This is a genomic window from Mycoplasma sp. 2704 (assembly GCF_034863285.1).
Lineage (GTDB): Bacteria > Bacillota_I > Bacilli_A > Mycoplasmatales > Metamycoplasmataceae > Mycoplasmopsis.
Genome location: NZ_JAYFFD010000001.1, coordinates 115,344 through 230,686 on the forward strand (window position 1 = coordinate 115,344; position 115,343 = coordinate 230,686).

At 28.3% G+C, this 115,343-nt stretch carries 77 protein-coding genes and 2 tRNA genes (2 of these 79 cut by a window edge); 24 read left to right on the forward strand and 55 right to left on the reverse strand.

The features are described from left to right. On the reverse strand, window positions 1-1,503 hold the 5' portion of the coding sequence (gene dnaG / locus VBM90_RS00270; RefSeq protein WP_323176415.1) for a DNA primase. 369 nt of this gene lie to the left of the window's left edge; 1,503 of the gene's 1,872 nt are visible here — the first part of the coding sequence; it begins with the start codon at window positions 1,501-1,503; its stop codon lies off the left edge, out of view. A gap of 31 nt (window positions 1,504-1,534) precedes the next feature. After that, complete coding sequence (locus VBM90_RS00275) at window positions 1,535-2,905, reverse strand: glycine--tRNA ligase (RefSeq protein WP_323176416.1); 1,371 nt, start codon at window positions 2,903-2,905, stop codon at window positions 1,535-1,537. A 361-nt stretch (window positions 2,906-3,266) separates the two neighbouring features. Between VBM90_RS00275 and VBM90_RS00280 the strand changes: the two genes are divergently transcribed. The 5 genes from VBM90_RS00280 (at window position 3,267) to VBM90_RS00300 (ending at window position 10,276) form a co-directional block, all read left to right on the forward strand. Beyond that, on the forward strand, window positions 3,267-4,505 hold the full coding sequence (locus VBM90_RS00280; RefSeq protein ID WP_323176417.1) for an MAG3090 family protein: 1,239 nt from the start codon (window positions 3,267-3,269) through the stop codon (window positions 4,503-4,505). Window positions 4,506-4,603: 98 nt separating this feature from the next. Then, window positions 4,604-5,614 carry a glycosyltransferase gene (locus VBM90_RS00285; RefSeq protein ID WP_323176418.1) on the forward strand — a complete coding sequence of 337 codons (1,011 nt, stop codon included), beginning with the start codon at window positions 4,604-4,606 and terminating at the stop codon, window positions 5,612-5,614. A gap of 164 nt (window positions 5,615-5,778) precedes the next feature. Then, window positions 5,779-6,414 (forward strand): RDD family protein, encoded by a 636-nt coding sequence (locus tag VBM90_RS00290; RefSeq protein WP_323176419.1) that lies wholly within the window; start codon window positions 5,779-5,781, stop codon window positions 6,412-6,414. Then, a complete protein-coding gene (locus VBM90_RS00295; RefSeq protein WP_323176420.1) occupies window positions 6,405-8,612 on the forward strand; it encodes an ATP-dependent helicase in 2,208 nt (735 codons plus the stop codon). Before VBM90_RS00290 ends, VBM90_RS00295 begins: the two co-directional genes overlap by 10 nt. Continuing rightward, a complete protein-coding gene (locus VBM90_RS00300) occupies window positions 8,612-10,276 on the forward strand; it encodes an MHO_4530 family protein (RefSeq protein ID WP_323176421.1) in 1,665 nt (554 codons plus the stop codon). Before VBM90_RS00295 ends, VBM90_RS00300 begins: the two co-directional genes overlap by 1 nt. Window positions 10,277-10,334: 58 nt before the next feature. On the opposite strand, the gene VBM90_RS00305 is transcribed toward VBM90_RS00300, so the two are convergent. Genes VBM90_RS00305 through efp form a run of 5 tightly spaced genes read right to left on the reverse strand, consistent with a single transcriptional unit; the run spans window position 10,335 to window position 13,625 of the window. Next, window positions 10,335-11,354: a nicotinate phosphoribosyltransferase gene (locus tag VBM90_RS00305; RefSeq protein ID WP_323176422.1), complete on the reverse strand. Its 1,020-nt coding sequence runs from the start codon at window positions 11,352-11,354 to the stop codon at window positions 10,335-10,337. 53 nt (window positions 11,355-11,407) lie between these two features. Beyond that, complete coding sequence (locus tag VBM90_RS00310; RefSeq protein WP_323176423.1) at window positions 11,408-12,394, reverse strand: MAGa3780 family membrane protein; 987 nt, start codon at window positions 12,392-12,394, stop codon at window positions 11,408-11,410. 15 nt (window positions 12,395-12,409) lie between these two features. Next, entirely contained in the window at window positions 12,410-12,754 is a 345-nt protein-coding gene (locus VBM90_RS00315) for a hypothetical protein (protein WP_323176424.1), read from the reverse strand. Next, complete coding sequence (locus VBM90_RS00320; RefSeq protein WP_257089681.1) at window positions 12,754-13,062, reverse strand: MMB_0454 family protein; 309 nt, start codon at window positions 13,060-13,062, stop codon at window positions 12,754-12,756. The genes VBM90_RS00315 and VBM90_RS00320 overlap by 1 nt, the downstream gene beginning before the upstream one ends. Then, window positions 13,062-13,625, reverse strand: a complete 564-nt coding sequence (gene efp, locus VBM90_RS00325) for an elongation factor P (protein WP_257089679.1) — start codon at window positions 13,623-13,625, stop codon at window positions 13,062-13,064. Before efp ends, VBM90_RS00320 begins: the two co-directional genes overlap by 1 nt. Before the next feature lie 278 nt (window positions 13,626-13,903). Here efp and rpsF point away from each other — a divergent pair, with 278 nt between their 5' ends. The 3 genes from rpsF to rpsR are packed head-to-tail and all read left to right on the forward strand — an operon-like array spanning window position 13,904 to window position 15,157. Then, window positions 13,904-14,311, forward strand: a complete 408-nt coding sequence (rpsF, locus tag VBM90_RS00330; RefSeq protein ID WP_323176425.1) for a 30S ribosomal protein S6 — start codon at window positions 13,904-13,906, stop codon at window positions 14,309-14,311. Window positions 14,312-14,349: 38 nt separating this feature from the next. Further along, on the forward strand, window positions 14,350-14,883 hold the full coding sequence (locus VBM90_RS00335; protein WP_323176426.1) for a single-stranded DNA-binding protein: 534 nt from the start codon (window positions 14,350-14,352) through the stop codon (window positions 14,881-14,883). A gap of 10 nt (window positions 14,884-14,893) precedes the next feature. Continuing rightward, window positions 14,894-15,157, forward strand: coding sequence for a 30S ribosomal protein S18 (gene rpsR, locus VBM90_RS00340; RefSeq protein WP_257089673.1), 264 nt, complete (start codon window positions 14,894-14,896; stop codon window positions 15,155-15,157). A gap of 193 nt (window positions 15,158-15,350) precedes the next feature. Here the strand turns inward: rpsR and trmB are convergent, their stop codons facing one another. Further along, window positions 15,351-15,962 (reverse strand): tRNA (guanosine(46)-N7)-methyltransferase TrmB, encoded by a 612-nt coding sequence (gene trmB / locus VBM90_RS00345; protein WP_323176427.1) that lies wholly within the window; start codon window positions 15,960-15,962, stop codon window positions 15,351-15,353. A gap of 71 nt (window positions 15,963-16,033) precedes the next feature. Between trmB and rsmD the strand changes: the two genes are divergently transcribed. Beyond that, window positions 16,034-16,576, forward strand: coding sequence for a 16S rRNA (guanine(966)-N(2))-methyltransferase RsmD (gene rsmD, locus VBM90_RS00350; protein WP_323176428.1), 543 nt, complete (start codon window positions 16,034-16,036; stop codon window positions 16,574-16,576). Then, window positions 16,564-17,892, forward strand: a complete 1,329-nt coding sequence (rlmD, locus tag VBM90_RS00355; protein ID WP_323176429.1) for a 23S rRNA (uracil(1939)-C(5))-methyltransferase RlmD — start codon at window positions 16,564-16,566, stop codon at window positions 17,890-17,892. The genes rsmD and rlmD overlap by 13 nt, the downstream gene beginning before the upstream one ends. Window positions 17,893-17,906: 14 nt before the next feature. On the opposite strand, the gene VBM90_RS00360 is transcribed toward rlmD, so the two are convergent. From VBM90_RS00360 to VBM90_RS00415, 12 genes are all read right to left on the reverse strand, one after another. Beyond that, window positions 17,907-18,623, reverse strand: a complete 717-nt coding sequence (locus VBM90_RS00360) for a hypothetical protein (RefSeq protein ID WP_323176430.1) — start codon at window positions 18,621-18,623, stop codon at window positions 17,907-17,909. Window positions 18,624-18,755: 132 nt separating this feature from the next. Then, entirely contained in the window at window positions 18,756-19,580 is an 825-nt protein-coding gene (gene pgsA / locus VBM90_RS00365) for a CDP-diacylglycerol--glycerol-3-phosphate 3-phosphatidyltransferase (protein WP_323176431.1), read from the reverse strand. Beyond that, window positions 19,552-20,124 carry an MHJ_0274 family protein gene (locus VBM90_RS00370; protein WP_323176432.1) on the reverse strand — a complete coding sequence of 191 codons (573 nt, stop codon included), beginning with the start codon at window positions 20,122-20,124 and terminating at the stop codon, window positions 19,552-19,554. The genes pgsA and VBM90_RS00370 overlap by 29 nt, the downstream gene beginning before the upstream one ends. Before the next feature lie 12 nt (window positions 20,125-20,136). Then, complete coding sequence (locus VBM90_RS00375) at window positions 20,137-20,469, reverse strand: hypothetical protein (RefSeq protein WP_323176433.1); 333 nt, start codon at window positions 20,467-20,469, stop codon at window positions 20,137-20,139. 9 nt (window positions 20,470-20,478) lie between these two features. Further along, window positions 20,479-21,948, reverse strand: coding sequence for a magnesium transporter (gene mgtE, locus VBM90_RS00380; protein WP_323176434.1), 1,470 nt, complete (start codon window positions 21,946-21,948; stop codon window positions 20,479-20,481). A 1-nt stretch (window position 21,949) separates the two neighbouring features. Then, on the reverse strand, window positions 21,950-22,540 hold the full coding sequence (locus tag VBM90_RS00385) for a diadenylate cyclase (protein WP_257089643.1): 591 nt from the start codon (window positions 22,538-22,540) through the stop codon (window positions 21,950-21,952). Beyond that, window positions 22,540-22,779 (reverse strand): hypothetical protein, encoded by a 240-nt coding sequence (locus VBM90_RS00390; RefSeq protein WP_323176435.1) that lies wholly within the window; start codon window positions 22,777-22,779, stop codon window positions 22,540-22,542. Before VBM90_RS00390 ends, VBM90_RS00385 begins: the two co-directional genes overlap by 1 nt. Window positions 22,780-23,044: 265 nt before the next feature. Continuing rightward, a complete protein-coding gene (locus VBM90_RS00395; protein ID WP_323176436.1) occupies window positions 23,045-24,304 on the reverse strand; it encodes a cell division protein FtsZ in 1,260 nt (419 codons plus the stop codon). Window positions 24,305-24,315: 11 nt separating this feature from the next. Beyond that, a complete protein-coding gene (locus tag VBM90_RS00400) occupies window positions 24,316-25,533 on the reverse strand; it encodes an MAG3720 family protein (RefSeq protein WP_323176437.1) in 1,218 nt (405 codons plus the stop codon). Between the two features lie 10 nt (window positions 25,534-25,543). Then, a complete protein-coding gene (rsmH, locus tag VBM90_RS00405; protein WP_323176438.1) occupies window positions 25,544-26,452 on the reverse strand; it encodes a 16S rRNA (cytosine(1402)-N(4))-methyltransferase RsmH in 909 nt (302 codons plus the stop codon). Then, on the reverse strand, window positions 26,439-26,873 hold the full coding sequence (locus VBM90_RS00410) for a division/cell wall cluster transcriptional repressor MraZ (RefSeq protein ID WP_257089633.1): 435 nt from the start codon (window positions 26,871-26,873) through the stop codon (window positions 26,439-26,441). Before VBM90_RS00410 ends, rsmH begins: the two co-directional genes overlap by 14 nt. 500 nt (window positions 26,874-27,373) lie before the next feature. After that, entirely contained in the window at window positions 27,374-28,585 is a 1,212-nt protein-coding gene (locus VBM90_RS00415) for a hypothetical protein (RefSeq protein WP_323176439.1), read from the reverse strand. Between the two features lie 167 nt (window positions 28,586-28,752). On the opposite strand from VBM90_RS00415, the gene VBM90_RS00420 reads away from it, so the two are divergent. Further along, the gene (locus VBM90_RS00420; RefSeq protein ID WP_257089628.1) at window positions 28,753-29,940 is read left to right on the forward strand and encodes a phosphopentomutase; all 1,188 of its coding nucleotides are present in this window, start codon (window positions 28,753-28,755) and stop codon (window positions 29,938-29,940) included. 444 nt (window positions 29,941-30,384) lie between these two features. Further along, on the forward strand, window positions 30,385-30,696 hold the full coding sequence (locus tag VBM90_RS00425) for a hypothetical protein (RefSeq protein ID WP_323176440.1): 312 nt from the start codon (window positions 30,385-30,387) through the stop codon (window positions 30,694-30,696). Window positions 30,697-31,313: 617 nt separating this feature from the next. Here VBM90_RS00425 and VBM90_RS00430 read toward each other — a convergent pair. Beyond that, complete coding sequence (locus VBM90_RS00430) at window positions 31,314-31,637, reverse strand: hypothetical protein (RefSeq protein WP_323176441.1); 324 nt, start codon at window positions 31,635-31,637, stop codon at window positions 31,314-31,316. 283 nt (window positions 31,638-31,920) lie between these two features. Here VBM90_RS00430 and VBM90_RS00435 point away from each other — a divergent pair, with 283 nt between their 5' ends. Beyond that, window positions 31,921-32,046, forward strand: coding sequence for a hypothetical protein (locus VBM90_RS00435; RefSeq protein WP_323176442.1), 126 nt, complete (start codon window positions 31,921-31,923; stop codon window positions 32,044-32,046). Window positions 32,047-32,503: 457 nt separating this feature from the next. Here VBM90_RS00435 and VBM90_RS00440 read toward each other — a convergent pair whose 3' ends face one another. Further along, window positions 32,504-33,361 carry an MAGa3780 family membrane protein gene (locus VBM90_RS00440; protein ID WP_323176443.1) on the reverse strand — a complete coding sequence of 286 codons (858 nt, stop codon included), beginning with the start codon at window positions 33,359-33,361 and terminating at the stop codon, window positions 32,504-32,506. A gap of 130 nt (window positions 33,362-33,491) precedes the next feature. On the opposite strand from VBM90_RS00440, the gene VBM90_RS00445 reads away from it, so the two are divergent. The 5 genes from VBM90_RS00445 to VBM90_RS00465 all read left to right on the forward strand — a co-directional run bounded on the left by VBM90_RS00445 (window position 33,492) and on the right by VBM90_RS00465 (window position 41,333). Beyond that, window positions 33,492-33,568: transfer RNA gene (locus VBM90_RS00445), tRNA-Arg, on the forward strand. A gap of 108 nt (window positions 33,569-33,676) precedes the next feature. Next, window positions 33,677-35,482, forward strand: coding sequence for an ABC transporter ATP-binding protein (locus tag VBM90_RS00450; protein ID WP_323176444.1), 1,806 nt, complete (start codon window positions 33,677-33,679; stop codon window positions 35,480-35,482). Between the two features lie 15 nt (window positions 35,483-35,497). Next, the gene (locus VBM90_RS00455) at window positions 35,498-37,375 is read left to right on the forward strand and encodes an ABC transporter ATP-binding protein (protein WP_323176445.1); all 1,878 of its coding nucleotides are present in this window, start codon (window positions 35,498-35,500) and stop codon (window positions 37,373-37,375) included. Between the two features lie 210 nt (window positions 37,376-37,585). Then, window positions 37,586-38,368: a DNA methyltransferase gene (locus VBM90_RS00460; RefSeq protein WP_323176446.1), complete on the forward strand. Its 783-nt coding sequence runs from the start codon at window positions 37,586-37,588 to the stop codon at window positions 38,366-38,368. Further along, on the forward strand, window positions 38,358-41,333 hold the full coding sequence (locus VBM90_RS00465) for a DUF262 domain-containing protein (RefSeq protein WP_323176447.1): 2,976 nt from the start codon (window positions 38,358-38,360) through the stop codon (window positions 41,331-41,333). The genes VBM90_RS00460 and VBM90_RS00465 overlap by 11 nt, the downstream gene beginning before the upstream one ends. Window positions 41,334-41,543: 210 nt before the next feature. On the opposite strand, the gene VBM90_RS00470 is transcribed toward VBM90_RS00465, so the two are convergent. From VBM90_RS00470 to mip, 10 genes are all read right to left on the reverse strand, one after another. Continuing rightward, the gene (locus VBM90_RS00470; RefSeq protein WP_323176448.1) at window positions 41,544-45,017 is read right to left on the reverse strand and encodes a hypothetical protein; all 3,474 of its coding nucleotides are present in this window, start codon (window positions 45,015-45,017) and stop codon (window positions 41,544-41,546) included. 123 nt (window positions 45,018-45,140) lie between these two features. After that, window positions 45,141-46,499 carry an MSC_0618 family F1-like ATPase beta subunit gene (locus VBM90_RS00475; protein ID WP_323176449.1) on the reverse strand — a complete coding sequence of 453 codons (1,359 nt, stop codon included), beginning with the start codon at window positions 46,497-46,499 and terminating at the stop codon, window positions 45,141-45,143. Continuing rightward, window positions 46,499-48,046 (reverse strand): MSC_0619 family F1-like ATPase alpha subunit, encoded by a 1,548-nt coding sequence (locus VBM90_RS00480; RefSeq protein ID WP_323176450.1) that lies wholly within the window; start codon window positions 48,044-48,046, stop codon window positions 46,499-46,501. The genes VBM90_RS00475 and VBM90_RS00480 overlap by 1 nt, the downstream gene beginning before the upstream one ends. Before the next feature lie 9 nt (window positions 48,047-48,055). Next, window positions 48,056-50,017, reverse strand: a complete 1,962-nt coding sequence (locus tag VBM90_RS00485; protein ID WP_323176451.1) for an MSC_0620 family F1-like ATPase-associated subunit — start codon at window positions 50,015-50,017, stop codon at window positions 48,056-48,058. Further along, window positions 50,008-50,466, reverse strand: coding sequence for an MSC_0621 family F1-like ATPase epsilon subunit (locus VBM90_RS00490; RefSeq protein WP_323176452.1), 459 nt, complete (start codon window positions 50,464-50,466; stop codon window positions 50,008-50,010). Before VBM90_RS00490 ends, VBM90_RS00485 begins: the two co-directional genes overlap by 10 nt. Then, a complete protein-coding gene (locus VBM90_RS00495) occupies window positions 50,466-51,350 on the reverse strand; it encodes an MSC_0622 family F1-like ATPase gamma subunit (RefSeq protein WP_323176453.1) in 885 nt (294 codons plus the stop codon). Before VBM90_RS00495 ends, VBM90_RS00490 begins: the two co-directional genes overlap by 1 nt. Then, complete coding sequence (locus tag VBM90_RS00500; RefSeq protein ID WP_257089599.1) at window positions 51,340-51,822, reverse strand: DUF2714 domain-containing protein; 483 nt, start codon at window positions 51,820-51,822, stop codon at window positions 51,340-51,342. The genes VBM90_RS00495 and VBM90_RS00500 overlap by 11 nt, the downstream gene beginning before the upstream one ends. A 21-nt stretch (window positions 51,823-51,843) precedes the next feature. Next, window positions 51,844-53,328 carry an MSC_0624 family F1-like ATPase-associated membrane protein gene (locus VBM90_RS00505; protein WP_323176454.1) on the reverse strand — a complete coding sequence of 495 codons (1,485 nt, stop codon included), beginning with the start codon at window positions 53,326-53,328 and terminating at the stop codon, window positions 51,844-51,846. Then, the gene (locus tag VBM90_RS00510) at window positions 53,306-55,597 is read right to left on the reverse strand and encodes a putative immunoglobulin-blocking virulence protein (protein ID WP_323176455.1); all 2,292 of its coding nucleotides are present in this window, start codon (window positions 55,595-55,597) and stop codon (window positions 53,306-53,308) included. The genes VBM90_RS00505 and VBM90_RS00510 overlap by 23 nt, the downstream gene beginning before the upstream one ends. 19 nt (window positions 55,598-55,616) lie before the next feature. Next, a complete protein-coding gene (gene mip, locus VBM90_RS00515; protein ID WP_323176456.1) occupies window positions 55,617-57,953 on the reverse strand; it encodes an Ig-specific serine endopeptidase MIP in 2,337 nt (778 codons plus the stop codon). A 342-nt stretch (window positions 57,954-58,295) separates the two neighbouring features. Between mip and VBM90_RS00520 the strand changes: the two genes are divergently transcribed. Further along, window positions 58,296-59,126, forward strand: coding sequence for an MAGa7180 family putative nuclease (locus tag VBM90_RS00520; protein WP_323176457.1), 831 nt, complete (start codon window positions 58,296-58,298; stop codon window positions 59,124-59,126). Between the two features lie 129 nt (window positions 59,127-59,255). Here the strand turns inward: VBM90_RS00520 and VBM90_RS00525 are convergent, their stop codons facing one another. From VBM90_RS00525 to VBM90_RS00565, 9 genes are all read right to left on the reverse strand, one after another. After that, window positions 59,256-67,085, reverse strand: a complete 7,830-nt coding sequence (locus VBM90_RS00525; RefSeq protein ID WP_323176458.1) for a hypothetical protein — start codon at window positions 67,083-67,085, stop codon at window positions 59,256-59,258. Window positions 67,086-67,775: 690 nt separating this feature from the next. Next, window positions 67,776-69,911: a C1 family peptidase gene (locus VBM90_RS00530; RefSeq protein WP_323176459.1), complete on the reverse strand. Its 2,136-nt coding sequence runs from the start codon at window positions 69,909-69,911 to the stop codon at window positions 67,776-67,778. A gap of 445 nt (window positions 69,912-70,356) precedes the next feature. After that, a complete protein-coding gene (locus tag VBM90_RS00535; RefSeq protein ID WP_323176460.1) occupies window positions 70,357-71,460 on the reverse strand; it encodes a variable surface lipoprotein in 1,104 nt (367 codons plus the stop codon). 44 nt (window positions 71,461-71,504) lie between these two features. Then, window positions 71,505-72,830 (reverse strand): ABC transporter ATP-binding protein, encoded by a 1,326-nt coding sequence (locus tag VBM90_RS00540; protein ID WP_323176461.1) that lies wholly within the window; start codon window positions 72,828-72,830, stop codon window positions 71,505-71,507. Between the two features lie 3 nt (window positions 72,831-72,833). After that, window positions 72,834-74,084 carry an ABC transporter ATP-binding protein gene (locus VBM90_RS00545; RefSeq protein ID WP_323176462.1) on the reverse strand — a complete coding sequence of 417 codons (1,251 nt, stop codon included), beginning with the start codon at window positions 74,082-74,084 and terminating at the stop codon, window positions 72,834-72,836. 9 nt (window positions 74,085-74,093) lie between these two features. Beyond that, window positions 74,094-75,053, reverse strand: a complete 960-nt coding sequence (locus VBM90_RS00550) for an ABC transporter permease (RefSeq protein WP_323176491.1) — start codon at window positions 75,051-75,053, stop codon at window positions 74,094-74,096. A gap of 98 nt (window positions 75,054-75,151) precedes the next feature. Then, window positions 75,152-76,201 carry an ABC transporter permease gene (locus tag VBM90_RS00555; RefSeq protein ID WP_323176463.1) on the reverse strand — a complete coding sequence of 350 codons (1,050 nt, stop codon included), beginning with the start codon at window positions 76,199-76,201 and terminating at the stop codon, window positions 75,152-75,154. After that, window positions 76,201-79,257 carry a hypothetical protein gene (locus VBM90_RS00560; protein WP_323176464.1) on the reverse strand — a complete coding sequence of 1,019 codons (3,057 nt, stop codon included), beginning with the start codon at window positions 79,255-79,257 and terminating at the stop codon, window positions 76,201-76,203. The genes VBM90_RS00555 and VBM90_RS00560 overlap by 1 nt, the downstream gene beginning before the upstream one ends. A 13-nt stretch (window positions 79,258-79,270) precedes the next feature. After that, complete coding sequence (locus tag VBM90_RS00565) at window positions 79,271-84,799, reverse strand: PDxFFG protein (protein ID WP_323176465.1); 5,529 nt, start codon at window positions 84,797-84,799, stop codon at window positions 79,271-79,273. Window positions 84,800-84,962: 163 nt separating this feature from the next. Between VBM90_RS00565 and VBM90_RS00570 the strand changes: the two genes are divergently transcribed. Beyond that, the gene (locus VBM90_RS00570; protein WP_323176466.1) at window positions 84,963-87,221 is read left to right on the forward strand and encodes a hypothetical protein; all 2,259 of its coding nucleotides are present in this window, start codon (window positions 84,963-84,965) and stop codon (window positions 87,219-87,221) included. A 45-nt stretch (window positions 87,222-87,266) separates the two neighbouring features. Here VBM90_RS00570 and VBM90_RS00575 read toward each other — a convergent pair whose 3' ends face one another. The 12 genes from VBM90_RS00575 to dcm_N form a co-directional block, all read right to left on the reverse strand. Then, window positions 87,267-90,539, reverse strand: coding sequence for a hypothetical protein (locus VBM90_RS00575; protein ID WP_323176467.1), 3,273 nt, complete (start codon window positions 90,537-90,539; stop codon window positions 87,267-87,269). A gap of 145 nt (window positions 90,540-90,684) precedes the next feature. Continuing rightward, window positions 90,685-91,566, reverse strand: coding sequence for a translation elongation factor Ts (tsf, locus tag VBM90_RS00580; protein WP_257089564.1), 882 nt, complete (start codon window positions 91,564-91,566; stop codon window positions 90,685-90,687). 33 nt (window positions 91,567-91,599) lie between these two features. After that, window positions 91,600-92,421: a 30S ribosomal protein S2 gene (gene rpsB, locus VBM90_RS00585; RefSeq protein ID WP_323176468.1), complete on the reverse strand. Its 822-nt coding sequence runs from the start codon at window positions 92,419-92,421 to the stop codon at window positions 91,600-91,602. 239 nt (window positions 92,422-92,660) lie between these two features. Then, complete coding sequence (locus VBM90_RS00590) at window positions 92,661-103,106, reverse strand: SGNH/GDSL hydrolase family protein (protein ID WP_323176469.1); 10,446 nt, start codon at window positions 103,104-103,106, stop codon at window positions 92,661-92,663. A 171-nt stretch (window positions 103,107-103,277) separates the two neighbouring features. Next, entirely contained in the window at window positions 103,278-104,534 is a 1,257-nt protein-coding gene (locus VBM90_RS00595) for a hypothetical protein (protein ID WP_323176470.1), read from the reverse strand. Window positions 104,535-104,538: 4 nt separating this feature from the next. Further along, window positions 104,539-105,006, reverse strand: coding sequence for a hypothetical protein (locus VBM90_RS00600; RefSeq protein WP_323176471.1), 468 nt, complete (start codon window positions 105,004-105,006; stop codon window positions 104,539-104,541). A 106-nt stretch (window positions 105,007-105,112) separates the two neighbouring features. Beyond that, a complete protein-coding gene (gene thiI / locus VBM90_RS00605) occupies window positions 105,113-106,255 on the reverse strand; it encodes a tRNA uracil 4-sulfurtransferase ThiI (RefSeq protein WP_323176472.1) in 1,143 nt (380 codons plus the stop codon). Continuing rightward, window positions 106,245-107,834 (reverse strand): hypothetical protein, encoded by a 1,590-nt coding sequence (locus VBM90_RS00610; protein WP_323176473.1) that lies wholly within the window; start codon window positions 107,832-107,834, stop codon window positions 106,245-106,247. Before VBM90_RS00610 ends, thiI begins: the two co-directional genes overlap by 11 nt. A gap of 148 nt (window positions 107,835-107,982) precedes the next feature. Next, window positions 107,983-109,071, reverse strand: a complete 1,089-nt coding sequence (locus tag VBM90_RS00615) for a M42 family peptidase (protein ID WP_323176474.1) — start codon at window positions 109,069-109,071, stop codon at window positions 107,983-107,985. 66 nt (window positions 109,072-109,137) lie between these two features. Then, complete coding sequence (locus VBM90_RS00620; protein ID WP_323176475.1) at window positions 109,138-110,382, reverse strand: MAG4270 family putative restriction endonuclease; 1,245 nt, start codon at window positions 110,380-110,382, stop codon at window positions 109,138-109,140. A gap of 5 nt (window positions 110,383-110,387) precedes the next feature. Beyond that, window positions 110,388-111,227: a DNA (cytosine-5-)-methyltransferase gene (gene dcm, locus VBM90_RS00625; protein ID WP_323176492.1), complete on the reverse strand. Its 840-nt coding sequence runs from the start codon at window positions 111,225-111,227 to the stop codon at window positions 110,388-110,390. After that, window positions 111,158-111,574, reverse strand: coding sequence for a DNA (cytosine-5-)-methyltransferase N-terminal subunit (gene dcm_N / locus VBM90_RS00630; protein ID WP_323176476.1), 417 nt, complete (start codon window positions 111,572-111,574; stop codon window positions 111,158-111,160). The genes dcm and dcm_N overlap by 70 nt, the downstream gene beginning before the upstream one ends. Window positions 111,575-111,681: 107 nt before the next feature. On the opposite strand from dcm_N, the gene VBM90_RS00635 reads away from it, so the two are divergent. The 4 genes from VBM90_RS00635 (at window position 111,682) to recU (ending at window position 114,231) form a co-directional block, all read left to right on the forward strand. Beyond that, window positions 111,682-111,772, forward strand: a tRNA-Ser gene (locus tag VBM90_RS00635). Between the two features lie 86 nt (window positions 111,773-111,858). Further along, window positions 111,859-112,368 (forward strand): MAG0490 family ComEA-like DNA-binding protein, encoded by a 510-nt coding sequence (locus VBM90_RS00640; protein ID WP_323176477.1) that lies wholly within the window; start codon window positions 111,859-111,861, stop codon window positions 112,366-112,368. A gap of 242 nt (window positions 112,369-112,610) precedes the next feature. After that, window positions 112,611-113,747 (forward strand): ComEC/Rec2 family competence protein, encoded by a 1,137-nt coding sequence (locus VBM90_RS00645; RefSeq protein WP_323176478.1) that lies wholly within the window; start codon window positions 112,611-112,613, stop codon window positions 113,745-113,747. Continuing rightward, window positions 113,737-114,231, forward strand: a complete 495-nt coding sequence (recU, locus tag VBM90_RS00650) for a Holliday junction resolvase RecU (protein ID WP_257089540.1) — start codon at window positions 113,737-113,739, stop codon at window positions 114,229-114,231. The genes VBM90_RS00645 and recU overlap by 11 nt, the downstream gene beginning before the upstream one ends. Here recU and VBM90_RS00655 read toward each other — a convergent pair. Together VBM90_RS00655 and VBM90_RS00660 are read right to left on the reverse strand one after the other, a co-directional pair. After that, complete coding sequence (locus VBM90_RS00655) at window positions 114,228-114,524, reverse strand: HU family DNA-binding protein (protein WP_257089537.1); 297 nt, start codon at window positions 114,522-114,524, stop codon at window positions 114,228-114,230. The two genes, recU and VBM90_RS00655, sit on opposite strands and share 4 nt — an antisense overlap. Before the next feature lie 84 nt (window positions 114,525-114,608). After that, a protein-coding gene (locus VBM90_RS00660; RefSeq protein ID WP_323176479.1) for a GNAT family N-acetyltransferase crosses the window boundary here: on the reverse strand, window positions 114,609-115,343 show its 3' portion. It continues 99 nt past the right edge of the window; only the last 735 of its 834 coding nucleotides appear in the window; the start codon falls outside the window, past its right edge — the gene reads right to left on this strand; it ends in the stop codon at window positions 114,609-114,611.

Genomic DNA, 115,343 nt, shown 5'->3' on the forward strand with positions numbered 1-115,343 from the left:
AGCGGCAATATGTTGAGTTTGTTTTAAGATATCCAAAATATGAGGGTTCATCATAGCTTGAGTTAAGATTTTCAATCTATTTTGAATACCTAAAGTAGTGAGCTTGCTGTAAAAATCTTTTTCATCAAACCTAACATTGTTAAGTGCTTGAACAAACCCATCATATGGATCAATAGGTGCATAGGGGTCACTTGCAACAAATTCATCATACTTGACTTGTTCTTGAATTTGTCTTTTAGGAACAATTTTTAGTTCGTAGTTAAATTCTCTTTGTAATTGTGATTTTAAATATTGTTGTTCTTTTTCGCTAAATAAATCAAGGTATTTATTAAGTTGAACGATAAACAAGTTAAAGTGATTAAAATCATAATTATCACTGCTGATTTGATGTTTTATTTTTAAACGATCGTAAAGAAAGTCAATAGCAGATATTTGTGAATTGTTAATCAAGTCAACTAAAGTTTGTGCACCGTATTCATTTAAAATTTCGTCAGGGTCTTTTGAATAAGTGTTATTAATAATAGAAACATCAAAATTGTGTTCTAATAATCTACTTAAACTTCTAAATGTTGCCTCAATTCCTGCTTTATCATTATCAAGGAACATTAAAACTTTTGTGTTTTTGATAAGTGCTAAATGTTCTTTAGTAAGTGCAGTCCCCATAATTGCAACTACGTTTTCAATTCCTGCTTTATAACAAGCAATAACATCCATATAACCTTCAACAATTACAACTTGTTTTTTAGTTCTAATTGAATCTTTAGCATTATGGTAGTTATATAAAATTCTCGATTTGTTAAATGCAACAGTTTCTGGAGAGTTAATGTATTTAGGTGAATTAGGATAATTGTTATTTAGTTTTCTTCCACTAAATCCGACAATGTGTCCATGTTCATTAGCAATACCAAAAGTTACTCTATCCCAAAATAACTCATGCATATCTGCATTAACTAATCCTGCTTGTTGCATTTGATGTGTTGAATAATTTAAATTAGTTAAATAATTAACCAAAACATTTTTAGGTGCATAACCAATGTTGAATTTTTCTCTAATTTGATTGTCAATTTTACGTTTAGCTAAATATTCTTTAGCAGCTTGATTGGTTAAATATTGAACTTTGTAAAATGAGTTAACAATGTCTAAAACATCAGTTATTTCAATTACTTCTTGAGAATAATTTATTGTTTCAGTTTGCTTATATTGTTCAAAATCAAGTTCAATATTTGCTCTTTTAGCTAAATATTCTAATGTGTCTACATAAGAAATGCTTTTGTATCTTTTCACAAACTCAATTACGTCACCAGCAGTTTCGCAAACAAAGCATTTGAAAATTTGCTTAGCTTGAACAACACTTAAACTAGGTTTAGTGTCTTGGTGAAAAGGACATAGTCCAACATAACTATTTCCCTTTTTATGTAATTGAATAAATTCAGAAATAACATCAACAATATCATTTGCATGCTTAATTTGATTTGTTATTTCAGAAGTTAATCTTGCTGACATTATTTCCTCCTTTGAATTAATTTAGTTAGTTTTATTTTTGAATAAATGAAATTACTTGGTCAATTGATACTCTGACTTGTTCCATAGTATCTCTGTTTCTTAAAGTAACTGCGTTATCTTCTAACGTGTCATAGTCAATTGTTAAACATCAAGGTGTTCCAATCGCATCTTGACGACGATATCTTTTTCCAATTGAACCAGCTTCATCATAAGTTACTGAAATTCCGGCAGCAACTAAATTGTTAAAAATTTCTTTTGATTTTTCATTTAACTTTTTAACAAGTGGCATAACAGCAACTTTGTAAGGTGCAATTTCGTAAGGGAAACGTAAAACAATTCTTGAATCATTATTTTCTAATTCTTCTACATCATAAGCACTTGTAATTACAGCTAACATTAAACGATCTAATCCGATGCTTGGCTCAATTACATATGGAATAACTTTTGTATTAGTTTCAGGATCTAAGTAATCAAGTGATTCTCCTGTTGCATTCATATGTGACTTAAGATCGTAATCAGTTCTGTTAGCAACCCCAAGTAATTCACCTCAACCAAAAGCAAAATTAAATTCAATATCACTTGTTCCTGCTGAATAGTGAGCTAACTCTTCTGGATCGTGAGCTCTAACTCTGATTAAGTCTTTTGAAATTCCTAATTGTTGTATAAAGTTATAAGCTTTGTTTACATAGTAGTCAAATCATTGTTGTGCTTCTTCTGGTTTTGTAAAGAATTCAAGTTCCATTTGTTCAAATTCCCTTGTTCTGAAAATGAAGTTTCCTGGAGTAACTTCATTTCTAAAGCTTTTTCCAACTTGTGCTACACCAAATGGTAATTTAGCTCTCATTGTTCTTTGAACGTTTTTGAAGTTAATAAAAATACCTTGTGCTGTTTCAGGTCTTAAGTAAACTTTTGATTTAGCACCCTCAACAACTCCTTGAGAAGTTTCAAACATTAAATTAAATTTCTTAATGTCTGATCAATCTGTTTTATCTCCTTCATATTCTTTGATGTGCTCTTTTACAAAAACAACCATTTCATCAAAGCTCATTTTTTCAGGAATTAAATCAGGATTTACTTCTTGAATTAATTTGTCTGCTCTATATCTTTTTCCATTAACTTTGTTTTCAATTAAAGGGTCAGAGAAGTTAGAAACGTGACCACTTGTTACTCAAACTTGTGGGTTCATTAAAATTTTTGAGTCAATTAAGTAGTTATTAGTTTCTTTGATAACAAATTCACGTTTTCAAGCTTGCTCAATGTTATCTTTTAAAAGTGAACCAAGCGGTCCATAATCTCAAGTATTTGACAATCCTCCATAAATTTCACTTCCTTGAAAAACAAATCCAGAGTTCTTCAAGTGATTAACAATATCATTCATTTTATTTTCTCTATTATTTAGCATAATTGTAATTTTATCACTAAACGCTTAATAAAAAATTTATTTTTTATTATCATAATTTGATTAAATTCAAAGAAAAAAGCAAAAATTTTTGAATTTTGTTACACATTTGATTTTTACACTTTGCTATTAATTTCAAAATATGTTTATCCCTTACACACTATGGAAAACATCTAAAAAATAGCTATTTTTTCTTAATTTTTGCGAAAAAAAAGCAAAAAAATACCGTTTTTCCCTAAATTATAGGGATAGAAGTAGACAAATATATCATCATTATTTGTAAAAAAGCATTTATAATTAAGAGGAACGAAAGTTTATTTTATATAACGTTATACAAAATTACTTATTTAAACAAAGGAGATATATGAAACGTTTACAATGTTTATATAGACCTAACAAGGATAAAAACTACCCTTGAGCTCTTAAACACCCAAAAGTTGAAAGTCCTTTAGCTCTATTCAAAACTCGTAAAGACGCTATGACCTGATTCTTATCATTAGGTTACGAGTGTGCAACTTGATTCCAAACAGATAAAAAAATCTGAGGAGGAATCGTTATCGAATTTAATGATGAAGATTCAAAAGGAAATATCATTCCTGAATTCGAACTTAACGTTGATAAATTCGACGGTGGTTTAGATTACGAAGAAACAGTAGAAGAATTAGCTATTGATCCAAAATCAATGAAACGTGATGACAAAGCAGCTAAAAGAAACTTAAAAGAAGTAGTTGATTTCAAAATCATTAAAGATCACGAAACATACTTCCCAGCTGATGATGATTACGTTTACGAAAGAAAAAAATCTGCTAAAGACTTAGAAATTGAAAAATTACAAAATGAATTAAGCAAAAAAGAACAATTAGAAAAAGAAGTTAACGAACTTCAAGAAAAATTAGCTAACTCAGTTACAAAAGAAGTTTTAGTTGAAAAATTTGTAGAAAAAGATGTTGAAGTTTTACCAGTGTGTGAAGATAAAATTACAGAATATGCATACATTAGAGACTTAATGATTTCAGACCAAATCAAAGTATTAGCAATCTACGCTAGAAAACTTCGTTTAACAGCTGCTTCATTACCAGAAACATTAACATCAATAGAAGACATCAAACGTATTGAAACAAACTTTGAAAATGTTTTAAAAGCTGCTAAAGCTCTTAAAAAAGATGTTAAAGGAAATGAAGAATACAAAGAATTATTAGCTGCTATTGTTGCTACTATTTCTAAAGCAATGCAAGAATTTGCTGACAAAGTTAAAGGAAGCGAAGAAATCGAATTCAATGCTGAAACAGAAGTTTACTCAGTATGTGAATTAGTCGGAAACATTACTTTAGCACAAAAAACTTCATACGTATTATTCAACAACTTACACGTTGGATTTGTTAAAAAAGACAGCTACGACTACTCAATCTTCTTAGGTGAAGAAGCTCAAAGACAACATTTCTTAGTATTTGAATCTGTATTATCAGATGGTGTTGTTTCAGCTGAAGGCCAAGTCGTTACAACACGTTCAAGAGCTAGTCTTTTAGCAATTTTCTTAATTGTTTTAGGATACTCAATCTTAATCGTGTTAGCAATCTTATTAGGATTAGGATACATCATTTAGTTTTAATCCAATACGCAAGGCTTAAACGCCTTGTTTTTTTTATTCTCTGAATGTGTTAAAATTTATATAAATATAAATTTAAGACAAGAAGGTGTAAGATGAGACTATCATTAATTTCATTAAAAAATAACTCAGTTGAAAAAGTAAGAGAATACTTAGAAAGATTAAAAGATCAAAGTGCACAAAACTTTGAAGTTATTCTTTGTTTAACTGAAAACTCAAAAGCAATTTTCAAAGTTGCTAAAGATTACTACCAATTTTTCGGTAACAGACTTATTATGATTTTCAACACAAAAAGCACTTCATATCAACACAATTTAATTAGTGCATTTAGAGTTGCAAAAGGTGAATTTATTACTGTTTTAAATTCAGATTCAACATTTAGAGACAGTTATGTTGAAAACATTTTAGAACAAGCACAACGTTGAAATGTTGATGTTTTAGAGTTCAAACCAAAACTAATCGGTTCAGTTAGATTCAAACCAAAAGAAAGAGCTGAAATGAGCCAAATGTTTGATTTAACTAAAAATTCATTACCATTAGCATATAGTTTTCCTTTCATCTTCAACAAAGTTTTCAAGAAATCATTAATTAAAAAATTCATTAAATATAGACCTCAAATTTCAAACGATTCAATTATGTGTATTGAAGTTACATACAGTCTTTTAATGAACGCTAAAAAATATAAATACCTTGATTATAAGGTTAAAAGAGATTTTATTTCATCAGACATTTGATTGAACACACAAAATTATGTTAAATCATTTGACATAATTAAACAAATAGCAAAGAATCAGAATTTAAAGATTAATGAAGAATTAGAATACGCAAAATACTACTTCTTAAAATTACTTCTTTCAGGTTTCTTAAAAGCAAACTACTTCTTCTATAAATTATTCAATGTTCAAGATGATGAAGTTAGCGAAAAACGTAGTTCATTCCTAAATGATAAGCACGCTGAAATAATTAAGAAAATCGAAGATACACCAGATTTTAAAACATTTTTAACAACCAACTATTATGTTCTACTTGATAATGATGAAACTAAATTACTAAAATCTAAATTCTCTAAATTAAAGGCAGATAAATTATTAAAAGGACTTGAATAATTAACTTTCCATATGAGCTTTCTCATATGGTTTTTTAATGCAAAAAGTCAAAAATGCACCATAAAATTACTAAAAATTTTATTTATCAATAGATGTGCTAAAATTTATATATATTAAAATATATATAAAGGAGAATTTACAATTCAAATTGTAATCAAGTACAAATGTATAAAAATGCATCTTTTTTTAAGAGGTTTTTTTCAAATGTCTTCGACAACTTTTTGTTTATATCATTTTCTACAGTTATCTTCTTGATAATGCTAGATCACGCTAATCAAACATTAACTCACAGAATTGTTTCTGTTGTCTTAGTTTGCGTTTGAATGAATGTTTATTTCTTGATTTTACCTTTATTACTAAAAGGCCAAACGCTTGGAATGAAACTATTTAAACTCAAGCTCATAGACACAAATTCAAAGCAATTTAGTTATAAACTCATTTTCAAAAGAAACATAATAGGAATATTTATGTTGCAAGTTATCTTCTTACTCACAATTATTCCAATGTGTCTTCAAAAAGAAATGACAATCAAGGAATTTGAAAAAACAAATGAATTTAAATCATCCAGTGCATTTATATCTGCACTAATGACAGCGTGATTAGCAATTCACACAATAGGTTACACAATGTTAATTTTTTACAAGAAAAAACTAACATTACTTGACTTAATGTTTAATACAAGGATTGTTGAAGATAAGCAAATACAACAAGTGCTTGAAGAAGAAATTGTGCTTTTACCTTTCTATAATAAAGGACGTAAATATCGTTACGTTAATAAGGAGGAGAATTTATGGGATTAATTAAACCTGATTTATTAAGTGACTTAAACGAACAGCAACGTGAAGCCGTTGAATATTTTGACTCACCTTTAAGAATTATCGCAGGTGCTGGTTCAGGTAAAACTAGAGTTCTTACAAGAAAAATAGCTTACTTAATTAATGACCTAGGTGTAAGCTACAAAAACATTTTAGCTTTAACATTTACAAATAAAGCTGCAAATGAAATGAAAGAACGTGTTTTACAATATTGTTCAAAATCAGTTGATAGCGATCAACTTAAAATCTCAACATTCCACTCATTTTGTGCAAAATTATTAAGAAGAAAAAGTAAATTAATTGGATTTAGAGAAAACTTTATTATCGTAGATGACCCTGACAAAATCCAAATACTTCAAGGTATTTATGAAAAAAGAGGAATCACATCTCACGATATTAGTTATAAAACAATGATTGAGTACATTTCTTGAGCTAAAAACTTCCAAATTCAATCAGGACCTGAATTAGCAAAAATGCTAAACAAGTCGCCTCAACACATCCTTGCAGTTGTATATCAAGATTACTTAAACGAATTAACTTCAAAAGGTGCTGTTGACTTTGATGACTTAATCATCTTTACAAAACTTTTATTCGATACACATCCTGAAGTAGTTGAAGAACTTAAGAAATTATTTGAATATATGCTTGTCGATGAGTTTCAAGATACATCAAAACTTCAATATGAAGTTATTAAACAAATCATTGGTCCAAATACACACTTTACAATTGTTGGAGACCCTGACCAAACAATCTACAACTGACGTGGTGCTGATGTTAACTTAATCTTAGACTTTGATAAAGATTTTGAAAACGTTAAAACAATTGTGCTTGATACAAATTACAGATCAAGTAAGAAAATCTTAGATGCAGCTAACAATCTTATTATTCATAACTCAAACCGTGTTCATAAAAATTTAATTACAGAAAACGAAGAAGGTTTAGAAATTGAGTACTACCACGGATTCAATTCAGAAGCCGAAGCTAGATGAGTAGTTCAAAAAATTAATGAACTTAAAAAACAAAAACAACAATTAAAATCAATTGCAATCTTATATCGTGCAAACTACTTATCAAGACCAATAGAAGATGCACTTATTGCAGAAAACATTAACTACAAAATCTTTAATGGAATTAAATTCTTCCAACGTGCTGAAGTTAAAGATGCGCTTGCATTCTTGAAAGTTTTAGCAAACCCTAATGATGATATATCATTCGAACGTGTTATTAATGTTCCTAATAGAGGAATTGGTCCTGCTACTCTTAAAAAACTTAAAGACCACGCAGAAAACATTCACGATAGTTTATTCAACATAATGATTAAAGATATTAAAATTCTACCTATCTCAAAAGAATTAATTGTTAAATCAGTCTTCCCATTCTTATCAACTATTCGTAAATACCAAAAAGCTTTATTAACAAATAAAATAAGCTTAACTTTGAATAAATTCCTTGAAGAAATCAAATACTATGAACACATCGAAATGAATAAAAACCTTAGAGGGTCAGCTATTGATAACGTTAAGGAATTAATTAACTCAATTCAAAACTGAGAAAGCAACAATCCAGATAAGTCTGCTATTGACTACTTAAATGAAGTTGGACTAACATCAATTGAAGATGAATATGATAACCTTTCTAACTACGTTTCACTTATGACAATTCACTCTGCTAAAGGATTAGAATTTGATAACGTTTTTGTTATCGGTATGTCTGAAGGAGTTTTTCCTAACAAGCGTGCTTTAGATAGAGAAAAAAATAAAAAACAATCATCATCTCCATTAATTGATAAATATAACGATACATTAGAAGATGAAAGACGTTTAGCTTATGTTGCAGTAACCAGAGCAAAACAACGCTTATTCCTAAGTGACTCACGTGGAAAACTTATTTCATCTGATATTGATAAGAAACCTTCAAGATTTATTGGAGAAATGGGAGTTGATATTTCAGACTTTATTATCAACTACCACGGAAGAAAATTTGATGATCCTACATTCTCACCTGATGATGAAACGCCTACAAACAATAACATTGTAGTTGGAGACATTATTTCTCACGTTATGTTCGGAGAAGGTGAAGTTGTTGAAGTTAAAGGAACAGAAATTGTTATTGACTTCATTAAAGATAGAAAAATAAGAACCCTTAATAAAAATCACCCTTCAATCAAAGTAATCACAAGATAATGAATTTAACAGCTATTATTGTAATTTCAATAATCTCATTAATATTACTCTTTGTATTATTAATGGGATTTTGATTAATTATTTACTTATATTACATAAGATCAACAGCTGGAATAATTTTGTTTGAAATTGATTCAGTTAATAAAAAAGTTCTTAGATTTTCAAAAAGAAATCAAGCATTATCAACTTTATTTGATGCTAAAAAATTAGGTTTCAGAACATTTAATTTCATTACATTACAAACCTTTTTTAGCTTCCTTGATGAAGGAAGTAGAAAAAAACTAAATGAATTCTTTGACTTAGTCAGTGATTCAGTTAAAACTTCTTTTGAAATTAAACTGAATCCAGAATTTAACACATCAAACCTTACGTTATTTGAAAAAATAGCTTACTTGCTTGATAAATCAAATAAAAGACTTAATTCATCATATATTCTTAAAATCAAACCTATTGAAAATAAAAAATTCATTTGTACTATTAAGTGAGAAAAAAATCGACTTAAATACAAATTTAATCATCATAATTCAGAGCAATCATTAAAAGAATTCGAACAAAAAAACTTCAAAAGCAACAAACATTCTGTTTTAGCTTTTGCATTTAAACCTTACTTTATAAACAAAGAATTTGACAGCATCCAAATTAAATCAATTTTTGATAACTTAAACATTTCAATATCAAAAACACCTTTCTATATTATTGATGGAATTCTGTTTATTGTTAAGAATAAATTATCAAAATTCGGACACAAAAAATATCTTAAAATGATTAATGAAATTAATGATAATAGGATGATTAATAAATTCTTCTTATGTGCTTCATTAATTAACGAAAATAAACTAAATAATAAAGCTGATAGACTTAAATTAATCAATAAAGTCAAATTCTCATTATTTAATTTAACGATTAATCCTAAAACAAAATCAACATATTCAAATATTCCTGCAACAATTTCTCAAGATCCTAAATTCACAGAATTTGTTAAGAGATTAAATGAATATGTGCAATGAAACAATACTTTAAGTTCTAAAAATGCAACAATTAAGAGTACAAACATCTTTGTTTATGAAACTAAAAAAGCTTCAAACATTGTAATCAACTCATTGCAAAAAATAACTAAAGACGACCAAGACAAATATTGAACTGACTTCTTTCGAAAAATCCCACATTTAAATTACTTATATGAGAAAAAATGATACGACTTCATCACACAAAATACTGAAAAACTTGATGAAACTGGTAATGTTAAAAATATGCAGAGATTGATAAAAATATCTCAAGAGACATTTTTACAATCTAACTTCATTCTTGAAGAAAAGAAACCAATTTGCCTTATTTATGCATACAATAATACATTTGACACATATCATTTAAGACAAAAAATCAGTAACAACTACAAGAAAAAAATACCTACAGCTTTATACATTGACACTATTGATAAATCTCTTATCAATATCATCAACGATACAAAACTGCAAGCTATTGTAATTGGAGAAAAGATTTCAAAACAATTAAACAATACAAAGGTATTTTTAAACTGTTTTAATATTGTGAACTTAGCTACTAATAATAACATTAAGACTATTTATGAAGGTGCACCTGATTATTTAGACCCACTTACAATTAAAAAGGCTAATGTTAAAATTTCATATAAGAATGAAAATTAAAATATCCTGATCAGGGATATTTTTTTGTATAAAAAAATCAGCTTTAAAAGCTGATAAATTATTTATCTGACTTGTAGACTATTAAATTAGGATTTTCTCTGTACCCTCTTCCTTCTTTAGCTTCAGGATTACCATTTAAAATAGTTGCGTCAGCTGAGAAAGAATTGTTAAGTTTGAAAATGCTTTGGCCAACTCCATAATAGTCTACAGGGACATTTAATGATTCAAATAATTCTATTTTTTCTGCATTAAATCCGGATGAAACAACTATTTTATAGTTAGTTGCTCCAGCTTTATCCAATGCTTCACGTAATCTCTTAATTTGTTCTGGATTAACTCCATATTGCTTTTCTTCATCATTATCAAACATATGGTCAATCATATTCTTTGAAGTGTCAATTCTAACACCTCAAACAAGATTCCCGAGTTCATTTCAAACTTTAAGAGATTCACTAATAATATTATTATGATAATCTACAAGAGCTATAAGTTTATTTTTAGGGAAAAGTTTATGATAAGCCTTAGTTGCAGCGACTGTGTCACCTGCAAAACCTTGAATTAATACATGAGGCATACTTCCAAAAACATTTTCATCATTAACTTCGTTTTGATCTTTTTGAGCTAATGTAGAAACAGCTTTAATTCCACCGACTCTGACTGCATAACCATCCATTTCTTGATTAATGTAGTGGTCTGCTCTGTCTCCCATAAAGATAACTTGTTTATCTTTTGCAGCTTGCACACAGTGGTAAGCGTTTGTAGCAATTGATGTATTTCTAGCTAAAATACCATCGATCATACCTTCTCAAATACCAAAATCTTGATAGTGTCCTTCTAATTGTAAAACAATATCTAAATTATTAATTTTTGAACCTTCAGGTAAGTATTTAATTGTGTATTTTGATGTGTCTGTTTGTTCTTCTAAAAGAGCAAGAACTTCATTAATTCCACATAAAATTGAGTTGTCTTTTCTTTGAAAAAATTGCATAACAATCTTGTTTTTAGGTTTAAAAGTTTCTAAGATTTGTTTAGTTTTTTCAAAGTAAGATGCAATATAGGCTTTTTTATCTTTGCGCATTTTTACCACCTGTATAATAAAAACAAAACTATAGCAAATAGTTTGTTGTTAAATTATTTTTGCTTATTAAGTTTTTGTTCTTTTCTTATTTGTTTTACTTTTTGTTTCTTAGCTTTGTATTCTTCTCTTTGTTTGTTTAATTGTAATTTTTTAAGTCTAATTGCTTCACGTACTTTTGGTGAAATAAAGTAAATTTTAGGAAGCGCTTTTTGACCTGGTTTTAGGATTCTGAGTACTTTTCTTAAAAAGAATCCTAAAGCAGGTGCTGAAAACATAGCAAAGAGTAAAAGCATAATATCTAATACTACAATAACTAATGTTGAATTACCTTTGTAGTTAAATGGATGTAAATATGAAACAACTGAATAAATAGCAACACCACGTTCTAATTCAGTTCCTCCAAATTGCATAAATTTATACCCAAATGCATAAATTGCAAATGTGAAAAATAAGTAAGCAATTGGATAAATCATAAAACTTCAAATTGACGCATTTGAAATTCTGATACGTTTTCTTTCTCATCCAACAAGAGTTAAAAGTCCCAAGAATGGAGCGGCGCCGTGCATAATTGATGTTTTAACTCATTCAAAAGTTTGTGAGTCACTCATTAGTGTTGGATCGGTTGCTACGCCACCTCAATAAACTGCGACTACAATAATAATGTAGACCATTGAAGCAAAGTAAAATCTTTGTGCCTTTTTAGATGTTCTATAAAAAGGATATAAGAACATTGTTACACCCATAAGCACATTAGACATAAATGTAAATCAGTAAGTTGATCCACCTCAGAAAAGTAAGGTTGCATTAGGGTAAATTAATTTTTGAAGTTTAGCACTATCAACATTAGATTCATCTAATGTTCCTTTAACTTCTAAGAATGCTTTTTCAACTGCAATACTTCTGAAGTGTCATTCAAGTAAGGTTACAACTAAATAAGTAAGAATTAAAGTTAAACCTATTGAAAAAGTAATTCAATCTTTTCAATCAAATAAATTAAATTTCGCCTTTAAAACTCTAAAAGACTTTTTCAATCCAATCATGACACCTCCTTAAAGTTAAATTATTTTAAATGCAGCTAGTAGAATAATACCTATAATAACTAGAACAAAACTAATTCCACCAAGAATAAATCATTTTGAATATTTATTCATTAAATATTTTTTCTTTAGTCTATTGAACACAAATCTATTTTCAGGTAAATATTGATCTGTAATTTTGTCTGTTTCTAATTCCTTCAGTAATTTGTTTAATTGTAAAAAATATTCAACAGTGTATTTGTTTTTTTTCTCATATGACTTGACGTTTTGTTTTTTATTTAATTCAGCACGAACTTCGTTAATAAAAACTCTTCTGTATATTGCATAAGAGTTTTTATCCAAATCTTTATAAGTTCTTCTCATTAATAAAAATCTAATAACACTACTTGAACGTTTTTAGGTTTCTTATCAATTAAAGATTTCACACCATTTTCAATTTGTGTGATTAATTCTTTAATTGTTGAATATGGTTCTTTATTTTTTTGGTTTTTAATTTTAATATCTACATAAATTTCAACGTTTGAATGTTTATCGTCAAAACTTAATCTAATTGAGTTTGAAGCTTTAATATTTTTGTATGAACTAAGTGCAATGTTTACAACGTCTAAAATTGCACTTTCTTGAACTATGTAATTTTGATTTGAATTGTAAGATACATTAATTCAATTCATTATTTATTTGCTTTTCCAACGTATTTTCCAGTTTCTGTTGAAACAGAAATAACGTCATTTTCTTTAATGAACATAGGTGTTTCTAATTCAAAACCAGTTTCCACAGTTACTTTTTTCTGAGGGTTTGTTGTTGTGTTACCTTTAACTGCATCAGGTGCTTCTGTAACTAATAAATCAACGTGAGCAGGTAATTCGATATCTAAAACTTCTGATTCAAATTTTCTAATTTGAACTTCTGAACCTTCTTTTAAGAAGTTTAATTCTCATTCAACTACTGTAACAGGAATTTCAACTTGTTCATATGTTTCATTATCCATTAAGATAATGTTTTCTCCATCTGAGTATAAGAAGTTCATTTTTCTTTTATCGATGTGAGCTGGTTTAACTTTATCACCACCTGTGTATGATTTTATAGTTGTTGAACCTGTTCTTAAGTTTTTAACTTTAGCTTTAACGTTTGCTTGTCCACGTCCTTGTTTTGAGTGTTGAGCATCTAAAACTACAAAAATTTCACCTTCATCTTGGAAAGTAATACCTGGTTTAAATTCATTAACATTAATCATAAAATTCTCCTTAGTAAATTATTTGTTTAATTATATTAAATAATTAAAAAATTGCATTTAAATAGTTTAAAAATTCAAATTTTGCTTAATTTGACACAGAAAAACTAAAATTTACTAAATTAGCCAGTGTACTAGGTGTAAAAAATATTTTTAAAGGTATGTAATAGTCTTAAAAGTTTTTGGTTAGATTTTTACACTCTTGTATAATATACAAGAGTATATAAAGATACTCCTTGGCTATAAGATTTTTAGCCCAGAAACGACCATAAGGAGAGAAAATGCAAAAATACGAAATTATGTCAATCGTTAGTCCAAAAGCAGACGTTCAAGTTTTAGTTGACTTATTAAACGAAGTTTTTGGAAAAGAAAACATTTCTAAAGTTGAAAAACTTGAAAGAAATGAATTAGCTTACGAAATCAACAAGTCAAAACACGGACAATACGTTTTAGCATTTGTTAATGCTAAAGGTTCAGACATTGCTGAATTTACACGTCGTTCAAATATTATTAAAGATATCTGAAGAGCTTTAGTAATTAATTTAGACACAGAAAAAGGTCTTAACGGAAAAGAATCTGTTAAAGAAACTAAAAAACCAGTACGTAGAACAAGAAAATCAGCTGCATCTGCAGAAGAAAAAGTTTCAAAACCTCGTACAAGAACAGTTAAAGCAAAAGCATCTGAATAATTAAATGCTTAAAAGTTTAGTTATTCACAGGGGGTATTATGTTTAATAAAATTACAATAGTAGGACGTATAACATCAGATAATGCGATAGCACATACATCACAAGGTGTTCCATACGTACGTTTCACAGTGGCAGTTAATAGAAGAAACTTTTCAGCACAACAAAATGAAGTTACTGACTTTATCCCGGTTGTTGCTTGAAGATCAAATGCCGAGTTCATAGCGAGATATTTAAATAAAGGGTCTCTTGTTTTAGTTGAAGGGTCTTTACATTCAAATCAATATCACAGTAACCAAACAAACCAAATAGTAAGAACATTAGATGTTACTGCAGATCAAATCGTCGCTCTAGAGTCAAAAAGTGTCAGAGAAGCTCGTGGTGGTTCTTTAAACGCAACTCCTTCTCCGGTGTCTGCGCCCCAAACGTATACTCCGACTTATAAAGCATCACAAAGTGATGTGAATCGTAATAAACCTGCGAATGCTACATTTGAAAATACTAATCCAAAAACCGGTGCTACTAAATTACACGATTTAGAAGATCTTTTCGCAGCACCTGAGGATTTAAATTAAGGAGATAAGAATGGCTTTTTACAAAAACAAAAAAGGTTTTATTAACAGAAGAAGATCATGTGAATTCTGTGATAACAAAATGACATATGTTGATTACAAAAACGTTGATTTATTACACAAATATGTAACAGCAACAGGACAAATTAAAGCTAAAGCTGCAACCGGAACATGTGCTAAACACCAAAGAAAAGTTGCTAACGCAATTAAAAGAGCACGTTTCATCGCTTTAATGCCTTACCACGTTGTTCGTCCACGTATTCAAAAATCAAACTAATTTATATACTATTACACCACTTGTCAAAGCAAGTGGTTTTCTTTTACCAAAACAAAAACACCACTCCTGTGGTGTTTAAGGTTAAATTGAATTAGATTTTCTCTTTATTTTTTTATTGCGTTTTTGTTCAATTTCATTAATGTAATAAAATAATAAAAAATGAATACTATTATAGTATTCATAATTTTAAACATTATTTATTTGGCTTAGCGATTAAGAAATTAATGTTTTTACCAAGTGAAGATCATTTTTGCTCATATCCTGTTTGAACATTAGTTTCATTATACTTTGATGAATGTAAATCAGTTGTCATGTCAATGATATTTCAATTATTTTCATTCAATGATTCTATTGAAAATTCAAATAACTTATCATTATCAGTTTTAAAGTATAAGCAACCTTTTTCAGATAATAATTGTTTATATTGGTCTAAAAATGTTTTGTATGTTAATCTTCTTTTTTCGTGAGCTTTTTTAGGTCACGGATCTGAAAAAGTTAATCAAATTGTGTCTATTTTGCCTGTAAATAATTCAGTTAAATTACTTGCATCTTTAGTTATAATGAAAAGATTTTTTAAATTAAGTTCATTAATCTTCTTAAGAATTTTATTAGCTACTGTTGGATATTTTTCAAAAGCATAATATGTAATATTAGAATTTTGAAGAGCTAATTGAGCAATCATTTCACCTTTACCTGCTCCAATTTCTAAAACATCATTTTCTTTTAAGTTAACTGGAAATTCTTTAATTAAAAAGTCAGAATTTGCTAAATTTGCTTCAGCATTTTTATCATATCTCAATCTCATGGTTTTATTATAATGTATAATTTAAAAATCACTATATGAATAGTTAAAAAGAATTTTTATAAGGAGCTAAAATGAGAATAATAGCAGGTAAATTACGTCACTTAATAATAGAACAACCAGATTCAAAATTCACTAGACCTACAGGAGATAAAGTCAGAGAAGCTGTCTTTTCATCAATTCAATTTGAAATTGAAGACACAACTTGTTTAGACTTGTTTTCAGGTTCAGGAGCTTGAGCTATTGAAGCTATCAGCAGAGGTGCAAAACACGTTGATGCAGTTGAAAAACAAAGACAAGTTTTTACTGTAACTAAAGCAAATGTTGCTAAAACTAAAACAGATAATCAAATAAGTTTATTTAATGATGATGCTTTACATTTTTTAAGTAAGACAAGTAAAACTTATGATTTTATCTTTATCGATGCTCCATTTGCTGAATATGAATTAGTTAATAATTCACTTTTAACAATTTCGCAAAGAAGTTTACTAAATGAAAATGGTGAAATTATTTTAGAAACTGATAAACCTAATTTAATTGTCTTACCTGACAATTTACAAGTTTATAAAGAAAAACAATATGGAAAGGTTTATATCTTAAAAATATGTCTAAAATAAACAAATATACCTTACGACAAGAGTTAAAAGTTAAATGCAGTGAAATTAGTTACGAAGGTTATGGTGTTTATAGAGATGAAAATAACTTTCCTATTTTCATAAGTGATTTATTACCTAATGAAGAAGCAATTATCAAGATAACAAACTTATATAAAAATTATGCATTTGGATGCATTGTTAAACATTTAACTTTTTCTGATGATAGAAACTCTGAATTTCAATGAACTCCATCAGCACCATTAGTCACTTTAAAATATCCTGCTCAAATTAAATTTAAAAATAACTATTTCTATAATTTACTTAAAAGAAACTTGCAAAACATAAATTTAAATGAAGTTTATTCTCAATTTACTCAATCTCTAATTCAATTTGAATATAGAAATAAAGTTTCTTATAAATTAAGCGTTCAAAATAATAAGTTGACTATCAATGAAATCAATCAAAAGTCTAATGAAATAACAGACGCTAATAATTTATTCTTAGTTAAACCAATCATAAAAGAAACAATCAGTCATATTTTAGATACAATTCAAACATTTCTGGAAAACACTAGCAAATTAAAAAACTTGAAAATGTTTGAAAAAATCACATTAAGAGCAAATTCAAAAAATCAAATTGATGTTTGTTTATCAATTCACACTGATTATGATTTACCTAATAAATTAGTTAAATTGCTTAATGAAATTACACAAGTTATTTCACTAAGTATCAAGAAAAAGCATAGTGTACAAGTCTTATTTGAAAAAGAGCAATTCAAAATGCAGTTGAATGATAAAGAGTTCATTTGTAGCATTCAATCTTTCTTTCAAGTAAACGATATTGTTGCATCAATGATGTTCACTAAGATAAAAGAGTATGTAAATAGCAAAAACAATATTAAAACTATTTTAGATGCATATTGTGGAGTTGGTACAATTGGTCAAATTGTTGCTAACAAAAATAATTATGTATATGGTTCTGATATTGTCTCAAGTGCAATTAAAAACGCAAATAATAACAAACTTTTAAACTCTGTTAGTGGTGAATATAAAACAATATCTTCTGATGTTTATTTCACTAAGAATGTTTCTAATCTAAAGGACAGCATTTTAATTTTAGACCCACCACGTAGTGGAATAAGTAAAGAATTCATTGATTGAATAATTGAAAAACAAATCAAAAATATTGTTTATATGTCTTGTGATGTTAAGACATTAACAAGAGATTTACAATTAATTTTAGAAGCTAATTCTTATAAAATAACTTACATTCAAGGTTTTGATATGTTTCCTAATACGCCGCATATTGAGGCACTTGTTTTCATCGAAAAAAAATAGTCTTGCGACTATTTTTATTTTGCGATTGCATATATTCCTGAAAGTATCATTGAAATAAGAATATATGTTGAAGCGACTATTCCTGTATACAATAAGTTTTTATGCCAAATCTTTTTGTTTGTGTGCAATGAAGCAAAGAATGAACCGGCACAAACATAGATGTTTGTTGGGAATGAAAATTCCTTAAAAACTAGTGCACAAGCTAAAAGTGCTACATATGTTGTTAATCCACCTATTGTATCAGCCATAACATATGAGTTTAAGTTTTCTGTTATTGTATGTTGAATAGTAAATAAGACTGATGCAAATATAATGATTTGTGTTACATCTTTGAAAGTTGAATAAGTCTTGATTGAAGTCTTATTCATATTTGAAACTTGAAGTTTCTTATATTTTCTTGATATTAAGCCTCAGATGTTTCCTGAAAATATCGAAGCAAGTATATGTGCTAAAAATAGCAAGAATAAGTTGAGGAATAATATTGTTTTATTATTTAAGTTTTTGTTAAATAAGTAAATAAAAACATAAAAAAGAGATACAACTGGGTTTATAACAGGAGGAACGTTTTTACTAATGTCATTGTATAAATCATTTTCAAATTGGTAAACAAGTCCTCTGAGAATAAAGTATGAAAGCAATCCTGCAGTGAATGTAGCTAAACCATATGTAAATGGAAATATAAATTTTAATTTAGCATATTTTTTGCCTACATAAGTTAGTAGCAGTGACATAGTTGATAGAAATGTAACTGCCAAAAACTCTGCAACAAATAGTTCTCATAAAAATTTCTTTGTTAATATAAATTCCACTGTAAATCCTTAATATGTTTACTGGTATTTGATTTGAGTTTTATTTAAATTAAATTATTGTTTATTTACTTCTTTTTTTGATTGTTCAATTTGTTCTGGTTGTTTTTCTTCAACCACTTTTGTTTGTGTAGTTGTAACCGTTTCTGTCGTTGTAACTAATTTAACAGCTTTAAATGCTTTTCTTACATAGAAAATTCCTGAAAGAATCGCAAATACTAAAGCTACGTAAATTGGGATGTTTAAAATGTATCTAACAATTTGTTGATGTGATGTTGCATTTAATCTTGCATAATGCAATCCAACTGTAACAACTAATGTGATTGTAAGTCCAATAGCTAAAACAAATGTTTTAATTTTTCCTCATTTACCTGCCGATACATCGTGTCCTTTTGATGCTAAAAATACTCTAACACCATCTACAATAATATCTCTTAATAAGAAAAGTGCCATAGCTCAGAAAGGTAAAACATTAATTACAGCTAAATAAACAAGTGTTAAGTTAACCATTAGTTTATCTGCAATTGGATCTCAAACTTTTCCAAACACAGATACTAAATTACGTTTTCTTGCAATTGCTCCATCAAAGTAGTCTGTGACCATAGCTCCAATAAAAATTGCAAGGATTAATAAATTAATAATTGTAAGTGCAATTTTGTAACCTAGAACGCTACCTGAATTTGCTGAATTTTCTAATGCAAAATATGATGCACCAGCTTGGTTTGTTCCTAAGTAAATTAATAAAATGCTAATTGACATTAATAGAAGCATTGGAACAACTAAAATGATTCTAATTAATGTAAGTAAGTTTGGTAAACTGATTTTTTTCTTTTCTTTTACAACTTTTACTTTTTTAATTTTCTTTTCCTTTGTTGAACTCATTTTTAAAAATCTCCTCCATTTTGTTGTGTAATTCAGCTTCTTCTTTATAAATTTGATTAATTGAAGCTTCATTGTATTTTTTAACTTCTGCAAAAGCTTTTTCTTGGTTTGTATTAAAGTATTCTAAAACGTTAGGGATTTTTTTAGCTCATAAGTTGGAATTGCAATCTCTAAGTTGTTCTAAGTTTTTAATAAAAATTTCGTGAGCAGGGTTTTTGAATAAGAATTCTCTAAATTCAGGTGATTTAAACACTTTAACAAGAATATTTCTAGTGTTATTGTTAATTTCTGACATTGTGTATTCACCAATTGATGGTACAAATTCATCGTGTTTTACTTTGTTAAGTTTGATTAATTTGTTAACCATAACGTTAAGTTCATAAACATACACGATTGCTTCTTGTGTAAATTCAAAGTGCGCTTGTCTTTGTTTTTTCTTTGCAATTTTGTCCTTAATGAACTGGTATAAGATGTATGATGCTAAAGCAAGTAAAACAACACCAAGGATAACTCAAATTGCTATATTTAATTTATTATCAGGCATAACATCTCCTTTCTATTTTGTAGTTATTTTTAATTTTCATTTAGGTTCTTTTGCTACTACGTATTCTTTGATTAAATCATCTAATTCTTCAGGTGTAAAAGTTCTTCCTTCTAACATCGATTGATGTAAGAAGTTTCCATATCCTCTGTAGTCAAATGAATTAGCAGGTTGATATAGTACGTATGAAATTTTTCCACCAGTTGATAGTGTTCTTGAAATTTCAATGTCTACATCCTTTAGTTCTTCTTTGATTAATTTTAAGTTTTCATTTGCTTCTTTTTTAGCATTCACATAGTTTTCTGCTAATAAAACGATTTTTTCAATATCAATTGTTTCGTGTTGCATAAATTCTCCTTAAATTCAATGAGCACTGTGTGCTATGAAAAGAACTAAAATGTTAAGACCGAAGAAAATCAATGTTGATAAAGCATCTGATAATGTCGCTAAAATTGGAGCAGACATAACAGCTGGGTCTTTTTTAAATTTAATAGCTACAAGAGGAATAATTGTTCCTAAGAATTTAGCAAAGATAACTACAAAAAATAGTGATAATGAGCTTGCTAAAATAACAAATGAAAGAACTCCTCAACTTGCTGTTTTACCATCACTTTCTCTAAATGATGGAATTGCAAAGTAAATATAAAGTCTGGCTACATTGACTACGAACATAATCGCCCCAATAATAGCACCAATGGATACTTCACGACCAACTACTTTTCACATATCTTTAGTTCCAATTTCACCTAAAGATGCTGCACGAGTAATTGTTGTGGAAGATTGAGAACCTGCGTTTCCAGCAGCCCCTGAAATAATCGGAATAAGTCCAACTAAGATAGCAGAAGAAATTGCAACATTAATTCCGTTAACAAATCCTTCTGAAACGTCAGTGAATTTTTGAATAATAAATTGAGATAAAGTAGCTGAAATCATTAAGATAATTAATCATAAAACACGAGATTTAACAATTTGCATAATTGTTGTTTTAAGATAACTTTCTTCAGCAGCTTCAGGGTTAATCCCGGCAAGCTTATACATATCCTCTGTTGCTGAATCTTGAATAACATCAATAACATCGTCAGCTGTAATCATACCGATAAGGTATCCATCAGCTGTAGTTACTGGAAGTGTTGATCTATCGTGGTCAGCAAATATGTTAGCTGCATTTTCTTTTTTATCATTTGGATGAACTGTTGTAACAACGTTGTAAAGTTCATCTAAAGTTTCTTTTTCATCATCTGCAAAGACTAATTCTTCAAGTGTGATGTCTCCAAGTAATTTCTTTTGATCATCTACAACATAGAAGTTGTGTGTAAGCTCAATGTTGCTTCTATAGTCTTTTTTGATTTTTGAAATAGCTTTTTTAACCGTTCAATCAGATTTAAGAATAGACATATCAACGCTCATAATACTTCCGATGCTATCATCATCGTAAGATAAAATGTTATTTAATTTTTGTCTTTTTTCTGGATCTGTTTTAGACAAAATGTATTTTGTAATGTTAGCTGGTAATTCTTCAAGAACGTCGGCTAACTCGTCGGTTTGAAGTTCTTGTAAAACTTCCATACCTCAATCTTGAGTGAATGATTGAGCTAAATTAACTTTTGTATCATCATCTAAATAAGCAAAAACGTCAGCAGCATCTTCAGTTTTAAGCACCCTTAAAATGTAAAGTTGCTCATTGATTGTTAATTCGCCAAGTGCCTCAGCAAAGTCTGCAAGAGGATATTTTTCAAGCAACAATCTAACGTCTTTAATTTTTTTAGCAGCAATGAGAGTTCTTAAATTTTGTATTAACTCTAATTTTTGTTCTTCTGTGAAGTTCATATTACTCACTTAAGTACTTAATTAAATCTTCTTGGAAATGATCTAATTCAGTATCTATCATTGCTCCGTTTTTGATGATTTTAATTTGTCCATTTTCTTCTGAAACTACAATTGTAGTTGCATCTGATTGTTCAGAAATTCCCAAAGCAGCTCTATGTCTTGAGCCATAATTAGCTTCAAAACTTCTTTTTGTGATTTTGTAAAATGTAGCTGCATAGTAGATTTTGTTATCTCTAATAACCACAGCACCATCATGCAATGGAGATGTTTTATTAAAAATCGAAATAAGCAAACTGCTTGAAATGTTTGCGTTAACAACAACACCATCAGTTCTTAAGTTATCAATGTTGTCATTGTTTTCAATCGTAATAAGAGCACCAATTTTGTTTTTTGATAAGTAATCAACTGTTTCTCTTAATTGGTTAATTAAACGAATTTGACTACTTTTTCCTAATTTTTCATATTTTGATTTTCTGATTTTATTTCCAACAAATGTAGAAATCATTGGTTTTAAGAAGTAACCTAAAAGCCCTAGGATTGCTATAAAAGTTAAGCAACCTATAACTAATGAAATGATTGCAACAACATTCATTATGCACCTTTAACAAAATATGCGATTAGGATGATTAGCACCATTACAAGTAATGTGAAAACTATTCCAAGAATGTTAAAAGTTAAATCTTTTTTGTATCAAGGAAGAGCTTTTTGCGATTTTTTGTGTTCTAATGCTTCTTTTTCTGCTTGTGCTTTAACACGAGCATTATTTATCTCATTTTTTCTAAATTCGACTAAGTCAATGAATTTTCTTTTTTCTTTAGTTTTCTTATCCATATTGACTCCTTTTGTATATTTACTTTTTTAATTTATATAATTTTAAATTGTTTTTTTTAAAAATAAAATTTTTAAACTAGTTAAATAAGCATTGCAGAAAGTAGTTTTAGTTAATTGACAAATTAATTTTTGATTTTGATATCAACTAAATTAGCTAATTTTAAATTATGCAATTGCAAAAATTGCATAAAAAAACAGTTCTTTAGAACTGTGAAAAATTAGCATAATTTTGTGATTAAAATACTCTTCAAAGACATCGATTATTTTAATTGAATCATACCTTTGTTTTTGAATCATCTACTTCGTTTTCGTTCGGAATATTGAAGTAGTTTAATAATTCTATAGAAGGATTTTCTTTTGATGCATCTGCAGCATCTTCATCAACTTTAAGAATTTCTGTATCTTGAGTTTGTAACTTGATTTCTTGTTCAATAATAGCTTGGACATCTTCAAGAATAATTGTGTCTTGTCTGATGTCTTCTAGCTCATTGATTTGTTCTATAACTTCAACTTTTTCTTCTTGCACATAGATGTTTTTGTTAACTTGCTCATCTTCACCTGAACCAATTACAGTGATTTTGAAAAATCCTGCATTGTGTGGTGTATTGATAATTTCTTGTCCTATTTTGATAGCTTCTGATTCATTAGTTTCATCGATGTTTAGTTTTTTGTAAACACCCATAATTGCTTCATGAATTTGAGCCGATGTCGTATTATGGTCATATTGCAAGTTAATTAATAATCTCGAAGGTACAAATAATGGATAATCATAATAGTTTGGTTCAAAAAGCTTGTTAAGTGCTTTTGAAACTTTTGATTCTCCTGAACCTTGTGTAACGTTAATGATTGATTTACCTGAATTTGTCAATGCATTTTTAAAATCAGCAAAGTCAATGTTGATAAATCCTACTTTGTTTAAAATGTCATTAATTGCAACTACAATATTTTTTAAACTTACGTTAGCTAATCTGTATAAGTCTGCACTCGGAACTGATGGGTTCAATTCTGAAATTTTTTGGTTTGATAAAACTAAATATGCGTCTGTATTTTGTTTAAGATTTTCAATACCATTTGTAGCTATTTTATTTCTTGCTTTACCTTCATATGCGAATGGTGTAGAAATGATACCTAATACTAATGCACCTTGCTCCTTGGCAATTTGAGCAATTAATGGTGCTGCTCCAGTACCTGTTCCACCACCAAATCCAGCAGTTACTATTACAATTTTTGAACCGCTTAATTTTTCTTTAATATCTTCAATACTTTCTTTAGCAAGTTCTAATCCAAGTTCTGGATTTGAACCAGCACCAAAACCATTGTTACTTTTTCCAAGAGTTAATTTATTTTCACATTTACTGTATTCTAATGCTTGAGAATCTGTGTTTGCAGCTATGTAATTGATGTTTGGCAAATTTTCATCAATCATCATATTTACTGCATTATTTCCTGCACCACCAACGCCAATGATGGTGATTTTAAAGTTCTCTCATTTTTTATATGGACTATTTTGGGTTAATTGATCCATTTTTTAACTCCTTATTTATGGTTAAAAAGGTTTGTAAAGATTCTTGCAAAGATATTTCTTTTTGATCTTGAATAATCTATTCTACTAATAATAGTGTTGTTTTGATCTTTTTCAATAAGCATATTGTTACTTTGTAAAATAGCTTGCTGAATTAATTTGTTTTCTAAAGTAAATAAAGTAAAAACGTTGTCAGCTAATAAATTTTGAACACGTAGCTGATTGAAATTGTTGCTAAATGATTCTTTTAAATCATTTGCGATAAATTCATTTTCTGAATTTACAATTAAGCTTTTTAAGTTTGGTAAATCTAAATGTTTTCTATTTAGATTGTAAAAATCTAAAACTAAGTTTGATAAGTGTTTTTTAAATTCATTGTATTTTGCTACAACAAATTTGTAAACTTCAGCATCTTCATCAAATCCATTTGAAAATTCATCTAATCTTGTGTGGTAATCAATCATATTGGCAACTAGTTGATTATTTACCTTAAGATTATTTGCTAATTTATTAACTAAGTAATTTAATGAAATATTGTCATATTTTTTGTAGTTGAAAATTTTTCCATTTTTAACTACAAAAAGTGATAAATAATTTTTGTTTAAATCTACAGCAATACTTTGAACAGCTGTATCTGCAATTCTACTTGCAATTAATTGTGACTTAAGATAGAAAGTAACTCTTAAGTTTGTTCCTGAATAAGGTTTAGTGAACATTTCTTTTAATGTTTCTAAGTTTGTTCTATCTAAACCTGTGTCAAATAATGAAAATACTTGACTAATTTTTGTGTACTCTCTATCTGTAGGTACATTTGCATATTCTTTGCTAATATCACCTTTAACTGTTGTTCAGTTAATTGTTGGTGAAGAGATGAAATTCTCTAAGTTTGAGAATTTAATGTGTTTTTGCATTAAGTTCTCAAGTGATTTTTCAACCTCTGAAGAGTTAATTAGATTGTTGTTATTATCTAATTGATTGATAAATCTTGAAAATGATAAGTTTTCAAATAAATTGTCATCAAAAATTACATTTAGCTCTAGCTCACTATCATTTACAACTGTTTTTGTTGCTACAGCAGCTTGCTGATATCACGCATCAAAAGTTATAATGTCAAATGAGTTATATTCTGAAGTACGACTTAAAACATTGAAGTAATTATCATTTTGATATTTAACAAGTACAAATTCTGCATTTGTATCTGTTATATGATAGTTTGCTATGTACTTGCTCATAATTACTCCTTTATTTTAATTTTTTAATAATTCTTAGTTTCGCACTTCTTGATCTATTGTTTTCTTCAATTTCTTGTCTAGAAGCTTTTATTGATTTAGTTATAAATTCTTTTTGTTCTTGAATTGGCATTTTTGATGGTATTTTAGATTTGGTAACTTCTGCAAATGCATTTTTTACCATTTTATCTTCGATAGAATGGAATGTAATAATGCTTAAAGTTCCATTTGTATCTAACATACCAAGTGCATTTTCAAGTAATTGTTTTAATGAATCAAGTTCATTGTTAACTTCAATTCTGATTGCTTGAAAAATTGCTTTAGCTGGATTTTTTTCTCTAAGTAATGCAGCTGGATATGCACTTTTTATGACATTAACTAACTCTAAAGTAGTATTAATTGGACGATTATTACAAATGGCTTTCGCAACTTTTTTATTAAGTTTTACATCAGCGTATTTTCATAATATCTCAGCCAATTTATCTTCATCATAGTAGTTAACTACATAATAAGCATCAAGTTCTTGTGCTTGATTCATACGCATATCAAGTTTTGCGTCCTTGTTATATGAGAATCCACGTTCTGCTTGATCGATTTGTGGTGATGAAATTCCTAAGTCAGCAATAATTCCATTGACTTTAAAGACATTTTGTTCGTGTAATTTTGAAACAAAATCTTTAAAGTCACTTTTAATAAGTGTGAAATTATTACTTATTTTTTCAAGTCTTACTTTTGATTGTTCTAAAGCATAATCATCTTTATCAAAAGCGTATAAGTGACCTGTTGTAAGTTTTTTTAATATCTCTGATGAGTGACCACCCATTCCTACAGTTAAATCAACATAAATTCCATCTGGTTTTATATCCAGTGAATCTACTGTTTCGTTCAATAGAACTGAATAATGTAATTTACTTTGTTCCATGACCTGAAAGAGTTTGAGCGATATTTGCTATATCATCAAGAGAGTATTGGTTGTTGAATTCATCGTATTTTTCTTTTGATCATAGTTCAGCAATTGAACCTACACCAATGAAAATAACTTCTTTTTTGATGGATAGTTTGTCAATGATAATTTTTGGTAATGAGATACGGTTTTGATTATCAAGGTCGATTTCGTAAGTGTTTCCTAAAATGTATCTTGCAAGAATACGTGCATTTCTATCAAAACGATTATTTTCTTCAATCATTCTGATGTAAGCTTTGTATTCTTCGATTGATCTAATTTCAGCATTACCATCAAAACCGATGGTAACAAAAACTTTCGAACCGAGTTCATCTCTGAAGACCGGTGGAATGACCACACGGTTCTTATCATCTATGTTTCTTGAGTATTCGCCGTACATATTTACCACTTCCTCCCACTATCCACCATAATTCTACACCAAATTAGACAAGCATTTAAAAAATATTTATTTTTTTAGCAAAATTTTTTAGATTTTTCATAAATGTGAAAAATTCAAAAAAATCAGACTTACACAAATCTGATTTTTTAATTTTTGATAGTTTTTATGGAAAAAGTGCTCTTTTTCCATTTTTTACTAATTTAATAAATTAAATTAATTAAGCAAAATTGATGAAAATTAGTCAAAATTTGCAAATATTTAAACAATTAGTGGGAGGAGTTTTAAGAAAAAAATATTCAGCTTAATAATAAGTCGTGATTTTCATCGAAAATTGAAAAAAATTCTGATAATTTGCTCGATTTTCTCAATGAATTTAACTTGTTTTAAATGAATCATAAATAACTCTTTGAAAAAGTTTAAAAAAGAAAGTTTAAGTTCGTATTTTTTAATTTTTAATAAAAAACCTGCGCAATAAAATTGTGCAGGACTTTGAATTATTATTAATTTGCTGGAACAGTTATTTCGTTTGAAGATGAGTTTGAAGCTTGTTGCTTTTTACGTTCCTCTTCTTCTCTTTTTGCAACTAATTCATTGATTTTGTTATCTAAGTAATTATCTATTTGATGAACATATTCATTAGTTTCAAAATCGATTCTACCATCATAGTATGGAGTTAAATCAATCTCTTTAAGTGAAACTTTAGATAATTGAACACTCATTTCCCTATATGTATCTAAAGGTTTTTTGATGATGTTATCCTTAATGATATTTGTATGTTCACCATCTAACAACTCATTGAATTCATATGTCTTGTAGAATGAAGAATAAATTTTTCTAACAATATCATTAATTGAATAATTTACAACTGCAATCATATTTAAGTTGTAGTTCAGAATGAATTTAATCTTTTCAATAATAGGTGCATATTCAGCCTCTTTTGGATTATTAATTAATGAAGCCGAATATAAATTGGTTTGACTTAATAACATATTGTTATATTCATTAAATTTTTCTTGTTCATCTTTCTTTTGTAAGTCTTTTAGAATTTTGTGTGAATATTTCTTTTGCTTAATTTCTTCATTAATTCGATCAAATTGAGCTTTGTTTTCAGGATTATTAGCAAAAACTGCATCAATGTTCTCTTGATTATTTAAAAATTTAGAAACAACATAAAGGTTATTTGCAATGTTATTAATTAACTCTGTCGCTTTTGAACCTTCAATATTTGTATTTACATATTCATTTATTAAATCACTAACTTCAGTAACATAGTTTCATTCTCTTGGATTTATACCATAAATATATAAATAAAGTCCTAGAACAGGAAATTCATCAGATCTTGCTGAAGTTGGTTGCTTTCTAAAAAGATCTGCTTGTACGTTAATTTGATTAATTTTAGCTTTAATTGTAGCTGTTCATTTTTCATATTCAATAGCAGCAAACGTTTCACCCTCATCTCTTTTTTTAGCCAATCTTTCTTTGACAACTTTATATGAATCATTCGCATTTTGCACAGCTTTTAATAAGTAGAATAACTCAGTTTGGTTTTCATTATTTACTTTATTTTCAAGATATTTTGCAAGTTTATCAAATCTAGAAACTTGATATTCAAAGTCATCTACTGAACCACAAGAAACTGATGCAACAATAGGAAAAGCAACAACTGGGGTTGCTAATAATGATAAAAATAATTTATTTCTCTTTTTTAACATAATTTTAAATTGTATATTATTTGAAATTTAATTTAAATAAATTAAAGTTTTGATCGCTAATATTAAAAATATGATTTAAGTAAAATAAATTAGATAAATAAAATTAAAAAAGGAATAAAATATAAGCATATTTCATTATTACAGTTTTTTATATAAGGAGATTAAATATGGCTAAATTTAAACGTGTTTTTATGATTGTTACAGATGGTTTAGGAATAGGACCAGATAAAGATCAAAAACGTTTTGGAGATGATGGTGCAAACTCAATTAGATCTGCATCAATGGTTGATGAATTTAAAATTGACACTTGAAGAAAATTAGGTATCGGAAACATTACAGACTTAAACGGTGACTACAGACAAAAAAACCAAATGGGTTATGTTGCTAAAATCCAAGAAGTTTCAAATGCTAAAGATACATTAGCAGGACACTGAGAAATGATGGGAATTAAAACATTAGTTCCATTTCCTACATTTGCAGAAAACGGATTCCCACAAGAATTAATCGACGAATTATCAAAAGCATTTGATGGACGTCCAATTGTCGGAAACAAAGCTGCATCAGGAACAGATATTATTAATGAATTAGCACATGAAGAAAAAGAACGTGGAGCAATCATTGTTTATACATCAAATGACTCAGTTCTTCAAATTTGTGCTCATGAAGAATGAACAGGTTTAGATAACTTATACAAATATGCAAAAGCTGCACGTGAAATTTGTTCATCACGTCCAGAATGAAACGTAGGTAGAATTATTGCTCGTCCATACATTGGAGAAGAAGGAAACTACACAAGAACATTTAATAGACATGACTACGCAAACCAACCACGTGAAATGATTTTAAACGAATTACAAAAAGCAGGTGTTGAAGTTATTTCTATCGGTAAAATTAACGACATTTTCGTTGGACAAGGTATCTCAAGACACATTCCATCTGGTTCAGATGAAAAAGGAATGGATGCTACAATTGAATTAGCTATGCAAGATGGAGAAAATCAATTTATCTTCACAAACTTAGTTCAATTCGACTCACACTTTGGACACAGAAGAAATGTTCGTGGATACGCGCAAAATATTGCCGACTTAGACGTTAAATTAGGAAAATTAATCAACGTTCTTAAAGAAGATGATTTATTAATCATGACAAGTGACCATGGAAACGACCCTCTTTACCCTGGATTCAACCACACAAGAGAATACTTACCGCTTACAGTTTACTCTAAATCATTCAAATCACCAAAAGTGTTACCAGTTCTTGAAGGATTAGGAACAACAGGAAACATTGTTGCTAGAAACTTTGGTGTCGATATTGTTACTGAAACAGGTGAAGATATTTTCGACAAATTAGTATAGTATTTATTCAACTCATCAAGCTTATGCTTGATGTTTTTTTATTTCAAAATTTATCTAAATTACAACACAACTAAATGTGTAAATTTTTCACACTGAATTGAAGTTTTTTATGTTTTTCTTTCCATTTTTTTTTTTTTTTTTTTAGAATAAGGGTTAGAAAGGGTGAAATTATTTAGTTCATAAGACCAAAAATACACAAGAATATAACATTCCATTCTCCACAATTCAATTATTCATTTTGTTTAGATTTAAAAAACTGTTTTTCGTTAAACACCCATCTAATTAATTAATCTATCAATTATTAATTATTAAAGTTAATCTCAACTAATTGAATATAAATATTTTTCTAAGTTTCACAAGTAATTAATTGAGCTAAAATAATTTCATTCTTTCTAGATGTTAATATTTAAATTTAAAAATTACACAAAAGGATTAAAAATAAATATGCAAAAGAAATTTTTATCAGTACCTATATTAGTATTATGAATTTTAGATTGAATTTTAATCTTTATTTTAAGCATATTAGCTGTAGCAGGAGCATTAACCGGTGCTGGAGTTGGTTTTGTTATAGGTATGGCTCTTGTTTACCTTTTAGTAAGTGGAATGAGTTTAGCTCTATTTATTATGCAAATCGTTGCTGCTGTTAGAATTAATAGTGAAAATAAAACAATTATGGTTTTATATATCGTTGGATTTTTCGTCCCAATTTGTACTTTAATTGCAGCAAGTATGGCTATTTACAAAAAATTATACTAATATTAAATTTATAAAATCAAATAAGAAAATAGAGAATAATACAAAAGTTCTCTATTTTTTAATTTGACTGTTTTCAAAGTTAAAAAATCCACAATTAAAAACTAAGGAATTGATTTAAATTGGTGTAATTTATCGCAGAAAATGTAAATTTTCACATTTTTTTCACATTAAATCAAAGTTTTTTAACTTTTTCTTTGCGTTTTTTTTTTTTTTTTAGAATAAGAAGTGGGAGGAATAAAACTATTAAAATATAATATCCTAAATGTATAATAATACCATGATTTTTCCATTTTGTTACTTACAGTAAATTACCATTTATCTTTGTTAATATTTCATTGATTCATTTTTATAATGATAGTGCTATCTAACAATAATAGTAATTAAAAAATAACAACTTCATTATAAATTGCATAATGTAATGTTTCGAAAAGTTACTTCAACATACAATAATCAGTGATTTCTTTCACTTGTGTATGATTATTAAATTCAATACTTATTATAATTTAAAGATAGATGCATGTGATTTAGTTCAATTTTTTAAGTAGTTCAATAATAAAAAATTAGTTTTACTCCTTCCAAATCTAAAGTTTTGATTTAAGAAAACTTTATAAAAAGGATTACTTCGATATGCAAAAGAAATTTTTATCAGTTCCAATATTAGTTTTATCAATTTTAACAACGGTGTTTGCTTCAATATATTTTATAGTGGCTTCTTTAACTCCCATAATGTTAAGCAAATTTACTACAGATAGAGACACGGTAGCAATCCTTAGCATAGTTGCTTCCGTCATAAGTCTTATGCCTACTTCGGGATTAGGGCTTGCTCTATTTATTACATGCATTGTGGGGGCAGTTAGAATCTCTCAATATAATAAAGCTACGATGATCTTATATACTATAGGTGTATGTGTACTGCCTCTTTTATTACTTCTTTCTTTCATCGGTTCAATTATAGCCATTGCTAAAAAACAATATTAATATAAAAATTTATAAATTTAATATCAAAAATTGGGAACAATAAAATGTTCTCTATTTTTGTTTCACTGTCTTTCTATAAATCAACTGATTATTGCTGCTGAATTAGAATGCTGCGAGTTTTTCTATGTTTTATATATGAAATTTTAACCATTTTATAAATAACAAAAATACTTATGACTTAACCTTGCATTTACCGATATAGACAAAACAACAGTATATAAATTCAAAGATGATGCTACTATTACTATGACAATTGATGGCTTAATTAACAAAGCTCAAATTTTTGCATCAAAAAGAAAAACAGTTGCTGATTTTATAGCAAGGATAATACCGACAATTAGATTTAAAAAAAGATGTAGATGTATCAACTAAAATTAACCCAGAAGATATTAATATAGACACAGATGTTTCAATTTATTGAAGTAATGATTCATTACCAGAAGTTCAAAAATTCTACAATATCTCATATAAAGTTACAAAAGAAGACATAGATGAAGATAGTGAAGATGCATTTTATATCTATAAAACACTTACATCTAAAGAAGATGCTAGACTACAACTTGTACTAATATCCACAGTAATTAGTGATTATGTGAAATAGTACTATATTAAAAAAGAGAAACAAAAATAGAGCGTAAGAGTCATACATTATTGTCGAATTGTAAAGTGAGCCAAAAATAAGGTGCACTTCTTTTTTAATCTAGTTTTTTACTTAATGCACAAAATACATCAAAAACAATTGAAATTAATATATTTTTTTCTTTTATCACTTAATGCAAGTCTCAAAAATAAAAACATCACATATAAATTTGTAATGTTTAAGATACTATTAACATCTAATTCAATCTACTTTGTCGGTTGTTTTAGTTGCAAATTTAATTCTCAATGCTTTCACTCATAAATAACCTATTGATGGAGTTAAAACAAATCCGACTCCAAAAATAACAAAGTTTAACAGACACACAATCGCTACATTTCCACCTTTATAAAATAAAGGTTCACGGAAGTTTAAGAAACCATATATAGTCATATCAAGTTCTTTTGTCAATCTATTTCCATTCTTAAGCTCAACATCTTTAAATTGATCATAAATTGGTGTTGACATGAAGAATGTGATTAAAGCAAAGAAGTAGTAACCTAACATTGTTATAACACTTAAATAAACGGTTCTCTTTGAAATTTGAATTTCTTTACGATTTATGATTAAAATCACAAATCCTAAAATTGGTGACACTGCATGAATAATGAATGTGTTAAAAAAGTAAAGTGGTTTAAATTCTTTTAATTCAGGCACAAAGATTAATGTTCAATATATTAAGAATGTAATTGAAATGTAAATAATTGACAAGAAGAAAGTTTGTTGTGCTTTATGATTTTTCATTTTTAATGCAAATATAACTGCAGATATTGCTAAAAATGTATTACTAAGTCACGTAAATGTTAAATTAACTCTTCAAAATGATTGAAGCATTTTGTAACCGTGAATACTTGATCTATTTAGGATTTCAGATTTAGCTTCATCTGATAAACTTGTTAATTCTTGTGAAATTCTTGTTGAAGTTAAATGTCAGTTTATTAGCGTTGCTAATATGACAACAAATACAATACCAATTGCTAAAAAGAATGATATTTTTTGTCTTGTTGTTAGATAAGAAAAATTCTCTTTTGTTGTTTTAATTATTTTCATAGTTTCATTATATAAAAATAAGAAAAAACAACTTAGATTTATTTTGTATTTCTTATGATCTTAATTTGATAAATAAAATTAAATTTTTATTCTTTGAATTGACAAAAATAATGTAAAATAGTTTTAGCGTGGTCGCGTAGCTCAGCTGGATAGAGCACGAGCCTTCTAAGCTTGTGGTCGGAGGTTCGAATCCTCTCGTGATCGCCATTTTTTTTATACCTTTTTTGACCCATATAAATAATTGAAGATATAAAAATTAAAAATATATATAATGTATGCATTATATATAGGATAAATTAATGAAAGGAGTAAATTATGTATAAGATGTTTAAAATTTTGCCATTTAACATTAAAATGAGATTTTTTATTGGTATCATCATTGTTATTTTAAATGTTGCTTGCACAATGATTTTGCCAATTGTGCTTAGTCAATTCTTGCCTTTACTTACAAAAGGTAATCAAGAAATATACACGATTACAATTTTTAAGAACTTACAATTGTATGAATCATCAAGCTGAACTAATGCATTTGTATTCTTATTAATTTCAATCTTAGTATTACTTGCACTTACAGCAATAACTGCTATAGCTTCAACCATGATAATCATCGGAGCTGGCGAGAGAGCTTCTAACTTTTATAGAAATGCTTTATTTGCTAAATATCAAAAACTTAGTCTTAAAGATATTTCTAATTTAACAACCGAAAGTTTAATAACAAGAATCAATGATGATGTTGCTGTCTTTTGAGATTTCTTAGTCGGTGCATCAACATCACTTGTTAAAGCACCATTATTTATTATTGTTGGATTAGTATTTGCTTTTGCAACAGATTTAGAATTCACTTACTCAATTTTAGCTGTTATACCTTTACTTCTTTTTGTTATGGTATTTATATCCGTTAAGGTAAACCCTAAACTTAAACAAAACAGAAAAAATCTTGATGCAATTACAAAAGAAGTTGACGAAACTGTAAATGGTGCTAGATTTATAAAAGCAAATAATTTACAAGAACAACAAAAAAGAAAATTCAATCACGCTAATAATCAATGAGTAAAAACTGAAAAGAATATTTTTAAATTCTTTGCAATTGGAACACCTGCGTTCTTTGGAATTGTTAACTTTATTGTTGTCTTAATTTACGCAATAGGAAAAGTTAAATTAGATCAAAATCCAAACATTGATGGTGAGTTTATCGCAAAGATTAATGTATTTATCGAATATGAATTTGTTATAGCTGGTGGAATTATTTTATTCTCACAATTCTTAGGTTCTATGTTTAGAGCAAAAATTAGTTCAGGTAGAATAGTTCAAGTCTTAGATGCTAAATATGATGATTTATTTGTTCCAAATGGAAAAATAATTTCACAAACTAATGATGTAACAGATTATTCGGTTCAATTTAAAAATGTTAACTTCAAATACTTTGACACAGCCGAAGATTATGCAATTAAAAACATTAACTTCAAAATTCCAGGTGGCAAAACTTTAGGAATTATTGGACCAACTGGTTCAGGTAAAAGTACAATTGTTAACTTACTTGTTAACAATATGAAATACACTCAAGAAAACGGAAATATCTTAATTAATGGTATTGAAGTCAGAGACATCAATACACATAACTTACACAAGAACGTAGCTATTGTTTACCAAGATGCACTTTTATATTCGGGAACAATTAAATCAAACGTTTTATTCGCTAAACCTAATGCAACTAATGAAGAACTTCAAAAAGCTCTTGTAGCATCTTGTGCAAGAAACTTTATTCAGACATTCGAGGATAGAGAAAATCACAAAGTCGAACAAAAAGGTAAAAACTTAAGTGGTGGTCAAAAACAAAGAATCTCAATTGCAAGAAGTTTAATTATTGACCCTAAAATCTTAATTTTAGATGACTCAACTTCTGCTCTTGATAACTTAACCACAAAGCAACTTATTAAAAATATTAAAGAAAATTACTCTTGTACAACAATTATTATTTCTCAGAAAATTAACTCAATCAAACACGCTGATAATATTTTAGTTCTTGAAAATGGAAAAATTCTTGACCAAGGAACTCACGAACAATTACTTAATTCTTGTCAATGATATAAAGATGTAGCAACTAACCAATTAGATCAATAGAAAGGAAAGGTAAATATGCCTGATTTAAGAGAAGAACAAAAAGAAATAGCTCAAGATTTACAAGCTAATGAGCAAGTTAAAGTTTTAAAAACACTTAAACAATTACTTTCGTACTTTTGTAGAAGTAAAAAAATATTATTTGTTGCTCTTTTATTTTCATTACTCAACTCTATTTTCTATATCATTGGTAGTTTCTTAATTGGAATAATCGTACAAATCTTCTTTGAACCTTATCTTAATTCACAAATAACTTACCCTGATAAATTTAATTTAACCAACTTTATATTAATGCTATCTGCACTTACGCTTACATTTATCTTGTACGGTATTTGTAGATATGTAGAACAAAGGTTATATATCAAACTGTCTTTTGAAGCTGGTGCAACACTTAGAAAAGAACTGCTTGAAAAGATATTAAAAATGCCTGTTAGTTTTTATGATAAAAACAAAACAGGAGACTTGATATCAACTTTAATTGTTGATGTTAACAATACAGCTAACTCGTTATTCCAAATGATGACGCAAGTTGTAACAAGTATATTCAACATTTGTATAACAATCATTGTACTTATGTTAGTTTCATCACTTCTTACATTGATTGTTTTGCCTGTTACACTGATTTTATTTGGATTAGTTTTCTTACTAATTAAAAAATCACAACCTTACTTTGTTAAAGTGCAAAACTCATTCGGGAGACTTAACGCTTTTGTTGAAGAAATGTTAACAAATACAAAAGTAACTAACTCATTTGATAGACAAGCATATGTTTATAGTGAACTTGAAAAAATCACATACGATATTAGAAAAAGCGCTTACAAAGGTGATGTAATTGCTAAATCATTTGATATCTGATATACACTTATAGCAAACTTTGTTATCTTACTTATCTCAGGTCTTGCTGCAATCTTTTATTTCAAACAAATACATGTTTGAAACTTAATCGGACTTGGAGTTGACCAAAACGGAAATGCAACACCTGCATTTATTATCTTATTTATTTCCCTTAACTGAAACTTTATGGGACCATTCCAAAACATCTTATCAAGCGCATTTAATGCGCAAATTGGAATTGCATCTTCATCAAGAATTTTCAAACTTTTAGAATTTGTTGAACCTGATACATTAAATCAAACAATTGATATTAACTCTATTAAAGGACACGTTCAATTTGATAATGTATATTTCAAATACAATCCGGATAAGTTAGAATATCAACTAAAAGCAGCTTCATTCGATATTAAACCAGGTCAAGTTGTTGCGATTGTTGGTCCAACTGGCGCTGGTAAAACTACAATCATTTCTCTTTTATCTAAATATTATGATTACACTAAAGGTTCGATTAAAATTGATGGAAATGAACTTAGAAACATCAAAACAGATAAATTAAGAGATCATATGACAATTGTGCTTCAAGATTCATTCTTATTTAATGAATCAATTAAAGATAACCTTAAAATGACGAATCCAAATGCAACTGATGAACAAATCATTCAAGCTGCTGAAATGACACATGCCCATCATTTTATTATGAATATGCCTCAAGGTTATGAAACAATGATCGAAAACAATGGTGCTAACTTATCACAAGGTCAAAGACAACTTCTTTCATTGACTAGAGCAATTCTTTCAAATAAAAACTTACTTATTTTAGATGAGGCCACATCAAACATTGATTCAGCAACAGAACAAATCGTTCAAAAAGCTATGTGAGAGTTAATGAAAAATAAAACAACATTTGTTATTGCCCACCGTTTAAGCACAATTAAAAATGCTGATGTTATTATAGTTGTTAATAATGGACTTATTATTGAAAAAGGAACTCACAAAGAGTTATTAGACAAAAAAGGTTTCTACCATCAACTATATACATCCCAATTTGAATTTGAAAATTAATACTAACTCGCAAGCTAAATGCTTGCGTTTTTTTATACTTTTGAAACATTTACTCTATTTCATTAATTTTTATAAAAGTAAGTAAAATACATAAATTTTCAATATCATTTTTTACTTTTTCTATTCATATATAGATGTAAAAGATGTTTCCGATATATATATATATATATATATATATATATATATAATCAACTTATTATGGAGAAAGTATTGAAAAAATTAGTTATTTGAGCTCTATATGATGATGCAGAAAGTTCATATAAAAATGCAATTAAGGAACATTGAAATAACGAAAAATATGATTTAGAAGTTCATAGTGTCGGAATTAACGACATATCATTTCCAAAAAGCGGTAAATACTTCTATCATAGAATTGATTTATCTATTACAAACTTTAATTTAATTTCTCAATTAAAACAATTGCCTACACCAGACATAATATTAGCATCTCCACCTTGCGAAAGCTGATCTGGAGCAGATTGTAATGGGAAAATGTTTAGAAAAATCGATAGCAACGGAAACTGAGTTGTTAAAAATTCAAGATTTTATGATGAATACAACAAAACTTGCCATCCGGTTAAAAGAAGATACTTTGAACAAAAAGAAAGAGGAAGAATTTTAGGTGAAGCAACTGTTGGTGGAACAATTGAAATAATTAGAAAATTCAAACCAAAAGTTTGGGTTGTCGAAAACCCTGCTACATCAAAGACTTGAGAATTTCAAAAAAATCACTGAGATTTTATGGGATTTGAAAATAAATCAACTTATTCAGCATATGATAGTAGATTCTCTTTAAAGCCCACAATATTTAAATCAAACATTAAGTTACATTTAATTTCTAAGTCAGAAAAGAGAGCTGAAAAAAGCAAACATATGTCACATGGTTCTTATGCTCAAAGAAGCAAAATTCCACATCAATTAATAATTGATATGGTTAATCAAATTGTTAACTACATTGATAAAGATAAAAAAGAAGGTCGTAATGGAAGATAAAATTAAAGTTAAATTCTGAAAAATCGGTACAGCGATGACTCGCTATCTTGATCAATTAAAAGACAGTGTTAATGAGATTTGTAATAATTTAGATTATGAAAGCGTAAGTAAAAACAAATTAAACTTTAAAATATATCCTGAAAGAAATAAAATAAATGTTAATGATATTGAATTTACATTGTACAGATCAAAAAGTAAATTATCAAATGTCTCTAATAGTACAATTGACCAATATTTAAGAATTGTATATTTTCTTTTCAAAAAGGAATTTAATATTCAATTATTAAATGATAGATCAAAATATTATGAAGTCACTTTAGATTTTAAAAAACTTAAAGATGAAATCACTGAACTTCATAAAATTTCACTTAAGATACTAAATGAATTTATCAAAAACGAACTTATGGAAACTGAATTTGTCGATTTCAATGATTCAGAACAAGACTTTTGACTTACTTTTGTATTCTCTCAATATCAATATATGAAATTTGTTAATTCAGATTCTGAAAATGAAAAATTTGATAATAGACTTTATTATTTTTATATACCTAATTACTCAGAATTTCTTTCGGAAAATGAGTCAAATGAACTTTTTGATGCATTAAAAAACTTTATTTCAAATATTGCTAAAAGTCCATCAATTGAATTCAACTTTCCATATACACAATTCATCGATAAGATTAGACAAAATGAAGTTAAAATTAATGAAAATAAGGAAAGTTTAGATACATTAATCGAAAAAATCAATACATCTTTAGTAGAGAAATTTCAAAATCTAGTTACAAACAATGAAACCGAACAATTAAAAACCTCTTATTCAAAATTAGCATCAATAAGAGATTATGTTCAAATGCTTCTCGAAACAATAAAATTTGAATTACCTCCTTATCAAAGAGAGTATGTTTGAAAATTCGACAATATTAAAGAGTTACTTGATAGATTATTTAGTACTCACTCAAATAAAAATTACTATTTAAACAACGTTATTTTCTATAAACTACAAGATAACGAATACTCACTTTTAGACGGTCAACAAAGAACATTAACTATTTCAATTATTGTTTTATGTTTATGAAAAGTAACAATGGGTCAAATGTATTTCAAAATTGATCCATCACGCCCAAAAAACGAATGAAGCGAGCAATTAACTGAAGTGCTAAATAAATACAAAGGATTGTCATTCATATTTTGACACGCATATAATTTGATTAAACACCATCGTAACAAACCTCATTTATCTGTTTATGAAAGTTCAAACAATTATGAACATTTGAAGAATATAGGACAACTAATTAACAAGGTTGATGATAACATTTTTAGAGAAATCGAGAATTACATTATAGCTTATGCGCTTGATATTCATGGTGATTTAAATTTATCTAAGCTTAATGATTTTGCGACCAGATTTTTAGATAGCTCATATCTTACGGTCACTATTGTTGATAAAATTAATCCTGAAGAATTATTTGAAACACTTAACTCTACAGGTGTGCAATTAACTAATTTCGAATTATTTATAAACTTTGTCTATTACAAACTCATAGACTTAAAATCTAAAGATTCTTCATTTCTCACAAATGAATTTAAAGATGAGTCTGTTGTAATTGATGATATAAGAAAAAAACTTTTTGACAAATATATTCCTACGAAATCAGAAGACAAAGATAATAAGAAAATAGATAAATTCAATGATCATTTTAACGATTTTACTGAACATATATACTTTAGAATTGTGAATCTTAGAAGTTTAAAATGTGAAAACAACCGTTGTCTCATTAAATCAAACCAAGAATGTAGTTATTTTGATGATAATGCCGAAAAGATTGAATCAATTCATAAAAATAATAATAAAAAGGATAGAATCAATCAACAAAAGCTTCAATTTGTATTTGATTATCTATGTCATTCAAAAAATAATATTGAAAAAGTTCTTCAAGCATTTTATAAATACTTTGCAATTTTTATCTATTTAACGTTACCTGAAGAAAATAGGACATTGCCATACTTCCAAAACGTTAAAGAATTAACAGGATTTAAAGAAGAAAATTCATTATTTAAATTCATGTTGAGAATTTGTAAATTGGATGTTACAAAATCAATACTTTGAGATATTCTAGAAAACAATAATTACTTTTGCGCTAGAAAAAATGATGACAAATCGAATAACATAATCAAGGAAAATATAATAAAAAATTATCTTCTATATTTAGAAAAATCTATTTTAGTTTGAAAATTACTTGATTTCAAGGGGCAATCAATGACTGAAGTGTTCAAATCACTTCTTCTTAACATAAATTTAAATCAAGCAAAAACTATAGATTATTCTAAGAGGTTTAAAAATGTTATTAGAAATAACAAATTCTTCTATATAGACGATATTAGATTGAATAACTTGAAATCAATCATAAGTAGCAAATTTTCAAGCACAGATGATAGTGGCAATAGCAAAAATATATACATTAAAATTTTTCTAGCAAGAGTTAATTACTATTTAAAAAACAATATGTCAATGCTTCCTAATATGAAATTGAATCAATCTCTTGATTGAAATCAATTTTTAGATTCTTGCGATTTAGAACACAATATAGCAAAGGAATCTAAAATTCAAAACAAATTAGAAGCTGCAAAATGAGATGAAGTTAAAGCTTATATTTTTAAGATGGGTAATTTATCATTACTAGAAGAGAGTGAAAATAGGAAAAAAAGCAATGATGCAAATATAACTTATAGATCACAAAATGACAATAATTACACAGAACACGGTTATACAGATGTTAATGGTAAATGCATTTTAAATAGCTCTGAATGAACAACAAAGTGAATTAATCAAGTTGATAAAAATAACTCAAAAGAATCAGTTAATGAAAACATACATAAGTCACTTAAGAATATTGATGAAAAAACAAATCAATACATTGAATTATTCACTAAAATGTATCTAGAAAATGATGAAACAAAACTATAACTATTCACACCTTCACAAGCTTTTACGCTTGTGATTTTTATATCCAAAATACTACTAGATAAAAAAATTGACACCCTAAACCAAAACCATATCTTTGATATGGTTTTTTCTTTTTTCTTGTAAAAAAAATCACAAGCAAAAACCTGTGATTGAATCGTAAAAAGGGAATATTACAACTTTTTAATGAAGTTAGTTATTTTCTATACCTCATTATCCTATTGCTACTTTTGAACCAGCTGTATAGACTAAAACGTATTTTCTATCTGATTCTGGAATATCTCATTTATCTAATACAAAGATTGGAAGAATATGACTTTGTGTTCCATCTAGTGTAGAAGCATTTCAAATGAGATTATCATTTACATAAAGTTTAAGTCTTAAATCTCCATAGTAACTTGCATTAATTGGGAAGTAACCGTTAAAATTGTAAGCTTTTGCAGTTTTTGAAAAGTCTCCTAAGTTATTGGAAATAACTGATGGTAATGTGTTCCCTGGAATGCTTGGATGTCAAGAACGTGAATTATCTAAATCAAATTCAAGTCTAATTTTGTCCCCAGTTGCAAAATCAATGTGTCTTGCAGTTGATGAGTCAATTAATTGTTCAAAGAATGCTCCACCGATGTTTGCAAAATCTCTTGTTGAAGAGTTTTTAGATGCAGTTGCGTTTAAAACGAATGTAAATGAGTTGTCTTCTGTAAATGTTTTTGTGAAGACTGATGTATTTTTATCAATATTAAACTTATCACTTGTTATATTTGTTTTAACAAATGCTTGAAGCAATGCAACTCATAAAGCATTTTGATAATTAAATGCTGTGCCGTCAGAAATCTTGTAATTTCAAGCACCATTTGCATAGCTGTTAATTACATTATTTAATCAGTTTTTATTCACATTATTTGTTCCATCTTGTAAAAATCTTTCTTTATATTTGATTTCATATTTTCTAGGGAATAATCAATAATCATCAAGTGAATTAGGAACAATAGTTGAAGCAGCAGGTGTTAAATCAGGAACTACACCTGTTTTAACTCAATAGTTTGCTATTGGGCTTTTATCTTCTTTAACAAATGTTGTTGCTAAATAAGGATAGTTTCCTTGATTATTTAAAATTTCTAATTTAAGAAGTCTCTCTTCATTATCATCGTGATTATATTCAAATGTAACAACTTCATCATCATAATCAATTGAACTTTTATCTAATCTAATGTAAGGATCATTATTGCGTCCTCTTAAACGAGTTTTGTATTGAAGTGTGATTAGACCTGAATCAAATAAAGGTTTTAAATCACGAATTGAAAGAGTTTGATATTTAGATGTGTTATCAATAGATAACAATTTAAATGATCCTTCAAATATTTTTCTAGGACCAATTACATAATCTGCATATCCATCATCAGCATTATTTAGACAATTTAATACTAAATATGTTGCATATTGCATGTTTGTTGTTAAGTAATTTAGTAAATTACCTTTATCAATTCTTTCATCAATATTAGCTTTAATTTGATTAATTTCATCTAATCTAGAAATAAAGAATTCAACCTTATCTGTGTCGTGCTCAAATTTGTATGATAAGTTTTCTTTATCAGCTAAGAAATCTTTTAAGTAGTACTTAGAATTATCCGGATTGTTAGAGATTTGAACAATTTGTTCGAATGCATTATTAACTTTTTCTATTGCAATTGTATTAGCAACATTAAGGATATTTTCTACTTCATTTTTAAGAGTTTTTAATTCATCTAATGATTTATTTTCATAATCATCTAAAGTGGATAAATCAAAGTTTGTAATTTGATCTGAACCAAATAATGTTTCATTTTGTTTTACTTTATTTAATGAATTTAAATTTTCTCTTATGTATGCAACATAATCATCTTTACTTTCAGCAGATTGAGCAGCATTGATAATTATGTTTGCAACTTTATCAAATTTATTTCACTCACCACTTAACTCAAATAAGTATTTAGAATCTAATCGATTTCTAATTAACTCAATTAAATTATCTTTTGTGTCTTGAGAAGTAGCTTGAATATCAAAATTATCAATTTGATCACTTGTATTGTTTTGAACAATGTTAATTAAAACTGTATAACTTTGTGGAGCTACCACTACATTAACTTCGTTATTTTGAATTTCATCAATTGTTATTGATTGAATAACATCTTTATTCGAATCAATTAAGACATATGAATCAGGAACTAAACTACTTTCAATAGTAATTGAGTTTTCATCCATATTAAGTTTTTGTGTTGTAGTCGCAACAATATCATTATTTAAATCCTTAAAATTAATTGTTATTGTTTTTCTATTTTCAACAATTTCAATTTGAATTTCTGAAGTTCAGGGACTTACACCTGAAATTGATGTCACTTTAACATCACTTGGTAATTGTTGTTTAATAAGTTCACTAATTTTTGCTTCATCATCTTGATAATTAACTTGAATTTCAAAATCTTGAATATCTTGTTTATGTGATTCATTTTTGACTATTTTAACTTGCACACTATAGTTTTTAGGTAAAACTAAAACATCGACAGAATTATCCACTATTTGTTCTATAACTTCGCTTTCAATCACTTCTTTATATGAGTTAACTAAAACATAAGAATTAGGAACCATATTACTGTGGACAGTTAATTGATTCTCATCAATATTTATTTTTTGTGTTGTTGTATCAACAACAGAACCGTTAGAATCAACAAATTTAATTGTTACAGTTTTTCTATTCTCAACGATATCAATGTTAAATGTCTCAACTCAAGGTTTAATATTACCAATTGAACTAACTTTGACATCTGCAGGAAGATATTCCTCTATTAATTCTTTGACCCTAGTCTCATCATCTTGATAATTAACTAAAATATTAAAATCAGAAATATCATCTCTATGAGAGTTATTTTGGTTAATATGAACTCTAACTGCATAGTTTTTAGGAAGCGCAGTTAATTCAATAGTATTATTTGTAATTTCATTTACCATAACACTATCTAGAATTCGCTTGTTCGAATCAACTAAAACATAACCATCCGGAACTAAATCTGAACTTACAACAATTGAATTTTCTCCAATAGGAATTCTTTTCTCTCTTTTTTCAATAACACGATGGAAATCATTAAAGTAAATTGCTATAGTTTTTGTTCTTTCAGTAAGTTCTAAGTAAATAACCTGAGATCACCGTCCAATTCCTGAAATTGATTCGATTTTCACATTATTAGGTAATTGGTTCGCAATGAGTTCAAGAATTTTAATTTCATTATATTGATAGTTAACTGAAATCTTAAAATCTTTAATATCTTGTAAGTAGTAATCAAATTGATTTCTTTCTATTGAAACTTGAATATCGTAATTTTTAGGTCATATTTTAATAAATTCATTTGATATTGGAGCTTCATCTCTTATCAACTTATCAACCGGTTCTCCGTATTTATTCAATAAAACATAGTTTTCCGGATCAGGATTAGTGATTTCTCATTTACCATTAATTTTTTTTGCAATACTCTTAAGAGTTTCAGGTTCTTCGTCCCTGGTATAAGCGTTTCTTAATATCACTTTTACAGCTTCTTCAGTTTTATTTGTGTATTTTAGACCAAAATACACAGCAGGTGCAGTTACCGCTCCAAGTACTCCTGTGAATGCTAAAAGTATAATAATCTTTTTATTTCTTTTTGAAGTTTTACTAGTCATAAATTTGTCCTTTTTATTATTTTTAAATATACTAAATTAACACTCTTATATCGCTAAAAAAATGAAATAAATTTTGAGCTTGAAATCAACAAAAAAGCAAGCTAAGATAGCTTGCAAATTTAATTATTTTTTAAGGTCGTTTACTGAACCAATGTAAGCGAATTTTTCTGGATTTACATCAATAAATTCACCATTAATAATTCTAACGACTGAATCCACAGTTTGATCTAAAGGTACAAAAACCCCTTTTCTTAATGTGAAATGTTCAGTCATAAAGAAGTTTTGTGAGAAGAAGTTTTGCAACTGTAATGCTTTTTTAACGATTGTTTTTGATTCATCATCTAACTCATCAAATCCTAAAATAAGCATAACATCTTCAATTTCTTTATATCTTTGTAAGATGTATTTTGTGTCTAAAATAGCTTGATAATGCTTTGAACCAATAATTTCAGGATTTACGTTATTTGATGAAGAAACCAACGGATCAAAAGCAGGGAAAATGTTTTTAGCACTAATTTCACGTGAAAGCACAAGTGAAGAGTTTAAGTGGTTAAATACAGCAACAGCTGATGGGTCAGATAAATCATCCATTGGTAAGAAGACTGTTTGGAATGATGTAATTGAACCATTTTCATTTGTATAAAGTCTTTCTTCAGCTTGTGAAATTTCAGTGTTTAAAGTTGCTTGATATCCACCAATGGATGGTTTTTTGTCAAGTGATGCAGCAACTTCATTTCCAGCTTGTAAGAAACGGAAAATGTTGTCAATGAATAATAAAACATTTTCTTTATTGTTGTCTCTTAAGTATTCAGCAGCAGTAATTCCAACTGGTACAATACTCATTCTTGAACCTGGGTTTTCATTCATTCTTGAAATGTACATTGTTGAGTTTTGTATTAAGTTAGATTCAGTTAAATCATTGTATAACTCAATAGCTTCTCTTGAACGTTCTCCTGATCCAATGAAGATAGCTGATGTGTTAGTTTTTTGTTTTGATAGGTTGAAAATAATTTCTTTCATTAAAACAGTTTTACCAACTCCGGCTCCTCCAAAGATACCGATTTTATCTCCATCTAAAATAGGAACGAAAAAGTCAATAGCTTTAATACCTGTTGTTAAAAGCTGTGCTCTTTTTTCGTAGTTTGTATTTGTTACAATTGTTGAATCCATTTCAACTGTTTTTGTAACTTTTGTTTTAGGTGAGCTTAAGTTATTTCCAAGCACATCGTAAATGTGTCCTTTTGCTTCATTTCCAACAGGCACCATAAATGAATGGTTTAATTTTTCAATCTTATCATTGATTGATAAGTTATCTTTTAAGTCTACAATAACTGCTAATAAAGTATTTTCATTAAGAATTCTTTTAACTAATAAATATGAACCATTGTCGCTTTTAAGAAGTGAATTAATAGCTGGTAACTTTTCGTTTTTGAATTGAATTTCAATTACGTCGCTTCATAATTTTGTTATTTTAGCACTCATTATTTACTTCCTTTTAATTCATTTTTAATTTTGTTGTGAATTTGTTCTATTAGTTTTTCATCAGTAGTTAAGAATTCTTTAGCAGTAGGTAATTGTCATTGTAGATTAAATTTATTTGAATATTTATTAAGCAAGAATGCGAAGTAGTTTTTAACTAATTCATGATCTTTAGTTGTATCATTAATTAAATCATCAACAACTTTCTTGCAAGTTGCATTAGATTTTTCGTATTCAATAATGAATTTGATTGCTTTGTTAATTTGCAAATCAGATAAGTTATTTAATAAGTTTCATTGAATGATACGTGAAATTAAGTAAATATCTTTTTCATCGTATGATGAAACACCTTTTTGATTAAACATTTTTTCAATTTGGATTCCTCCTAACATAAGTGAATTAATGTCATCATTAAGGTCGTATTTAACAGCAAGTAGTTTTGCTTGTTTTTTGAATGATCTATATAACTTACCAACAATTTTTGCGCTTTGGTTCATTAATTTGTTTTGAACTCCACCACCAATACGTGAAACTGATAAGTTAACATCGATAGCTGGATATTTGTTAAGCGCAAATAATTCTGAGTTTGTAACAATTTGACCATCTGTAATTGAAATAACATTTGATGCAATTAAAGATGTAATATCGTTATCAACTGTTTGAATAATTGGAAGAGCAGTAATTGATTTTCTATTGTGGAATTTACCGCTTCTTTCAAGTAATCTAGCGTGTGCATAGAACATATCACCAGGGAATGCTTCTTTACCAACTGGTTTGTTGATTAATAAAGCAATTTCTCTGAAAATGTTTGCGTGTTTTGTTAAGTCATCAAACACGATTAAAACATCATCTTCATAAGAAACATTTTCAGCGTGAGCCATAGCAATATATGGAGCTAAATATTGTTCATATGGTTTATCACTGTTTGCAGTTAAGATGATTGTGTATTCATCAGCACCATGTTCTTTAAGTAAATTGTAAACATTTGCAATTTCGCTTTGTTTTTGTCCAATTGCAACATAAATACATTTAACATTTTTGTCTTTTTGGTTAATGATTGTGTTTAAAGCAATAAATGTTTTACCAGTTTTTCTATCACCAATAATAAGTTCTCTTTGTCCTTTTCCAACAGGAATAAGCAAGTCAATTACTGAGTAACCTGTTTTTAATTGCTCATCAAGAGGCATATAAGACATTAAGTTGTTATTAACGTTAAAGATTTCTGAAGCTTGCTCATAGAATTCAAATTTTTCTTTAGTAACTTCAGGGAATAAAATGTCACCGTTAATGTCAATGATTTTTCCGAAGTAGTTTTTTGCAGTTTTAACTTTTGTATCAACTTTAGCCCTAATTACTTCTGCACCAATTTTATATTCTTCAGGATTTTGTTTAATTAAACAAAAAGCACGATCTTCTGTTGCTGAAATTACCATTAATAAAGCATCTTTATTATCTTTTAAATGGTAAATTTCATTTTGTTTGTAATTTGTTTGGCCACTTATTTCAACAACATAGTCATAAATGGCTGATATGTATAATTTATTTTCCATGTTCTTCCTTTACTTTAAATTAGCTTTCTTTTTGTTTAAACTGCTAATGATTATTGTTCCAATTAATAAAAGCGTAATAAGTGTACCGATTGTAATTAAAACAATGTTTGTGTTTTTTGTTGATTGTAAATTTTCTTTAAGAATCAATTCATTGTAAGCTTTTTGGTATTGTGTTCTGATGTTTTCACTTTCATTAGTGATGTTTTTATTTTGAGTTACGATACCTAAATTAATGAATTGTTTTTGAACTTGTTCTAACTTTATGTTGAAAGTTTGAAATTGTTGATTTTTAAATGTGCTTACTTGTTCAATTCTGTCTAAGTCTAAAATTAAGTCTCTTAAAGTTGATAGCGCTTCATTAACGTCGCTAAATGTGAAATTAAAAGAATTTAAGTTAGCTTCAATAACTGATTTAATTTCAGGTACTGAAATTTGTTTTGAAAATTCGCTATATAAGTCTTTATATGCACTTGTTAATAAATTAAAGTAAGTTCTTCCTTTAATTGTTTGTGCGTGAATAGAGTTAGTGAATGCATCTTTTGAGTCTTCTGATAATGATAAGTTGATTAAATCACCTTTATCATTTTTAAAAGTTACATCCTTATAGTATTCAACTGCGTCATTTATGATGTTTGTGAATTGTTGATTGTTAATAATTTTTACTGCAACAAAGATTTGGTCAAAGACAATTTCTTGAAGTTTTCTATTTCCAAGTTTTTCAAAAACTAAATCTTTGGTAATTCCAAGTGCATCATAGTAACCTAACATCGAAGATTCAATTGCATTACTTACAACTTGCATTGATTGAGCATATTGTGCATCTGAATATCTAGTCACTTCACGTTCATAAGATGTTTGTTTCTCATCTGATGTATTTGTTAAAGTAATTGTTGCAATTAACTTGCCATCTTCTTCTCTTAAGCCTGTAACGTTGTATTTAAGTAATTTTAATAATGGATTAAAGAAGAAAACTGCTTCATTATTGAATTTAGCATTTTGTGAATTTACTAAACTAATTAATTCTGCATTTGAAGTGTTGATGTAGTCACCTGTAAGTATTGGAGAAAGTCTAGGAACGTTTTCTTCAGCAACTGAAACTACAATTGGGTCTTCTTCGATTTTGTCTTCAGGTAAGATTGGAAGAATCGGTTCTTCAACAACTTCATTGAATTCTTGGTTTTTCTCGATGTCAAATTTCATTGTTCTCTTATTAAGAACCGATAAGAAATAAGCATCTCAAGAATCAAAACCTTTAGGTATATTTAAATCTAATTTTGCATCATCATCTAAAACTTTGAAAACTTCTTCATCTTTTGCATATTTAGGAAAGTCTTCTTTTTCTAAAAGAATATCTCTTCAAGATGAAGATAGCGATTCAATATAGCTATTTGTTTGGTTCAAAATCGCACTTTGAGTAAGTTGATTATTAATTACTTCTGCTTCTTCAGGAATGACAACTTTTCCTTCTGTGTCTATAGCACTTACTTTTTCGTAGTTATCTGGTGTAGCTTCACCAATCATAAGTGGTCCAAAATCATTTTTAAAGTAAGTAATGTCTCCTAATTTGTAAGTTTCATTTGTAAGTAAATTAGGGAAAATGATGTTAAATCCATTTTCAATTGGATTTGAAACTATTTGATCTTTTTGAGCCTTTAAATAATTTACAAACTTTTTATAGTAAGTAATTCTTTTTAAATGTTCAATATTTGGTTCTGCTAAATTTTGCTTTTCATAATCTGCTACTTCTAATTCAAGCTTTTTAATATACTCTTCAAGGACTAATGGTAATTTTTCATTGAAAATGTTTTTTTGCATTTCCTTAGTTTCAGGAAAATTAGCAACAGGCTCTTTTTCTGTTTCAGTTGTATCACTTGCTGTTTCATTTTCATTTGTAGTTGCTGAAATAACCGAAAGCGGTAATACTAATGAAGAAGAAATAGCGCCTAATTTAAGTCATCTTCTTATTTTCATAAATCCTCATTTTCAAATAATGAAAAGTAAATTTGAGCTTTAAGCTTGAATGCTTTTCTTTTTAGTTTTTCTAATCTGTTGATTAAATCAATGTCATTAGAAGCATATAAAGCAAATTTTGTTTTTAGCAGTTCCCTTTTAATTTCTTTGTATTTTTTATTTAATGAATGTAATTGTGTTTTATTTTTATCATCTTGCGCAAAAGTATCAAATGAATTATTGTAGAAAAGGACAATTTGATTTTCATTACTTTGGACAAATAATGAATCAAATATTAAAAAGTATTCTTTTGAATTTGTTTTAAGTGAGCATAAAACTTTTTTGTGACTTGAAATTGTGTTTTTATCAACTTTTTGTCAACTATCTTTTAACTGATGATTGATTTTTAATTCAGAAATCTTAAGATGTCTTTTAACATTTTTAGCTGATACTAAAGTTAAATCAATCATTAGTTCCCCTTTCTGATTTCATGTAATAAGTCTTTTTTCTTGCTAAGCATTGAGATTTGTTCAATTTCTTTTTCTCTTTTAACTTTTAAGAATTGTCTTTTTTGGAATTTGATTTTTTCTTCTAAATCATTAAGAGTACTGTTTTGAGCAACTAACTTATATTTTTCATAAATTAAAGCTGACTCAGTTAAAAGTGAAGAAATAGCAAAGTTTAAGTAAGACTCAGTTTCTGAATCGATAAACTCATTTAAATCTTGTGAAATTTTGTGAGTGTTGATATTTGAGTTAAATAATTGACCGTGTTGATGGTGTTTAAGTGTGAAATTATTCATATTTACAGGAAGAAGTTGAATATGTTTTTCTTTAATCTTTGTTGAGTTAATTACAAAGTTTAAGTTTGCATAATCATTAATTTTGAAGTTGTTAATAATGATTTTTGGAAGTAGTTCATTTAAGTAATCAACTTCATTTTTCTCAAAGCTAAATAAGATATTAAATCCGTTGTCACTAGCAAACTTAATTGCTTTTTGACCAATAGCAATAATGCTATCGTTAGATTTGTTGATAGCTTGAAGCAAGTACTTTTCATGTTTTTGATATGAGTTAGTACTATATTTTTCTTCTTCTGTAATGTAAATTCAAAGTGTTTTTAATCCACCTAAAGTAAGCAAGTCACTTTTTTTATTAAGAGCAAAATCATTGATTGAATATTTATCAGTAATTTGCTCAATTATGAATTTTGAATAGTTAGCTCTATCTAAACAGTAACTAATTTGTTTAGATAGTCTAAGTAAGTTAATTAAAGTAATATTTTTCTTTGATTCAACGATTTTATAAATCTTTTTAAGAGAATTGTATTTTGATTCAATGGTTTTACTGTTCATTGATAATTCCAGGACCTATAAATAATTTATAAACATTGTTTTCTTTTAATAAAAGAACACTCGGTATAAATTCGATAATGTAATTCTCTTCAATTAGTTTATTTATGTATTCATTAAAGTCTGAGTTCAATTGTGAAACAGAGCTTCTAAGTATTGTATCTGATACAGAAACATTTTGTTTTTGTTCAGTTTTAGGAATTTGATCATATAAACTAAATTTTGAATCAATAGTTCAGGTGATAACAAATTTATCTAATAAAAGATTATTTTTTCTGCTAATTCATTTTTGAATACTATCTGTCAAAGGTTTTAAATCTTTTTCAGTTAAGTTGTATTCAATTAAAAATGAATTTCAGAAACTTTCATTTGAAACATAAGTCGGTTTGCTTTTAAATCTTTCAAAGTCAGCAAATAATTTTGATTGATAAACTTTTGCTTTTTCTAAGTATGCTAAAAGCTCTTTATTTTTCATTTTATTTTTCTTAAACATAAATTATTTACCTCTCTTTGTAAAGTGTTTTCTTTTTTCATAAAGCAAAGCAAATATCTTGATAAATCCAGTATATGCTATAGATGAAAGTGCAAATAGAATATAAAGCATAATTGTGACCAGTGCAAGAATTGTTAATATATCTCAATTCTTTGTAAGCACTAATATTGCTCAGTTATCATTACTTAATGTAGCGTGTAAGAAAATGCTAAACACTAATGAAATTGTTAGGAAAACTAACATAGCTAAAAGCATTGAATTTTCTAAATTATTTAATTTATTAGCTTTATTGTATTTAACTAATCCAAAGTTAATTACAAATAAAACAAAGAATAACAAGTTGATAATTAATCTGTTAAAGTAGTTTAATTGAGTGTTTGCAACTAATAAAACAAATAATGAAAGTAATTCCAAAAATACAAATGCTGTTTTGTTTGTTAATAATTGATTTTTGAATTTTGTAAATCTACTTGTAATTACAAGTCCATTTAAGATTGCAACTAATGAAATAAACACAGCAAATAAAGTAACTTTTGTGGTTGTATCTTCACTAATATCGATTGGTTTGTAAGCGTATTTTGCAAGTGTGTAAATTGCAAAGAACATTACAGGTAAGATAAATGCAAGAATTAATTTTGTAAGTGATGCAAATAAACTGTTTCTGTAAACTACACTTGATAAGTTTGAGATGTTTGAGTAAACTTTTAAACTTAGAAGTAAGATAAGTGCAAAAACTAATCCAAAAATAGATAAGTTTTTGTAAACTGCATTTTCACTGAAAATTCTAGTTAGTTTATTAATGTAAACGTTGTTTACAAAAATACCAACAATTCTTTGTGTTTCAATGCTTCCATCTTTTGATTTTGAAACTTGAACGTTATTAACCATTAAAACAAGCATTCATAATCCAATTCCGAGTAAAACGTATTTGATTATAGTATAGCTTGAATCTAAAACTAATTTCTTGATGTCAATTGAAAAATTTCTTGATTTTTGAACTTGTGTGTATACATCAAAAGTTAAATCAATAACTAAAAGTGGTATAAGTAAAAATGAGTTATAAATTAATCATTTTGCAGAAGTATCTTTTGTAGTAGTTATAAAAGTAAAAGTATAAAATCCAAATGTAATAAGTGCATAAGTAATGTATGCAACATATCAGTAGATGTAACTTGAAAACTTCAAGTTATTTTTGTTTATGACAAAATAACTCTTAGTCATAGCGATAATAATCAGCAATGATAATAAAGTTAAGTTGAATAAAACAAAGAAGTTAATACTTGAGTTTATTTTGAAACTTCTATCAAACAGAATTGAATAATCAATTCCTGTTTGAACGCCTTTGTTAATAAAGTAATTGAAAACAATTCCAATTGAGCTTATTAACAAGAACGAAAGTACAAGTGAAATTAATTTAAGAACATTTTCTTTACTTCAGTTTAATTGTAATAAATTGGTTTTACTATTAACTGAATGAGATTTCTGCATCGCCACCTCCACTTGGATCAAAGTTAGCTGATTTAACTACTGCTGTTTTACCAAATTTAGTAAATGCTTGTGAGCGATTTAATCTGTCAGCCATTGTTTGGTTATCTACGTAAATTGTTCTAAATACATTTTTACCTGATTCAATTAATCCGTATAATTCTGGACCTCAGTTATCGTCTAAGTCACGTGCATTACCTTGAATGTATAATGTGTTAACTTCTACAGGACTAACAAAATGTAATTTAGGTCTTTCAGGTCCTTTGATAAGCATTGCAGATCATTGTTGAGCCGCTAACGTGTCAGCGTTAACTGTGAATATATTTGTGTTATTGTAAAGAGTTAAGTTTTTAAATACTCTATTGTGGAAACGCATTCCTTCAAGACTTCTGATGTTTTTGTTTAATGAGAAATCAAGTCAAGTAGGTCAAGAACCATCTCCGAATTCTCCTTGGAAAATTCTTTCATTGTATCTATCTTTGAATGCAATATCAAGACCTTCGTTGATTTCTTCTAATGTATCATCTTTATCAAATCTAAGTCTGTTAAATACAATTGAACCTGGCATATTTGTATTATCTTGCATAGCTGCGAATGTGTAGTCAAATGTAATATTTTTTACACCACGTAATGCAATAGGGTCAATTCCTCAATCTTTACTTAATAAGTCATTTGAACTATAAAGGTCTAATTCTTGGATTCTCTTATCTTTAAGTGCAATAAGTGAAGTTGTATCTTTACCTTCAAAGAATAAAGTTAATTTTTGAATTGATTCAGGAAGTTGTTTTAAAATGTGTCTAAATTCTTGACGTTTGTCTTTAAGACCCATATTTTTGATTACAAGTACATCAATTTGTTTGTTAGCTTTTTTAACTTTATCTAAAAAGCTTAAGAATGAATTGTAACCTTTAGTGTTAGCTGCATCAAGAATTGCCATAACTTTGTTTGTTTTGACTTTTTCTTTTGCAATAGCACTTTCTGGTTTGTATTCATAAATTTCAATCCCTTTATCAGCACCTGCTCCATATCTTGAATATTCAGAAGTTTTATTTCGTTTAGAGAAACCTTCATATTCTAAGTTTCTAATTTGTTTTGAATTTCTGTGATATTGTGATTCATAAGCAAAATATGAATTTTTATGTCTTCTTATATATTCATTACGCACAACATTATCTTCTAAATTAACATGTGCAAAACTACCGAATCCTGTATCACCTCAATGGAAACTTGGAACCATACCTTTGTTAAGGTAATTTTCAAGTTCTCTATTTATAGTTTCAAGTGTTATCTTAAATGCGTATGCTTGTTGAGGATCTTTAAGTAATTTAAAAAGATATGAGAAATCTGCGTTCTCTGGATAATTAATTTGAGGATTGTTATTAGCAATCTTAATGATACTCTTGTTTAAAAGCTCTTTATCAGCTTCTGTTAAATCATTTGGATTTTTATTAAATATGCTGTTAATAACAGAAAGATTTTCTCTAATTTCTCTTTTCATTTCCTCTTTGACTTTTGTAACTTTGTCAATAGGTTTAGGTTTCATTGTTGCAAAATCTAAATCTTTTGCAGCTTCTGGGTTAGCGTAACCTTCGATTGCTTTTGAAGGTTCTGTAGATGGATCTGGCTCAGGTTCAGGTTCTGGTTCTGGAGGAGTCACTATAATTGGTTGTTCAATAATAGGCTCTGTAGGTTGCTCAGGTTCTGGTTCTGTGGTTTTAGGTTGTTCTGTATAAACACTATCTTCTGCTTTATCCGGATCTTCTGGTTCTGGTTCTTTTGGTTGCTCTGGTGTTGGAGCAGGATCTGGCTCAGGTTGTGGATCAGATCCAGGTGTTGGGGTCACAGGTTCTGGATCAGGCGCAGGAGCAGGATCAGTAGGCTCAGGTTCTACCGGATCCGGGTTTGCTGGTTCAGGGTCAGGTACAGGTTCTACTGGATCTGGCTCTGGATTAACAGGTTGTTCTGGTTCAGTAACAGGTTTTGTTGGTTCTGGTTCTACTGGTTTTGGATTTTCAACAGTTGGTTGTTCTGGTTCGATTTTGACTTTAATTTTTAAGTTATTATCTTTGTTTGAAGAATTTCTGTCGCTATATAAAACATCGTTTTCATTGATGACTGTAGCGATTCCACGTGACTGAGTAATAACTCCTAAGTCTTTTGTTTTTGGTTTAGCATTATCACTAATTGTTTTAGCTGCAACAACACCTACAACAGCTAGTGCAGAAACGGCACCAATATTGATTATTATTTTTTTTCTTTTAGCTTTAATCATAATTAATACCTTTCTTTAATTATTTGTTGAATTTATATTCTTCAGGAATTAAATTTGCTCCTTGTTTGAATAAGTAAGTTTGAATGTTTGGATATAACTCTTGTAATGCTTCACGGTATGATGATCTTTGATTTTCTCCTCCACCGTAAATTAAGTCATATTGTTCTAATTTGTATTTACCATAGAAACCATTGTAAGATTCACCTTCAGATCTAAATGCTTGAGTTAAAGCAGTTAATGACACACCTGTTGAATCAGCTGTTGCATAGTTAATTCCAACAATTTCATTATCAATTGTTCTTACTGATGAACCTGACGCACCAGATAAAGGCTGTCAAGCACCTAATGAGTAACCTAATCCATAGTTTAAGTATCTATCTCCTGTGTAAGTTGAAGCAGAATCTCTAATTACACCGAATTTGTAACCTTCATTTTTGCTTGAATTAATTAATGGAGAAACGATTGTAATATCAAATACACCAGGCATATCGATGAAGTTTCTTACGCTTAGTGATTTGTTTCATCCACTTCCGTATTCTTTTGTGAATACTTTTTTATCAACTTGTTGACCTTCTGCAACATAAACAGGTTTATTAGTTCAAATACTTTGACTAAATCCTGAATCAATAATTGCAACTTCAGATCTTTCTAACACCTTACGGTTAAATAAGTGGTCAGTTTTAGCATTTGGGAAGGCTACTGAAATTAAGTTGATTTTTGATTTTGGGATATTTGCAGTTTTATCGTTTGTTAATCTGACATTAGGTATCATTGTTTGTTCATCTTGTTGATATGTAGCCTTTAAACTCTTTGTAGCAAACTTGAATTTTTCATTTTCATTTCAGTTTGCAAAATTACTTGTAGCTAATCTAGCTAATTCAGCAGCTGAACTAACTGATTTTGGTTCACCAAATGTGTTTTGTGGATCTCCATTAATTGAGTTGTATTCATATGTATTATCTGAATTGCTAAAATCAAATTCGAGAACAGCAAAGTCTGCTGCTTCTTCTAATTCTGATAATGGTGAATTTGTATCTACATAATCTCTTGGACTAGTTCTTAAGAAGTCAAGACCGGCGTAAACTAGTTTAACTTGTGATGGTTTGAAACTAAATATATCAACTGTTGGTTGAAGTTCATTAGCTTTTAATCATTGGTCAATTGGAGTTTCATCGTTAAAGTGTAATAATTGGATACCTACAGTTTCACCAATTACACCTTGTTTAAGTCAGTTTTTAGCTTCAGTATATTTTGCTAATCATTTTGGATTTCATTGTTCAACTTGAATTCTCTGCACTTCTGCATATAAAGGTGGTAAGTCATTTTCTTTAACTGCTAGAGCTTGTTTTTCGTATCTATCAGCTTCTGCTTGATTACCTGTATATAAAGCTTCATATTTTTTATCTTCATATGACTTAATTTCATCATCTTTAGCTTTAATTCTTGCACTAACTTCTTCTGTTAATTTGTGGTATTCTGCATCAGCATCTTCAACTACCTTTGTGTATTTATTGTAGTTATCAGCTTCAGTTTGTAAATCATTAATGTGTTTGAATCTTGATTGACTTGACGCATTTGCAGTTGATGCAGCAAATGCTTGAATAACGTGAATATTTGTTGCGATATATCATTTTGTTGGATATCCATTTTCATCAAGTTTGTAATCTAAAATTCACGCAGAACCATTGTACATTCTGTGCTGATCTATTAATGGGTTAGTGTTCATAAGCTTAATAGCATAAGATTGAAGAGCAGTTTTCTTGTACATTTCATTAGCTAAATATCTAGGCAATCCTCTATTTAAAGGAACTGAATCTCAGTAAGCTGCTTTCGTGTCGTCTCTTAATGGGTTTAATGATAAAGTTCCATCAGAGTTTACGACAGAGAAGTTTCTAACAACAGCACTTTCGAATGTAGGTTGACCTTCTGCTTTAGCTTTTCGGTCATATGCCTCAATTTGCTCTGGTGTTAATTTTAAGTTATCTGCTAATTTTGATGAATAATCACCACGATAATCTTTAAGAGCTTTTACATATCCTTGTAAATCAAGAACATTTTTCTCTGACTCTGGAAGTTTTTTATATGCTGCAGGATCTGTTTTGTAAAGTTCAGGCGTACCTGGAATATTTAATCCAACACCTGGATTTGTAGGTCTTGTAGGAATTTCAGGTTCCACAACAACTTTATCACCCTCGCTACCACCATTATCTTTAGGGTTTTGAGGATCGTCTTTTTTAGGATTTGCCGGATTTTCAGGTTTTGGTTTTGTTTGTCCACAAGAAATACCTAAAGATGAAATTGAAACAATTGATCCAAATGTTGCAAGCAACATTAATTTAAGTTTATTTTTTTTCATAATTTACTCCATTTTTGTTTAGCTTCGCTTGAAGTTAAAACTAGTTTTAAATCAAAAAATAAATATATAACCAATATATATATATATATATATATATATATTGATGCTAACTTTAATATTATAACACCCTACAAATTAATTTGTCAATAAATTAATTATTTTTATGTAAATTATTCTGGTATTTATAATTTATAACTTAATAATAACATATATATGAAATTCATTTATGAATTTAAGGTGTATTTTTAGGCTAATTTTGACTTGTTTTATTAAAAATAAAATTTATAAAATAACTTATAAAATAACTTGATTTTTAAGTAAAAAATAATTTAAAATAAGAATATGGCTAGACAATATTACAACAAGAGAGATTATGAGATTGATTGAGAAAATAGTGTGATTGTTTTAAAAGATCATATGATTGAGCAACTTAAATCTGATAATAAGTTTTTAAAATACAAGAAAATCGGTGGAAGCACCGTTTCTGAGATTTTAATTAAGGATGCATTCAAAAATGAATTTAATGCATTTTGTCACATTGCACACTTAAAATTACCTGTGTTATCACAAAAATACATTAATGCAGGGACTATTTTAGAACCTAAAATATTTGATTTCTTAAGAAAGATGCACCCTAATGTAGTGATTGAAAACTTTGTTGCTGCTGATTATGAATATAACTATTTCAAAGACAAGGATGATGTTATTATGGGAGTTCCTGATGGATACATCCCTTCCACAAATATGATTCTTGAAATCAAAACAGCACAAGATAAGAAATATGAACTTTGAGGCGACAAAGATGTTGATCCTTCGTATAGAAAACAAGCACAACTTTATTCGTATTTAAAGGGAGCTAATCATTACTCAATTATCGCTTTATTCTTAAGAGATGACCTGGGAGATTATTTAAACCCTGAAAATGTGGATATTAACCAAAGAAGAATGAAGTCTTACACTTTCCCTGTTAATAGAGCAGATGTTGAAGATGATATTAAAAAAGTTAAACAATGATACTATCATTACACAAATACAAACAAATCCCCTAAATTTGACCCTTTAATCAACAAAGATCAACTTGAATACTTACAATGTGAATCATTTGAAGAATGAGAGAAACTTTTAAATAAATGAAAACAAGAAGGTAAAGCTGATTTCAATGTAAAAGCTTAGTGAAATTTATTAACCAGCAATGGTTAATATTTTTTTGTTCATTTGTGCTAGGTGTTTTAGTATTTGTGACTAAAAGAAAAACAAAAAAACTTACACCGTTTAAAATGTAAGTTTAATGTTTATTAATTTCTATTTTCTTCTAAAAATTCTCTTGAATAAGAACCCTAAACCTGTAGCAATTCCTACAATTGGTGGAACTATAACTCCATAAATTCAACCAGGAGCACCTTGTTTTTTACCTTCTTCAACTTTTGTAGGTTCTTCAGGTTTATTATCAACAGGTTTTAATGATTCATTTAATTTTTGAGCTTTTTCTAATACTTCTTTAACTTTTTGAACAGTTACTTGTCCATTAGCTTCAGAAATAAATTGTTGTTTTTGCTCTTTTGATAAGTTGTTTAACTTATTAATTTTTGCATTTACATCTGTTTTAGATGCAGCTAAATTAGAATCACCATTTAATGATTTTTTAGCTTCAACGACAGGATTAACTTTTTCATTTAAGTCTTGCACACTGTTGTTAAAGTCTAATTTATTACTTAATTCAGTTGATTTTGCTAATGCATTATCTAATGCTGATTTTTTAGGTGCATCAGCTTCGGTATAGTTAGGTGTAGATTTAACTTTTTGTACCTCATTAAACACCTCTAACGCATTATTAACATCTACTGCATTTGTCAGAATGTTTTCAATAGTATCAACTGATGCTTGTGAATTTACTAATTCTTTAGCTTTTGTTTTTTGTTCATCTGTCAAGTTAGTTAAGTTATCTATACCATAATTAGCTTTAGCTTTTGCTTCTGATAATTTTACATCACCATCTAGATTATCAAGAGCATCTCTTAATGCATCTAATTTCTCATTAAGACTTTCAACTGATGTATTAAATTCATCTTTAGTTTTAAGTTCATGTAATGCATCAAGTGCATTTGTGAATGCAACTTGTTTTTCCTGTGAAGCTTGTGTATATTGAGTTTTATTTTTTACATCTTCAACATTCTTAACAACATCAAGTGCACTGTTAATTCCTTTGACATTATTTTTAATATCTTTAATCTTAGAAACTTCATTTAAGCTGTTTACTGCGTTTCTAGCAGCCTCTTTTTGAGTATCTGATAAGTTTGAAGCAACTTCGATAGCAGCAAGCGCTTCTTCTTTAGCTGTTTTTAATCTATCAGCACCATCAAGAGCATCGTGAGTTGATTTTAATGTATCTAACTTGTTATCTAAGTTAGGATATAGCTCATCAAGGTCAAGTGTTGTTGTTAAGTCGTTTAAAGTAGTAACTGCATCATCAAATGCACCTTGGTTTGAAGCTTGAGTGTATTTGATTTCTGACTCGACTTCTCTAGCAGATTCGACTTTAGAAATCGCTGCATCAATGCTTGATGCATTTGAAACTACTTTATCAATTCTTGCTTTATCTGATTTTTCGTTCACTAACGCGATAGCTTTTTCTTTTTGAGTTTCTGATAATTTAGGTAATGAGTTAATTTTAGCTATAGCATCTTCTTTTTGAGATTCAAGTAATTTTTCTTCAACTTCATCAATTGATGTTTTAGCTTCAACTTCATTTTTAGCAGCGTCTTTTTGAACTGATGTTAAGTTTTCAAGTGCGTCAATAGCTTCTTTAGCTTTTGTTGTTGCATCAGTTAATCTATCTTTACCATTTAATAAACCTTTAGTTTCAGATACAGCTTGTAATTTAGTATCTAATTTGTCAAATGGAGTTTCGAAGTCTGTGTAGCTTGATAATCCAACTAATGCAGTTACAGCATTATCAAAGTTTGTTTTAACATCATCTGACGCTTGTTTGTATTGAACTTCCTCTTTTATCGCGACTTCATAATTAAGTGTTCTAATACCACTATTAACTTTTTCTGCAGTACCAACAATTGCATCAATTTCATCTTTAGATGTTTTTGAATTAATTAGAGTTTTAGCAGCTGGTTTTTGCACATCATCAGATAAGTTTGATAATGAGCTGATTTTATTTGATGCATCTTGTTTTTGAGCATCTAATAATTTATCAGCAACTTTAGCAATAGTTGTTTGTTTTTCAACTTCAGTTTTTGCATCTCTTTTCTCATCATCTGATAAGTTAGGTAATTCATCAATAGCAGATTTAGCAGCAGCTATTGCAGCATCTAAGTTTTGTTGACCATCAAGTGAGTTGATTGCATTATTAAGAGATTCCGTTTTTTCTGTAATGTCAGCAATAGGACTTGTTGTAAAGTCTGTTACTGTTTCTACACCTGGTAAGTTGTCAAACGCTGTTTGAGCAGCTTGTTTTTTATCTGAATCAGCTTCTGTGAATTGTGATTTAGATTTAACATCATTAAATCTTTGAACTTGTTCGATAACAGCATCAACATTTGTTGCGTTTGTAACAATGTTTTTTGCTCCTTGAACTGTCATGGCAGCATCAATTTGATTATTTGCTTCTCTAATTTGATCAGGACTTAAGTTTATTAATTCAGCTAATTTAACTTTAGTTTCTGCTTTGGCAACATCTAATCTATCTTGACCATCAAGATCTCTAACAGCATTATTAAGTGCATTTGTGTCTTCTACAATATTTGCAATTGGTTGACTAAAGTCAGTTGTCCCTTTGATTGTATCGATTTTTGCTTTTGCAGCATCAAATTTTGCTTTTTTATCTATAGGTGTTGTTGATGCTTCTGTGTAGTTTGGTTTTAACTCTTCTGCATTTGCATTTTCAAGAGTTTGTAAAGCATTGTTAAGTTCTTTAGCACGTTCAACAATAGCGTTAACTTTTTCAATTGTGTCACTATCTTCTGAATCAATTAAATTGTTAGCAGCTTCTTTTTGTGAATCATTTGATAACTTATTTAATGCTTCAATAGCTTCTTTAGCTTCTCTTTTAGCATCAGCTAATTTTGTGTCACCATCAAGTGCATCAATAGCATTTTTAAGTGTTTCTTTCTTAGCAACGATATCTTCAGCATATGGACTTGTGAAGTTTTCATATGTTTTTGTATCTTCTAATGGTGTAAGTGCATTATTTGCAGCTTGTTGTAAGCTTTCTTCTGCTTGTGTATATTTAGGCTTTGAATCTTCTTTAAGTTTGTTTAATGCATCAACTTGTTCAATTACAGGATCAACATTTGTAACGTTAACAATAATGTCTTCAACACCTGGAACTGTTGTAGCAGAATCAATTAATCTTTCAGCAGCAGTAACTTGGTTAGCACTTAAGTGTGTTAAAGTAGGTAATTTAGCTTTAGCATCTGATTTAGCTGCATCTAAATTTGTTCTTCCATCTAAATGTTTAATAGCATTTTTAAGAGTATTAATTTTATTGTCAATATTTTCGATAGCAACAGTGTTGAAATCTAAAACATCTTTAGCACCTTTAAGCGAATCAACTGTATTGGTTAAATCGTTTAATTTTTCTTTACTTGCTTCTCTAAACTCAATTGTGTCTTCAGCTTTTTTAGCTAATTTTAATAATTCAATAGCTTTATCAATATTTGTTACATTTGTAATAACAGTTTCGACTTGTTTTGATGTCACTGCTTGATCAATTTGATTGAAAACATTAGTGAATTGATCATCTGATATATGGATTAAATCACCTAATTTTTGTTTCGCTAATTCTTTAGCATCATCTAAGTTTTTTACTCCATCAAGTGCTCTATCAGCATTTGATAATCTATTACCAATAGAATCTAAATTAACATAATCTTTTGTAAAGTCAATTGCATTTTCATAAACTTCAGCAGCTTTTTTAGCTTTATTAAATTCATTTTGAGCACCTTCTGATGCAGATGAATATCTGATTGTCCTAATTGATTTATTTGCGACTTTTAAGGCTCCTAAAACAAAATCAATATCTTCAGCATTATCTGCAATTTTTTGTACCATATCTGGTTCTGTAGCTAATTCAACTTGCTCTTTAGCTTTTAATTTTTGTTCTGTAGCCAAATTCTCTAAATCATCAATCGATGTTATTGCTCGTTTTTTTCTTTCAATGAGCTTGCTGTCACCATTTAATTGTGTTTCTGCATCTGATAATGTACTTAGTTTGTTATCTAAATAAGGATCAACATCATTAAAGTTATCTACTGTTCTTAAGTTTTCTAATGCGTTAATAGCATTATCAAATGCTCTTTGTCTATCTATATCAGAAAGTTTGTAATTTGGTGTTTCTTTAACTTCGATTGCTTTATCTAATTTATCAATTGAATCATTAATTTTAGTGACATAGTCTTTTAATAAGTTAACATCTGCAACTGTAGTTTTAGCATCAATTTGATTTTTAGCTACTTGCTTTTGTGTGTTTGATAATTTTTCTAATCTATCATTTTGTTCTTTAACAGATGTTTTTGCATCTAATAATTCTTTATTTGCTACTCCATCCAATCTAGCTTCTTCTGATGATAAGAAACTTGATAATGAGTTTAAGTTAGCAATTGGATTTGTAAAATCATTTACATTGATTGCATTAACTATTTCATCATATGCACTGTTGTAAGAATTTCTAATCTCTTCAGTTGCATAACTGTAGTTAATTGATTGTTTAACTTCATTTGCGTGATTGATTGATTGCTTCAATGATGGGATTGCATTATTTAATTCAGAAGCATTTGAAACAACTGCTCTAGCATTTTGATAATTAAATGCATCTTTATTAATCTCATTAGTCAATAAACTTCTTTGTGCGTTTGATAAGTTAGTTAATGAAGCGACCTTATTTGTTAAATCTTGTTTTTGAGCTTTAACAAATTTAGATCTTACATCTGCTGATGAATTTTGATTTTGAACTTCAGAAATTAAACTATTTTTCTCTTGATCATTTAAGTTTTGTAAACTCTTAATTTGAGTGATCGTTTGTGTCTTGAGATCATTTAAGTTTTTTACTCCATCAAGTGAAGCAATAGCATCGTTCATATTTGATACTAAAGTATCAATATTTGAAAGTTTATTAGTAAAACTTGTATATGCAGCAAGTGCTTTTACAAAGTTATTTAATGATTTAGTAAGTGCATCTTGTTTAGATGATGTCGCCTCTTTATAAGCAATAGTTTCTTTTGCATTTTTTGCTTGCTTAGTAACTGCTACTGCTGTGTTTAATGCAGAAGCATTTTCTTTTAATGTATTTACACTTGCAATAGTTTTTGCATTATCAATTTCTTGTTTAGCTTTTTTAGCTAAATATGCAAGTAAGTTACTCATATTTTCTATTTCAGATTTAGCTGTATTCTTAGCTAAAACTAATTTAGAAGCACCATTTAGATTTCTTTGTGCACTTATTAATGCTTCAGAATTTTCACTTAAGTTATTTGGTAAGTTTTCAAAATCCGAATAAGTTTTAACACTTGATAATGTATCTAAAGCAGTATTGAATTTAGTTTGTAAATCACCATCTGCTTCAATGTAGTTTTGTGTTTGTTTTTCAGAAGTTATATTATTGACTAAGTTAATAGCTTCATTTACTTTAGAAACATTGTTTTGGATTCTATCAACTGACTCAAGTGTTGTGCAATTTTCAACTAGTTTAGTAGCTTTTGTTTTTTGTTCTTTTGATAAGCCTGAATTTGCAATTGCTGCATTGGCAGCATTTTTAGCTTTTGTTAATCTAGCAATTCCATCAAGGGCATTTGTTTTTGTAACTAAGTTATCTGTTAATTCTTTAAGTCCAGAAATTGACTCTGAAAAATCAATATTTCTATCAAATCCTGTTAGAGCATCTTTAGCTTTAATAAATTCGTCTTGAAGACTTGGTGTAGCTTGTAAATAATCAACTTGTTTTATTTTATTTACAGCAGTTTGTAATGCAGCGTATGCCGTTTCAGCTTGAAGAGTATTCTCTAAAATCTTATTAACTTCAGCTATTTCTTGACATCGATCGATAAGACCAATAGCATTTTGTTGTTGATCTTCAGGTAAGTATTCTGAATTATGAATTCTTTCAATTGCATCTGATTTAGCTACGCCTAAATTATGTAAACCATTTAAGTCATTTTTAGCTTTTTCTAATTTACCTAATAAAACTGCATAACTTGCTGATGGATTTGTAAATTCTTCTGAAGATAAAGTGTTTTCAACTTCATCCAATACATTTGTAAATGTATCTTTAAATTCTTTATCAGCTTCTGTAAAATCAGGTTTGTGTTTAAATTGTTTAGCTTCATTAAATTTGTGAATAAGTTGGTTTAAATCCTGAGCATTCTTCATAATTCTGTCAATTTCATCATTGTCTGAAGATGCACGCATTTGATCTTTAGCAGCTGTCTTTTGTTCATCTGATAAGTATTTTAAATTATCAATTGTATTATCTCTTAATTCGGGAACTAAATTGATTTCATAAGTTGTATCAACTCAGAAGTCTCTTGTGTAAGGGACTTCTGACATATTTTGCATTTTGTATGTGAAGTGCTTACGTAGTGGGTGATTAGGTATCTGAGGTTTTTCATATGATTGATTTTCAACATTGACCGTAAATGTTCTTCTATCTACTTCTCTTCCTGTATTATCTTTAAATACATAAGTTACAGTATGGTCTATTGGAGTAATTGGAATTTGGTAATTAATATTTGTATTGTGGTTAGCATCTCTATTTAATGGGAATTTTGAAGCTATTTCTTGTGCGCTATCAACTAAACGATAGTGCTCTGGAACCATATTCTTAATTCTTTTGTAGAAACGTTCAGTGTTTTGTTCCATTATTCTTTTTGGACCTCATACATTTGAAGGTGTTCTATCTGAGAATAATTGAACGTTATATCAGAATTTTGAAACTATTAATTGGTCTAGAATAGGTTGTGCCGCAATACCTTTAAATAAACTTCTATCACCTGAAGTAAAGTATTTTGATACATATTCATCTTTAAAGAAGTTAGTGTCAGAGTGAGAACCTTCTCCAACATAAATTGTGCTTGGGAAGTGGCCTGGAAAACTTTTTAATAGATCATTATTTGTTCCGTAATGTTGTGCTCAACCTTCTTTAATTAATCTGTCACTGATAGCTCCATAATAAGCACTTGAAATTTTTGGAGAATTAAAACCATATGCTTTAACAAAATTGTCAATACTTCTATTTTCTTCATTTCCTTTTGATCAAATAAGTGCATACTCTGAAAGATGACCTCCTAATGAGTGACCTGTAGAATAAATTTCTGAAACAGGTTTTTGACTTATTGTTGCTAGAGAAATTCACACATTCTCAGCTTGACCTGGTTTTTTTCTTCATATTGATAAATCTAAATCATCATCGAGATCTTTTGCACCATTAGTACCTGCAATAGCTAAAACACTAATAGTGTCATTTTCTAAGAATGGAAAATCAGATTGGTTAATTAATCAAGACGCTTGGTATCCATTACTTTCATCTCAAGACTCAAACCTTTTTCAATAACGGGCCATATTTTTATGAACTGTTTCAAAAATTTTGTCGTGCTCATCTCGCTTATTTTCTGGAACTTCGCCTAAAAAATATGCTTTATTTTCTTCTCATAAATCACGATTTGTATCATCAAACTCAATATCTAAGAAAGCTTTACTACGGTAAGATAAGTTACTGAAAATTAAAGCATCACGAGGTGAAAAATCTCATTTAAGTTTATGAGCATCATTATTATCAGTAATTCCATCTCCATCTGTATCTTTTAAGAATGGGTGCGAATTGTATCCAAAATAAGTCTTACCGTCTTTTACAAATGTGTAGACCTCATCTTTATTTAAAATACCATCACCATCTTCATCACCATTAGGATTTAAAACCGGACGATCCAACATAAGTGAATCATAATAACCATCTAACATTGTTATTTCAGCATTTTTAATTTTTCTCGCTGTTTCCTCTGTTAATTTAACACGTTCTGTCCTTTCAGGGGCTTGTAAATTAGTTGCAATACCTGTTGAAATTGCAATCGATGGAATAATGATTAAAAGTGCTGATTTTAAACCAATAATTAACTTTTTATTTTTGCTCATAAACCACCTCTTCTTAATAAATAAATTGATGCTTAAATAAGACAAAACTTCTTTTTGTCTTTATAAATGTAATTATAGTTTAATTATTTACTTTTGGATTATATAATTACAAATTAATCTGCATAATACCTTAATTTTTCACAAATGTGAAAAATATATTTTTGTTATATCTGAAATTAATTAGTAATAGAATGAAGTTAAGTAAATAATATTTTAAAGCTATTTGCTTAGAAGAGAATAAGATACACAACATCAAAAATTCTCAATCGAAAATGTTCCATTATATGAAATTAGTTTTCTTATTTTATAATTGGCATCATCTTAGTTGTAACAGTTAATTTAATTGATTCAACATTGGACAACTCAGTTAGAACACTTGTCGCAAGATTTGTTATGTGCTACACGCTTACTATTGGTTATAGTATTATATTGATCGTTTTGTTAGTTTGATTTTTGAATTTTTCTTGGATTTCTTTGACATTGTTCATCCTGTCAATTAATCTATTTTCTGTAAATTTATCTTTTCTAGATAATCCAGTTAAATCATTAATTTTGAAAACTAAAATTTAAATAAAACTAAACTTAAGAAACAAAGACATATATAACCTTTGACGTGTCTATAGGTTGATAAATACATCAGTCTAATTGCTAATAAACTTTTTAAACTTCTAAAAGAAAAAAAGAGTTAAATTATTTTTTAACTCTTTTTTTCATTAATTTAACAATAAAGAAAGTTGCTATACCAAAAGTTATAATTCCAGTTGTAACACCTAAAATACTTCATAAAATAACATGTGTTTTATTGGTTTTAGATTTTTCAGATTCTATTGAAACATCTTCTAATTCTTTTTTATTATCAGAATTATTCTTTTCTATAGTTGAACTTTCATTAGTAGTTGGATTTGAATTAGCTTGATCACTTGTTGGATTTTCATTTATTGCATCTTTATTTTCAGTTGCAGAATCTTCTGTTACAGGTTTGTTATTATCTTGAGATGCTGAATCTGTTCCTGTTTCAGAGCTTGAATTAGTTACATCTTCTGATGAACTTTCATCAGTTATATTTTTATTTTTAGTAGTATCTTCAGATACTGGCGAACTATTGTCTTCAACATTAGATACATCAGATTCTTTTGAAATCGGATTATTTTCTTCTGAACTTGAACCTGTTTCAGATTCATCAGTTTTTGGAGAACTTGTTTCTTCTTCTCTTGAAATCTCACTATCTGATGACTCTTCTATATTAGTTCCTGTATCTGTTTCTACTTCACCTTCAGAGCTTTCTAATTCACTTTCACCGTCATTGCTTCTAGGTGGATTATTTTCCGTATCTGATTCACTAGGATTATTATTTGTATTAGTTTTAGAAATGTCATCTAATTCTTTATTTTCTTCACCAACTGCTGTGCCTTTATTTAATTCATTAATTGGCACTTCAAGAGTATGAGCCTTAATTCCAAATACAACAAAACTTTTTTTGCTATTTACTCATTGATTATTATATTTATAAAAACTCAAAATATCTCTAGTTTCATAGCTTGCCACCAAATCTACGTTTTTTTCACCTTTATTAGTTACATCAACAATGATTGAAAAATATTGATCTTTCTTTAAAATAATTTCTTCATTTAAATCAATTGTATAAAATCCTTTATCACCAGAATTTGGAATTTGTACTTCTTGAGTTAATTTTAGTTCACCATCTTCAGGATTAGACATTGAAGAATTTTTAACATAAATTTTGATTTCAGCAGTAATGTTTGAACCTTTAAGCGCAAAATTAATTGACTTTAATTTTTCTACAATTTCATCATTTGCTTTTTTAACTGGGAAAATATTTGCCATTGTTCTTTCATTAGTGTCAATGGTTGCGAATAAAGAAAATGAATTTTTTGTATCATAATAGTAAGTATTTTGATATGCATTATTATTTTCTACTTCAACTGCCATTACTTCATGAATTAAATCTAATGAATCGTATGAAAGCATAAAGTAGCCCTGAGCATGCATGTTTTTAGTTCCTCAACTATTTTTAATAATAAAACCACCTTTTTGTTTCGGTGTTTCAGGTCCAAAATTAGATGCATAATAATCATCGTCTCAACCTACAATAACTGAAGCATGATTTCTGATATGTCTTTCTTCAGGTGATTTAGTTATAATAATTGAATTTGGTTCGTTGTATCAAACGGTGTCAGGATGAAAATTCATTTCATTAAAAGCATAAGCAACTCCCACAGAACCGTATTTGGCAATCGCTAATTTAATATCATCAACAGTATGATTAATTTTTACAGCTTTTTTAATTTTGGCAATTGTAGGGTTATCAAAATTAGGAAACTCAGTTTGATTAGTTTGAGCAATTGGGGATGTATTTCTCATCAAACCATTAAATGCGTGAGATAAATAATTTCCTGTACCTAAAATTCCTTTTCATTCTTTAGCATCGGGATTTAAATTTAACTTATCTGCATTATGATTTCAACTATTACTTATGTAATCAATTGCGTGTTCATCAATATCTAAAGAATTTTTAGTGTAATTTCCTATATTATTTTTTAAAATATTGGTTTCTAAAATTGAAGCAATTGTATATGCTCAACAAAGGCCTTCATGACCTTGATTCTTAACGTCAGTAACTAAATTGTGTTTTCTTGCATCAAAAAAAGGCATTCTTGCAATTTCTTCTGCGCTTTTAGTTTGAAAAAGTTCTAATTTTGGTGCGTCAGAATCAGCTGATGTGGCTGTGCTTATCACACTAAAAGGTATCAATAAACTTGGACTAACTAATAAACTAGTTAATATTTTTTTATTTTTTAATCTCATATATTAATTTTAAATAAAAATTAATATTTTTGTAAAGTATTTTAATGAAAGTCAAATTGTTGAAACAAATATCGCTTATTTTATAAGCTTTTAATTGTTAATTTAAGATATTTAAAAAAATATTTTTCTAATTTTTTAGTTATATGTATAAGTCATAAAAAATTCTAATTTTTATAAAAAACTCTTTAAAAATCAACTTTTTAAGAATTTAATAAACTAAAGAATATAAAAACCAGAGATTATTATTTTTAATTATCTCTGGTTATACCATGTTTCCCACTTTGTAGCATAAATTGGAAAAGAATACAAAGCTTTCCTATTTGTTCCGTTTCTAATTTTTAAATATATTTAATCACACATAATTTAAGTGCATTGAATAAACTTTGATGTGCTTTTTTGTAATAAAAAAGTAGCATAAGCTACTTAATTTTGACTTTTAAACTTACTACACAGCGTTTTTCATTTGCTCTGCTTTAGGTAAGATAGCATAATATGAATATTTGTGTGCTGGATCTTGGAACAGTTTAACTGTTGAATCTTCCTTTGTACCCTCTAATTCAATTAAGTACTCTTCATAAATGTTACCTGTGATAATTAATTTATCAATGATTAACATTAATTTACTAATTGAATATCTAGTAGGTGCATAAGCTGTATCGTGGTTGAAAAATTCATAAACTTTCTTACCATCTGATTTAACAATTAATCTAAAGAAAGTGTCTAGAACCTTTTGTCTAAGTTTAATCATTTTTTGATATGTTTGAAAATCACTTACAGAAAATTCAATATTATTAGGTAATTCCGGTGCATCAGCTTTGTAGTTTTTAATTGGATATGTTCTTTTTCCATCAACTACTGGTCCTAATGTATGAACTTCATATGTGTTTTCTTCAAATTGTTTAGTTGAATCAACTATTGTGTAAGCAACTTCTTGACTTTCAGGAAGTGTGAATCATTTACCGAATCTTGTAGCTGCATCTGTATACATAGCTGGTTTAGGATCTTTTTGAACTTCTTGACCAGCTAATGCATTTTTAGTATCATTGTAAGCCGCTTTAAGTGTCTCAACATCAAAGTTTAATACAGTTCCATTATTTGAAAAATCTAAGTAATTTACAACATTATTAACATTATTGTAAGCAGTATCGAATGCATCTTTTCTAGCTTGCTGGTCATCATTTGCATATTTGTAGCTAGCTTTAACATCTGAATAATCTGCGACAGCTTCTTTTAAACTTGGAACTAATTCATTTAAGTAATTAGCATTTGTTTGAATGTTTTTAAGTTGTTCTTGGTTTTCTGATGTTTGGATTAATTCTTTAATCTTAGTTCTTTGCTCCTCTGTTAAGTTTGAATATGATGATTCAACTTGAGAAATAGCAATTGCTTTGCTTTGCTCGAATGTAATTTCAGGATTTGTATTTGTTTTATTATCTCCTGGGTTCGGTTGTGGGTTGTTTGTATTATTGCAAGAAAGAGCAACGATTGGTAATGACATTGAAACTAATGAAAAACTACCAAATAAAATTCTTTTATTAATTTTTTTCATATAGCCTCCTTTCTATTTTGTTTATTAGGTTATTTGAATTTAAATTAATATTTATTATTTTTTCAATCTTGAACTTCTTTAGGTGTAGCTAACACAAAGTGATTATCATTGATTTTTATTCATTCAGGTTGATAATCTTCTGTGTAATTATGCATTGCAGGATTATATTCATATCCTAGCAAGCTACCTTTATCAGAATCGATTGATGGAACTGACTCAAGTAATGATTTTGTGTATGGATGAAGTGAGTGTTTCATAATTTCTTCAGTTGTACCAACTTCAAGTAATCTACCTTTATTCATAACAGCAATTCTGTCTGAAATATATTCAACCATACGTAAGTCGTGGGCAATGAACACAATTGTAAGATTATATTTTTCTTTAAGTTCATTAAAGATGTTTACAACTTGTGCTTGGATAGAAACGTCAAGCGCTGAAATTGGTTCGTCAGCAATAAGTAATGTAGGTCTAAGCACAACAGCTCTTGAAATCCCGATACGTTGTTGTTGTCCTCCTGAGAATTCAAGTGGATAACGTTTTAAAACTGATTCATCAAGTCCTACACTCTTAAGAATGTCTTTAACTAAAATTGTTTTACATTCATTTTCAGTTAATTTATTTAATTCATCACGTTTTGCTTTGTATTCAGCTAATTTAGCTGCAACTTCTGATAAACCTCAAGTTTGATTAATCGTTTTTTCAAAGTCAACATATAAAGCATCATATGCAACATTCTCATTGATTGAAATTTTGTGATCTAATTCATCTTTGAACTTTCCAAATAAAGAACGATATTCTTTTTTATCAATCATTGAGTATAAATGTTTAACAACCTCTTGGTCGTAGTTAAATAAGTAAATTTCTTTAGAGTTCTTTGTATTTGTTAAACCTTCAGAAACAACTGTTTCAATATTAACGTGTGGATTAAGTGAGTTAGCTGGATCTTGGAAAATCATTTGCACTTTATTAACCATAAAGTTAACGATTTCTTTATATTCTTTAAGTGATTTACCAAACTTAAATCCTCTAACCATTTTCTTAGGTAATAATTTATCAAGGATTTTGATTTGTCCAAAGCTGTGTGGTGTAAGTCCGATAATTGCACGTCCAATTGTACTTTTACCTGAACCAGATTCACCAACAATACCTAAAACTTCACCTTTGTAAATGTTTAAGTTAAAGTCTACTACAGCTCTAAATGCTTTTGAACGAGAACCATATGTAACATCCACGTTTCTTAATGTTGCTAAAACTTCCTTACCTTGAGGAACTTTTAACATTTCATCTACACCTTTAATGTTATATCTTATGAATTCTTTTTTTCAGAAAAGGAATTTTTTTTGTGTTTCTATGTAATAGTCTTTTTTCATAACTTATTTTTTAGAACTTGCTAAAAACTCCTTTCATAATTTTGCAATGTGTGCAGGTGGTGTATATTTAGGTGCTCTTTTATCTAAAAGCGCTGATTTAACTCTATGTGTTTCTGAAACATAGTAAAAGTTAGGTTCAACTTCAAAATCTCTACCAAGTGCATAATCATTTCTAACTGCAAAAGCATCTCCAACAATATTATTTAAGTTAGATGGAACTGAACCTCTAATTGTTGAAAGTCTTTTACCATTATTAACATCAGGCATACTTAAGATTAAACCTCAAGTATATGGGTGTTGTGGATATTTTAAGATTTCTCTTGTAGTTCCTTCTTCAATAATTTGACCTGCATACATAATTGAAATGTAGTCAGCTATCGAAGCAACAACTCCAAGGTCGTGAGTAATAAACACGATTGATAATTTAAGTTTTTCTTGTAATTCTTTAACAACTTCAAGAACTAAAGCTTGAACTGTTGGGTCAAGCGCTGTTGTAGGCTCGTCCATTACTAAAATTTTTGGTTCAAGCGCAACAATAGCAGCTATAACAACACGTTGAATCATACCTCCTGACATTTCGTGTGGGTATAATTTCATAACAGCTTCAGGGTCATTAATTTTTGTTAATTTAAGGAATTCTACAGCACGTTCGTATGCTTCTTTTTTGTTTTTAACAACTTTGTTAACAAGCATACCTTCCATAATTTGTGCTCCAACTTTCATAGTTGGGTTTAATGTAGACATAGGGTTTTGGAAGACAGCTGAAACAACTCTTCCTCTATAGTGTGAACGTTCTCAATCACGCATTGAGAACTTCTCAACGTGATTATTGTAAAGTTTAATTTCACCACTATCAATTACAGCATTATCTCCTGTAAGTCCATAAAGAAGAGATGTAATAACTGATTTACCTGAACCAGATTCACCGATAATTGCATGAACTTTTCCTTCATAAATTTGAATAGATGGTCCACGGAGAACTTTGTTCTTTTGACCTGGTACAGATGGGTTTAAGAATGATAAGTGAATGTCTTTAATTTCTGCAGCAATTTTAAGTTTTGTTCCATCTGAAAATTCTTTGTACTCAACATTTTCCATAAATGTTTCTCAATCAAACATATTTTTTCTGTTTCCTAATCCAATACCAGAAAAAGCGTTTGTGATTGCAACATTTATTTTTCTTTTAAAGTGTTCTCATTTAGACTTGAATGATTGTTTTTCTGATTGATTAGATAAGTTATTATCTTTTTTCATAAAACTCTCCTATCTTTGTCTTCTTAATGCATCTTGAACTGATGCACCAATTAATTGAACACTTGTTGTAATTAAGATTAAGAATGTTGAAGGAACAAATACGTATCTTAAGTAGTCAGGGAATAATTTTTGACCTTCAGAAATTAAGTTTCCTAATGTAGGAACATCATCGATAGCAAGACCGATGAATGCAAGTGATGTTTCTGATAAAACAACACCAGGAATTGTGAATACTAATTGAGTAATTAAAATAGGTAATATAACAGGTACATAGTTTTTAAGAATTTTTCAAGTTGGTGTACCTAAGACTTTTGATGCAGATACTCATTCAAAGTATTTAGCACGCTTAACTTGAGCTCTAATTTGGTTAGCCATACCTGTTCAAGATGTAAGTGAAAGTGAGAATACAACAACTCAGAAACTAGGTTTGATAATAATAGTCATTAAAATAAGGATGATAATTGTAGGAACAATTGAAATAACTTTGATGATGAAAGTCATAATTTTGTCAAAGAATTCAAATTGACCCATCATAATTCCAATTGTAAGTCCAATAGCAACCTCAATTGCTGTTACAACAAACGCAAGTGCAATTGAATACCTAAGTCCTCATCATAATCTAGCTCAAAAATCTCTTCCTAAGTGATCTGTTCCAAGAATGTGAAATACACCCTTGCTATCTACTGTATTGAAAATAAGTTTTGAATCATCAACACTTGTAACGTTTGGATCTTGTGTTGTAAATGGAATAATAATCGCTAATAAGATTAATGAAACTAATGTAACAAAACCAAAAACTCCAGCAAAACTTCTTGAGAATCTGTTAATAAATTCTTTGAAAACTCTTGGTTGAGCTTGCATATGCATATCAGTTTGGAAGTCTACAATTTTTCCGACAATTTTTCAAGACTGATACACAAATGGTTGTGTAATTGGGTTTGGTGCTGTTGCTAATTCTTCTTTAGACATTGAAGCAGTTGCTTCACGTTCTTTAATTTTGCTTGCTGTTTTTTCGAAGAATTTTTTGACTGATGAATTAAATTTGTGTAAATGTTCTTTAAATTTCATTAAGCACCTCTCCTTCTAATTCTTGGGTCAATTGCTTCATAAAGAATATCTCTGAATGCATATGATAGAACTGTAAGAAGTGAGAACATAACAATTAAAAATAAGATAACATTGTAGTCTTTTGAAGTAATAGCATTAAGCAACATACCTCCTGAACCAGGAATTAAGAAAATTTGTTCAATGAAGATACTTCCGATGAATGATCCAAAAATAACAGCTGGGAAGAATGTAGCAATTGGGAATAGCGCAGGTTTAAGTGCATGTCTTCAAACGAATCTGTTTCTTGACACACCTTTTAAGTAAGCAAACTTAGCGTGAACTGAGTTAAGCTCTCTGTTAAGCTCTGTTCTAATGTATTTAATATAAACAATGATGCTTCCTAATGAAAGTGCTAGACCAGGAAGTATATAGGTTGCAAAATTATACTGGTCAAATACATAAGGTATTCCGACAACACGTCCGATAAAGACAAGAAGTAAAGCGAAAATAATAGAAGGAACAGATGAGAAAATTGAAACAATAACAGTTGAAATGTTATCTACAAGTCCTCCTGGATTTTTACCAACTCAAATACCAAGTGAAATACCGATTGTAACTGTTAAGAATACTGAGAAAATTCCAACTAAGAATGATTTGTAAAATCTATCTCAAATAAATTCAGTAATAGGACGTTCAGGGAAAAGTGAATAAGAAATACCAAAGTCGCCGTGGAATAGACCATTTAAGTACTTAAAGTATCTTGTAAGTAAAGGTTGATCCAATCCATATTTTGCTTCAATAATTTTTCTTGCAGTTTCATCCTTACCTTGTGTAAGTGGGTTTTCACCTGGAACTGAGTTAATTAAGAAGAATGTAATTGATATAACAATAAATCCGATAACAATAAATTCAGCAATAATTTTTAAGAATTTTCAAGATGTTTTTAAGAATGGTGAATCAATTGAAAGAAGTTTATCTTTAAGCTTTAATTCAACATTTCTTTTACTTCTGAAGATAACTTTGTTATCGTTCAGTTCATAAGTTTTATTATCTACTTGTACTTTTTTCATTAGTTCCCTTCTTTAGTTCTTGGTAATTTTGCCATTGGTGGTCTTGTCATATCGTATGCATATTGAAGTGAGAATCTGAATAAACTATCAACCCCTCCAACTTTTGTAATTTCTCAGTTTGTATCAACTTCCATAAGTGGAATTACAACTGCTGTATCTCTGATAACTTTTTCAAGTCCTGCGATAAATAAGTAAACTCTTGTTTGAGATCAGTTTTCTAAAAGTTCCTCATCTGTGAAGTTTCCTGAGAAGAATGAGTTAATTCTTGAAGTGTATTGTGAAATTGATTCATCTGGATGTTGAAGTGATAACTCAATGAATTTATTTCAGAATACTGGAATTGCATCATCTGGTTTTGCGCTTTCGCTTCTTAATAATTCTTCTTGGTTAAATTGTAATCTTTGTTGTGTTTCATTTGTTAAGTTAGCTATTTGTTCTGTTGTAAATTCAGTAGCTAAATATGTAATAAATGCATTGTTGATTCTGTTTGTTTTAATGTTTTTGTTATTAATAATAATATACCCAAGTAAGTTTTCAACGTATTGCTCTGAATATCTTGCTTTTTTAGATTCATTTAAACTTGCAAGCGCAAGTGAAACAGGTTTTGCGTATTTTTTAACAAATGCTGCTATTTCACTGCTACTTTGTGAAGCTTTTGCTGAATTATAATCTGATGCAATGTTTGCATAGTCCCCTGATAATGAGTTTGAATTAATAATTGTATTAATTCAATTAATGTCAGATTGCATTAATGAAAGTTTTGAAACACTAGCATCTTGTTTTTGAAGTTGTTCAATAACTAATTCACCTATGTAGTCACCATAAATGTATGAACCAACTGGGTTATCTTTGAAAGCAATTGTTTTTTGGTTGATTGTATCAACTTCATCACGTTTGAAGAATACCGATACATAATCCTGTGCTCCGTTACCACCTAATCTATCGTAGTTTTGATAAATAATTTGGTATGCACCTTTTTCAATAAAGCTTGCATATATGTTTTCAGGTAATGTTTTTGATTCAATTGAAATGTAACCATTTGACATAGTTTCAAGAGCACCTTTTAAGAATAAACCAGCGTTCTTTTGTTCTTCTGAACCATTGTTTAAGAATTCAAATTTAACTGATTGTAATTCTGGATGTTTTGCTTTGAATCTATCTAAATAGTATTTTGCTGTTTGAATATCGTAAGTTAAATCTTTACGTTCAGTTTTTTCAAATGTGAATGACTTAGCTAAGTGAACAACGAATTCGTAGTTTTGTAAGTCAAATTCTTTACCATTTTTAGTTGTAGATTTTTGACCTTCAAAGAACATTTCAATGTTTTTACCATCGAATGTTTTGTATTGTCCATAAGATGTTCAAGTGTTAACAGGGAATGAGAAATCTCATCCAACGAATTTAAGAGCTTTTTCTCTGTTAACTGCAAAATACATTGCATTTCTTAAATCTTGATCTTGTAAATATGAATTTCCATTTGTTTCGCTGTCTAAGTTGAAAGCAAAAGCAATTGTTCCATACCCTGTGTTTTTGTTAAGGTATTTTTTCATTTTAGGATCAGATCAATAAAGGTTCATTTTTGAAGCAGGAATATATGTTTGTGAAATTAAACCATCTTCAAAGAATAATGAGTTTGTGTTCTTGTTAGTTGAGAACATAATTTTGATTTTGTTTGAAATTGTGTTTTCAGCATCAAAGTAATCTTTATCTTTTTCAAGAATAATGTAACCATTATCTCCTAAAAGAATACCTTCACCATTTTGTGCAATTTTAAATGGACCTGATGTTAAGAATGTTTTAGGTTCTGAACCATATTTATCAATTCCACCAGCAACAGTTTCAACGTGTTTTCTATTGATTGGGAATAAGTTGTAAAGGATTGTGAATAATAAATATGATAAATCAGGTGTTTTAGTGTCATCAAAAATCATTGTAAATGAGTTTTCACTACTTGAAAGTGCTTTAATTGTTCCTTGTAAGTCTTTGTTTGTTTTATTAAACTCTTGGTATGGGTTTACATACATATTTTTAACAATCTTAATTTGCTTTTTCTCACCATTAACTAAAACTGTAAAGTCTTGAACTTCTTTATCTAAAGCAAAAGAAGAGTTTTCAGGTAATGATAAGTGTTCTGCAATGTAATCGTTATCGTAATCTAAGAATAATTGACCTGTATAGAAACCAAATTCTAATGCAGCTTGCTTAATTGCTTCAACTTCCACAGTATCAAGTGGATTTCCATTTCCATCTTTGATTTGTGAAGCAAACACTTCTTGGTTTGGATTTTGAATGTATCTGTTCAATGCTTCTGATCAAACATAATCTCTACGTCCAAATGGATTTTTATATGATTGTTTGAATTTTTGTTGGTACTCTTTTTGAGCGTCAATAAATTTATCAACTGCTCTAATTCCATATTTTCTAACTGTGTCTAATTTTTGAGACCCTGTGTTAAGGTCTAAAATGTATTCTAAGTAATCTCTAATGTCATTTGAAGTTACAAAGTCACCGTTAGATCACATATTTTGTTTTTTTCTAGTGTATCCTGTAATAGCCATATAGTTATTAGGGTTTCTAGGGTTTCTGTAAGCATAAATAGTACTTTTTTCTTGGATATTTCCATCTGATAAGTCAGCTAATCCACCCACTGTTTGGAAGTTATCAATTCCATAGAATGCATTTGAAATTTTACCTTTACCATCATTATCTAAAAGTTCACTTCTAGATGCATTTAAGTAGTCAGTGAATTTAGCCGAATCTTTAACTGTACTATTTTCCATAACAACAAAGTTGTATGAAGCTTTGTTAAGTAATGATTTAAGTTGAGCTGTAGGACCTGTTTTTAAATATGAGTCCACTAATGATGGAACAATTTTGTCCATTGATTTATATCTAACATAGTTTAAGTTGTTAATTGGTTCAGTTGCTAATCCTAAATCATAATCAATTGATTTTGTGAATAATCCACCTGATTGACAAGATAGTAATGCAATTGACAAGACAACAGGAGCAGAAGCTGCTGTTAATGTCAATAATAATTTATTTTTTAATTTCATCTTCTTCTCCTTATTATCCTGAAATGTTAAATTGGTAATCTACGTAAATAATCGTTTTTCCTGTGTCATTGTTGTTTTCATCTTTTTCAGGCATTATCTTGATTGGTGATTGTTCATCAGCTTTACCGTTTTCAATCATTGCATCAAGGTCACCAATTGTAAATCCACCTATTGTATCTTTATTTTCATTAGCAAAATCAATATAGAATCTGTGTTTTGGTTTTAATAATGAGTTTCTGTATTTAGACATAAGTGCATAATCAGAAATTCAAGATTGGTAACCTAATTGTTCAAGTGTAACTTTAGAATCTGCATCACCTTGTTTTTCATAATAGAAAATGTTGTTTGTTTTATCAATGTTGACAGGTAAGTAGTGCATTTCATTTGTATCAATGTCAGTGAACTTAATGTATTTAACTTGCTCTGCTAATTGATTTGGAATGTATCCATACATAGCAACTGCATCAAGTTTTTTGTTTCTGAACATACCTGAAATTGTTCTTTCTGAAACTCCATAGTTAAGAAGTTGTGAAACAAAGAATGCTTTAGGTCTTGAAGTAATTTTGTTTCCTTCAAAGTCTTTTAATCTAATGTTGTTATCTTGGATGGCATTTCTGTTTTCATCATAAAGTTCCATACCGATTTTTTCTTTTTCAAATCTATCTTTAAAGAATCCGTTGTTATTTGAGATGAAGCTTCCAAAGTAGTTTGAATTTCTTCTTCCATCTTCATTTCTTTGAAGCATTGATGTGTCATTTCAGATTCCAAAAATAGGTTCCTTGAATTGAGTTACAAGTTTTTTATTCTTTTCAATTGATTCGTTAGCTAAATCGATATTAGTTCTTGAAAGTTCTGCTTGTAAGTTATTGAATTCTTGCTCTTTGGCAGCTAATTGTGCTTTAAGGTCAGTGATTTTTTGTTCTGTTTGATTGTATTCGTCGCTACCTTGTTGCATTGAAGCTAATTTTTGTTCTTCAGATTTAATTTGTTCTTTATGATCAGCAATTGCAGCTTCAGCAGCTGGAATTAAATTTAATTTTAAGTTATCAACTTTAGATTTGAATTCAGCAATCTTAATATTTGTTTGAATTTGGAAATCTAAAGTTTGTGCAATGTATTCTTTGTATTTATGTGATTGAATAGCTGCATAAATACCTTGCACCATATCTGATTGACTATTTTTGATATCGTTTAAGTAGGCTAATTTAGTTCCATCAACAATGTAATCAAGTCCAGTAACTGATTCATTTACTCCACCTAAGAATTTTGGTAAGTTACCAAAATTTTCAAAACTTGGTAAGTAAGTTGTTTGAACATAATCTCTTGTTAAAGTTTCAGCAATTGAGTAAATATAATCTGTGAATTTGTCATTTAATAATGGCTCAACTCTTGTTTCATTGTAGTTGAATACATCACTTGATGGTTTACCTGAAGAGAATCCACCATAGTAAATATCACCGATAAGAAGATTTTCTCCAATAACACCAAAGTTTCTAATGAATGTAATGTTTCCTAATAAAAGGATTAAGTCATGAGTATCAAAATATTGTTTGTAATCACTTACACCATATTTTGAAAGAAGTTCATTAAGGAATTCTTGTAATTTAGCTGCATCAAATTGTAATTTTGATTCTGGGTTAATTAATGAAGCGTCTTCAACATAGTTTTCTCTAAATTCAGGACTTTCAATTCTAATTCCATATTCTTTTGAGAAGAATGCTTGGTTAGCAACTAAATCAGTAGCAACATTAAAGTCTTTAACTGCAAGAAGTAAGTTTGAGTTTTTAAACGCTTTCATTGCATAGTTAGCTAAAAGTTGTTGTGATGCACCGATTTCAACTTTTTTATCTGTTGAAACTGTGAAATCACCTGCTAATACAACTGATTTAATTTTGTTTAAATCAAATTTTGATTTTACATAATCTAAATCTCAATTGAATGATTTAGAAGCAACATCAAATGAAGCTTTTGAGTAGTCAATTGATAATAATTCCATCATTTTATCAAGCGAAGCAAAAGCAAGTGATTTTGCAGTTTTGTTTGTATCTAATCTTGTCGCATTAACTTTGTAGTTAGCAACAAAAGCTTCAATTAAGTTTGAATCAGCTTTTTTGTAAGCTGATGAGAATGGATTAAGTCCAACATATTTCACAGTTTTATCAAAAGCATCTGGACCACTTGTAAGTAACTCACGTAAGTTTTCTAAAGTTAACATATTTTGGTCTTTGTCTAAGTAAGTAAACAAGTCTGATGAGTTGTTACCTAATCTAGCAATTCCAAGAGCATATGAAAATGCAATAGAAAAGTTATTTTGTCATCTTCCATCAATTGATTCAAGTCCCAATTCATTAGCGTACTCATTCATTGTTTGACTAAGTCTGTCTTTTGAGTATGTGTATGTACTTAAGAACGCTGAGCTTGAAACATATGGGAATGTATATTTAGTTGAGTTTTGTAAATCTCTGTAGTTTGCAAATGTTAAAACAGAGTTAATGTTTGCTCTATTTTGCATTCTGTATTCTGTATCTATATAACCATAGAATGTGTTAACAATATCTCTAAGTGAACCTTGTAAACTTGAACGAAGTGATAAGTATTGTAATGCTTCTCTGTGTTGTTCAGGTGCATCTTGACCTGGTTGAGCAAAGTTTGCTAAAACAGAGTTGTATTGTGGATCGTATTCAATTTGGTTTCCTCTGTTTTTAAATAATTTAAAGTAGTCATTTAAATCAACTGCATTAAATAAGTCTTTAAGGTAAATTGCAAGTGAACCACCTAATCTTGTCGCATTAGTGTTTCATCCTGAATCAAATAAGTCAGCTTTGATAACTTCTTGAAGTGATTGAACAATTAATCTTTCTTGTGAACGAATGTAGTTTCAGCTTTCTGTATCAAGTTCAACATTTAAAGGAACATTAATAACTGGTGAACCATCTGGTTTTTTGAAGTTAACTTTTGTAATAACTGTTTTGTCATTTACAGTTCCAGTCTCATAAACTCTAACTTTGAATTCATCATCATTGATAAAGTCAACAAATTGCGCAATAGGTTGTCCAGAACCATCTGTTAATTGCTCAATAACGTTTTTAGCAGTTACTTGTGCAAATTTAATTTCACCATTTTCGAATTTTTTGAATACTTTAGATTTTCCAGAAATTGCTGGGTTAAGTGTTCCTGATTGTTCGTCAAATGAGTTTGCAATAAATAAGTCCCCGGGAGCAACTTTTCTAAGTTTAGCTGCTTCAATCATTCCATCATAATCTTGTAAGAAACGTCTTTGTGGGTTAGCTAACACTGTGTAGATGTCTTGTCCAGCTACACCTACAGCACCTCACATTTGATTTTTAGTTTCAACTTCTTGAGAAACAACTTTTCCGTTTTCGTCAAGGATACCAAACTGGAATTTGATGAATTTACCATTTTCAGTTGGAGCACCTAAACTGTTTGTTCTAATAACTGTAAGGTTTGTTCTAGCTTCTAAATAGTTTTTAAGAGATTTGTATGAGTAGAATGAAGAGTCGCTAGCTCCACCACGAGTTGAAAGACCACCAACTAAAATAGGGTTTTTAGAATCGATTCAAGATTGACCTTGATCAAGTGTGTAGTGATGTCCATATTCGTGAGTTGCAACATATTTTAAGAAGTCTGTTGAAATACCTTCAAAGTCTTCAATAAGAGTTCCTAAAACAAGTGGAAGTCCAATTCTATCTGATTCTGAAACACCTTTGTATTCACCTTGAACAATTTTGTATTCATATACCCCTTTATCATTTACAGATTTTTCTAAGTGTGGTCCGTTTAATGATTTAAGTAAGTGTGGGTATTTTTCTAGAACTTTTTCAGCAAGTCCATTATAAACTTCTGTATAAACTTGGTATTTTCTTGAATCAAGTCCTCTTAATGTTTGTCCATTAGCATCTTTTTCTTCACTTGTGTAACCTAAAATAAGAGGAGTAATTGAACCTAAATATCCAGCAGCTTCCTTAAATTGAGCAAATCCAGCTGGTGAATAATTATTTGAAGCACTTGCGACAAATTGTTCACGTAAGATAAATCTGTTTGAGTCTTCAAGTTTAACTGAAAGCATATGTGTTGAACCAGAGTTTTGAATTGTAAACTCTTTAATTTCACATTCTTTAACTAATGTTTTTTGTTCTTCATAAGTTTTATCTTTTAAAGCAGGAACTTCATTGATTGCTTTAACAAATGAATCAAAGTAGTAAGTTTTATCTCCTTCTTTATAAACAAAAAGTTTTGTTCCAACATATGAATTAATGTCATAAAAATCTAAGAAGTGAATAATATCTTCATTTATAGCTTTTACGAAGTTTCTGTATGTAATTGCTGAAGCTTCAGAAATTCTTGTAAAGTCTAAACTTGTTCTAACATCAAAGTCACCTCTAGCAGCAATAACTTGATCAAGTTTTGCTTTATCAGTTTCTGAAAGTGAATCTCTATCAAAGTTTTTAACCGCGTCTGAGTCAGCTTTATTTTTGTAATCAAAGAAGACTTCAAAAGTTGTTTTCTTTTTTTCTGTATTGTAGTTACTGTTAACATCTTTAATAATAACTGGTTTGAAGTCACTTAATGAAACTGTACCAAAGTTAGGTTTGAGTTCCTCTGCAACTTTTGCAAATTCTTCAGAACTAATGTTGCTTGGCAAGTAAACAGTTTGAATTTTTTCAACATCAAGTTGTGGCGCTGAACCTGGAATGTAAACTAAGAATTCTTTGTTAATTAATTTTCTTGGAATAGTAATTTCTCTAAATGCTGTATTGTTAGGTAGCATTGAAGAGTTTTTAATTGCAGTTGCTAAAGGAATGTTATTTAAGAACATATCAACATCAGCTTTAGGAACTTCATAATTAAATGTTGAATAAGTTAACGCATCTTGTGCATTTCCTCTACCACCAACCGTTGAGTAGTAAGGTAATGAACCAAAGAATGCATCAGGGAAGAATTTAATTTCGCTGTATTCTTTGTGCAATGTTGAGTGAGACCCTAAAGTAATAGCATTACCATTTTGCTCAACTCCTGGAACAATTCTAAATGAGTCTAAAGTTAAGAGGTCAGGACCTCAAGATACGTTTGACATAAATCAATTTGAAAATTCAATAAATTGTTTTGGTCTAACAGCTAAAACGTACTCATTGTAAAAACTGAATGAGCCGTATTTAACTTCTAATATGAATGATTCATTGTATCTTTTGTAATATTCTTTGAAAAATTCGTCAAATGAATATTTTTCTGTTTCGCCAACAAAATTGTATTCATTGTAAGTTCCATTGTTTGAAACTACATTAGCAACAATTTTTGATTTAAGTGGATCTAAAACAGAAACTTCAGGTTTAATTTGATCATTTTCATCATAGAATTTTTTAAAGTTGTTTACAAACAATTTTTGATCAACTGGATTTGTTGGTCCATTCTTTTCGTCAGAATTATTTGCATATCCGTAAATTGAACCAACAGCAATACCGGACGCTCCTGCTAATATACCTAATGCTAATAAAACTTTGTATTTTAAAGCTAAATTTTTCATATAGTACTCCTTTATTGAATTTCAAATTTTGATTAAAAATCCTTATTTATATATAAATATATAAATAAATTCAATTTTACATTAAATGTAGATTTTTCAAAAGCTTATTATGTTCTTTTTTAGTTCTTTTTTGATCATTTTTACTAATAAAGTGAGGAGAAAAATGAAGAAAATAAAAATATTTAAAAATAAATGACTAACAATTTTGGGTTCACTAATGGTCGCAGGTTCAATCGGTGTAGGAACTTGATTAATTGTAAGAAATATTCAGTCTGCACCAGTGTCTAGTGAACCAATCGAAAAGAAAGAAAATAAAAGCAAAATCAATGTACCCGTTGTGCAACCTGCACCTATTTTTAATACTCCTGTAGGTGTAAATGAATCGAGAGTATTGTCAAACACTGTAAATTATGAAGATGCAATTTTTAGTAAATTCAATGCACTAACAGAACTAAATCAATCAAACCTTAGTTCATTTACTAATGCTAATTCAAATACTTGAATAAATTATGTTGCAAGCATTTTAAGTGCCCAAGCAAAAATGCATTTATTAGATTTTCCTGACCTTAAATGACATAATTCAACCTTATTGCATGGTAGAAATGTTTACAAAGACTTTTTTATTCAAGAACCTCAAAATATGAATAAATTTTTAGAAAACATAAAACAATATAGAGAATTTGTTGTAGGACAAATGAAATCATCAATTAAGTGGCTTAAAGAATTTAAAAATTTATGAACTAATTTTGAATTTCACAATTTAAACACAACAGAACAAGAAGTGTTGAATAAAATAAATAACATTGTTGAAAGTCATATTTTAGAATGTGAAAAAATCATAAACTTCCTTGAAAATCACATATTAACAAAAGCAAATGTAGAAGAGTTTGTTCCATTAATTGAGGATTTATGTTTTAAAAATGACCAGTTATGAAATAACTATCACGCTGAATTAGAAGGTATTAAAAGTAATTATCAATATTTAGATAAGTTAGATAATGAATTAATTAGTTTGAATTTATCAAGTATAAAATTAATGAGTCTGAATTGACAAATTCAATCAAATTTAATTCAAACTAACAACTATTTAAGTGCTCATTTCAAAACAGATACAGAATTACTTTCAAAACTAAAACACCTAGCAGATAGTGAAATTAGGAATAAATTTATCGAATATTTAACTCAGAAATACAACAAATTTATAACACTTTTTAACTATATGAAGGGTTATATTAATGAAACCAATTCAGATGAGCTCAAAGATATATTAGATGAAACCGTCACAAAATATAATCAAATTATTGAAGAAGATCCTATTGAACTAATTTATAAGAAAATAAGATTTGTAACCGATAATTTACAAGTTATCTACAATAAAGTTCTCGAAATGCAAACTGCAAATTTAACCGTACTCAATAGAGCAACAGGTTCATATCAATCTTACAAAGACTTTTATAACAATAATTTTGACAGATTAGAACCATTATTAATTGAAAAAGCAAAATTAGAACTTCAGGATTTCTTTTTAGGCGAACAACTTTGAATGATCACTGAAAAAACCAAAGAAGCAAACATCGCTCATAATGAATTCATTAATTCAAGTTACTTTAATACTAATAAAGAAGAGAAAATTAAATTTTGATTTACTCAATTGCAAACAGCTAAAGAAACTTTGGAAAGTCTAAAACAAAATTCAGATTTTAGATTGAACACTGTTAAAAATGAAATATTAACTATAAACAGTTCAGAACCAAATTATGATTTTGCAAAAATTGAAAGCAATAATAGTCAAATTACATCAGACCAAGAAATGTTACTTAAAGCATTTTCAAGCATTAATAATTTTGTAATTAACACTTTTTGAGAAAACAAATTAACCCTTGCTGACTATAATGAAAGTTGAATCACTGACGAAATCAGACAGCAAGTTAATGATTTTAAAGAAGAATATAAAGCTAATTTAAAATCAAACTTACAATCCAATTTTCAAATTAATGTTTCAAAATTCACTAAAGTAAATGAATTTCTAACAAATATACTTACAAATCTAAAAAATGATTCAAATAGAAAACAAAATATCAAAACATTCTTAACAACTAAGATAAAGGAAATCAATAAATTAGTTGATGATAGTTTTAAATGTGTAGAGAAAGCTAAGAGAGACATTAAAGAAGCTGAAAAAGATCCTGAGAAACTCAGACAATACAAAGAAGATGGTAGATATGAATTAGATTTAATGACAATTGATTACCATAGTGCTGAGTATAAAAGATACCTAAGTTACAAAAACACATTGGACATAGCTATAAAAAGATATGTGACTGATCCTGCGAACATTGAAAAGTTATTAGAAAAACAAATTTCTGATAATCAAAAATTAACTGAGGATTTAAACCTTATTAAGTTCAAATTTAGTAATTAAAAAAATTAAAAACTGGTTTTTGATACCAGTTTTTAACTAAATAAATTATTGATTGTTTTTAATGTATGTTTTCTCAACAAATCTTAATAATTCAATTGAACCATCGTATTGAGCGAATAATAATGCTAAATCGAATGGTGTAAATTCACTATTATCATCATATGTTCGGTAAACATTTAAATTGAATTTTAAGTATGAACTTCTTGAAATTGAGAAGTTATCTGAATTTAAGAAGTTGTAGTAAGCTACTCTAGCTTGTTGTAATTGTTGTTTTTTCTCATCTTTTAAACTAGCGTCAGCTTTTAAGTATGCTAAGTTAGCTTGATAGTAAGCTGATTCTAAATTCATCATTTCTGTGTATAACTCTGATTTAGGTTTTCCTGATGCTTCTTGTTCATCTGTTAAATATTCAAAACCATCAGCGTTAGCAAAAATTATATTTCTAAATGTTAAATCTTTTTTAACTAAATTATCAATAGCTTTGTGTGTTGCATCATAAACAACTTTATCTTGGTGGTCTTCACTAATTGAAGTTTCTGATAATTCGGCTGAAACTGATTTATACATTTGTCTAATAAATGCATAAATTTCTTGACCTGGAACAATGTATAAACTTTGTTTTGCTTTCTTATCTTGTCTTCTAAAGTTTTCAATGTTTGAGTTTTCTCTTTCAATATCATCTGCAATAAGTTTCATAAATGTTTCACCAGCAGCTGGTAATTTACCAAAGTTAGCTGAATATTCAACGGCTTTTTCATTAAGTGAAGCAACTTTAGAATTTAAGTCATCAAGAGACATTGAATCATAAGCGTGGTCACTGAATGTAGTTGCAAATTCACCTCATTCATAGTCTAATTCGTCTCTGAATCCTTGGTAATCATCTAATGCATAAAATACTCCACCTTCTTCTCTAGCAGCTGTCATTTTTACATTTAATTGCTCAAATTGTGAGTATTTGTTGTTTAAGTATGCTCTAGCATCTGTTTCATTTGCAAATTCACCCTGTTTTAAAGAGTTAGCAAATGTTGTATATTCATCTAATAAAGCTAACCCGTTTGTGTATTTATCACCTGATCTGTTGTCTTTGTAAATATCAGCAAATTTTACGTAAAGCATATCCATGTTACCATCGTTTTCATCACCAACTTTTTGTTCTAATACTGATTTGAAGTCAGCTAAAACTTTGTAAGTTTCAGCAAAACCTTCTGTATTAGAATCAGCAACAAATTGATCTCATTTATTAATAATTGTTCTGAAATTGTCTACAGCACTATTGAAAAAGTCTGTAATTTGGCTAAATGTAAATTCAAACATTCCATCAGCTCCTGTTAATGCTGAATATGCATCAATAACTGCTTGAACTTTAGCTTTATCTTCATTTAGAGTAGATGAGTATTGTTCAATTGTTGTGTAATCTGGATGGTTAATTGTATCTAAATTGTATGAACTTACTAATTCTTTTAATTTTGCTTTGATAGCTTCTGAATCAGCGATTGAATCTTCTGCAGATTTAATTCTTGCTTGATATTTTGAAGCTGATTTTGAAAGCTGTAAAATAGCTTCCATTTCTTCAGATTTTGGATCAATGCCTTGAAGTTTTCAGTATTCAAATAAGTTAACTAATGTGTGTAATTTAAAGTCAAAAGCTTTAATTAACATGTATCTATCAACTGCTGAAACAAATTGTTCTTGTGAAAGAGCTTTAATTTCGTTCATTTGCTTAATAGCTCATATATTGAATTTTTTATATGATTTGTAAATTGCTGAGTTTTCATCTCCATCATACATTTGTTCATTTCATTTTGCCTTAACTTTTCTATTGTATAGAGCATATGTGCTACCGCTGTAGGCTCCATCATACATTTCGTTAGCTTTTGCGTTAATATCAGCAAGAATTTGTGTTGTATCAATATTGTATTTTGATAAATCATTTTCCGATTTTGAAAGAACGTATAATAACCCCTCTAATGTGGTTTGTTTAGGGATAAATTGGTATCTAATAACATTGAAAAGATCATCACGGAATTGGTTGTAAAGATTTGTGTAGTAAACTGAAGGTAAGTATTTGATTCCTGTGTTTTTGTAGAATTCTGAGAACTTGTCTGCAATTTCTTTAGAAACTGGTTTTAATTGCTCCAAAACTTCTGCATCAATGATTTCATTTGATAATGGGAATTTAGAAATTCTTAATGAAGGAACCATTAATGAAGGTCTATATTCATTGAATGAATTTGTGTTGTAAATGTATTTGCTTCAGAATTGAATTTCTAATGCTTGGAAGTTAATAAATTGTTCGTCTAAGTTTGTAGATGTATTTAATGCTTCTTCATAGTTTGTTTTAACACCATTAACTAATTGAATGTTTTCATCAACTTTTGCACTTTCTTCAGCTGATAAAGTTGAACGATCCATACTTGATAAGTTAGCTGCAACATTTTCTAAATCTTTAATTCTTCATTGGAATAATGAATTCATGAATTCTTCTTTGGGAAACGGCATTTCAACTTTAGCTTCAGGGAAGTAATTTTTAATAATTGTGTATCAGTTTAAAGCATACATTGTTTGAGCATAGAAATAGTTAATGTTATCGTAGTCGTCTTCTTGAGCTTCATATTCTTTACTACTTTTTTCTCATGTTGAAACAGCACCATCAATGATTGATTGGTTTGATTTATAAAGTTCAGGGTATTTTGATTTAAATGAGCTTAAGTAGAAAAGAATTGCCTTTGTGATTTTAAGTAATGATTGCTTACCTGAAGGAGCTCTCTTTACCATTTTTGACTTAACATCTTCTAATTCGTTTTTAGCAATTTCTAATTGATCGTTAAGAGCCTGAATTTCTCTTTCTTTTTCTGCTAATGTTTCCTTGTTTGCACCTTCAGTGTCGGCTTTAAGATCTTCTAATTCCTTTTTAGCTGCTTCAAGTTGTTTTTCAATTGCAACAACTTCTAAGTTTTTATCAACAAATCCACGTAATAATACGTCTGCAGCTTGATCTTTTAATGTTTGTAAAAAGTCAGCTAATTTCTTAACGTCTGAATCTGATAAAACTTCTTTTTTATCTAATTCAGCAATTAAAGCAAATAATTCATTTTGTTTTTTTGAAACTAATTGATCTAAGCTATCTCCAGATTTAGCAACTGAACTGTATTTGTTAAATTCAGCTTGAATATCTGTGTTTAATTTTGATTTTTCTGCTTTAAGTTCTGCTTGACTTTTTTGTGAGCTTGATGAGTTATTACATGATACTAATAACATTGGTGAAAGTAATGTTGCACCACTTAAACCTAAAACTAATGATTTTAATCTTGCTTTCATATGATTTATCCTTTATTTTATTGATTTTTTTAGTTAATTTGATTTTATAAGTTTTATTATAAATTAATTTATTAATTTATAAAGAAAAACGCACATTCCAAGTGATTAGAATATGCGTTATATCAAAATAGAAGTTAAGTAAGAACTACTTAACAACCATTCCAGCTACTTCGTCAGCAAAGTTTGATTGAACTTTTTCAATACCTTCACCAACTTCAAATCTAACAGCTGAAACTAACTCATCATTGTGATTTGATAAGTATTTTTCAACTGATACTGAATCGTCAACAACAACAGGTTGTTTAGCTAAAACGATTTCTGATAATTGTTTGTTTAATCAACCTTCTGTAATTTGTTGTTGTATTTTTTCTGGTTTAGAGTCAAAACCATTTGGTTTCTCAAATCCTGCTTTGATTTCTTCTAATTTTTCTGCAGGGATATCTGAAACTAATGTGAATTCAGGATTCATAGCTGAAACATGCATTGCCACGTTTTTAGCAGCTTCTACATTGTTACCTTTAACTGTAACTACTGCTGCAACTTGACGGTTAACATGAACGTATATACCTAAAACTTGGTCTTCTTCAGCAACTACTCTTTGAATCCGACGAAGAGAAATTTTTTCTCCAATAACTGATGTAGCTTGAATTAAAGCTTGTTCAACAGTTTCGTTGTCATTCATTTTTGTAGCTAAGGCTTCTTCTAAGGTGTTAGCCTTTGATTCAAAAACTGATTTTGTAACTTCGTTTAATAAGTTAAGGAACTTGTCGTTCTTAGCAACGAAATCGGTTTCTGAGTTAATTTCAACCATAACAGCTTCTTTATCTGTTCCATGAGCTGAAACTGCACCTTCAGCAGTAATACGACCTGCTTTTTTAGCAGCTTTAACAATTCCATTTTCTTTTAATCATTGAATAGCTTTTTCAATGTCGTATTCTGTAGCTTCTAATGCTTTTTTAACATCGATTAAGGCTGAATTTGTTCTAGCTCTTAATTCTTTAATTTTTTCCATTTTCATGTCTGCCATGATTACTCCTTAATTAAATTATTTTGTGATTAATTAGTTGTTTGAGTTTTCTTCTTGTTTTTGGAATGAAGGTAAAACAACTTTATCGTCTTCTTGGTATGCAAATTTAACTTGTCCACCACGTGCTTTAACAATAGCGTCAGCTAAAATTGTCATAATTAAAGCGATTGATTTTGAAGAGTCATCGTTTGCAGGAATTCCGAAGTCTAATAAATCTGGGTTAGCATTTGTATCTAAAATACCAATAACTTTGATTTTCTTTCTTTTAGCTTCTTTAACTGCGATTGCATCTTCATTTGGATCAGCAACAATCATTACTTGTGGTAATCTGTTCATGTTTCTGATTCCATCTAAGTTTTTGTGTAATTTATCTAATTTCTTTTGCAAGTCTAAAGCTTCTTTCTTTGTGTATCCAGCAAATCCGTTAGCTGCTTTAGCTTCTAATTCTTTCATTTTGTTTACACGTGACATGATTGTTTGGTTGTTTGTTAATGTACCACCTAATCATCTTTCTGTTACGTATAATGAGTTTGTTCTTTCAGCTGCTTCTTTAACTGCTTCTCTAGCTTGTTTTTTTGTACCAACAAAAATAAATTGTGCATTTTTAGATGCTAATGTGTTTACTAATGAGTAAGCGTATTCTAAGTATTTTTGTGTTTTGATAATGTCAATAATGTGTGATCCTTTGTTCTTTTTGTTTGGAACAATGTAATCTTTCATTTTTGGGTTTCAAGCGTGAGTTTTGTGTCCGAAGTATGCTCCAGCTTCTAATAATTTTGTTTTTGAAACAATTGGTGTTCTTTGTTGTTTTTCAACAACTTTAACATTTTCTTTTTTGTTTTCTGCGTTGTTCATAATTTTAATTTCCTTTTAGTTTGTTTTGCTACGTAAATATTTCGAGCACCTAGCACTATGATTAGCACACCCAAGTGAATCCATATTTACTGATATATTTGTTAATTTTTGTAAGAGTAGTTTTAAAACTCTTGTAATCTATTGTATTACATTTTTCATTATTTCAAAGTTAAAAGTTTTAGGTCGAATCTATACAAAAAGCACTACACAACTGGTGTGTAGCACTTTGAAACTAGAGATTAATTTTTATTAATGTATCCATCTCTAAGCATTTCGTAAAGAATTTCTGTTTTAGTTTTTCTTGTGAATTTATCAATAGGTTTTGTTTTTCTATAGTAGATGTAAACTAAAACTTGATCTTTTCAATAGTTTGAATTATTTGTACTGTTAGATCTGTTTCCAACTATAAATTCATAGTTGTAACCATTTCCTCTTTCTGCTTTACCAAATGCACGTTTTTGCTCTTCTGTTCACCTATTGAAATCTTGAGCGTGTCTATTTTTAACTGTTGTTCAAGCCATTTCAGTTCCATCAAGGAAGATGTTTTCAAGTTCAAGAGTTGTTCCGTTTCAGAATAAGAAATCTGAAATATTTCCTTTTTCTTTAGCGGCTCATAAAGCAAATGTCGTAAATCTGAAAACTGCTTTATATGCATCATTTTGTTTGTAAGCATTATTTCTAAGACTTGTGTTATATCTACCTGATTGAATTTCTTCAAACATATATTCTCAGATAGGAATGTAAAGTTCTTTAATAAATTCTTTAACTCTACCCACAATTTCAAAAATACTTACGTCAAACTCAAATTTGTATTTTGGCGATGATGAGCTTCCTTGATTATTGTTAGATGAAGATGACGAAGATGATGAAGATTGATTCGGATTCATCAGACCATCAATAATCTTGTAAATACCAGTTTTTTCAGGTTGTAATGTTGAACTTTCAAACAATCTGTTGATAAATTTAACAAAAGTACCATTACCCATATTCTTGATAATTTTTCCAATAAATGGCCCTTTTTCGAGAATTTTATCCATTGAAATGTTTCCATTTTTATTCAAGATGATTGACATAATACCATGAATAACAATATCTTTAAGAGCTTTAATTCTGTCTTCGATTTGTTCAAAGTCAGTTTTTTTAATTAATTCATAAATATTGTCAACAATAGTTGTAAGTTCACTTGAACCTCTAAGAGTTTTGAATAATCCTGAAACCATGTTGTCAAAGATTTGTGAATCTGAATCATTAAACGCAAATCCCATTCCTTTGAACATATTTGAAATAATAAGTCCAATACCATGAGAAATTTCAGCATCTTCATTATCTAAAATGTGGTTAACTCATTGAACAATATATTGCTTAATTTGAGGTGATTTAGGTGAAACAAAGATTTCATTAAGCACAGATGAGAATGAATTACGTTTAGCATAATCTTCTGATCTATCAAGTACATCAGTGAATACTGTAACTAATAAGTTAATTAAGTTTTCGTTCCCTAATGCATTAACAACCATATTGTTAATTGCTGTGTCATAATCGTTCGTACCTAATAACGCTTTTCCTAAACCAAATTGAGAAATAACTCTTGTTAATTTTTGTTTATTATTAAGCATTTGTGTAATGATGCTTCTGAATAAGTCGATAATTTTTTGTTTATTATCTTGAATAAATGGATCAAGAAGAATCTTCTTAACTGTATTGAATGTTGTAAAGTCAATTCCTTTAACAACTGCTCCTACAACACTTGAACCAAATTCAGTGAATGAAGCAGATTTCTTGTATGTTGAAACAATGCTATCTACAACTGATCTGAATATTCCGGCACGTTGTAAGATAACTGGTAAGTTGTCAATTAATGTAGGAATAAATTCTTCAAGTTCACTTGTTCTTGGAATTTCAAGGAAGTTGATAAATCTATTAAGTAATTTTTTAACAACACCTTTACTAATGTCATTGTTAAGTGTTTTAACAATTATTCCCTCAACTAAATCACCAAATCTTTTAACATTTTCATTTACATTTAAGTAAATCTTAAGAATATCGTAGAAAGTAGTTGTGTTTTCTAAGAATTGGTTATTTTCAACAATGTAACTTGAAACTTCTGTGATTAATGCTTTTAATTCATCAGAAGTTACAACTGAGTTAACTAACTCTACAAATGAATCTTGAGAAATAACTTTTTCTTCTAGGTAACTATGTGTTTCGTCATCAAAGATATTTCAAATAATTTCACCCAAGTTAATTCTATCCTCGAATAAGTGAAGTGCATTTGTAATGAGTGAATATAAATCTTGTTGATGATTTGCTTGTTTAAGTGAGTTGATTACTAAGTTAAGCACTCTGATTGCTTTTTGTTCGAATCCTTCTTGTTTAGCAATTGCACCAAGTGCACTTGTAATAGCTGAAGTAATATCTGAAGTCGTGATATTAGTTTGTCTTTGCAATAATAATTTAACTATAGAATTTGCAACTTGCTCAATAATGTTTAATTCATTATCAATTCCTTTAATGTTAGCTAAAAGTGATTTAACTAAATGCGTAGGATCGCTGATGTCATTGAAAATTGAAGCGTAAGGTGATGATTGAAGATATCTTACAGTAGCAGTTGCAACCATATCTTGAACGTTTTGATCACTTGTGATTGTGTAAATAATTCTAGAAACTAAGTTTGTAATTGATTCTTTAAGATCAGGCGTTTCTAAAATAATCACAATTAATTCATCAAATGAGTTTGCATTAGCTCAACTTGATCAGTTTTTGAATAAGAACCTTAAGACTGTGTTGATTAAATCCTTAACTTCGGGCATTTTTACAACTAAATCATAAGCTTGTTTGATTTGGTCTTTAGTAATACCGAAGCTTTCAAGTAATTTATCTAACGGTAACTTAGAAATGATTGTTTCTTTAAGTTCATCATTAACTTTAATAGTTTCGATTATTGCGTTAACTAATTTAATAACTTCATCTTGGTTAACTGCTAATGTTGATAAATGTTTGAATAATGATTTAACAATGTTGTATGCATCTGATTTTAGTAATCCTTTGATGTATTCAACTACAGCACTTATAGTTTGGTTTGTATCTTTAGTTGAAATAAATGTGTCAACAAAGATATTTGCAACATTAGGTAATAATTTAGCAGAGATTGCAAATGAGTTTAAGTTTTGTAATAAATCACCTACAACTTTATCTAAATTAATTCCAGCTAATTGAATATTGTATTTTCTACCGAATGTATTGATTAAATCTAAAACAATAACTTTAGTTGAGTCAAATTTGAGTGTTTTTTCAATGATTAATTGAATTTTTGATTTAAGTGATTCAGTTTTTTCTGAGTTAGTCTTGAATTTTTCGATTACATCAAGTGGTAAATTGATGTAATTTGTTCAAGATTTATCCTCAAGCAATCATGGAACAAACTCAAGAAGTAAATCATCTATCTCACTAATTGAAATAAGTTCGTTTATAAAGTTTCCTAAATGTTCTTTAGTTGTGTATTGGAATAATGTATTTGAATCTGAAAGCTTTTTGATTTGTGAATTTACAAGTTTTGTAATTGTTCCATTATTTCTTAACGCAATTATTACTTTAGGAATTAAGTTAATAATTGTTTCATAGTTATCATTAACAACGTCAAGGTTAATGATTCTGTCAACAAATCCTTTAATATCTGAAAGAACTTGTTTGTTAATTAAATCTGATAATGCTTGTGGAATTTGACCTAATATAGCTAAGATTTGTTCATTTTCAGCTTGTGAGGCTTCTGTTAACTTATCAAAGAAGATATCCAAGGCAGGATTTACAAGTTCGAGTGAATCAATAACTGATTTTAAGTTATTTGATAAATCTCTGAACAATTTATCAACTTGAGGAGTAACTTCAATGTTTAAGGTTCCAAATAATTTCACAAGTGATTTATAAACAAAATCTTTTGTAACTTGGTTAGTTAATAATCCGTTTAATAATCCGGTTGTATCTGCTTTAACTGATTGTGGATCAATTAAAACAAACGCTTTCTTGATAATATCAATGTAAGAAGTTACATCAGCAAATTCGTTTGCTCTTTGAATTGCATTAGATGCGATCTTTTCAAATAAGTTTTTAAAGTGTTGGTTACTTAAAACAAATTCAAGAAGTGAAATTAATTCATCTTTAGAGAAGTAGTTTTCAAATGAATTTCCTGCTTTAGACATTATTTGGTTAACAATACTTGTAGCTAATTCGTTAGCAGGAATTACATTGAATATGTTGTCAATAATTTTTAATAAATCATTCTTGCTCTTTGTGAATAAGTCAGAAGTGATGACTTCTTTAAATGTTGAAACAACTTTTGTTTCAAATGCTGATGGATCTTTTGAAATTCTTTCCTTAATTGTTTTAGTAAATGAAGAAAGAACTGATGAAATTGAGAAGTTTGTAATTCCTGATTTTTTAATGTAGTTAATTAAAGCATCGAAAGCGATTTCTGAAACACCAAAGTTTCTATCGATAATTGAGTAAATGTTAATAATGTTTTTAGCTAATTGCTCAGGTTCTTGAACACCTGCAAAATATTTTGCATAATCAGGGTTCTTAATAAATGCTGCTAAAGCTTGTGAAAGTTTTTCAAGTGCATTTGTTCCTGTCATTACTTGGTCAATTATGTTTAGAACTTTTGGTTTAATTGAAGCAATAAAGTTTTCATTTGAAGCTATAGCAATAGCTAATTGGTCAAATGAGTTTGCTTCTCTTAGTGTTGAGTTATTATCAATAATAAAGTTTGTTACTAAATTAATAATGTCTTTAGTATTTTGTGACTTAAGAATATCAACAAATAAGTCTGATAAAACTTGAGCATCAATTCCTAATTTATCAGCAATTGATGCAACAGGTATCATTGCAGCAACTTTTTGGATATTTTCATCAACATAGTATTTAGAAATTACATTAGAAACTAATTCTTTGATTTGGTCCGAGTGATTTCAAATGTTTGAATTTAATAATGTTTTAATGTATCCAAATTCTTTAATGTTTAATAATGATTTTACATTTGAAGTAATGTACTTGATTAATTCATCTAAACTGTTTGACTCTTGTAGACCTGCATTAATGATTTCAATTAGTTGATCAACCATTGTATTTGTAGGGTTGTAGTTAATTAATTGATTTAATGTTTGTTTAAGTGCTGCATAGAATTCAAGTGGTAATTCTGAAGATAATAAACCTTGATCAGCAAGCATTTTATTTAATGCTTTATGCATTAGTTTATCTAAACCATTTGAACTTAAAATTGTATGAATAACACTTGCAAGTTCATATTTGTGCTCAGTTGTAACATTTGAATTTTTAAGAGCTTTGAAAATAACATCTTTAGGATTTGTGAAAATCGAGTCTAATAAATCATTATCAACAATTGCATCAACTAATGAGTTAAGTAATGTTGGTAAATTACTATTTCTTAAAACATCGTTAGCTACTTGTGATGCACCTTCTGATGAAACTAATTCACCTAAATTTGCGTCATTAATCATTGAAGTTAATTTTGTGATTGTTGAATCTTTAACTAAGATTGTTGAGACTAAGTAGTGTAATAAGTTTTTGATGAATTGTTTGTTTTCTGAATAAATAGGTGAAGCTAAGATTTTGTTTACAAATGCTTGCTTATCTTTATTAAATTCAGCAACAATTAATGAAACAATTTCATTTGGTAATGTTTTAATTGCACTTAATGGTTCATCTGCATTTTTAGCATTTGAAAGAACTTCAAACACCTTGTCAAATGCAGGTTGATAAATGTTTAATGAATTTAATAATGGAATTAAATTATCTACTAAATCACTTACAAAGTCCTTGCTTAATTGTGAATATAAGTCAGGAAGAGTTGATTTAACAACATTATTGATTAACTCTTTTAATGTAACTTTGTTATTTTCGTTTTCAAATAATTCAGAAACGAAATTACTTAAGTTAGATTTCATTTGCTCATAATCAAGCCCTTTAAGAACTGTGATTATTAAATCATTGTAAGTTGTAAATTGATCTGTAGTCGCAATTGAATTGAGAACATTTGTAAGTTGATTTAAGAATACAACTTTGAATGAGTCATTGTTTAAAACAAATTTAACTAATTCTTTTAAGTTATCAAATGAAACATAATTTTCAATCTTTTCTTTTAAGTTTGCAGGAACTTTGGCAAAAATTGATTCAAACATTTGTGAATCAGTAGCAATCTTGTTGTAAACATTTGTGATAATTTGATTAATATCTTGACCGTGTTTTGAAAGTAAGCTATCACATAAAATCTTGATTGCTTTGATAATGTTTGTTTCTTGATTTTCTCCACCAAATTCTTCTGCAAATGATTTCAAAATCAATGTACCTAAATCAGATAATTTTGTGTAGTTTCCATTTTGATTAAACTCTTCTAAACCACTATAGATATGTGCAAAAATGTTAAATGTATCACTGTAGTTTGGTAACAAGTCAAATAAATCAGAAACTAATCCATCAATGTTTTGAACATCTTGAAGTAATCAGCTAATTGATTCATTTGTTTTCACAAGGTCGATTATAAATCCAGTAACCATTTTCTTAATTGTTGGATTTGATTTTAATGCATCAAATGCAGTTTTAAGCGAATCTTTAACATTATGAATAAAGTTAGCATCCTTAAGAACTAAAATTACTAAATCAGTTAAAGAAGATAAGTTAGCAATTTGTTCTTGATTACTTAAGATAAAGTCAGTTAAACTTGTTCCAATATTTACAAGAGGTTCTGAAACAACAATGTCATTAAGTAATTGTTTAAGTTCTTCTGCTGAAACATTAAGTTTTGTAGCAACAGAATCAAGATTTAAATTATTAATAAATCCTGAAACTTTATCATTTGTTTTAAGTTGTGATAATAATGATTGAATAAATTCTTTTAATGAAGCTTTTTCAATGTCACTAAGTGGTGCACTTAAAAGATTTTTAATAAACTCAAATTCTGTCACCTTCAAGTTTTTAAGAATTACATTTGGTAATTGTGAAGTTAAACTGCTTAATGTAATGTTTTCATTATCGAATAACGCAATAACCTTAGCAACTAAATTGTTAAGTTTATTATCTAAACTTAAGTTGTTTACTAAGTTTGCAAATACAGTATTTAACATTGAATTGAATTTAGCATCGTAAGTAAATCCTGCTTTTTCAAGTAAAACTGTAAACACTTTTGTAAGAGTTTTATTAATTGTTAAATCAGCAACTACATTATCAAGAATTGGTTCGATGTTTGAAGTTAATATAGTTTTGAATTCAGGTTTTTTGATTACTAAATTAATTAACTCAGTAATGTTTTCAACTGTTTTTAATTCTGCAATGTTGTTAAAAATTAAATCAAGCACATTTGGAATTAATGAATTAATTTGTTCTGTATCAAAAATCTTGTTAATAATTGTTTTAACTTCATCAATATCTACATATTTAGCTAAAGCTTCATTTGAAGAAACTATAGAAATTAAAGTATCTTTGATTTTTGAAACAACTGCATTGTTTTCATTTAATTCAGCAAATACATTTTTAATAATTTCTTTTCAGATAAGTGCATGAGAACTAAATGTTTCTAAGTTAGCAACTTTTTTAACTAAAGCAATAGGGTCAGAAGCTAATTTTGATTTTAAGAAATCAGTAATTTTTGAAGGTAATACCCTTACATCAGCATAAGGTGTGCTGCTTGACTTAATTGTTTCAAGTTGACTAAACACAAAATCAATAAGTGGATTAATAATGTCTAATAATTTTACAAAGTTTAACAACTCAACTTTTGAGTCGTTAACAAATGCTGTGATTTGTTCATCACTAGCTGCTTGGTTGTATTTTTTAGCAACAGATTTAAGTACATTACCAAGTAAGTTAGAAGCAAGTTGATCATCAGTTAAGTCAGCAACTAATCTTTCAATGTGTTCTTTAACAGTTTGTAAGTTAGGAATTACTAATAATTTTTGAATTAATGCATTTAAATCTTCGACATCAGCAAATTCTGCAAAATTATCTACATAAGATTCGACTAAGTAATTTACAAGGTTATGTAAGTTTTGATTTTTAAGCAATGAATTAACAAGTGAATCGACATTTTCTTCACCTACAAATGAAGTAATTTTTGTTGATGATAATGCTTTTGCAACCATTGAGGGGATGTTTAAACGATCAAGATTGTTTAAAACATTCTTGATAAGTTGTTTAATAAATGTTTGATTGTTTGTTACTAATTTTGAATCATTAATGAATTTAAGAATTTTGAAAACATTAAATTCATTTGTTTCTTCTTCAGAATCTGAGTCGTTCATTTTAGCAACGAAATTATCAATAGCAATTTTTCCTGCTTGAGTTGCAATTTGCTTAATGTTGTCAAGTGAAGTTGATTCGTTTTGATTTAATAAGTCAGCAAATTGAGAAATAAAATCTGAAATAAACTCTTTAATTGAGTCTGGTTTTACCCTTGTTATGCTGTTTAATAAACTATCAACAAAATTGTCTGATTGAGCTTTGATAAGTTGGTTTGATAATCCGTTGTTTTCAAGTAAGTTTCATAAAATGTCTTTAAGGATATTTTTGATAACATCATTTGAAACAATGTCTCACGCAAAATCAGAAATTGAGTTTGCAATTTTCTTAATGTTTTCTTTATCTGATAGGAAAACTTTGATTAATTGTTGTAAGTTTTCTACTTGTGCAAATTGTTCAGAGTTACTAATGAAACTTTCAAGTGCAAGTCCGATGACTTTTGAAATATTTGGATTAGTTACAATTTGAGTGATTAATGATTTAAGATCATTTTTTTCAATTTTGAAAGGTTCAACATATTTGTAAGCAAGGCCTGTGATTGCATCTGAAATCATTTCACTTTTTAGTGCAAATAAGTTTGTAATTACACCTTGAAGAGCTGAGATTAATTCAGATTTTTTATGTGTAATGAATTTTGAAGACGCAATTGCTCTAATAAGTTTGAATAAGTTTTCCTCTTTAAGAACTGATTTAATTAAAATTTGAGGAATTTCCATTAATTCAAGTTTGTCTTCTCTGTTTAATCTTGATAATTCATTTTGGAAATCTAAGTAAATTTGTTGAATTAATCCTGAATTAACAATAGATTCAATGATTGTAACAAAACCATTTTCGCCATTGTTTTCTGTATCTAGAATTAAATCCTTTAATTTACCTTCTGGATCGAGTTGTTTATAAAGTTCATTATTTGTAAGACCATTAATTGCTGAAGCAGTTACATTTCTAAATGTAGCTGACATTCTTAAAAGTCTATTAGGGTAATTATATGGAGTTCTAAGTTTGTTAATTTCATCAATGAATGGAATTGAAGAATCTAAATATGAATTTGTATCAGACCCAAATAATTGTAAGTTATTTACAAAAGGTTCAATTTGGTATTTTAGTGTTGTAGAGTCGGTGAGTAAATAATCTTGGTTAAAGTTATAAGTTGGATCAAAATTTGCGAGGTCAAAAGATGGAGATGTAAGTTTAATATACATATCCATAGCCATTTTTTTGTAACCCCTTGTGTTAGGGTGAATATCAATATAAACATCAGAAATTTCATCTGAATGAGCAGATCAATAATCAACATTGTATGCATTTAGCACATTAACATCTGTAATTTTTGCAACATCATACAATGAGCTGTTAATTTGTTGTAATAAAACTTGAGTCGGATCTACTGGAATGTTTCCTAATTTAGATTGGAAGAATTTATCAATCGCTCTTTTGAAACCAGAAAGTGGTAATGGGTAAGCTACTAAGTTAATGTTTGCTTTTGGAGCAAGTTTTTTAAGTTCATTAACTAAAAGTAAAGCTCTTTTTCTAACTTCTGGAAGTGTGTTTGTAAGAACTTTGTTGAAAAAGTCAATAATCTTTCCATAGTTAGGTTTTTCTTTTCTGAATTCATTAACAATTTCCATTGGTCTATTTTTTGAAACTGTATCAATTAGCAAGAAGAAAAAGTCATTAGCACTAATTGACATAGTTACTAAGTTTGCTTCTTTTAATTGCTCCTTGATGATTGGACCCATTTCTTGCATATTTTTGTTTTTGAAAGTTTTGTTAACAGCAGGTCAATCAGGTGTGTCGTTGTAAGGGTTATCATAGTCGATTCCGAAAATTTTAAATCAGTCAACTATACGAGCGCCAGAAGCTGCGAAGTTTTCAAAATATTCAAGTCTATTATTTGAATTTTGATTTAGTAATCTTGCTAAAAACGCAGCATAAGAAGCTCCGGTGATTTCACCGTTAGCTTCTAATTTACCTGGATAATCCTTTGGAAGCGCTCCATCATATCCTGCAGTGATTGAATCCCCTAATGCAACATATCTAATTTTTTGATCTTTTGATATGAAGTTATTTGAAACAAGACGTTTAGATAATTTTTCTTTAGCACGTTCAACATCAGTTTTTCCGTCAGGGTTTTGATTTGAGTCATTACCTCCGTTTTGAGAACCGTTACCATTATTTGCTCCTGGTTCAGTAATTTTAATTTCGCCAGATCGATCAACTGGTTTGGGGTTAATGATGATTGGTGCATCACCATCGTTTAAATCAGTTCATCTACCGATTGGTTTTGATGAACCTGGCGCTTGACAAGACGCAGAAACAACACTAGCTGAAGTTAAGATTGCAGCTAATGAAATTAACGTTAACTTTTTTTGTTTTTTCATAATCACCTCTCTTATATACACTATAAGTGTATATAAAACTAATTTCATAAAATTTTACCAAATTAAAGAGTAAACAAGCAAATTGCAAAAATTGTTAAACTATTTTTAACAAAGCTAAAATAAAAAGAGCAAGCTTTTAACTTTTATAGCTTGCTCATAGTATTAAAAGTTTTAATTTGCAAATGGATTGAGTGAATTTAAAACACAATAAAATATTCTACTTCAGTACAATAATGAGATTAATTGTCCTAAAGTTTCTTCAAAATTGTTTGCAATTTCAATTGTAATTGAGTTAACTTCGTTATTAAAACTTGATAAATAATTAACAAAAGTTTGATAAGTTTCATCTTTAATTTGATTAATTGATAAGTTTTGAAACTTGTCAATTAAGTCATCATTTTCAAGATTTGAAGATAACTGATAATCAAAGAATCTTTGTTTAATTAAACCAAAAGTAACAAATTTATTTCCCTTTCCTGAAAGCAATGGCTGAGTATAAGTTGCAATTTGTTGTGGAAAGTTTATTGATGTGCTAATTGTTTTAATTTGCTTAGTTGTATTATTGAATTGATTTGCAAATCAAGCGAAATAATTATTTAAAAATGAATCATATGAAACAAAAACATTAGCAAATCCATCTTCTTTGTTTTTAAGAACACTTTCATTGATTAATAAAGCCAATTCAAGTGCTCTGTTGAAATAAACATCAGGATTAAGAATATTTTTTGAAGCTTCAACATAACCATTAATAACTTTTTGAATATTAATCCCCTGAAGTGACATAATCAATAATCCGATTTCACTTAATACACTATATTCTGGATGGACATCATTTGAAACAAATAAAATATTGTTGCTTGCAAATTTAAATTTGCTTAAGTTTGAAAAATTAGTTTTGCTACCTACATAAAACATATGATTTTTGATCATAAATTCATTTGAATGTTGCTCAAAAATATTTGTAATGTATGAAATTCATTCATTTTCATAATCACTATTTCCGGTTTCATTTAAAAACATAAAACCAACATTATCGCCAATTCCATTTTTAAAAGTTTGAATTAACTGTTCAATTTTATTAATTGGAATTGATCGATTAATAAAGATTAATTCAATTTTCTTATCCTTATTAATATCGATTTGTCCAAAAATAAATTCCATTGCAGCTTTAATTGAAAGTTCAATTGTTTTAGAAGTTCAAATAATTAACTTAGAAATATTTGTTGAATATAAATTGTTGCAAAATTGAATTATTTTATCTACACCGTTGAGCCCAAAGTTTAATGCAATATCATCGAAACCTAAATATGATGAACCATCAAAATTTAAAGATTTAATTTTATCGATTACTTCTGAAGCTTGCTTTTGTTGAATTTGCAACTCGTGTTGAGATTGAAAATAATTTTTCTTAATTGAAATTACTTGCATTTAACTACTTATTCTTGTGATTATTATTTTTATTGTCGTATTTCTTATTTTCAACAAAATAACTATTTGTGTAATTAATTAAATTTCTAAATCCATTTTTTGTCGCTTTTAGTTCATTGTAATATTTTTCTCTTTTGTAAAAGTCTTTCCCTTGATGGTTTGGGTGATTTTTCTTAAATGAACCTAAACCTTGTTTTTTATTGTTATCAAAATTTAAAACAATAAAGTTGATAATGTCGCCAATTGAAAATAAATCTGACATTTGGTGATGTGTAAAATCTGTAATGTCTTTTCTGTAAATTAAAAATGAATTACCATATTTGTCGTGAAGTTTTATAAACTTTGAACCTGATGTAATTATTTTTGCTGAAGCAACGTCACCAGTTTTGTAGCCTAAAAATGATTGTGAATTTTCTTTTCTTGAAACTTTTGAATTTTGCTTATTAATGTTTTTATTAAGTAGTGTATTCATAATTATTTATTATTATAAATAATTTATTTTTTTATGTATGAAACTAAAAGGACTATGACATAGAAATAAAAAGTTTTAAGTTGCATAAAAAAATAAGCTATACAGCTTAAATTTCTTTTTTGACTTTGACTAATTCAATTTTTGAATTTAGCAATTCTTGCTCTAGTTCTTTAATATTTTCAAGTTCATTTTCAAGTCTTAAAGCTTCCTGGATTGTGGGTTTTGTAACTGGTTCTTTAGGCGCAAATAGTTCACAAGTTTCATTAGCTTTAATAATTGAAATATTTTCTGTACCGATTTTTCTAGCAATATCAATAATATCATTTTTATCGTATGTTAATAATGGACGTAAAATTTGCATTCTTGTCGCTTCTCCAATTGTTGATAATGATTCAATTGTTTGAGATGCAACTTGGCCTAAATTATCACCATTTGAAATTGCTTGTTGATTATATTTTTGCGCTATTTGCTCAGCTATACGGTAAAAACTTCTTCTCATTAAAGTGATTTTGTATGATTCTTTTGAAACAAATGAAATGTAGTTCATTAAGTGTGAGTAATCTGCTATCAATAAGTTTGATGTTACTTGATATTTATTTAAAACTTTAACCAAATTTGTAATTTTTTCTACAGTTCTAATATCTGTTTGAGGGGGTGTGATAAAGGTTAAAAAGTCAACCTTGAGTCCTCTTTTCATCATTTGTCAAGCAGCGACTGGAGAATCAAAACCACCAGAAATAAGGTGAAGAACTTTACCTGACACTCCTACAGGTAAACCACCTAAACCTTTAGTGTAATCAGAGAAAATGTAAGTTTTTCCGTTTCTAACTTCGACATAAAAAGTTTGGTCAGGATTATGTACATCAACTTTAAGTTTTGTGTTTTTTAAGACTACACCACCTAGGTAATTGTTAATTTGATCTGATGAGAATTCAAACTTTTTGTAATTTCTTCTAGCAGCAATTTTAAAAGTTTTTGAATCAGGTCTAATCGATGATAAAACTGCATTTGCGAAAACTTCCATATTATTTTCAACAACCATAACCGGTGAGTATGAACTGATTCCGAATACATAATTTAAGTTATTCATATTTTCTTCTGAATAAGGTAAATACATTCTGTCAAATTCAACTTCTGGAGTTACACCAACAATGTGTTTAATATTAATTGCAAGTTGATTAATAAACTGTTTTCTGTTTTTCTTTTTCAGCACTAACTCGCCGTAACGAATCAAAATTTTACTGTACATATTTCTCCTTTATTAAAAACTTTTTAAGTACTAAATAAGCATTTTTATAATTGTTTTCTTCTTTAATTACATTCTCTATACTTTTGCTAATATCAATGTAATTAGCAAAAGTTTCTTGATTGTTTATAAATGAGTCATTTCTTTGAAGTTCTAATCTTATATTGTTATAGATTTCTTTGTATTTTGCGTTGAGCGAAATCACTTTAATTAAAGTAGCTAATTTACTAATGAATTCATCTCAAATTGTCTTAATTTTATTTCAGGACTTTTGTTTTTTGAAATTTCTTTCATATAAATAAATTAATTCAGTTCTTAATTTATTTATTTTTGGATCGTTTGGTATTTCAGGATGGTAAATGCAAGATAAATAGGTATCAATAGCTTCATCAATTTGAATTTGAAAATTATCATTTAGTTCTTTTAATTCTTTAGATTTTGATTCAATAACTACATTAGTTTTTTCATAATTTTCATATTTAACAACTAAATCTTGAACTAATGTTTGGATGTTTTTTAATGATTTATTTTCAAAAGATTGTTTGATTTTGTCAAATGCGTTCTTTACTGATTCATATTTTTTTTGTTGAATACTATTTGGTGCAAGTATGTTTTTGTGAGTTTTATTCAATTTAGAATATAAATCACGAATAATTGGAATTGTTTGATCAATGAAATCTTTAATAGAAAACATTGAATTAACAAGGTTGACTAATTTGTAAAAAGTTCTATAAACTGACTTGATATTTGCATCTAAAGTTTCAGCATTATTTTTACCTTTAATAGCTGATTGAAGTGTTGTGGTTTTATCCTTTAACTCTATTAATTTACCTTTAATTTGCTCGTTATTTTTATCTTTTATAGCTTGCTCAAGCACTTTTGGTAGAGATTCAAAAAGTGAATACTCAATATTTTTTGATGCAAAAATGATTTTTGTATAGTTCTCCAATTCTTCTTTTCTCTTTGTTATGTTTTCAAGAGCTCTTAAGAAATCAGCTTTAACTTTAAGATCGTCAATTAATGTGATTTGAATTGATAATTCAGCTAATTTGTTTTGAAGATTTTCATATTGATTAGGTATTGCTTTCTCATAACTTTTAAGCTTTCCATTTAAAAAGTCCCTAATCTCCAGGATTGTTGAAGTGATTTCATCAATGTTGTTTCAATTCTTTGAATAGTCATCTGAAATTTTGTTAAATTCTATTTGTTTTTTAGAAACTTCTTTTTGTTGTTGTTTAATTGCTTTATATTTTTTGTAAGATTTAACTTTTTGTTTTTCAGCTAGCAATTCATCAAGTTCAGAAAGTTTAACTGAAATTTCTTGATTTATAGTTTCAATACTTTGCTTCACTTCAATCAATGAATTAAGCATATTCTCAAGCTCGTGATTAAAATGAGTCGTTGTTTTAACTTTTGAATATAAAGATTGATTTTGATGATTTTGTTTAGTTATCGCATCTTTTGAGCGTATACTAAATTTTTGTAATGATTGTTTAAATAAGTTCACAGAAAGCAAGTAGACTAAAAGTAAAAGAACAATAATTGAAACAATTATTATAAGTATGAACAATACTTTTGCCATAATCTCGTACCTCCTGAGTCTGTTATTAATTTTTTTATATTATATTACTTTTAGCTCTAAATGATAGCCTTATCAAGCTGTCTAAAAACTAATTAAAAGCAAAAAAGCAGATAGCTTTTCTATCTACTTTTAATTTCAAAAATCAATACTATTTGTAAGCTAATTTCTCTTCATACATTTCTTTATCAAATGCTTTGATAAATTCAGTCATTAAATCAATTGTAGCTTGAATATCAACAAGTGAAGCTAATCCAATTGGACTGTGTAAGTATCTTTGTGGGATTGAAATTGTCATAACTGCAGCACCACCAGGAGCAAATTGTAATTCAGCTGCATCAGTTCCTCCACCCTCGGCAACATATTTGTAAGCTGGAATTTCTTTTGTAGCAGCAATATTTGTTAATACATTAATTAATTTTGGATCTGGCAATGTTCCACCATCTTTAACTAAAAGACTTACTCCTTTACCTAAAACTGGTGTTCCAGGTTTTGCACCTGTTGTATCGTGTGCAGCACCTGTATCAACAGCAAAAGCAACATCTGGATTAATGATTGAAACTGATGTTTTAGCACCTCTTGTTCCAACTTCTTCTTGAACTGTTCCTACTAAGTAAACATCACATCCTAATTCTAAATCAGCAATATTATTTGCAATAAATTCTAAAGCAGTCACACCTGCTCTATTGTCCATTGCTTTTCCACCAATAATGTTATTTGCAAAATGAATTGTTTCTCCAGATAAGAAAATTTTGTCCCCAATTTGAATGTGTGCTTCTTCAACTTCTTTTTTAGATTTGAAACCTAAATCAACAAATAAGTCTGATTCTTTAAGTGCAACTGTGATTTTGTCTCTATCCATAATATGGATACTTGTGTGTCCGAATACACCATAAAATCTTTCATTTGTTTTTGATGAAACTACAACTGCTTTTGTCCCAATAACTACAGATGGTCAAACTCCACCAATTGTTGTAACTAATATGTTTCCGTTTTCAGCAATTGATTTAACCATATAACCAACTTCATCCATGTGAGCAGCTAACATAACTTTAGGTGCATTAGCAACTTTAGATTTTTTGAAGAAAATAATTGAACCAAATGCATCACGTGAAATTTCAAAACCTGGTTTAATGTTTTTTCTTAATTCATCTGCAACTGGTTCTTCAAATCTAGAAATAGCTTCAATTGACATATATTTTTCTAATCTAGAAGCTAATTTTTCATATTTTTTTTCCATACAAACTCCTTATATTTATAGATGTTATAAATTTTATACATTTTTAGCTTTTATTCCACACATAAGCTAATCTTTTTTATGAATATAAGTACTTGCTATTTCATCAAAATACATTTGTAAATATTTCTTCATTTCAGGTGTTAAATTTCTAATTTGATTAAATGATTTACTTAACTTTTCTTGACTATCATTTGAAATTTTATCCTTGCGAATAAAGCACAACTTTCCACTTGCGTCTCAATAAATAAGATTCTGTTTATCATAAATTTTGTGAATATCAGGTGATAAATTTAACAAATTATTTACATCAGAAATCATCGTTAATGCATCTGTTTTAAATTTATCTCTTGAATCAACAATGTTTTTGGAAAATAATTTTTCTGTTTCATTTCTTATTCTTTCCCTTATTTTGTAAACAGGATAAATATGAGCTCTTTCAATTATTGTATTTTCTTCTAAATTAAATGATTGAATTGATTCAGTAGGAATTTTTTGGACTTTTGATCTAGTTCTTGAAATTTGATTTTCTATTTCATTTTGAATTTTAAATAATGTTTCTAGTGATTTTTTGACTCTTTGAATTTTATTTCTAAATTCTTTTCTAGTTTCATCATCATTAAGACCTTTCGTTTTATTTTCGTATTCAATTGTATGAATTAAATCTTGAATAGGTAAAAATGAATTATTACCACTATTTTTGAAGTAATTAATAAAATCATTTTCATTTTTTAAAGAGCTAAGTAGACTCTTAAAATCATCTTCATTTGTTACAAACATTTTAAAACTATTGTAATATCAATTGTCTTTAATAATATCCAAATACATAAGTGGATTATTTTTTAGATTTTCATAACTAGACTTTACTTCGGAACTGTTGGGTTTTTCATAACTACCTGTTGGATTATTACCTTTTAATACACCAATTAAGTTATTAAAAGTTCCTTTATAATCAAAATTAACATAATAATTCAGAGCAGTCAATTCCTGATTATTTAAAAATAAGATATTTTTATCATTTTTGTTTTCTCTAGGTTCTTGTTTTAAACTGTTGCCGATAAGCGAAAATAATTTTTCCCTACATTTAAATGTGGTGGTTTTATCCTTAAATCATCTTGTAGTAGTTTTTAAATCTAAGGATGTACCTGCAAGAAATTTTATGTATCAATAAATTAATAGTCCATTTGAATCAAAAAAGCAATAGATTTTTGCATTAAAATGATTTTTGCTGTTTTCTTTAGAAAATACGTTTAAAATGCTATAAATTTTAATTTGTTTTTTTAAATTTACAAATTCACTAGATTCAAAATTCATAATAATTAAAAATATTTTTTAATAACTTCAGTAAATATATCTTCTAAAACTTCTACAGATATGCTGTTTCCAGCTGTAAAAATCATTTTATTTTCATTAACTAAACCGGTTTGACGAACCTTTAATGCATCAACTTTATCGAACCCCATATATAGATATGCTTCTTCTGAATTTATTAAAACTAATTTATCTTCTTCTAATAAGAATTTCAGTCTTGCATTTGCACCAGAAGCTGTTAATGTAGGACCTTTGTGATCTGTTTTATAAATGTAAGATTCACTATTGAAATTAGTGTACCCCAATAATCTAGACTTATTGATTTTGTTTTTAGTTAATGTAAATGGTGTCTTTTTGTATAAAGTTAATAATTTTGTCAGATCGATATGAACAGCATTTTCATCGATGATTTGATTAAGCATTAAGTTTTTTTCATTCTTTTGAATGAATTCAAAATCTTCGCCATCCAAAATAGAAACCATAAAAACTCTTTCTCTGTTTTGAGCCGAACCTGAATCAACTGCATTTAAAACTTTTCAATAACTTTTATAACCCAATGTTTCCAATGCATCTATTCATTTGAGAAAATCATTTTTGAATTTAGATGAAACCAATGCTTTAACGTTTTCTAATAAAAATACCTTAGGTAATCTATCTAAATTATTTTTAAGAATTCTTTCAATTTCATACAATAACCCTGATCTTGTATTTTCGTTAATTCCTCTTTGTTTACCTTGTTGTGATAAATCTTGACAAGGGAATGAATAAGTAAAAATATCTATGCCTTTAGGTAAAGTGTTATAAGCAGTAATGTCTGTACCGCTCTCTCTCTCTCTCTGAAGCCATATCTTTCACTCATATAGTCATTATTAACATATGAATAAAGATAAGAGAATAAATTTCTTAATTTGTTTTCTGACATTCTCATAAAGTATTTTTTATTAACTGGTTTTTTGGAGTCGGCAGAAAAAAGATACTTGTTTAATTTATCAAGCATTTCTTCTTTAGTCAACTTATTTTCTGGTTCTAATATACCGTAGTGAATACTTAAATACGATATAATCGCATCAATATAAAAATCACATGTTCCTAGTGATTTAACTGAAAAATTCAATTTCTTAGATATATTTTTTAATGCTTTGTATTGCGAACCGATTCCTGCAAACATTTCGAATAATGTAATTTCTTTTTTCATGATTTTTTTATTTTAACGGAATTAGAGAAGCATAATTAATAAGTTAAAATATTTTTTTAATTGAGTTAAGAAAATCTATTTTTTATATTATAATATTTTAAATTATTGGGGCAGTACTCAAGAGGCTGAAGAGGCGGTCCTGCTAAGACTGTAGTGGTGGCAACACCAGCGGAGGTTCGAATCCTCTCTGCTCCGCCAATTGTTAACAAATCACTCTTTGAGTGTTTTTTTATGCACTTTTTTACTACTTTGTTCATTTTTGAAGAAATTTACTAAATATATGTATGAAAAAGATTAGTTGATTCAATATATTATTAGTAATTATTTGTTTAAGCTCAGGTGTTTTCATAAGTGTTGTTAAATTTACAGAAATAAAACAAACAAAGAAAATAGATGACGAACTAAATAAGCAAAAGAAAATTTATAAATATACAGTAGCCGGTAATGTATTATTTCCTGCTACATTTGAATCAGACAAGCCTTTATCATACAGAGATGTTTTTAATAAAGTAAAACTTAAAACAAGTTCAGATATAAGTAATTACAACCTAGATGATTTAGCAACTACATCCAGTGTCATTAATGTTGGTTTAAGAAAATACAAAATAAAATGGGAAGAAATCAAAGATGTTGAGACTTTAAAATGATTAGGTCTAAACTCAAGAGTCGCAAAGTTAATTTATAAATATCGTGAAAAGAATGAAAGTTTACACTCATGACGAGAATTGCTAGATATAAAAGGAATTTCTACTCGTACTATAGAATACTTACAAACGGTTATAGAATTAACTTAAGATGGTTTAATTTCTTTTTAATTTTATCTGTATTTTGTTTATTGCTAGTTACTTCTGATTTAATTTTATTAGTATATTTAATTCCACTCTTTATTTTTTCCATTATTTTAAAAAGAAATGACTTCGTAATTTTGTTAGCAATATTATTAACATTTTTGATATTTTTTAATCTTAAACATATCATTATAAATGCATGATTCTACAGTAATAAAGGTGTCTCCGAATCTTACACAGTGATTGATATGTCGGATAAAGCTCTTTATGTTGAGGATAAATTTATGAACAAATTCATACTCAACAGGTCTGAATTAAAATCTGTCAAAGACCAAATAACTATCTATTCAAAAATATTTATTTTAGGAACATTGAAGGAAGTTAAAGAAAAATCAAATTACTTGCTAGCTAATGAAATTGATTTTTTAATTAAACCTAACAAAGTTATTGTTGTTAATGATTGATTCAATTTAAGACATATGTTTTATAACTATTTTCTAAACAAAAATAAAGCATATTCTGATTTTATTTTCCCATTAATTTTTGGTATAAACACATCTACAAATAATGAAACATTAACTAACTTAAAAGAAATGGGAGTAGTTCATTTAATGATTGTTAGCGGTCTACACCTGGGTACTATTTACGTATTCGTTAGAATGATATTTTCAAAATTTGATAAATATGGAATCTTACAAATTCTTATACTTACTATTTATTTTCTATTTTGCAAGAAATCAGTGTCAATCATAAGAACTTATTTATTTATACTTGTCATTCATTTTTGAAAAATATTTAAAAAAGATCAAGAATTGAATGTCGGTTGTCCATTATTCGTAATAGCATTTTTATTCTTATCTTTTAGGCCTTATAGTGTTATGAACTTAGGTTATTGACTATCATATATTTTGACTATCGTTATGTTAAATGTAGATTTGGATAAATTTTGAAAACCTAAAAAATGAAAGCAAAAAGCAACAAACTTCTTTGCAGGTTATTTCGTACCCTGATTCATTTCTATATCCATAATTAGTGCATATATAAGAGAAATTAGTTTAATATCTTATGTTTACTCAATTATTTTGACACCAATATTTCAGTTTTTAATTATTTTCTTTACCTTAACTTTACCAATAACTTTTATTGCAGTTCCATTTGCTGAGTTAGCGCAATCTTTCATCCAGCTATTATCAAAAGCAAATGTTACATATAAGTTTTATTATCAATTTTGATACTGCATAATTTATCCTTTTATATACATTTATATTTCCAGATTAATGTTCTTAAAAATGAAAAGATTAGAGAAAGTCAGATCATCTGACTTTATAAAACATAGGATAGCTGAACTTGAATTAAGAATGGAGAAATTAGAATATGCAAATTAGTTCAAATAATAAAAATAGAGGGATGTTTTTAGAAAAAATAATCAACAACACTATAGCTTATTTATGACAAGAGAACATTGCATTCATTGAGAAAAAGAGCACTCCTCTTGATATAAAAAATATTCAATCAAAGACTAAAAATAATGTCTTGGGTTCATTTAGAATTAAGAAATCAACAGTGGATTACATAGGTATGTATAATGGTCAATTTATTTGTTTTGAAGCCAAGAGTACAAATAATAATTCACTCACTAAAAAATTATTTAAGAAACATCAAATCGAATATTTAAACCTTATACATAGCAATAAAGGCATTTCTTTTGCTATTGTGTACTTTTCATTATATGATGAGTTCTACAAAATAACTGTTCCAGAATTATTACAATATTTTAAAAATAAAAGTAGTGTCAAATATGAAGAAATAAAAAGAAATTCTAAAAAGTTATTTTTAGAATTTCCTGGATATTTAACATTTTTAAATTAAGCTTTAAAATCTATTAATTCACGTAAGTATTTTGAAGGTGTATATTTAACAACACGTCTTTGTGGAACCACAATAAAATCAGCATCATTTTCTGATTTTTTGAATTTGTTTACCATTTTTCTTTGTGGTTTAACTGTTGTTGAAAAAATTCCTAAATGTGATAATCTAACTTTATCTTCCATGATTAATTGTTCTTTAAGAACGAAAACCATAGCATCGAAAACTCTTTCAACATCTCTTGGTGTCATTTCAGCACGATCTGCAACTTCTAAAATGTATTCTTTTTTAGTCATTTCAATGTCTCCTTTTAAAAGCTTGTAATAACAATATTATAATACAAAAAAACTTTTTTCCACAATTTTTAGGGATAAAAGTAATTATTTTTGTTTGATTGTAGGTTTAACTTTTGTTAAAGCGATCTTATCATAATCTTTGAAGCCAAGTCCATAATACATAGCACCTGCAATTTTGTTACTGAAAAACAAAACAGGTGTTTTTTCTATGTATAGTATCCTTTCGCAAATGTTCATTACACAATCCTTTGCATAGCCTTTCTTTCTTGCTTCAGGAATTGTGAAAACACCTCCGATCATAACTGCATCTTTTGATTGACAGTTAATCGATGCATGTGATAAAACTTTCTCATTTTCGTCTTTTAGCACATATCCTCAATATGCACCTTTTTCAAATGATCTTTTTAAGTGTTTAATATCAAGCGCATGTGATGATAGTCCTGCAAATTCAGGAATTAATCTTCTACTTTCAACGATATTTTCCAGATCTGAAATTTTAATCATTGTTGATTTTAAATTGGTCGGTTTCTTAAAATCTTTTTTATTCAAAGTTAAAACATATTGATAAGTAGGTACAATATTATTCCCAATAATTACTGATAATGCATTATTTAATTCGTTATAAAGTTCTTTTTGATAGACAAAGTTCTTGATATTATATTTTTTAACAATATTCTCTAAATCTTCGTATTTACCTCTTAATTTTCTTCCGAAAATTAACAATGTATCATGGAATCTATAAAAAATTAAAACAGGTCTTTCATTTACATAATCAATGTAACTATCAATATTTTCGCCTTCTAGACCAAATGTTTCAAT